General features: G+C 55.5%; 66 protein-coding genes, 3 tRNA genes, 3 rRNA genes and 1 other RNA gene. 24 read left to right on the forward strand and 49 right to left on the reverse strand.

Features of this window, described 5'->3' with window-relative positions; genetic code table 11:
- Positions 1 to 38: 38 nt before the first annotated feature.
- Positions 39 to 974, reverse strand: coding sequence for a cytochrome c oxidase assembly protein (locus tag W822_RS43610; RefSeq protein WP_031243613.1), 936 nt, complete (start codon positions 972 to 974; stop codon positions 39 to 41).
- Positions 975 to 1,050: 76 nt separating this feature from the next.
- On the reverse strand, positions 1,051 to 1,485 hold the full coding sequence (locus tag W822_RS43615) for a TM2 domain-containing protein (RefSeq protein ID WP_024007122.1): 435 nt from the start codon (positions 1,483 to 1,485) through the stop codon (positions 1,051 to 1,053).
- A 121-nt stretch (positions 1,486 to 1,606) separates the two neighbouring features.
- Here W822_RS43615 and W822_RS43620 point away from each other — a divergent pair, with 121 nt between their 5' ends.
- The 10 genes from W822_RS43620 (at position 1,607) to ruvB (ending at position 11,193) form a co-directional block, all read left to right on the forward strand.
- On the forward strand, positions 1,607 to 2,764 hold the full coding sequence (locus W822_RS43620) for an FAD-dependent monooxygenase (RefSeq protein ID WP_024007123.1): 1,158 nt from the start codon (positions 1,607 to 1,609) through the stop codon (positions 2,762 to 2,764).
- A 53-nt stretch (positions 2,765 to 2,817) separates the two neighbouring features.
- Entirely contained in the window at positions 2,818 to 3,831 is a 1,014-nt protein-coding gene (gene dusB, locus W822_RS43625; protein WP_024007124.1) for a tRNA dihydrouridine synthase DusB, read from the forward strand.
- A gap of 34 nt (positions 3,832 to 3,865) precedes the next feature.
- Positions 3,866 to 4,102: a helix-turn-helix domain-containing protein gene (locus W822_RS43630; RefSeq protein WP_024007125.1), complete on the forward strand. Its 237-nt coding sequence runs from the start codon at positions 3,866 to 3,868 to the stop codon at positions 4,100 to 4,102.
- 9 nt (positions 4,103 to 4,111) lie between these two features.
- A complete protein-coding gene (gene purH, locus W822_RS43635; protein ID WP_024007126.1) occupies positions 4,112 to 5,701 on the forward strand; it encodes a bifunctional phosphoribosylaminoimidazolecarboxamide formyltransferase/IMP cyclohydrolase in 1,590 nt (529 codons plus the stop codon).
- A 56-nt stretch (positions 5,702 to 5,757) separates the two neighbouring features.
- Positions 5,758 to 6,306: a crossover junction endodeoxyribonuclease RuvC gene (gene ruvC / locus W822_RS43640; protein WP_024007127.1), complete on the forward strand. Its 549-nt coding sequence runs from the start codon at positions 5,758 to 5,760 to the stop codon at positions 6,304 to 6,306.
- 132 nt (positions 6,307 to 6,438) lie between these two features.
- Positions 6,439 to 7,005, forward strand: coding sequence for a Holliday junction branch migration protein RuvA (ruvA, locus tag W822_RS43645; RefSeq protein ID WP_024007128.1), 567 nt, complete (start codon positions 6,439 to 6,441; stop codon positions 7,003 to 7,005).
- A gap of 254 nt (positions 7,006 to 7,259) precedes the next feature.
- Entirely contained in the window at positions 7,260 to 8,171 is a 912-nt protein-coding gene (locus W822_RS43650) for a TRAP transporter substrate-binding protein (protein ID WP_437177162.1), read from the forward strand.
- Between the two features lie 34 nt (positions 8,172 to 8,205).
- Positions 8,206 to 8,706, forward strand: coding sequence for a TRAP transporter small permease (locus W822_RS43655; RefSeq protein WP_024007130.1), 501 nt, complete (start codon positions 8,206 to 8,208; stop codon positions 8,704 to 8,706).
- Positions 8,707 to 8,781: 75 nt separating this feature from the next.
- Positions 8,782 to 10,056, forward strand: coding sequence for a TRAP transporter large permease (locus tag W822_RS43660; RefSeq protein WP_024007131.1), 1,275 nt, complete (start codon positions 8,782 to 8,784; stop codon positions 10,054 to 10,056).
- Between the two features lie 84 nt (positions 10,057 to 10,140).
- Positions 10,141 to 11,193 (forward strand): Holliday junction branch migration DNA helicase RuvB, encoded by a 1,053-nt coding sequence (gene ruvB, locus W822_RS43665; RefSeq protein WP_024007132.1) that lies wholly within the window; start codon positions 10,141 to 10,143, stop codon positions 11,191 to 11,193.
- Positions 11,194 to 11,381: 188 nt separating this feature from the next.
- Here the strand turns inward: ruvB and W822_RS43670 are convergent, their stop codons facing one another.
- Positions 11,382 to 12,332 (reverse strand): helix-turn-helix transcriptional regulator, encoded by a 951-nt coding sequence (locus W822_RS43670; RefSeq protein ID WP_155848213.1) that lies wholly within the window; start codon positions 12,330 to 12,332, stop codon positions 11,382 to 11,384.
- A gap of 159 nt (positions 12,333 to 12,491) precedes the next feature.
- On the opposite strand from W822_RS43670, the gene W822_RS43675 reads away from it, so the two are divergent.
- A complete protein-coding gene (locus W822_RS43675; RefSeq protein WP_024007134.1) occupies positions 12,492 to 14,660 on the forward strand; it encodes a TonB-dependent siderophore receptor in 2,169 nt (722 codons plus the stop codon).
- On the forward strand, positions 14,654 to 15,436 hold the full coding sequence (locus tag W822_RS43680; RefSeq protein ID WP_024007135.1) for a (2Fe-2S)-binding protein: 783 nt from the start codon (positions 14,654 to 14,656) through the stop codon (positions 15,434 to 15,436). The genes W822_RS43675 and W822_RS43680 overlap by 7 nt, the downstream gene beginning before the upstream one ends.
- 133 nt (positions 15,437 to 15,569) lie before the next feature.
- Here the strand turns inward: W822_RS43680 and recQ are convergent, their stop codons facing one another.
- Positions 15,570 to 17,402: a DNA helicase RecQ gene (gene recQ, locus W822_RS43685; protein ID WP_024007136.1), complete on the reverse strand. Its 1,833-nt coding sequence runs from the start codon at positions 17,400 to 17,402 to the stop codon at positions 15,570 to 15,572.
- Between the two features lie 142 nt (positions 17,403 to 17,544).
- Between recQ and W822_RS43690 the strand changes: the two genes are divergently transcribed.
- The 4 genes from W822_RS43690 (at position 17,545) to W822_RS43705 (ending at position 20,196) form a co-directional block, all read left to right on the forward strand.
- The gene (locus tag W822_RS43690; RefSeq protein ID WP_024007137.1) at positions 17,545 to 17,982 is read left to right on the forward strand and encodes a hypothetical protein; all 438 of its coding nucleotides are present in this window, start codon (positions 17,545 to 17,547) and stop codon (positions 17,980 to 17,982) included.
- Positions 17,983 to 18,077: 95 nt separating this feature from the next.
- The gene (locus tag W822_RS43695) at positions 18,078 to 19,151 is read left to right on the forward strand and encodes an FAD-dependent oxidoreductase (protein ID WP_024007138.1); all 1,074 of its coding nucleotides are present in this window, start codon (positions 18,078 to 18,080) and stop codon (positions 19,149 to 19,151) included.
- The gene (thiS, locus tag W822_RS43700) at positions 19,148 to 19,375 is read left to right on the forward strand and encodes a sulfur carrier protein ThiS (RefSeq protein ID WP_024007139.1); all 228 of its coding nucleotides are present in this window, start codon (positions 19,148 to 19,150) and stop codon (positions 19,373 to 19,375) included. Before W822_RS43695 ends, thiS begins: the two co-directional genes overlap by 4 nt.
- 20 nt (positions 19,376 to 19,395) lie before the next feature.
- The gene (locus W822_RS43705; RefSeq protein WP_024007140.1) at positions 19,396 to 20,196 is read left to right on the forward strand and encodes a thiazole synthase; all 801 of its coding nucleotides are present in this window, start codon (positions 19,396 to 19,398) and stop codon (positions 20,194 to 20,196) included.
- Between the two features lie 101 nt (positions 20,197 to 20,297).
- Here the strand turns inward: W822_RS43705 and W822_RS43710 are convergent, their stop codons facing one another.
- The 14 genes from W822_RS43710 to W822_RS0124110 form a co-directional block, all read right to left on the reverse strand.
- A complete protein-coding gene (locus W822_RS43710) occupies positions 20,298 to 20,633 on the reverse strand; it encodes an AzlD domain-containing protein (RefSeq protein ID WP_024007141.1) in 336 nt (111 codons plus the stop codon).
- Positions 20,620 to 21,378 carry an AzlC family ABC transporter permease gene (locus W822_RS43715; protein WP_024007142.1) on the reverse strand — a complete coding sequence of 253 codons (759 nt, stop codon included), beginning with the start codon at positions 21,376 to 21,378 and terminating at the stop codon, positions 20,620 to 20,622. Before W822_RS43715 ends, W822_RS43710 begins: the two co-directional genes overlap by 14 nt.
- A 192-nt stretch (positions 21,379 to 21,570) precedes the next feature.
- Positions 21,571 to 22,386, reverse strand: a complete 816-nt coding sequence (locus W822_RS43720) for a heme ABC transporter ATP-binding protein (RefSeq protein WP_253272345.1) — start codon at positions 22,384 to 22,386, stop codon at positions 21,571 to 21,573.
- Complete coding sequence (locus W822_RS43725; RefSeq protein WP_024007144.1) at positions 22,383 to 23,393, reverse strand: FecCD family ABC transporter permease; 1,011 nt, start codon at positions 23,391 to 23,393, stop codon at positions 22,383 to 22,385. The genes W822_RS43720 and W822_RS43725 overlap by 4 nt, the downstream gene beginning before the upstream one ends.
- Positions 23,383 to 24,225 carry a heme/hemin ABC transporter substrate-binding protein gene (locus W822_RS43730; RefSeq protein WP_024007145.1) on the reverse strand — a complete coding sequence of 281 codons (843 nt, stop codon included), beginning with the start codon at positions 24,223 to 24,225 and terminating at the stop codon, positions 23,383 to 23,385. The genes W822_RS43725 and W822_RS43730 overlap by 11 nt, the downstream gene beginning before the upstream one ends.
- Positions 24,226 to 24,259: 34 nt before the next feature.
- Positions 24,260 to 25,297 (reverse strand): hemin-degrading factor, encoded by a 1,038-nt coding sequence (locus W822_RS43735; protein ID WP_024007146.1) that lies wholly within the window; start codon positions 25,295 to 25,297, stop codon positions 24,260 to 24,262.
- A gap of 78 nt (positions 25,298 to 25,375) precedes the next feature.
- The gene (locus W822_RS43740) at positions 25,376 to 27,706 is read right to left on the reverse strand and encodes a TonB-dependent hemoglobin/transferrin/lactoferrin family receptor (RefSeq protein ID WP_051401849.1); all 2,331 of its coding nucleotides are present in this window, start codon (positions 27,704 to 27,706) and stop codon (positions 25,376 to 25,378) included.
- A 383-nt stretch (positions 27,707 to 28,089) separates the two neighbouring features.
- On the reverse strand, positions 28,090 to 29,646 hold the full coding sequence (locus W822_RS43745) for a patatin-like phospholipase family protein (protein ID WP_051401850.1): 1,557 nt from the start codon (positions 29,644 to 29,646) through the stop codon (positions 28,090 to 28,092).
- Between the two features lie 56 nt (positions 29,647 to 29,702).
- Positions 29,703 to 30,236 carry a superoxide dismutase family protein gene (gene sodC / locus W822_RS43750; RefSeq protein ID WP_024007149.1) on the reverse strand — a complete coding sequence of 178 codons (534 nt, stop codon included), beginning with the start codon at positions 30,234 to 30,236 and terminating at the stop codon, positions 29,703 to 29,705.
- A gap of 103 nt (positions 30,237 to 30,339) precedes the next feature.
- A complete protein-coding gene (locus tag W822_RS43755) occupies positions 30,340 to 31,542 on the reverse strand; it encodes an MFS transporter (protein WP_024007150.1) in 1,203 nt (400 codons plus the stop codon).
- 124 nt (positions 31,543 to 31,666) lie between these two features.
- A complete protein-coding gene (locus W822_RS43760) occupies positions 31,667 to 32,002 on the reverse strand; it encodes a DMT family transporter (RefSeq protein ID WP_024007151.1) in 336 nt (111 codons plus the stop codon).
- Between the two features lie 221 nt (positions 32,003 to 32,223).
- Positions 32,224 to 32,299: transfer RNA gene (locus W822_RS43765), tRNA-Lys, on the reverse strand.
- Between the two features lie 146 nt (positions 32,300 to 32,445).
- A complete protein-coding gene (locus W822_RS0124105; protein WP_031243626.1) occupies positions 32,446 to 34,644 on the reverse strand; it encodes a glycoside hydrolase family 31 protein in 2,199 nt (732 codons plus the stop codon).
- A gap of 163 nt (positions 34,645 to 34,807) precedes the next feature.
- Entirely contained in the window at positions 34,808 to 36,769 is a 1,962-nt protein-coding gene (locus W822_RS0124110) for an FAD-dependent oxidoreductase (RefSeq protein ID WP_024007153.1), read from the reverse strand.
- A gap of 209 nt (positions 36,770 to 36,978) precedes the next feature.
- Between W822_RS0124110 and W822_RS43770 the strand changes: the two genes are divergently transcribed.
- Both W822_RS43770 and mgtE read left to right on the forward strand, forming a co-directional pair.
- Positions 36,979 to 37,830, forward strand: a complete 852-nt coding sequence (locus W822_RS43770; protein WP_031243628.1) for an inositol monophosphatase family protein — start codon at positions 36,979 to 36,981, stop codon at positions 37,828 to 37,830.
- Between the two features lie 18 nt (positions 37,831 to 37,848).
- On the forward strand, positions 37,849 to 39,330 hold the full coding sequence (gene mgtE, locus W822_RS43775; RefSeq protein WP_024007155.1) for a magnesium transporter: 1,482 nt from the start codon (positions 37,849 to 37,851) through the stop codon (positions 39,328 to 39,330).
- Between the two features lie 173 nt (positions 39,331 to 39,503).
- Here the strand turns inward: mgtE and secA are convergent, their stop codons facing one another.
- Both secA and W822_RS43785 read right to left on the reverse strand, forming a co-directional pair.
- A complete protein-coding gene (secA, locus tag W822_RS43780; protein ID WP_024007156.1) occupies positions 39,504 to 42,254 on the reverse strand; it encodes a preprotein translocase subunit SecA in 2,751 nt (916 codons plus the stop codon).
- An 87-nt stretch (positions 42,255 to 42,341) separates the two neighbouring features.
- Positions 42,342 to 43,382 carry a M23 family metallopeptidase gene (locus W822_RS43785; RefSeq protein WP_024007157.1) on the reverse strand — a complete coding sequence of 347 codons (1,041 nt, stop codon included), beginning with the start codon at positions 43,380 to 43,382 and terminating at the stop codon, positions 42,342 to 42,344.
- Between the two features lie 122 nt (positions 43,383 to 43,504).
- On the opposite strand from W822_RS43785, the gene W822_RS43790 reads away from it, so the two are divergent.
- A complete protein-coding gene (locus W822_RS43790) occupies positions 43,505 to 43,945 on the forward strand; it encodes a DciA family protein (protein WP_172642828.1) in 441 nt (146 codons plus the stop codon).
- Here the strand turns inward: W822_RS43790 and lpxC are convergent.
- From lpxC to W822_RS43865, 16 genes are all read right to left on the reverse strand, one after another.
- Positions 43,924 to 44,847 carry a UDP-3-O-acyl-N-acetylglucosamine deacetylase gene (gene lpxC, locus W822_RS43795; RefSeq protein ID WP_024007159.1) on the reverse strand — a complete coding sequence of 308 codons (924 nt, stop codon included), beginning with the start codon at positions 44,845 to 44,847 and terminating at the stop codon, positions 43,924 to 43,926. The two genes, W822_RS43790 and lpxC, sit on opposite strands and share 22 nt — an antisense overlap.
- A gap of 491 nt (positions 44,848 to 45,338) precedes the next feature.
- The gene (ftsZ, locus tag W822_RS43800) at positions 45,339 to 46,562 is read right to left on the reverse strand and encodes a cell division protein FtsZ (RefSeq protein ID WP_024007160.1); all 1,224 of its coding nucleotides are present in this window, start codon (positions 46,560 to 46,562) and stop codon (positions 45,339 to 45,341) included.
- Positions 46,563 to 46,781: 219 nt separating this feature from the next.
- On the reverse strand, positions 46,782 to 48,011 hold the full coding sequence (gene ftsA / locus W822_RS43805; RefSeq protein ID WP_024007161.1) for a cell division protein FtsA: 1,230 nt from the start codon (positions 48,009 to 48,011) through the stop codon (positions 46,782 to 46,784).
- Positions 48,008 to 48,817, reverse strand: coding sequence for a cell division protein FtsQ/DivIB (locus W822_RS43810; protein ID WP_024007162.1), 810 nt, complete (start codon positions 48,815 to 48,817; stop codon positions 48,008 to 48,010). The genes ftsA and W822_RS43810 overlap by 4 nt, the downstream gene beginning before the upstream one ends.
- Entirely contained in the window at positions 48,818 to 49,780 is a 963-nt protein-coding gene (locus W822_RS43815; RefSeq protein WP_024007163.1) for a D-alanine--D-alanine ligase, read from the reverse strand. It abuts the gene before it with no gap.
- Positions 49,770 to 51,185: a UDP-N-acetylmuramate--L-alanine ligase gene (gene murC / locus W822_RS43820; protein WP_024007164.1), complete on the reverse strand. Its 1,416-nt coding sequence runs from the start codon at positions 51,183 to 51,185 to the stop codon at positions 49,770 to 49,772. The genes W822_RS43815 and murC overlap by 11 nt, the downstream gene beginning before the upstream one ends.
- Positions 51,182 to 52,270, reverse strand: a complete 1,089-nt coding sequence (murG, locus tag W822_RS43825) for an undecaprenyldiphospho-muramoylpentapeptide beta-N-acetylglucosaminyltransferase (protein ID WP_031243631.1) — start codon at positions 52,268 to 52,270, stop codon at positions 51,182 to 51,184. Before murG ends, murC begins: the two co-directional genes overlap by 4 nt.
- Positions 52,267 to 53,487 (reverse strand): putative lipid II flippase FtsW, encoded by a 1,221-nt coding sequence (gene ftsW, locus W822_RS43830; protein ID WP_024007166.1) that lies wholly within the window; start codon positions 53,485 to 53,487, stop codon positions 52,267 to 52,269. The genes murG and ftsW overlap by 4 nt, the downstream gene beginning before the upstream one ends.
- Positions 53,484 to 55,016 (reverse strand): UDP-N-acetylmuramoyl-L-alanine--D-glutamate ligase, encoded by a 1,533-nt coding sequence (murD, locus tag W822_RS43835; RefSeq protein WP_024007167.1) that lies wholly within the window; start codon positions 55,014 to 55,016, stop codon positions 53,484 to 53,486. Before murD ends, ftsW begins: the two co-directional genes overlap by 4 nt.
- Complete coding sequence (gene mraY, locus W822_RS43840; RefSeq protein ID WP_024007168.1) at positions 55,013 to 56,182, reverse strand: phospho-N-acetylmuramoyl-pentapeptide-transferase; 1,170 nt, start codon at positions 56,180 to 56,182, stop codon at positions 55,013 to 55,015. The genes murD and mraY overlap by 4 nt, the downstream gene beginning before the upstream one ends.
- Positions 56,172 to 58,967 carry a bifunctional UDP-N-acetylmuramoyl-L-alanyl-D-glutamate--2,6-diaminopimelate ligase MurE/UDP-N-acetylmuramoyl-tripeptide--D-alanyl-D-alanine ligase MurF gene (gene murF, locus W822_RS43845; protein WP_024007169.1) on the reverse strand — a complete coding sequence of 932 codons (2,796 nt, stop codon included), beginning with the start codon at positions 58,965 to 58,967 and terminating at the stop codon, positions 56,172 to 56,174. The genes mraY and murF overlap by 11 nt, the downstream gene beginning before the upstream one ends.
- Complete coding sequence (locus tag W822_RS43850; RefSeq protein ID WP_024007170.1) at positions 58,964 to 60,787, reverse strand: peptidoglycan D,D-transpeptidase FtsI family protein; 1,824 nt, start codon at positions 60,785 to 60,787, stop codon at positions 58,964 to 58,966. The genes murF and W822_RS43850 overlap by 4 nt, the downstream gene beginning before the upstream one ends.
- The gene (gene ftsL / locus W822_RS0124120; protein WP_024007171.1) at positions 60,784 to 61,128 is read right to left on the reverse strand and encodes a cell division protein FtsL; all 345 of its coding nucleotides are present in this window, start codon (positions 61,126 to 61,128) and stop codon (positions 60,784 to 60,786) included. Before ftsL ends, W822_RS43850 begins: the two co-directional genes overlap by 4 nt.
- Complete coding sequence (gene rsmH / locus W822_RS43855; protein ID WP_051401852.1) at positions 61,110 to 62,189, reverse strand: 16S rRNA (cytosine(1402)-N(4))-methyltransferase RsmH; 1,080 nt, start codon at positions 62,187 to 62,189, stop codon at positions 61,110 to 61,112. The genes ftsL and rsmH overlap by 19 nt, the downstream gene beginning before the upstream one ends.
- Positions 62,189 to 62,617 carry a division/cell wall cluster transcriptional repressor MraZ gene (gene mraZ, locus W822_RS43860; protein ID WP_024007173.1) on the reverse strand — a complete coding sequence of 143 codons (429 nt, stop codon included), beginning with the start codon at positions 62,615 to 62,617 and terminating at the stop codon, positions 62,189 to 62,191. The genes rsmH and mraZ overlap by 1 nt, the downstream gene beginning before the upstream one ends.
- Before the next feature lie 248 nt (positions 62,618 to 62,865).
- Positions 62,866 to 64,248, reverse strand: a complete 1,383-nt coding sequence (locus W822_RS43865) for an aminotransferase-like domain-containing protein (RefSeq protein ID WP_024007174.1) — start codon at positions 64,246 to 64,248, stop codon at positions 62,866 to 62,868.
- 158 nt (positions 64,249 to 64,406) lie between these two features.
- Here W822_RS43865 and W822_RS43870 point away from each other — a divergent pair, with 158 nt between their 5' ends.
- From W822_RS43870 to W822_RS43880, 3 genes are read left to right on the forward strand one after another with little or no spacing between them, the layout of a single operon-like run.
- On the forward strand, positions 64,407 to 65,129 hold the full coding sequence (locus W822_RS43870) for a serine O-acetyltransferase (RefSeq protein ID WP_024007175.1): 723 nt from the start codon (positions 64,407 to 64,409) through the stop codon (positions 65,127 to 65,129).
- Between the two features lie 53 nt (positions 65,130 to 65,182).
- Entirely contained in the window at positions 65,183 to 66,391 is a 1,209-nt protein-coding gene (locus W822_RS43875; RefSeq protein WP_024007176.1) for an MFS transporter, read from the forward strand.
- 12 nt (positions 66,392 to 66,403) lie between these two features.
- Positions 66,404 to 67,360 (forward strand): pyridoxal-phosphate dependent enzyme, encoded by a 957-nt coding sequence (locus tag W822_RS43880; protein WP_024007177.1) that lies wholly within the window; start codon positions 66,404 to 66,406, stop codon positions 67,358 to 67,360.
- A gap of 22 nt (positions 67,361 to 67,382) precedes the next feature.
- Here W822_RS43880 and rnpB read toward each other — a convergent pair.
- Positions 67,383 to 67,764: RNase P RNA component class A (rnpB, locus tag W822_RS46010), an RNA gene on the reverse strand.
- Positions 67,765 to 67,886: 122 nt separating this feature from the next.
- On the opposite strand from rnpB, the gene W822_RS43885 reads away from it, so the two are divergent.
- Positions 67,887 to 69,707: an ATP-binding cassette domain-containing protein gene (locus tag W822_RS43885; protein WP_024007178.1), complete on the forward strand. Its 1,821-nt coding sequence runs from the start codon at positions 67,887 to 67,889 to the stop codon at positions 69,705 to 69,707.
- On the opposite strand, the gene W822_RS43890 is transcribed toward W822_RS43885, so the two are convergent.
- The gene (locus W822_RS43890; protein ID WP_031243643.1) at positions 69,708 to 70,388 is read right to left on the reverse strand and encodes an O-methyltransferase; all 681 of its coding nucleotides are present in this window, start codon (positions 70,386 to 70,388) and stop codon (positions 69,708 to 69,710) included. It abuts the gene before it with no gap.
- A 92-nt stretch (positions 70,389 to 70,480) separates the two neighbouring features.
- Complete coding sequence (gene pyrC, locus W822_RS43895) at positions 70,481 to 71,542, reverse strand: dihydroorotase (RefSeq protein WP_024007180.1); 1,062 nt, start codon at positions 71,540 to 71,542, stop codon at positions 70,481 to 70,483.
- A 343-nt stretch (positions 71,543 to 71,885) separates the two neighbouring features.
- Between pyrC and W822_RS43900 the strand changes: the two genes are divergently transcribed.
- The gene (locus W822_RS43900) at positions 71,886 to 72,161 is read left to right on the forward strand and encodes an SWIB/MDM2 domain-containing protein (RefSeq protein ID WP_014751679.1); all 276 of its coding nucleotides are present in this window, start codon (positions 71,886 to 71,888) and stop codon (positions 72,159 to 72,161) included.
- Between the two features lie 154 nt (positions 72,162 to 72,315).
- On the opposite strand, the gene W822_RS43905 is transcribed toward W822_RS43900, so the two are convergent.
- The 10 genes from W822_RS43905 to W822_RS43945 form a co-directional block, all read right to left on the reverse strand.
- Positions 72,316 to 72,630: a hypothetical protein gene (locus W822_RS43905; RefSeq protein ID WP_024007181.1), complete on the reverse strand. Its 315-nt coding sequence runs from the start codon at positions 72,628 to 72,630 to the stop codon at positions 72,316 to 72,318.
- A gap of 339 nt (positions 72,631 to 72,969) precedes the next feature.
- On the reverse strand, positions 72,970 to 73,269 hold the full coding sequence (locus W822_RS46830) for a PAAR domain-containing protein (protein WP_024007182.1): 300 nt from the start codon (positions 73,267 to 73,269) through the stop codon (positions 72,970 to 72,972).
- 38 nt (positions 73,270 to 73,307) lie between these two features.
- Positions 73,308 to 73,808, reverse strand: a complete 501-nt coding sequence (locus tag W822_RS43915; RefSeq protein ID WP_031243645.1) for a hypothetical protein — start codon at positions 73,806 to 73,808, stop codon at positions 73,308 to 73,310.
- A 4-nt stretch (positions 73,809 to 73,812) separates the two neighbouring features.
- Positions 73,813 to 74,529, reverse strand: coding sequence for a hypothetical protein (locus W822_RS43920; protein WP_024007184.1), 717 nt, complete (start codon positions 74,527 to 74,529; stop codon positions 73,813 to 73,815).
- Positions 74,530 to 76,638: a type VI secretion system Vgr family protein gene (locus W822_RS0124135; protein WP_051401854.1), complete on the reverse strand. Its 2,109-nt coding sequence runs from the start codon at positions 76,636 to 76,638 to the stop codon at positions 74,530 to 74,532.
- Positions 76,639 to 76,909: 271 nt separating this feature from the next.
- Positions 76,910 to 77,022: ribosomal RNA gene (gene rrf / locus W822_RS43925) — 5S ribosomal RNA — on the reverse strand.
- Between the two features lie 247 nt (positions 77,023 to 77,269).
- Positions 77,270 to 80,143, reverse strand: a 23S ribosomal RNA gene (locus W822_RS43930).
- Between the two features lie 486 nt (positions 80,144 to 80,629).
- A tRNA-Ala gene (locus W822_RS43935) sits at positions 80,630 to 80,705 on the reverse strand.
- Positions 80,706 to 80,717: 12 nt separating this feature from the next.
- Positions 80,718 to 80,794: transfer RNA gene (locus W822_RS43940), tRNA-Ile, on the reverse strand.
- Between the two features lie 192 nt (positions 80,795 to 80,986).
- Positions 80,987 to 82,529 (reverse strand): 16S ribosomal RNA (locus tag W822_RS43945).
- The 16S, 23S and 5S rRNA genes sit together here with 2 tRNA genes alongside, the layout of an rRNA operon.
- Positions 82,530 to 83,079 lie beyond the last annotated feature (550 nt).

Consider the following 83,079-nt stretch of genomic DNA (forward strand, 5'->3'; position numbering starts at 1 on the left):
GTCATGAATCGGCTTTTTTGCGAAGCGTTCGGGGCGGATTAAACCGCCTTGAGCTGCTGCTGGGCAAGCCGCATTTCGCGCATCTGCCTGCCGGTTTTCTGCCGTCCCTTGGCCGACAGGCGCATCATGGTCCCCAATGCAAAAAGCAAGCCGAAAGTTTCCACCATGGCCGCCGGAATCCACATGGTCAGACCGCCGATACTCTGGTCGGTCACCGCAGACATGGGTAATGCGCGCCCGCATAAATCAAACAGCGGATAAATATCGGTCGTCGTAAAGGTAATAACCGCGCCCACAATCATTTGCGGCAACATGGTAATAATGGGTGAGATAATCCGTGCCCCGGGCGACAAGACCGCCGGGGAGCCAGATGCGATCGTCCACTGGAAAAAGCGCCCGATCCAGGTTTTCGCCGTGAGTGTGGGCGCAACATAGGGACGTCGGTCCAGAATCAGGTTCCAGTACATAAAGCCGCTGATGACCACAGACCAGTTCATCAATCGGTACAGGCGCCAGTCCAGCATGGAATAAAACTGGATGGTCGGCAGCAGCCAGAACAGCACCAGGAACACGAACAGGAAAGGCACCAGGATTTTATTGGTCAACAGCCCGGTAATGAAGCGCCCCGAAAAACTGCGACGATAATCACGCAGCCAGACGCGGGCGCGCAGGGGGAGCCCGGCACGCATGACCTGTCCGGGGTAGGCGCCCATGATCAGCAAGGGGCCCAGGTGATGCAACACCAAGTGCTGAATCCGATGGACAAAAAACATGCGCTCGGCATAATAATCAACATGTGTATGCAGGGACAGATAGACCAGCACGAAGCCGGACCAGAATAATATCTGTCTGGCAAGCGTCACGTGATGCTTGCGAGTACCTCGCAAGAACAGCCATGCAGCAAGGATAAACAGGGCAATCAGCGTAGGAGAAAACTCCCAGGGCCGAAGCCAGTGCATCAAGTCCAGATCCATTGGTATAAAACCTCTTGTGTATATCTGCGCCGTATTGACCAACGGCGGCCTTGTAAGCCCGTTTGTGCGCGAGCCGCTAGCACGTCATATGCAGGCAGGTCACGTGCGCCACCACCATGGATAGCGTAAACATGCTTACCATGCCGGCGATCAGCAGATTGAGCAAAGCCATCAGCCCGGGCGGCACGCCGGAGGGTTTGCGCCGCACCTGATTGGTATTGTAGAGCGCATCGAATTTTTCATCCGGCTTCAGGCAGTAAACCGCCGATTCGATAAACCCCGCCCACAGGGGTACAAACAGGATAAAAAACGGTATGGAATCCCACCAGACAGGCTGGGTAAACGACCACGCCAGCAGCGCAGCGCTCACAATCGTGATGACAGGAGCAACAGGCCGTTTCAAATACCAGTTCTGCAAACCGAAAATACCGAAAAAACAGGCCAGAAAGCCGGCCACGGTTTTGGATCGAAAATGGGTTGCAGGCCGAGCCCGCCACAACTGATTCAACATGTATGATTCAATATTTGCACGATGTCTGGCGCGCTGCCGACTTGGGAGGCTATATTGTACGACACGCAGGCTCGCAGGTGCGCCTGCCGGATTTTTTCGGACAAAAGGGTAAAATAGCGCTATGGAAAACCTTGATTTTGATATCGCTATTATCGGCGCAGGCCCGGTCGGCCTGGCGCTTGCCCGTGCCCTGGATACCCTGCCCGGTACAACAGCCAGGATCGCCCTGTTCCAGGCGGACAGCCCGGCCATGCACAATCCGGCACGCGATACCCGAGTGCTGGCGCTCAATCACGGCAGTCGGCAATTTCTGGAAACCCTGCAGGGCTGGCCCGATGAGCACGCCGCCATCGACACTGTCCATGTTTCGCAAAAAGGCCGGCTGGGCCGCACGCTCATTCGCCATACCGATTTTGATGTCCCGGCCCTGGGCTATGTGGTTCCTTATCGCGCTATTCACGCCCGTCTGCAACAAAGCGTCCATGAAGGCCGTACGGTAAGACTGTCGGGCGCGCCGGCCAACGTGGCCAACGACAGTGCGGGCACTGCAGCCACCATCACCCAGGGTCAACAGACCTATCGCGCGCGTATCGTCGTGCAATGTGACGGCGCCAAACCCGACACAAAATTGCGCGACTATCGACAGCACGCAATCATTACTTCTGCCCGCGCCGCGCTGCCGCGCGGCGGCTGGGCGTGGGAGCGGTTTACCCGCGAGGGCCCGCTGGCCGTCCTGCCGCACCCGGTGTTTGCCGATGCCCAGTCTATCGTCTGGTGCACAACCCCGGCGCGCGCGCGCCAGTTGCTTGAAGCGGATGATGCCGCTTTTTCCCACCAGCTGACCGAGCATTTCGGCCAGCGTCTGGGCCCTTTCACTGTGCTGGAACCGCGCCATCTTTTTCCGCTGGCGCTCAATGTCACAAAAAACACCGTGGACGGTCGCATCGTGACCATTGGCAACGCGGCGCAAACGCTGCACCCGGTGGCCGGCCAGGGGCTGAACCTGGGCCTGCGTGACGTGGCCGGACTGGTTCACGCGCTGCAGCGCTGGTGTGTTGATCCCCAAGGTGATCTCCAGACACCCTTGGCTGACTTCGCAACGCTGCGGCGCACTGATCGGGGCATTACCCGCCAGCTGACCGATTTGATGCCACGCATTTTCACCACGGGCAACCCACTGATCGAACATGCCTGCGGCCTGTCCCTGCTGGCACTCGACCTGGCCGAACCCCTGCGCCGACCACTGGCCCGTCATCTGCTGCAGGGCTATCGAAACTGAACATGGCCGGTGCTTTTATCACCCGGCCGCCCAACCTTGGTTAAAATGTGCTCATGCAAATCGGCGCCTGGACTCTTCCCAATCCTGTTTTCGTTGCCCCCATGGCGGGGGTCACGGACAGACCGTTTCGCCAGTTGTGCAAGCAATTGGGCGCAGGCTATGCCGTCTCTGAAATGGCCGCCAGCAATCCCGCCCTGTGGGATAGCGTCAAGACCTCCAGAAGGCTGAACCACGACGGCGAGATTGATCCGATCGCCGTGCAGATCGCGGGCGCCGACCCGGTCATGCTGGCCGAGGCCGCTGTTTTCAATATTCGCAAGGGTGCGCGCATTATTGATATTAATATGGGATGCCCGGTCAAAAAGGTGTGCCATGTGGCGTCCGGATCGGCGCTACTGCGCGACGAAGAGCTGGTGGCGCGCATTTTGCAGACCGTGGTTGACGCCTGCCGGCCGTTTGATGTGCCGGTCACGCTCAAGACACGCACCGGCTGGGATCGACAAAGCCGTAACGCCCTGCGTATTGCCAGGCTGGCAGAAGACGCCGGCATCGCGGCGCTTACCCTGCATGGACGCACCCGCTGCGACCTGTATGCCGGCCAGGCCGAGTACGACACTATCGCCGCGGTCAAGGCTGCAATTTCGATTCCTGTCATTGCCAACGGCGATATTACCGATCCGCTCAAGGCGCAGTATGTCCTGAACTACACCGGCGCCGACGCCATTATGATTGGCCGGGCCGCTCAGGGGAATCCATGGATTTTCCGGGAGATCAATCACTATCTGGAAACCGGCACCTTTCTGGCGCCGCCATCGTGGGCGCATATGCGCGATGTGCTGCTGGCGCATCTGGATCATCACTATCAGTTCTATGGCGAATACACAGGAGTACGTACGGCGCGCAAGCATATTGGCTGGTATATCGGCAACCTGCCGGACGCAGAATTGTTTCGGCAGCAGATGAATTGCCTTGAAACCTGTCAGGCGCAGTACAATGCAGTCAATCAGTGGTTCACCAAGCTGGTCAACGAATCAGCGCCGCGGGTTCCACTTGCTGCAGTCCATTAGCCAAAACAACAAAAATTTCCCCCTCACCGCCATTATGAATAACACACAAGATCTTCAGGAATGTGTCCGCACAAATCTTGAACTTTATTTTAAAGAATTGGGCGACGGCGAAGCCGGCAACCTGTGGAACATGGTCACCAGCTGCGTAGAGAAGCCGCTGCTTGAAGTGGTCATGAGCAAGGCCGGGCACAACCAGTCGCGTGCCGCAGACATGCTGGGCATTACCCGCAACACCCTGCGCAAGAAACTGCTTTCTCATCATTTACTGTAATTATTTCTCATGACTATCAAGACCGCATTACTTTCCGTATCGGATAAAACCGGTATCGTTGAATTGGCCCGCGCGCTCCAAAGCCGCGGCGTCAAAATCCTGTCTACCGGTGGCACGGCAGCACTGCTGAAAAAAGAAGGACTGGAGGTCACCGAAGTGGCCGAGCATACGCAGTCGCCGGAGATTCTGGATGGCCGCGTCAAGACCCTGCACCCGCGCATCCACGGCGGGCTGCTGGCGCGTCGCGACAGTCAGGCGCATCTGGACACATTGAAATCCAACAATATTGATCCGATTGATCTGCTGGTGGTCAACCTGTATCCGTTCCGTGAAACGATTGCCAAGCCCGGTTGCTCGTTTGCCGATGCGGTTGAAAACATTGATATCGGCGGCCCGGCCATGCTGCGCGCCGCTGCAAAAAATCACGGTACACGGGAAGGCGGCGTCACAGTCGTCATTGATCCGACCGACTACGAAGCCGTTCTGCGTGAGCTGGATGAAAACGGTGCGACCTCTTATGGTCTGCGCCTGTCTCTAGCCAAAAAAGTATATGCCCACACAGCCGCCTATGATGGCGCGATTGCCAACTACCTGAGCGCCATCACCGATGACGAGCCCGCACAGGAAAATGAACCTGCCCGCCAGAGCTGGCCGCAAACCCTGACGATTCAACTGAAACAGCATCAGGCATTGCGCTATGGCGAGAACCCACATCAGTCTGCCGCGTTCTATCTGGACACCAGCGTGCCTGCAGGCGTGCTGGGCAACTACGAACAGTTGCAGGGCAAGGAACTTTCTTATAACAACATTGCCGACGCAGATGCCGCATGGGAATGTGTTCGCACCTTCGAGGCCCCTGCCTGCGTCATCGTCAAGCATGCCAATCCTTGTGGAGTGGCGGTTGCCCAAGACGCTGCCGAGGCTTACCGCAAGGCGTTCAAAACCGATCCGACTTCTGCATTTGGCGGCATTATTGCCTTCAATCGCATCGTCGACGAAGCCACGGCGCAGGCCGTGAGCGAGCAGTTTGTCGAAGTCCTGCTGGCGCCTGAATATACAGACGATGCACTGGTGCTGCTGGCCAACAAGAAGAACGTACGTGTTCTGACAGTAGCCCTGGGCGCCGGCCAGAACCCATTTGACGTCAAGCGCGTAGGCGGCGGCTGGTTGGTGCAGAATCCCGATCACAAACCGCTGGCTGCGGCCGACTGCAAAGTGGTTACACGCAAGCAGCCCACGGCACAGCAAATGGATGATCTGCTGTTTGCGTGGAACGTGGCACAGTTTGTCAAATCCAACGCCATTGTGTTTTGCCGCGACGGCATGACTTACGGCGTGGGCGCAGGCCAGATGAGCCGCATCGACTCGGCACGCATCGCATCAATCAAGGCGGGCAATGCCGGATTGTCGCTGAAGAACACGGCGGCTGCGTCTGACGCATTCTTCCCATTTCGCGATGGACTGGATGTCATTGTCGAAGCGGGCGCCGACTGCATCATTCAGCCCGGCGGCAGCATGCGCGATGACGAAGTGATTGCGGCGGCAGACGAGCATGGCATCGCCATGGTGCTGACCGGCACCAGGCACTTCCGCCATTAATTGCAAATGTCATACGCCCCGGCCCAGGCCGGGGTTTTTCCAGGGAGTCACAGATGTTGAGGATACTTGGCATTGACCCGGGCTTGCGCCGTACCGGCTTTGGCGTGATTGACGCTGCCGGCATGCGCATCTCATATGTTGCCAGCGGTACCATCGTGGTTCCTTCGGACCTGCCTTTGCAAGAGCGATTGAAAGTCATTCTGGACAGTATCCGCGAAGTCGTCGACACCTATTCACCCACCGAGTCGGCGCTGGAAAAGGTCTTTGTCAATACCAACCCATCATCTACGCTATTGCTGGGACAGGCGCGTGGCGCGGCCATGTGCGCACTGGCCGACCGGCACCTGGATGTAACGGAATACACGGCGTTGCAAATCAAGAAAGCCGTGGTCGGCAATGGTCACGCCCAGAAGGAACAGGTTCAGCACATGGTGCAGCGTCTGCTCACGCTCAACAGTCTGCCTGCGCCAGATTCAGCCGATGCGCTGGCCTGCGCGATCTGTCACGCCCATGCCGCACCGCTGGCGGGCCGACTCGCCGGCCAGGGTGTATCGATGGCTCGACGGGGACGCACGCGACTGCGTGCCGGACGACTGATCGACTAATCGACTGAATAATCAACGCACCCTGTAAATTGATTGACCCTGTTTTGATACACCCTTTTCCCAGGGTTGTGTACCATAGCTTTTTTTCTATTATTGACGCGCCCTGCCCTGACAGGGCCTGTGGAGTATCTGATGATCGGACGACTGACCGGCCTGCTGATTGAAAAACAACCGCCGGGCCTGTGCCTGGATGTCAACGGCGTGGGCTACGATATTGATGTGCCCATGAGCACCTATTATGATCTGCCCGAAGCGGGCGCCAAAGTCACGCTATACACGCATCTGGCCATTCGGGAAGATGCGCATGTGCTCTACGGCTTTCTGCGCCAGGACGAGCGCGCAACGTTTCGCGCCCTCATCAAGGTCACGGGTATCGGAGCACGTACGGCCCTGGCCGTACTCTCGGGCATGAGCAGCGCCGATCTGTCGGCCGCTGTCGCGCAACAGGATACCGCCCTGCTCACCCGGGTGCCGGGTATCGGTAAAAAAACGGCAGAACGACTGCTACTGGAACTGCGCGGCAAGCTGGATGCCATTGCCCCGGCCACACCCGCCGTCACCGGCCAGAATGACGTGCTGAACGCTTTGCTGGCACTGGGCTATTCTGACCGCGAGGCGCGTGCCGTAGTCAAAACACTGCCGGCCGACCTGGGCGTGTCCGAAGGTATTCGGGCGGCGCTCAAGGCGCTCTCCAGTTAAGGCGCGGCACGTACCCGGCGGCTTGACCGTCCACGAACCTTGCCGGATAGCGCCGGGACCCGCTCAGCGCCTAGGGTTTGCACTAATTACAAACGAAATGCCGCGTACGCCGTCAATATTGCCTTAAAGTAATCCGATTATTTTTATTTCAACGTTTACAACCCATTACTTGGGGAGACAATATCATGCGCGTTCAATGGATCAAAAAAGTATTGGCAGCCAGCCTGCTGTCAGCGGTGGCCATAAGCCCTGCCATGGCAGAGCAGACGCTGAAAATGGCCTATGCGCTATCCAAAACCTCTCATTACGGTGTCGCTGCAGATGCCTTTGAAAAAGCCATTGGACAAAGCACCAACGGACAAATAAAAATCCAGCAGTTCCCCAACAGCGCACTGGGAGGTGAACGCGAAGTCATCGAAGGCCTGCAATTGGGCACCATCGACCTAGCAGTGGTCTCTACCGGTGCCACCCTTAATTTCGTTCCAGAAACCGGCGTCATTGACATTCCTTTCCTGTTTCGCGATCTGGATCACGCGCGCAAGGTACTGGATGGCCCGATCGGCCAGAAACTGCTGGCCGACTTTCCCGAAAAGGGCCTGATTGCCCTGGCCTGGGGCGAACAGGGTTTCCGGCACCTGACCAATAATGTGCGCGCGGTCAAAACGCCGGCCGATCTGAAAGGCCTGAAAATTCGCACCACCGAAAACCCGATCCACATCACCGCCTTCCGTAAAATCGGCATGCTGCCCACGCCCATGGCCTGGCCCGAAGTGGCCACTGCCCTGCAACAAGGCACCATCGATGGCCAAGAAAACCCCATTTCTGTCATTGTCTCTGCCAAGTTGTCGCAGATGCAAAAGTATCTTTCTTTGACAGCACATGTGTACGGACCGGCCCTGATTCTGATGTCCCCATCCGTCTATGAAGGCCTTTCCGACGAAGACAAGACCAAGTTCAAAGAGGCAGGCGTGGCGTCGGCCAAAGCCATGCGCGCCTATGTGGATGACGTGGAAAAAAGCGGTGTCGAGACGCTGAAAAAAGAAGGCATGCAGGTAGAAGAAAATGTCGATCATGACGCCTTCGTCAAGGCCGTCGAACCCGTCTACCCAGAGTTCTACAAAAAGTTCGGCAAAGAACTGGTCGAGTCGATTCGCAATACGAAGTAGACCCGACTGCATTGCATCTATCATGGAGCCCTGAATGAATGCATTGACACGCATGCTGGACAGCACCCTGTTCCGGCTGATCTCCATCGTTGCCCAGCTGTTTCTTGTGTCGGCGGTATGCTCTTCGTTTTATCAGGTCATTGCCCGCTTCGTACTGCAGGAGCCATCTGACTGGAGTGAAGGCTGGACCCGAACGGCAATGATCTGGCTGGTCTTGCTGGGCGTGGTGCTGGCCTGCCGTCAGGGTGCCATGCTCAAGGTTGAAATGCTGCATTCGCTGCTCAGGGATCCCTGGCAGCGACGGCTGGAGCACTTTGTCATGCTGGTCATGGCGGTGTTTTTTGGCCTGATGACCTGGATCGGCGTGCTCATGACCTATCGCGTAAGATTTCAGACGATCCCCAGCCTGGGTATTTCCATTTCCTGGATTTATGCTGCCATCCCTGTCGGCATGGCGCTGGCGTTGCTGGCAGTGATTATTCAGTGGGCCAACGCCAGGAAAGAATCTCAGGAAGAGGACCTGACCCTGCTGTAACGTCAACGCCTGCCCCATGTCCCTAGCCATGCCCGCCCACACTCACCGCCTTTTCTGCCGCCCTGGGATCAGCCTATGTCGCAAATAATGATTTTATCCATGCTGGTCTGTTTTGCACTGACCATTCCGGTTGCCGTCTCGATAGGGCTGGCGAGCCTGTTTGGCGTATACGTGGCCGGCATCAATTGGCTGGTGATCGCGCAGCAGATTTTTGCGTCCCTGGATAAATATCCGCTGGTCGCCATCCCGTTCTTTATTCTGGCCGGCAATCTGATGGAAGCGGGCGGCATTTCAGAACGGATGGTCAATTTCGCCAAAAGCCTGGTGGGCTCGGTCCAGGGCGGTTTGGCCATGGCTTGTATTATCACCTGCATGATTTTTGCCGCGGTGGCCGGTTCCAGTGTGGCCACCACTTTTGCCGTCGGCGCCATCCTGATCCCGGCAATGGTGCGTCATGGTTATCCTAAACCCTTTTCTGCGTCGCTGCAGGCCACCGCCGCCGAACTGGGCGTGATTATCCCGCCTTCTATTCCCATGATTCTGTTTGCCGTCTCCACCGATACATCGGTGGGGGAGCTATTCATCGGCGGCATTCTGCCTGGCGCGCTGATCGGTGTTGCGCTCATGCTCTATGTCTGGATTTATGCCAAACGTCATGGATACGGCAAACAGGATGGCGATGGTCGCTTGCCCATCCTGCAGGCCTTTCGTCAGTCGTTTCTGGCGCTGCTGATGCCGGTCATTATTCTGGGTGGCATTTACGGGGGCATTTTCACTCCAACCGAGGCGTCCGTGGTTGCTGTAGTGTATGCGCTGATCGTGGGTATTCTGATCTACCGTCGCATCTCATTCAGGATTCTCACTGAAACGCTGCACAGAACTGTGGTGTCCACCGCCATTATCATGTTTGTGATCGCCAACGCGGGGCTGTTCGGTTTTCTGCTCAATCGCGCAGGTGTGCCAAACATGCTTGGAGAGTGGCTCGGTCACGTATTCACGGACAAGACCACTTTCCTGCTGGGCGTCAACGCCGCCCTGTTCTTTATCGGCATGTTCATCGAAACCTCGGCCTCCATTGTCGTGCTCGCGCCCCTGCTCTTGCCGGTCGCCCAGCAGTTTGGCATCGATCCCACGCATTTTGGCATCATTATGGTGGTGAATCTGGCGCTGGGTATGGTCACTCCGCCATTCGGCGTCAATCTGTTTGCTGCCTGTGCCGTCGCCAAACTGCCGATAGAAAGGCTGTTCAAGTCGCTGATCCCGTTCGTGGGCGTGATTCTGATCTGCCTGATGCTGATAACCTATGTCCCCTGGATTTCACTGGTACTGCGTGACCTCGTCTACCGCTAACTTGGCGAGGCCGTGACTGCCCGGCCCGGGGTTCAGGTAAAATAGGCACAGACCCTCAGCCCTGAAGAAGATACGACCTGCCCCATGGCCATTCACAACGATGCGCTCACCAGCGCGGCTCCACGCATTGTTTCTCCGGAAACCATGACTCCGAACGAAGAATCCATCGAACGTGCCTTGCGCCCCAAGGCGCTGGACGAATACGTGGGTCAGGTCCGGGTACGCGAACAACTGGAAATTTTCATCTCGGCGGCGCGCAAACGCCAGGAGGCCCTGGATCACGTGTTGCTGTTCGGTCCGCCTGGCTTGGGCAAGACCACGCTCGCACACATCATCGCGCGCGAAATGGGATCCCAATTGCGGCAAACCTCGGGCCCGGTGCTGGAGCGGCCCGGCGACCTGGCCGCCATGCTGACCAATCTTGAAAAAAACGATGTTCTGTTCATCGACGAAATTCACCGCCTCTCGCCCGTCGTTGAGGAAATTCTGTATCCCGCACTGGAAGACTTTCAGATCGATATCATGATCGGCGAAGGTCCGGCGGCACGCAGCGTCAAGATTGATCTGCAACCCTTCACCCTGGTCGGCGCCACCACTCGCGCGGGCATGCTGACCAATCCGCTGCGGGATCGCTTTGGCATCGTCTCCCGTCTGGAGTTTTATAACACCGAGGAGCTGGCCCGCATCGTATCGCGTAGCGCCCATTTGCTGAACGCAGGCATGACGCCGGAAGGCGCGCATGAAATCGCGCGGCGCGCCCGCGGCACGCCCCGTATCGTGAACCGCCTGCTACGTCGTGTGCGGGATTACGCCGATGTTCGCTCCAACGGCATTATCGACGATACCGCCGCCAGCGCCGCGCTGGCCATGCTTGACGTGGACCCCATGGGGCTGGACCTGATGGACCGCAAAATCCTTGAAACCATTGTGCATAAATTTGATGGCGGACCGGTGGGCATTGACAACCTGTCTGCCGCCGTCGGTGAAGAGCGCGATACGATCGAAGATGTGATCGAACCCTATCTGATACAGCAGGGATATATTCAGCGCACATCCAAGGGACGCATTGCCACGCTGACGACCTGGCAGCATCTGGGCCTGACGCCGCCGGAAGGCTCAAACAAAACACTATTCTGAGTGGCCGGGGTAATATGCGCGCTGCAGCCTCGCTCAGGCTATCGCTTTACCACCTATGGCGTCACCAACTATATTCTCACCCAGCCTCACCGACGATAGGTTTACCAGCCATACCCGCGCATCAAAACTATGGCCACGCGCCAGTTGCCACAGCTACACCCAGCCACCTGTTACGCCACGCCAGGCGCTTAGTGGCGATGCTGCCGGGGGCTGACGCCAAACCGCTTTTTGAACGCTGTCGAAAAATTGCTGCCATGCCTGTAGCCGGCAAGCAGCGCCACCTTTTCCACCGATTCGCCCTGCTCAAGATAGCGTTGCGCCAGTTGCAGCCGGTATTCCTTCACACAGGCCATGATCGACAGTCTGAATTTCATTTGAAATTTCTTCCTGAGTGCGCTCTCGCCCATGCCTGTCAACTGCGACATGGATTGAATGGTGTGCGGTTGCCAGGGATGGCGATGAATATGCTCGCGCAAGGCACTCAGCCGCTCGTGATCCAGGCGGCTCAGGCTGTCCCCAGTCTGCCATTCAACGCAGTCTCCGGGTGCTGCTCTTACCCGCGCCAGCAATTGCAAACCCAACGCTTCGTAAATCAATGAGCCCACGCTGTCGTCCTGCGCCAATTGCAATTGCGATCGCACACTTTCCAGAAATGCGTCGTCCTGCTGTCCCACTGCAAACGTCGCCGGCGCCACCTCCAGAATCGGCAACAGTCTCTCGGTGTAATCATTCTGTTCAATCTCGGTCTGGTCAATCACCACATCCAGCGCGGCCAGCCGCGTACCCGGCAGATAGTGAGTCTGCATGCGCTCGTTCCGGTAGCTGGTGTTGATACCGCAAGCGGGGCCTACTGTTTGCAAGGGTGAGCGTTCGCGCCCAATCCGCAGTTGTCCGTTGAGCAACATGGCGAACGAATACGCCTGCTGCACACGGGACTGGGCGTGATAAGGCACCAGAAAATGCATGTCGGAATGCAGTACGGTCACACCCTTGCATAAGGATTGTTCATAGACCTGGCCATACGCCAGGGTTTCCTGATGACGAGTGGGATCCTGCACGATGGCATCTGGCAAGCAATGGGTGAACCCATATTGCTCGCCATACTGCACAAAATCCTCGTAGGTAAAGGCTCTGGTCATCGACTCAGCACCGGAATAGTTGACGGTTTTGCAACAAAAAACCTGTGTTTTATGACATATTTCATATGAAATTTGATATTTTTTCAAAACTTATCGCATTATAAATAATAATCATTCTTATTTGTGTTGCATATTGATTTTTAAGGATAATTTTTGATCATGAACCCGTCCATGGTTCGCCTTTCTGCGGCTCCCCGCATCCTGTATGTCGCCGTCCTGGCGCTTTTTTCAATGTCCGGCGCCCAGGCGCAAACCCCCAGCCAAAATGAACAGGCAAAAACAGCGCCCGTCGCTCAGCTGGGTATCATCCGCGCCACCAGCGACGCCACATCGACAGAACCCACGATTGGTTTCCAGTCGACCGTCAGTCGTGCTGCAAGCCGCGCCGATATGGACTGGATCGAGACACCCCATTCTGTTTCATCGCTGACGCGCGATCGCATTGACGCCATCGGTGCCACCACGGGAACCGACGCGCTGCGTTATACGCCTGGCGCCTTTACCGGCCTGGTAGGCGGCGCCAGTCGCTATGATTACATCAGCCTGCGCGGCTTTAACGAAAACAGCACTGACAACCTGAACCTGGACGGACAAAAAGTCCTGAGCGACTCCGGCACCTACAGCTCGGTACAGATCGACCCCTTTACCCTGGAACGCATTGACGTTTATCGCGGCCCGACCAGCGTGCTATACGGCCGCAACTCCCCCGGCGGACTGGTCTCCTACAGCTCCAAGCGTCCGCTGGATGAGCCTTACCATGAAATCACAGCCGGCATCGGCAATCACGGCCAGACTCATCTGGGCTTTGACATGACCGGTCCGATCGACAAGGAAGGCAATGCCGCCTATCGTCTGGTCGGGATCACGCGCAACGACAAAACCCAGTACGACAACAATCGCGTCGAACGTTATCTGCTGGCGCCTTCTCTCAAATTCAAGCTGGGAGAAAACAGCCGCCTGCTGCTGCAGGGCTATTTCCAGAAAGACCCCAGTACCGGCTTTCATAGCGGTTTTCCAGCCGATGCCACCATCAATACCGATCATAACGGACGCCGTATTTCCCCCGAATTTTCGGACGATGACGAAGGCGGTAAATTCAGCCGGACCTTGTCCATGATGGGCTATCAGTTCGAGCACGATTTCACGCCGAACCTGACTCTGAAAAACTCCTTCCGGCTGACCAGTCTGAAATCGGACATGGCGCAGTTCTACGGCTATGGCTGGTACGATGAGAATTCGCTGAATCGCTACTATTCCGGCGGTTACGAAGAGCTCGAAGCCTACCAGTTCGATACCAGCCTGACCGGCGTCTTCCAGACCGGCGGGGCATCACATGAAGTGATTGGCGGCTTCGATTACCAGCATCGCAATGTCACCGGCCGCTGGGATTCGGGCGTGGCCAATCCCCTCAACGCATTCGACCCGGTGTACGGTAATCCGGGCTTGGCCATCACCTACAGCGAACCGTTTGACCGCACCCTGGAACAATTCGGACTGTATCTGCAGGACACCGTGCGCTATGGCCGCCTGACCGGTCTGTTCAGTATCCGTCACGATGTGGTGGATATTGATAACCGCAATCCGCTGCTCAATACCAAATCCGGCTACAAGGGTAACAAAACCACCTTCCGCGCGGGCCTGAGCTATGCGTTCGACAACGGCATATCGCCCTACTTCAGTTATAGTCAGTCCTTCAATCCTAACGGCTACACCGATGTGAACAACCAGGTGCTGCCGCCGACTGAAGCCGAACAATACGAAGTTGGCGTCAAGTACCAGCCGACAGAAAATGTCATGCTGTCTGCGGCCTACTATGATCTGAAACAGGAAAATGTGGCCGCGCGCCATTCCTCTGCAACCAGCTACTACGACCCGCTGGGCGTGGTGCGTTCTCGCGGAATCGAACTTGAAGCCAACGCGAACGTCACCGACAACTTCACTGTGACCGCCAGCTATACCATGAACAACATGAAGCTGGAAAAAGGCGACAACGCCGGCAAGCGCCCCTTCCAGGCACCGAAACAGATGGCCAGCCTGTGGGGACGTTACGGTTTCAATAACGGACTGGCACTATCTGCGGGTGTACGCTATGTCGGCAAAAGCTGGGCCGATAACGAAAACACCGTTGAGGTGCCGGCCTATACCCTTCTGGACCTGGGCGCCGAATATGATCTGGGCCGCGTCAACTCAAATCTGAAGGGCGCAACGGTCCGACTGAACGTGAACAATGTGACCGACAAAACCTATGTGGCCTCGTGCGCGACCACCAATTACTGCTACTATGGCGAAAAGCGCAATATCAAGGCCACCTTCAGCTATAAATGGTAATCGAGCAAGACACCTCCCTCTATCAGCAATTGCAACAGGCGCTCGGGCGTCTGTTGCCCGTTTCAGCCGCACCCCTGGTCGGCCCAGCCGATCTGACTTTCGGTCAGATTCGGCAGCAGGCCGTGCAGGCACTGTATGACGATGTGGCTCGACTGCATCCGGAAGCAGGACGTCATTACTGGACCGCCCATACCTGGCGCACCTGCATGTGGGTGCCCGTCTACACAACCGTTCTGGCGTACGAGCATCACCATTGCCTGGTCGACGCGCGGCAGTTGCAGGTTCATTTTGCCGAGGGTCTGGCAAAACAGGTTCATCTGCCCGAAAGCGCCTTCACGCTGACTGATCCGAATGAGCCCACCGCCGCAGCCGCGCTGAGCGAAAGCCTGGAGAATGTCCGCCGGGCGCTGGATACGATCACGCCGATCGCCGCCAAACTGGCCGGCCGCCACACGGCCGATAGCGTGCTCGCCGCTATCCTGCTTTACTACCATGATCTGCCGCAGTTTGACACACACCACATCCGCGCACGCGGCGAGACGTGGCTGAACGCCATGGGATTGCATGCAGAAAGCGGCTATCTGGATATCGATATGAGCGGCTTTGGCCTGCCCGATCGCTTATCGCTGAATCGCCGGGTCTGCTGCCAGTATTTTCGCTGCCCCAACGTGGTGTTATGCAGCAACTGCCCCAAAATTCCAATGGAACAGCGCCTGCCGCTGTTGGCGCGTGAATGGGCTGAACATGATCGCGTGCATGCTGAGACAGAAACCTGAATCCTGACAATGCCGCCCTGCCGTAACTGAACACAATTGAAATTACGCTCGGCTCACCGAACTGCCCCAAAAAGTTGGACCTCAATCCAGCCTTTGGGGATTTTTTAATTAACAGGCGCGCTGCCGCTTTGGGTTACGATTCCAGTTCGTCCAGAAACGCAAGAATGGCTTCACCATAGGTGTCCAGCTTGTGCTGCCCGACCCCGTTGACTTGTGCCAGATCACCGAGCGTGGCCGGTTCCATCTCGGCGATTTCAGCCAGGGTGGCGTCGTTGAAAATGACATAGGCCGGAACGCCATGTTCCTTGGCGATGTTGCGGCGCCACTGCCGCAGACTTTCGAACCGCTTTTCTGCGGCCTGCGACAGGTGACGGATTTCGCGCTTGCCACGCGGCATGATATTGCGTGACCGCGCAGAAGTGCGTTCCGATTCCTTGCGCATCATCAATGTCTGCTCGCCCTTGAGCACGGACCGGCTTTTTTCCGTGAGTGTCAGCGTGCCGTAACCATCGCCATCGACCGTGACCACATTGCCCGCCATCAATTGACGCAGCACACTGCGCCAGCCCTGCTCGGAAATATCCTGGCCGATGCCGAACACCGACAAGGTGTCATGCGAATGCAGCGTCACTTTTTCGGTGCGCTTGCCGCGCAGAATATCAATCAAATGCCCGGCCCCATACCGCTGGTCGCGTTCGCGATGCAGCCGATAAATGGCGGACAGGATTTTTTGCGCTGCCACAGTGCCGTCCCAGGTTTGGGGCGGCGTCAGGCACACATCACAATTGCCGCAAGGCTTTGATGGCTGGCCGAAATAGGCCAGCAAACGGGTACGTCGGCACTGCACGGTTTCACACAAGGCCAGCATGGCATCCAGTTGTGTACTGGAACGGCGCTTGAAAAATTCGTCTCCTGTGGAATCATCAATCATTTTGCGCTGCTGCACCACATCCTGCAGGCCATAGGCCATCCACGCCGTGGCAGGAAGCCCGTCACGACCGGCGCGGCCGGTTTCCTGGTAATAGCCTTCCACCGACTTGGGCAAATCGATATGAGCAACAAACCGCACGTCGGGTTTATTGATACCCATGCCAAATGCAATAGTGGCAACCATGACCACGCCGTCTTCACGCAGAAAGCGCGCCTGACGCTGTGCACGCAATTCGGCTGGCAGACCCGCATGATAGGCCATGGCATCAATGCCTTCCCGGCACAGAAATTCGGCCGTGTCCTCGGTCTTGTTGCGCGACAGGCAATACACAATGCCCGAGTCGCCCGCATGCTCTTCCCGCAGAAAAGCCAGCAGCTGGCGCCGCACATCGCTTTTTTCGACAATCACATAGCGGATGTTCGGACGATCAAAACCCGCCACAAAATGACGCGCCTGGGTCAGGCCCAGGCGTTGTGCAATTTCATCGCGGGTTTGCGGCGTGGCGGTCGCCGTGAGCGCGATACGCGGCACATCCGGCCATTGCTCCTGCAGACGCGACAGGCCCAGGTATTCGGGCCGGAAATCGTGGCCCCATTGCGACACACAGTGGGCTTCATCAATGGCAAACAGGGCGATATGTCCGCGTTCCAGCAGCCGCAGGCAGCGATCAGTCAACAGTCTTTCAGGAGCGACGTAAAGAAAATCCAGTTCGCCGCGTACAAAGGCATTTTCCACTTCGCGGATGTCGTCCCATTCCTGGCTGGAATTGAGAAACGCCGCACGCACACCCAGTTCGCGCAGCGCGTCAACCTGGTCCTGCATGAGCGCGATCAACGGCGACACCACGATTGCCGTACCCGGCCGGATAAGGGCCGGCACCTGATAGCACAGCGATTTGCCCGCCCCGGTCGGCATCAGCACCAGCGCGTCGTGGCCCGCGACCAGATGTTCGACAATGGCCTGCTGTTCCCCACGAAAGGAATCGTAACCAAAAACACGTTTCAGGACAGACAGCGGCGAGGAGGAATCAGACACAGGGAAATCAGACACTAAAAATAAGGCCGGCAAAACAAACCGGTAATGAATTGACAAGATTTAAGCCGGGACGAATATGGCAGGGCCGTCCGGCAAACGATGAATACCATTATAATCGCTATACCGTTACGGAGAGATTGATATGAAAATCACACATATGCTGACTGGCGCTACAGGCTGTCTTCTCGCCTTTGCTGCCCAGTCTGCGCTGGCAAAAATTCCGGTCTATGTCTTTGGCAATACCCCAAACGACCCGATCGGCACCTATATCACGGCACAAGTCAGGAATCAGATTGCCAACTCGCCCACGCTCACCCTGGTAAACGACATGAACCAGGCTGTCGCCAGGGTCAATCTGCAAGGCGCTGACCCCACCCGCGAGGGCCGGTTTACCGCCCTGGCCGAAAATATTGACATCGTCAATGCGGCGTCTCCTGTCAACCCATGGTTGAATATCCAGCAGCACATCCGGATCTGCCTGTCCGAGTCCAGTGGCAATTGCGCAAACACGATTGTAAATGACCTGACGACCGTGGCCCAGCAATATGGCCCTGCCCTGCAGCAAAAACTGGGCAGATAGGCACGCCGCCAGATAACATTGCCGCCTGCGGCGGCGATATACTGTCGTAACGATTCACACAATACCGGGCCCCTCGGCCCGCAACGCATCAGATTATGAAAATTGGCATCGCCGGCGCCGGGCTGTTGGGGCGCATTCTTGCAGTGGTCCTGTCCCGCCAGGGACACCAGATTTCCGTTTTTGATCCCGCTGCATCCATCCAGGCACGAGGTGCCGCAGGCTGGACGGCGGCCGGCATGCTCAGCCCGATTGCTGAACTCGAAAGCGGCGACGCCGAGGTCTTCAATATGGGGGTGCGCTCAATCCAGCTCTGGTCGGAACTGGTTCCGCAACTAAGTCAGCCTGTGCAATTTTACGTCCGGGGCAGTCTGCTGGTGGCCCATCGTGGCGACGAAGGGGCAGCAGCAAGAATGATATCCCTGCTGCAGACCAAAGCACCACAACATGCGCGCCCACAGACGCTCACACGCGACCAGTTGCAGACCCTGGAACCCTCGATCCAGGGTCCGACTCATGCCTGGATGCTGGAAAACGAAGGGCAGATTCATACCGTGCAGGCCATGCAGGCGCTGGCCGAGTCGGCAGAGAACACCACCTGGCATTGGGGCAGCCCCGTCATTTCGCTCAAACCCGGCCAATTGCAAACGGCGCAGGGCGTGCATAGCTTCGACTGGGTCTTTGATGTGCGCGGCACCGGGGCCCGGGAGCGCCCTCATGCCAATAGTCATCAACTTAATTGCCGCAATGTGCGCGGTGTACGTGGTGAGATTTTCTGGCTGCAGAGCAGCGATCTGACGTTAAGCCGCCCGGTGCGCCTGCTGCATCCGCGCTACCGCGTCTATATCGTCCCGCGCGCCCCCGATACTGTTGTGGTCGGTGCCAGTGAAATCGAAAGCGAAGATCGCTCTCCTGTCTCATTGCGCAGCACGGTCGAATTGCTGACCGCCGCGCACAGCGTGCTGCCGGAACTGGCCGAAGCGCGCTTGATCCATACCGAGACCAATCTGCGCCCCGCCCTGCTGGACAATTTGCCGCGCATCGAGAGCGAAGACGGACTGACACGTATCAACGGATTGTTCCGCCATGGCTGGCTGATTGCGCCCGCCGTGGTTGAAAAGGCCCTACAATCAATATTTGAACCTGATTTCAATCTGATCCAAACGGCATGAGCGCAATTCATATTTCTGTCAACGGTACCGAACACACTGTCGCCAGCGACTGCACGCTGGCCCAGCTGGTTACCCGGCTGCAAAGCGAAGCGGGCCAGCCCGATGACCCGACAACCCTGGCCACAGCGCTTAATGAAGTATTTATTCCGCGGGCCAAACGGGACACTACGATTCTTTCCGAAGGCGATCAGGTATTCACATTCAGCCCCATCACGGGCGGATAAACTCGCCCTGTTTCATGACCATGACCTCATTTTCTATTGCCGATACGCTTCTGGAAAGCCGCTTCTTTCTGGGTACAGCCGGTTATCCTTCTCCGAAAGTATTGCAGGACGCCATCGCCGCGTCAGGCGCCGCCGTGATTACGGTGGGCCTGAAACGCCAGCTGACGCCCTCGGCTTCCGGTGGCGCAGGCACCGCGCTGGATAACTCTTTTTTCCAGATGCTCAAGGATTCGGGGCTGCACCTGCTGCCCAATACCGCGGGCTGCAAGACCGGCCGAGAAGCCATCACGCTGGCGCAGATGGCACGCGAAGTTTTTGGCACGCACTGGATCAAACTGGAAGTGATCGGCGACGACTATACGCTGCAACCCGACCCCATTGAACTGATCCGCGCTGCCGAAGAATTGGTCAGGGAGGGTTTTGAGGTCTTTCCGTATTGCACGGATGATCTGGTCACCTGCCGGCGCCTGCTTGACGTCGGCTGCCGTCTGCTGATGCCCTGGGGGGCGCCTATCGGCTCCGGGCAGGGGTTAACCAATCCGCACGCGCTGCGCACCCTGCGCGCACGTCTGCCAGACGTGCCGCTGATTGTCGATGCCGGGATCGGTTCGCCTATGGACGCGGTACAGGCCATGCAAATGGGCTACGATGCGGTATTGTTGAATTCGGCCGTCTCTCTGGCTCACGATCCGGTCAAAATGGCGCACGCTTTCAAACTGGCTATCGAGGCCGGGCGCATAGGCTTTGAAGCCGGTATCATGGCCAGACAGGATATGGCGGTGCCGTCCACGCAAGTCACCGGCCGGCCATTTTTGCTCTAAGACTTTCTCGGGCCCTTCGTACCACGCGTATTAAATCCCTTGGCTCATCTATGGGGACCGATAGCGCCGATCAAACCACGCTGATCTGCACGCGCGCCATATCAGGCGGGTAACAGCATGGCCGCCAGCGCATAGCCGGCCATCCCGGACAGCACCGCAAAGCCGGCGTTGCGCGTCAGCTTTACGCACACGCCGGCAGCCGCCAGCCCACAAAAGTAAGTCAGTACCGGCGTCAGACCGCGGGCCTCGTGCAAATCAGAATACACCACCACAACCGTCATACAGACCAGAAGCGCGGGTCCCAGAATCACAAACCGGCCCGAGGTCAAACGACCGAAGGCATTCGATTTACGCATCAGCAGAAACGGCAAGGCGCGGGTGAGCCAGGTGACAACGGCCATGACGAGAATGGCCAGCCAGAATTCAGTGTGTGCCATGACTGCCCTCTTTTGCTGAAGAATGATGTGTAGAAGACGACGTCTGACCCAACGCGGGTGCGGCTTCGCGCTTCGGTACGAAACACAGCCAGGCCGTTACCGCGCCGGCCAGAATGGCTGGCGTCGCCCCCGCAACGATCAGGCACAGTAACGTCACAATCGAAGCCATCAACAACGCGAACAGCATGGACCGCTTCACACTCAAAAGGGCCAGCGAAAAAAACAGCGCCACCAGGGCAAAACGCAAGGTCTGGTCGACCTGCGGAAATTGCGCAGTCAGCCCCGCGCCGGCCACCAGGCCAATGATCGTTCCGCCAATCCAGGACAGCCACGCGGTCATGCCCAGGCCCATATACCAGGCGTAGCGGCCTTGTTCGGGCTGATTGCCCATGGCATGAAACGCGGTGGCAAACACTTCGTCGGTCAGGAAAAAAGCGGCCTGCAGGCGCTTTTGCAATGTCTGGGGCAGCCACTTGACGATCAGCGGCCCATACAGAAGATGGCGTGCATTGAGCAGGCACACCATGGCAACGATGCCGGGCAACGGGGTGCCCAGCTTGATCGCGGCCAGAATAAAAAACTGCGAAGCGCCCGCGTAGACAAACACGGATACCAGCAAGGTCTCCCAGAACGACAGGCCGACCCCTTCTGCTGCAATCCCATAGGCCATGGCAACCGGCACATAGCCCATCAGCACCGGTACACCGGCACGCACGCCGCGCCAACCATCACGTATTACTCCCATCCTGACGACCTCTTTTATGACAGGATGCTATTACATCATACCCACTTGGCCAAATCCACAAAACCAGCCCGGCTTGCTGATACCGCAAGATGCATTACCAGAGAGACTCCAGATGCCACTAGACAGTACCAGGTAACTTCTGGACAGTACCAGGTGACTTCTGGACAGTGCGAGGCGAGCGCGAACAGCCTGCTATTCCCAGACAACCAGCAACTTGCCGGACTTGATCGGATGCGGCATGGTCTGGCTATGAATCCCGTAAGTCAGATACAGGTTCTCGCGCGTCAGCACCCGTTCCGGCGTATCGCAAACGACCAGCTCCCCGTCGGCCAGCAATGCAATACGGTCGCAATATTGCGCCGCCAGATTGATATCATGCACGATCACCAGAACCCCCACTTCGTCCTGGTGCGCCAGACCGGAAACGATCCGGAAAAATTCATGCTGGTGTTTCGGATCCAGCGCCGAGGTTGGCTCGTCCATCAGCAGATAGCGGGTTTCGGCATCGTGGCGGCGGGCCAGCAGTTGCACCAGCACGCGGGCAAACTGAACCCGCTGCTTTTCGCCACCCGAGAGCGTGACCCACGAACGATCGAGCAATGCCATCACGCCTGCTGTTTGCGCGGCATGCTGCAACAGGGCCGAGGCCTCGTCCGGATCCATTTCCGGAAAAGGATACAGCCCCATCTGAATGATTTCTTCGATCCCCAGATCAAACGTCAGGCCGCTGCCCTGGGGCAGCACGGCCCGCTGGCGTGCCTGCTCACGCACCGATTGCGATGCCGCCTCGCGTCCGTTGATGAAAATCGTGCCGGTATCCCGTGTATGCGCGTCCTGGCCTTCCTGCGCGAGAATGGACAATAAGGTGGACTTGCCCGCACCGTTGGCGCCGAGCAGCGCCAGCACTTCGCCGCGCCGGATATCAATGGAAACATTGCGCAAGACCTGGCGCTGACCGCGTGTCGCGCACAGGCCTTCGCCGCGCATGCATTGTGTTCGGGCGTTCATCGGACCGTCCTTTTAACCAGCAGCCACAAAAAAAACGGCCCGCCGATCAGACTGGTCACCAGCCCGATAGGCAGTTCGGCGGGAATGACCACGATCCGCGCCAGCCAGTCTGCCAGCACCAGCGCCAGGGCCCCGCCAGCAAGCGAAGCCGGCAGCAGATGACGATGATTTGCACCCATGATCATGCGCAGACAATGGGCCACGACCAGTCCGACAAAACCGATGCCACCGGTGACCGCCACCAGCGGCCCGACCAGCAATGCAATACCTACAATCAGGCGCCGGCGCAATTGCTTCATGGAAAAGCCAAGGTGGGTGACTTCACGTTCACCCAGCAGAAGCGCGTTGAGCGCTCTCCATTCCCGGCACAACAACACGCAAATCACAATCACCCAGGGGCCCAGCAGACCGATGGTACGCCAGTTGGCGGACGCCAGGCTGCCCATACCCCAGAACGTCAGATCACGCAATTGCGTATCGGTCGCGATATAGGTCAGCAGCCCGATCAGGCTGCCGGAAATGGCATTGATAGCAATGCCAGCCAGCAACAGCCCGGCCACGCCTGCATAACGCCGCCCCACCAGATAGGCCAGCCAGGTGCTCAGCAAACTCCCCGCAAAGGCAGCAAATGAAATGACCCAGAAACCGGCGGCGGTCAGCACAATCGCCGAAACCGCACCCAGCGCCGCTCCCGCCGACACGCCGATCAGGCCGGGTTCGGCCAGCGGATTGCGAAACAGGGCCTGCATGACCACGCCGGACAGCGCCAGGGCCGCACCCGTTATGATGCCGAAGACCACGCGCGGCAGACGAATGTCCATAAACACCTGACGCAACAATTGCGTCTCGTCTCCGGAACCGCCGCTGAGCACGGGCCACCACTGATGCAGCGGAATCACCACCGCACCACTGACGCTGCCTAAAATCACCGCTGCCACCAGAAGCAGCAGCAAAACAACAAAGGACTTTGCAACCCGACGGCCGCTCGCCCCGGCGCTACTTTGCATGACCGGCGGCCGCTTTCAGTTGCGAGATCGCGACACTGACGCGCGGCCCCATGCCCAGCGCCAGCAAATCATCCATCACCACAATGCGATTGTTTTTGACCGCGGGCGTAAAGGCAATGGCCGGATCGGCCTTGAATTTATCCATACCGCCAGCCGCTTCCAGTGAGCCCTTGGTGACGATAATCATTTCCGGTTTCAGGGCCAGCAGGCTTTCGGCCGACACCGGCTTGTAACCTCGCTGCGATTTAAGCACATTCTTAAGGCCGGCCAGTTCCATAATCGCGCTGGCCGTGGTGTCGCCACCCGCCATGAGTTTTGCGCCGGTGCGATTCAGGATCAGGACGGCACGATGGCTTTCGCTGGGCACCGCCTGCGCCTGTTGCAGCGTGGATTTGATATGCGTCGTGAGCGACTCCCCTTTTTCCGGCACGTTCAGTGCATCGGCGATCTGCGCTATGCGTTCGTAGAGGGAGTCGATCGACGGCTTATCCGAAACCGTCACCACATTCACCCCAACCGAACGCACTTTATCCAGCGCAGCCACAGGCCCGGCATTTTCCGATGCGATCACCAGATCGGGCTTGAGCGAAAGCACGCCTTCTGCCGGCACCGCGCGATAGTAACCCACGCGCGGCAACTTGGTCGCCGCTTCAGGGTACAGGCTGGACTGGTCATCGGCGACCAGTTTGTCCTGCATGCCCAAATCATAAATGATTTCCGTCACCGTCCCGCCAAGCGACACAATCCGCCGGGCATCAGCCGCAAGGGCCCCACCGCACACGGTGCTGGCCATCAACAGGGACAGCACACCAGCTACTACATTTTTTTTCATCGACGTCTTCCGTTGCGTGGGTCCTGACATACGATCACGCAGCCAGAGGCTGCTTGCAGAGCGATTCCAGCAGTGTACGCCACTCGCGGATTTCAGGCACGCCCGGTTTGCGCGCACCGAAGAATTGTACGATCTGTTCGCCGTCTTCCGAGAATCCTTCCAGCGAGGTGACCCAGCCATCTTCTGTCGGTTTGTTCACGATCCAGCTGGTATGGATCGCCGTCGTATTCAGATGCAGATTGAATTTCGGATCCAGAATATTGAACCAGGGACCGGTGCGCAGGAGTTTTTTGACCGGACCGGAATGGATCTGGATGATGCCCTTGTTGCCCACAAAGCACATAATCGGCAGTTCGCTTTCCGCCGCACGCTGCAGCATCACTTCGATTGCATCATTGTCAACCCGCTGCGCCAGATCTTCCCCCGCGCTTTCCAGCACTTTTACCCGGGGCAGATTCCATTTTTTCAGCAAACCGGCAAAGTCATGCGTATCGGTCATGGCAAGCCAATCGTCACGCAGGGAATCCGGTGCATCGGATGCATATTGTCTGGGTTCGGCAGGCGTGCGATCAACCGGCTCGGCTTGCGGATTCACGGCGCGAAACTCTGCGACCAGCGCGTCATACGCAGCCATGTCCGACGCGTCGGTACAATAGACCTTATGCAGCGCCATCCCGGCACCGTCAAAGAACTGAATACTTTTACGGCCGTTTTGAGAAACCGCCCAGGTGTATTTCCAGCTTGAGAAAAATATCCGCAAGTCAATATCGGCACCCAGCACCAGACCAACCGGTCCATTGCCCACTTTCACAGATTCGTAGCGGCCATGGCGCTCATGCACACACCATTCGTTACGTGTCAACAGCATGACTTCGCCCAGTGTCTGCAGTTTTTTGAAGATGGTCTGCGGCGTACCTTCCAGCAGAATCGCTTCAATATCGCCACATTGCGCGGCGACCAGTTCCATCTCGCTCACACCCAGTTTTTCTGCTGCGTTGCGCACACGCATTTTGGGTTCTTCCTGCAGCAAGGCGTCGTAGCGGGCCTTCAAATCATTACTTTGTTGTGTCATGAATATCTCTCTTATGGTCTTTAAACGGTTTCAACCGGACCGTGCAGCACGGTCCGGTTGATCTTCAAACTGCAGCAATCAGTATTGGTAACTGACCGACAGACGGACGTACCGGCCTGCTTCGGTGTAGTAGTCGACGGGGCGGGGCGTGGCCGCTGCGCCGGCAGTCGGCACGTTCAATGCATTCCAGTATTTTTTGTCAAACAGGTTGAACACGCTGAGCTGGAACTTGACTCCTTTCAAAGCAGCAGGCGACCACCAGCCATGAACGTCCAGTGTACCGTAGCCAGGCGCCTTGAAATCAGCGACTTTCACATCACCGCCAACCTCTGGATACTGCACTTTATCGCGTTTGTTGGCCAGTGTCCATACGGTTTCCGCCCCCCACTGGGCGGTCCGGTAGCCCAGCGCCAGCGTACCTTTGAGCGGGGCGACCGAGTTCAGATGCTGACCGGTTTCCAAGTCCTTTCCGACTGTCCAGGCAGCGGTCGCACGAGTGTAAAGATTGTCATTGATGTGCCAGTAGCCCATGGCCTCGGCACCGTAAATGCGGACGCGAGCCCGGTTGGCATACGTCGTAACGCCACTGGGATACAAGCCCTGTTGCATCATGGCGTAGAACGGTGAATCGGGACCCACCGGAACATCTTCATCAATAAAGTTCTTGTAGCGGGTTTCAAATATATTCAGAGAACCACCCACGGTCTGCCCCTTGGCCTGAAATCCCAGTTCCCAGCCACGGCTGCGTTCGGGTTCGAGATCGGGATCGCCCTTGCGCATATAATTGGCAGGCGATCCATATTGCAGAAACAGTTCAGGCGCAGTCGGCGCGCGATAGCCATAACCGTAACGGGCCGTCACGCTGTAGATGTCCGAGGCATTCCAGACAAATTCGAGCGAGGGCGACACCTGGTTGCCACTGCGATTGCGCAATTCGCTTTCGTAGCCATTTTGGTTAGACGTGAATCCACCGCCTGTTTTGGGTTTGCGCGACCAGCTGTCGTAACGCAAGGCGGGCGTCAGCTCGAACTGCCCGTCGCTCAAGATGAATGCATGACTGGCAGACAGCGACAGGTCACGGCTTTTGACTTCTGGCGTATCTCCCTGGTTCGAATGCAGGAAGTCGCAAGTGCGCGGACCCATGATTGCGGGCAGGCGCGGCGGCACGACCGGGCAATTATCGACGCCTGCGGAATATTGCTCGTAAGTATCGTCGGCAAAGGTGCCAGCCAGCATCCAGTGGCCGCGCAATGCAGCGTCTCCCCAATAGCCGCCCGCACTCAGATTGGCTCCCCAGCCTTTTTGTTCAATACTGTTATTGCGCTCGTAGCGACCGCTGGGATAGCCATACATGAATGGGTCGCCAGGTATAGCGAAGGCACGACCATCTGTTTTACGAAACGCATGCTGATTGTTCTCAACCTTGGTTCTGCTCCAGTACAGTTGAATTCCGGCCTGATCCAGCGCCGAATAGTTTTGTGTTGATTTGTAGTTATATTCAGCCCACAGGCGATCACGCTCCAGACGCTCATTCGCATCATTGTCACCAATCGCATAGGCTGAGGTGTTCTGGTCATGCATCTGGTCAATATCGCGATCCAGGCGGAACGTGCTTGCGCCCAACCCCAGGGTATGGCCCGGCGCCAGTTCATGTTCAAGCTTTAAACCCACGTTCTTGCTGGTGTAATCGGCCGGATTCATTTTGGTACGCGTCGCACCATAGCCGCCGATATCTCCACTGTTTTTCGCTTCATGTCCCGTGCGGATGCCATACTGCAGCAACATCTTGGTGGATGCCCCCAGACGGGCTGCCAACGCCATGTCACCACCAATGCTGTCATCCGCTCCGTCATGGGTTCCCTTAAAGAAAAAGCCGATGTCTTTGCCATCGCTCAACAGATCATCCGGACGCAGACCGCGCAACATCACGGTACCCGTCAGCGATGATGCATTCCCTGCACCGGCCCCACGCACGACATCCACCGCCGACAGCGTATTGAAATTGACTGACTCCAGTCCACCCTTGACGCCACGGCTGCCATCATTGAGCCACGGCAGCGGAATGCCATCTTCCAGGATGCGTACCCGATTGCCATCCAGCCCCCGCATATTGACACTGCGATTGGCCCGGTTGAAGTCCAGACCGGGGATCAGCCGTCCCAGATCAGACCAGTTCTGCACCTGTTTGTCGCGGATTTCGGCCGCCGACGTGGTGGTTGCCCAACTGGCAGATGCCAGTTCATTCTGAGCCTGCACCGTTGCCAACCGTGGCACTGCGTAGTTCGCATCTCCTTGCGCCCCCGCTGCGCTGCCCGTGCCCGAAACGGCCTGCCCGAAAGCAACGCCGGTACTGCAAATCAGTGACGCAAGCAAAGTGAGGCGAAATGACGAAGAGGAGATTTTTTTCATATGCGAGAAGGAGAATAGATGTAAATGCGGAACCGAATAACACAGATCTCTTGTGCTGCACTGGCGGGCCGGATCGCCTGCTACTGGCAATGCGCAAAAGATACACATTGAAATAATTGAAACGAAAGAGTACTACTAATAAGAATAATTATCAATACCATTTCTATTTAATTGGAAATATCGTCTCGTTTCGGTCACACTTGTCTTCGTTATGGCTGAATCTGTCTGCTCTTCGCAAAATGACAGGACACACGATACCCCGGCATTACGGCCGGTGGTATTCTCCGGTCATGATTGGCGAACCCACGGGCGAGCCGCCAGCCAGGTTGAGTCCCTTTGTCATGAATATGGAAGATGAAATTCGACAGGCGCTTCCGCGCTGGCTAACCGCCCGAATACAAGCCCTCGGGTGCGCTGCGTGGTGTTGCCTGCCGTCCGGCATCAGGGGCCGCGTCGGTTTTCGCTTGCGGAGTCGCGATCGTGGGCGCCCCAGACCGCAAGCCTGAGACGGCCGGATCCTGCGGCACAGAGGCACCCAGGCTGCGCAACAGCGCCTGATACTCGCGATTCTGGCGCAGCGTCTGCCGACCCGCTTCGATCAACGCATCGACATCATGACGATTGACCGTAAACAGCGTGGGAATGCGCAGCAAGTGGTGCCGGGACACCGATAAATCACCGGGTGCGTCCCGCAGGCTGACCGGCACCACATGCAATTTCGCATCGGGTGCCAGCACCGCCTGCAACTGGGGGTTCAGGGATTTTTTCAGTGTGTCCCATTGCCTGCCTGTATCTTCTACCATTTGCATGGTTTCTTTTGTAACCCGGCCGGACGTGCTGAACATGATCGTATCGAACACTTCCGACAAGGTTGGAACGTTCTCGCTTTTGTCGATGTTCACGCTGGGATCACGTTCGGCATTGACCACCATAAACACTACTTTTTTAACAGTCCCCCTGCTGATGCGACCACGCCGCAACTGACCGACGCCCAGCGTGACCCGATCCAGCAGGCTGCGCACGCCCAAGTTATCCGACAGGCCACCATCGACCAGATGAATATAGGGCCGGTTTTTGCTGTCAAGATAGCCCAGGACATCCGAACGATAGGCGCGCAGCCGGTAATTGCCCTGCAGACGGGACACCTCTTCGCGTTTTTTGGCTGAATACTCGCACTGCCCGGCGTAATTTTTCAGGGTGAGCGGCGACAATACAATCGGGACGGCAGCCGACGAGGCAACCGCAAACGAGAGCGGCACCTTGCGGATATCAGCGCACAGAGTCGCAAACTGGTCGGGTGAAAACTCAAAACTCGTGCCCTGCGACAGATCCGTCGCCAGCACAATCAGATCCGCGTGCGGATTGCGATATAAGTCCTCATAAGTCTTGCCATCATAAAGAATATCCAGTTTTTGCGCCAGAACATGACCGCGCCCAAGCTTGGGCGACACTGCGGCCGCATAATTCTGAGGATTGAAAATGGCCGAGACCAGGCTTTGCTGGAAGTTTTTGTAAAGATAATCGTTTTTGAAGGCCGAAAAGGTTTTATTGCCGTTCAATGCATAATACGTTGCCACAATACTGCCGCCCGACACCCCGCGCAGCACGTCCACCTGGCTCAGCAAGGTCTGGTCGTGACCATTCCAGCGGATGTGCGTATCGGCCAGTTCCTTGAGTACGCCATAGCCAAATGCGGCGGCCCGTGCCCCGCCCCCGGAAAAACTCAACACGAACACAAAGGACGGGTCGGTTCTTTCATTCAGCCGGGCGCTGTCCACGCCCGTATCTTTTGTTCCCGCCGGCAACGCAGGATTGCGCCACGGTGTGAGCGAGGTGCACCCGGCAAGCGCCGCCAGCAGCAGAACAAGAAAGCGTTTTCGCATGTGCATGAGAGACAGCCCGGCCGGAAAATGGAATTCAGGCAGATCATACCGCGTCATCACATCTCACGCCAGCTTGCCGCTTGGCGGCTATCAGGCGGCTTCGCCTGGACGATTTATTTAATTACACCGCAAACCATGCGGCCGCCGCCCCCGCCCAGTGCCTTGGGATGGTCCGAATAATTATCACCGCCTTCATGGATCATGAGCGCATGCTGCTGCACATCGGACAAGGCTTTGAGTCTGGGCGCGAGCACCGGATAGGTAGCAGAGCCGTCTTCGGCCACAACCAGTCCCGGTAGATCACCCAGATGTCCGTTGTCACTGTATGGGCCTTCATGCTTGCCGGTTTTTTTGGGATCCAGATGACCACCTGCGGCCTGGGCCGGGACTTTTTTGCCATCCTTTTCGGCAGCATCACAACTGGCATTTTCATGAACATGAAAACCGTGCACGCCGGGCTTGAGGCCTTTCAGATCAGGCGTAAAAAGCAGACCATAAGGCGTTTCGCTAATCGTGACTTCCCCCACCGCCTTGCCTGCACCCGATTCGGTCGCTTCATTAAGGGTTACTTTCAGATCGGCAGCGTGGGCAAAAGCAGAGGCGCTCATGCCCAGCAGGCCTGCCAGAAACAATGTATTCATTTTCATCGCAAACTCCTGTGTGAATAACAATCGTCATCATGAAAAGTTAACACTCAACACGCCATCATGAAATGACTGTTTCATTTGCTTAAATCTGGATGCAACCGGGTCATGAATGATGCTCCTGGATTTTATCGGCTCGCGTATGCGGCAAAAAACGCCAGAAAATAACAGCAGAAACAAGACCGAATCCGCCCGTCAGCGTGATACCCGCCCCCAGCGAGACCAGTGCGGTCATGCCCGAAAGCACAAAAGGCCCCGCGCTGGTGCCAACGTCGCTGATCAGGCGCCACAATCCCAGAAACTCGGTGCGACCATGAACCGGCGAGGCGTCTGCGCCCAATGTCATATTGATGCCCGAACCAAAGCCATTTCCCAGGCCCATCAGCATCGCCACGACAACAAACGGTATGGCGGTGGTGGTCAGGGGCATCAATGCGAATGCCGCACCCATAATCAGCGTACATGGCAGGGCCACCCAGAGCCGTCCCCATTCATCCATGATTTTGCCCGCCGGATAAAACATGATCATATCTGCGGCCGAGGAGATACCAAATATGACCGATGTGGCAGCCGGGCTCAGGCCGATATAATCGGCCCACAATGGAATGACAATCTGCCTGGCAGCGCGCATGGCACTAATCAGCATGACCGCCAGTCCCAGGGATAAGAAGACCGCTGCATGCTCGCTGGCTATCTGTCGCATGCGTGGCCGCATAACAGGCACATCCTGTACTTTGGGTTCGACTTCCAGATCGGGCATCAGCCAGGTCAGCACCGTCGCAGCGACCAGGGCCGCCACGCCCACCCAATACGCACCGGACAGTCCCATGAAATGCATGACGCCCGCCCCGGCAAACGGCCCGGCAAACATGCCGATACGATTGACGCCGCCCAGAATGGACAAGGCGCGGGCCCGCATATAAAACGGCACCGCCTCGATCATATAGGTTTGCCGGGCAAGAAAAAAGACGGAAGTCGACACCCCGATCAATAAGGCGGCCAGCGCCAGCAACCCGGTATGTGTCGCAAAAATACACAAAAACAAGGCAATGATCGTAATGAACGACGCCCCCAGCAGCGCCCGCCGTTCGCCGATGCGCGCCGTAATCAATGCAGCGGGGATATTGGCTGCCAGAGAACCCAGCCCGATCAGAGCAATGATCAGGCCCGCCAGCGCGGGCGTTGCACCCATATCACGCGCTGTCAACGCAATGACAGGCAATATCGCCCCGTTGGCAAAACCGAAAAGCAGCGAAGGGCCGTAAGCAGGAATGGCAATGCTTTTTAAACTGAAACTGCTGTCTGCCATGTAACGCCCTTGCTCATATTTGATGATGTAGCAACATTTTACTCCCACGGCCCACGACAGTGGCGGGGAAAGACGGCCCGGTCAGCTCAGGCAAACCGGCCTGAGCTGACCTCTGGTGCCAGGATCAGTGCGTGACCGACTTTGAAAAAAGCTGAATAATCACAATGCCGCCCGCAATAAACAACATGCCGATAATCGCGGGCAGATCAAGCCGTTGCTTGTAAAACAGAAACGACATGATCGACACCAGAAAAATGCCCATCCCACCCCAGATTGCATATGCAATACCGATGTTCATCGTTTTAACAACTTGCGACAGGCCATAGAATGAGATGGAGTAGCCGATGACCACGATCGCGCTGGGCACGAAGCGCGTAAAACCGTCGGATGCCTTCATCATCGTTGTGGCAAGCGTCTCTGCACAAATGGAGATGGCTAGAATCAGATAGATATTGAGCATATGACCTTCAGACACAAAAAGTATTTATACAGATTATATATTCTTAAAATGGCAGAACATTTAATTGCGTGTAAAGGTGACCAAGCGCGCATTTGGTTTACAACAGGCTGATCGAAATATCACAGCGAACTATCACGGGACCGTCAACATTTGCGCCGGACAATAAAAAAGCCGCTACTCTATAAGCTAGCGGCTAAGATATTCTTTCTACAAGAGTTTCCTGGTGGGCTGGGCGAGACTCGAACTCGCGACCAATGGATTAAAAGTCCACTGCTCTACCGACTGAGCTACCAGCCCAGGAAAGAAAAAGATTATGACGGAATCGGTGGGCCCTGTCAATACTTTTTGCATAATTGCGACAAAGAAATGTCAAATTTTTCCATGTCGCATTCTTGATAGCCCCTGACACAGCAGAACAACGATCTGTGTCAGGCACCGGTACTTTAACGCTCGCGCGAAATACGAACTTCGGCGCCGCGCCGTTTGACTTCAAGCCCGTCGGACTGCAGGATCTTCAACCCCTCCAGACCCTTGATGTAGCTGGAACCCTGCATCTGCATGACGCGAATTTTATTGCGCATGACCACCGGGTTATGCATGGGCATGCCGAACATCCACACTTCATCCAGAATGCGTGCGGAGTTGAACTCACCCATATGGCGAATGGCAGGACCCAGACACAGCATATGGCCTTCCCGTCCGAATACAGGCACGGAGTCAAGCGCACAATCAATCGTCAGCACCTGACCGCCTTCGTAACGCTGGTTCAAGTTCAGATCCCACCAGGCATCACCCTCTGGCAAATACACGTTCACCGATGCGCCCGGCTGCAAAACCGGCGCTACCAGCAACGCAGGACCCAGCATAAATTGCTGGTCCCACTCACGGGCCCTGGCGTCATCCGGATAGGCCAGTGCCATCATGCGTTGCGCCGGCAGACCGGTACGGACCGCGTCTTCGATAACGCCGTTGATATAGGGGATCAGACGATAGCGCAGTTGCAGCAAGGTCGTAATTTTTTCCTGCACATCTTCCGGGTAGGCGCCGGGCAGAAGCGCCGGCGCTGCCTGGAAGGTAAAGCCGGCAGAAAAGACACACAGACCCAGCATGCGCAAATAGAGCTCGGCATCCAGTGGCTTGTTGTCGGTCAGCTGTAACGGGTTCCCCAGATCATGCGTGACCGCGACTACACCACTGGCCTGCATGGACAAGGCGTGACGCAACCATTGCGTAAGGCCATCCCAGTCATTGCCGGCTGGCGGCGTTTTTTGCCAGGCAACACGTTGCACTGCCATGATCAAATCGGTTGAAGGTACCACGCCTTCGGTCGGCGTTTTGTTCATGGAGACGGCATCGAACAGCGCATGACGCAGCAGCAATGGATACAGTTCCCTGAGGAGTGCCCCGGTTTCACCGTTGCGCGCATTGACGCCGTCGGGAATATCCAGCGCAAAGGCGCTATGAAACGCTCCCACGCCTTCGTCCACCATCTGATGATGACGTTCGACCCAGAATGCATACGCATCCTTGTAGGTCAGGTCAAGCAGGCCAAAACGCACATTGCCATTTTCGGGCACACCGTCAAAAACAAACGCTGCGCCCTCATCGTCGGTCAACAGCCAGCCGCGATCTTCGAGGTCATCGAACAGGACAGAATCGCGTGGTACGCCCGGGAAGGACGGAACGCTGATTTCAAATGATTTTTCACGCAGGCTCCCGAGCGTGCGACGCGCATCATCCATGCGATCGGCATCCCATTCAAGAACCAGCTTGTCTGCCTGAAAATGCACCATGGAAGGCTGGGCGAATGCCAGCACATCGAACGGCACTTGCGCCTCGCGCAAGGCTTCGGCCTGGGCTATAAATTCAGGTGTTGACTGACCTGGCTGCTGCGCCAGCCACGCACCCATCGCCCATAGGGGTGGCTGCCCGGCGCGACCAGTCAGCGAGGAATACTGATTGAATATTTCCGGCACCTCTCCGGCGAACAGGAACAGGTCGAAGACGGGACCATCAACAAAAATCTGATACGTGTCGGGGTTTTCGTCAGTACCCGGATCGTGCATGACCCGCTCAAGCGAATTGACGTAAATGCCCCAGCCTTTGGGATTCCAGGCAAACGGCAAATAGCGAAAGTCATTCAGGTCAGAGACCAGTTCCACACCCCGGCGATTGAAGTCGCCCGCGGTCTCGCCCAATCCGAAAACAGGCTCGTTCTCGGGCAGGTCGAACATGACGGACCAATGCGCAGGCTGCTCGCCCTCGGCCTCCATGACCAGCGGCGTTTCAAAATCGTCATCGGTACGCAGGATACACGTATCACCGCGGTACAACGCCATGCTAAGGGGGCTTTTGCTGATCACCAGGGAGACGTCGCCCTGCGTAAAGCGCCAGCCGGATTCGTCAAGCAGCGATTCGGTGAGCATTTCACCAATCCGCTCTTCGCGTGCGATAGTCAGCGCCTGACGCTGTTTTTGCCGCGCGGTCTGCTTTTCTTCGGACAGCCTGTCGGGCAACCCTGCCAGAATCCTGAAAACGCCCGGCCCATTGGCCTCGATGCGCAACAATAAATCGGAGTCCGTGGAAAACTCGGCATGCGTTGCATGAGCGGACTTGAATACAAGACGATCAAATTGAATCACGTGAGTTCTTTTCAGTGAGGGGAAAACACCGGTACAGGAGCAACGGGGAAGAGATTCCCTAAAAACGTTTATTTTGACTCATTTAGCAGACAAAATAAAATCAATTCCGCCTTTTGCCTAAAAAAGCAGACCAAACCCCGGCCTGCGACAGGGTTATTTATTCCTAGCGTGGCGCCACTGCCTGCAGCAAATCGCGTTCCAGCGGAACAGGTTCGCCTTCAAGCATAGCCGCAATCACATCGCCGGCAAGTGCAGACCAGGTCAGGCCATGCGACGCATAGCCACAAGCCAGCCACAAGCCGGGGGCATGGCGCACTGCACCGAAAGCGGGCAGCCGCCCCCGGATGACCGCCCGCGTACCGGACCATCCCGTAAAGACCGGAGGTGCATCCCGATCTGGCACCGCAGACGAACCCCCGGTTTGCATGGATTGCCTGCCCTTGTCACCCGGGGACACCCGCCGGGCGCCGTCAGGCCCGGTACCGGCCTCCGCAAGCGCCGCCGAGACGGACTGCAGCACATCCCGATCCAGCGCCGGGGCGAGCTTGTCCACGATCTGTTTTTGCCCCTGACGACTGATTCCCCCGGCAGACAGTTCGCGCTCATAGGTACTTCCCACGACACACACCCCCGCCACAGGGGGCAGAAAATAGCCTTCGGCCCCCACAACCGCCCCAGGCACTTGCGTCAGCATAGTGCGTGGTACATGCATCACCTGTCCGCCCAGGGTATCCATGGACATGACGATGGGCATGCTCTGCTCGACCCGTCCTGACTTGAGCGTGCGCTGCTCCAGTCCGCTTCGAGCCAGCAACGCAGGCGTTTGCGCGGCTGCGGCCAGAATGACGGTGTCGCATTCGGCCACCGTTACAGCCGCGCCCTCCCGTGATGCATGGAGCCGCCACCCTTGTGGCCCTTTGTCGAGTCTGTCGACCTGCAAGTCATGGCAGTGAATCGCAGGATGGGCCAGCAACGCCCGGATCAGATTCGGCGGCGAGACGGTCATGCCTTTGGCGAAAAACGCCCCCTGGCGAGCAACCGCAACGCCTGTGAGGTCCTGCGACTGTCCGGGGGCAAGCAAGGTGACCCACCCTTGCGGATAGCCCCGGGCCTGCACCGCCTGCAGCAGATCGCGCGCATGACCCTTGCTGCGCGCCAGCTCCAGCGTGCCGCTGCGATAAGGAATCACATCGGCACCAAAACCCGCCCAGCGCTGGTGGGCCCGGTAGACCCCCGCCCGGCTCAGACGTGCCTTGAAATTATCATCAACAGAAATAAGCGGCGTCAAAGCGGCGGCCACATGCCCTGCCTGCGGCCCGGGCTGCCCCGTCGCCAGCGCCGGATCCGTCACGTGCACCTGCCAGCCGCGCAGCGCGAGCGCGTGCGCCACCCCAGCCCCGGCCAGACCGCCGCCAACCACCCAGGCCACGCGAGCGCGCTTCGCCGACGGTTTGGCAGGTCGATGCAAATGAGCCGCCATCCATTGCCAGGTCCCGTTCACCTGCTGAATATCGAGCTGTCTGGCTCCCTTGTTCCGGATTGCCTGCGCCAGCTCTCCAACAACATCCTGCGGCGCCAGCACGAACGCATTGGGCGCGGCCAGGCGCACCATCGCGTCCGCGTAGTGCATGACATGCGCCAGCGGACTGGCAGATTCAACAATAAACAGATCGACTGTTGCCACCAGTTGCGGGAGGGTAAGCGACAGCGGGCCGACCAAACGCGTGACGGTCAGGCGCGATGAAGCGTCATCAGCGCGATGTACACCCGGCAGCAAAGACACACCATCGGCATCGCGTGGCGCAAGCAACGACGCCAGCCGGTCCCGATCATTGGCAACCGCAAGGCGCGAGCGGCGCGCCTGTGCTGGTCGCGTACCGCCGGGCACCGGATCGGCGCTTGCAGTATCTGCTACATGTCCGCGATAGTCTTCAAAAAACACCAGGTGCAGCCGTGCCCGGGTGGGTGCATGCTGTTGCCAGTGAGCCAGGAGCGCCACTGCGTCATCAAGGCAATGGGTCGTCAGCACCACCGCAGTAAAAGTCGTCTCCTGTCGCAGACTGTCGTCCAGACGCGCCAATGCCTGTCCAAGCGCAGCATTGAAGACTGTCCTCGCACGACTCATTCCCGTTTCCCTCTCCAGCAATCAGACCGCTGCATGCCTTTATCAGCCGGCGCAGCGCCTGCGTCACGACTTCGTCGCGCCATATACACAAAGAATCCCCGGAATGTCGGCAATGCGAACCCGGGCAAAGGTATTCATTTTATAATCTTTTGATTCGCGGGATTTGTCCCGGCCGCTGTTTCGATTCAATCACAGACGGAGTATCACGCATGTCTTCTTCCCTCATCGACTTCGGTATTGCGCTTGATGCCGGCATCAAGGCAGCCCATGCGGGAGCCTCGGTGCTGCAGGCCTATTCGCATCGCCGCGCAGATTTGATCATCGATCACAAGGCAAAAAATGACCTTGTATCGCAAGCCGACAAGGAAGCAGAGCAAGTCATTCTGGATACGTTCGAACAACTGACTCCCCAATTTGGCATCGTAGCCGAAGAAACGGGCGGCAGGCCCGAAGGCATTGCGACCTGGTATATCGATCCGCTGGATGGCACCACCAACTATCTGCATGGCATTCCGCATTACGCCGTATCGCTGGGGCTGATCGCCCATGCGGGTACATTGCTGCCTCACGCGACAGAACCGCTCACGCAGGATACACCGGTCGTAGCCATCGTGTATGACCCCAACCGTGAAGAACTGTTTACCGCGGTTGCCGGTGCCGGTTCCTGGCTCAATGGCCAGCGTATCGCCTGCTCCAAGACGGCGACCCTGGCCGATTCCCTGCTGGCCACCGGTTTTCCCTTCCGCGATTTTTCGTTCGAAGATCAGTATTCGCCTATATTCGATGCCGCCATCCATGGCACGCGCGGGCTGCGTCGCAACGGTGCCGCCGCGCTGGATCTGGCCTGGGTGGCCTGCGGCCGGTTCGATGGCTATTTCGAAATGGGCCTGGCTCCGTGGGATGTCGCCGCCGGAGTGTTGCTGGTACGTGAAGCCCAGGGACGGGCAGACGATATGTATGGCAGGGACCCCTGGCCTATCAACGGCTATGTGGCCGCCGCAGGCAATGCCCTGTTTCCGGCCCTGTCCGACATGATTACACCCCACCTCAAATCCCGATAGCTGAACCGGTAGTACGTTATGGCGCAAGAAAATCAGCAAACGCCCCAGGCCGTTCTCGTCAATGTACCGCGCAGACTCGACACCGAGGATGCGCAGCTTGCGCTTGAGCGCATCCAGGAACTGCTCAAAAAGCACGCAATCGTCGAACAACTGGTACACCGCCAGGAAGAAGGCGATGAACAGGCGTCCCTGGTCGAAGGCCTGATCCGCCGCCAGCACGAAGCGGAACTGAGCAGCACGCTCAACGCCCTGCACCCGGCCGACATTGCCTTTATCCTGGAATCGCTGCCGACAGAAGAGCGGCAACTGATCTGGGGCCTGGTCAATTCCAAGTATGACGGCGATATTCTGCTGGAAGTGGACGACTGGGTTCGGGAATCCCTGATTGCCTCAATGGATCGGGCCGATCTGCTGGCGGCCACCGAAGACCTGGATGCCGACGAACTGGCTGACCTGGCTGCCGATCTGCCACCTGACATCGTGGCCGAGGTGCAAAAGGGCCTGACCGATGCAGAACGCGCCCAATTGCTGGAAGCCATGGGCTACCCCGAAGGCACAGTCGGCGCGATCATGGACTTCGAGATGGTCCGGGTGCGCGAAGACGTGACGCTGGAAGTGGTCTTGCGTTATCTGCGGCGCCTGAGCGAGTTGCCCGATCATACTGACCAGATTTTCGTGGTGGACCGCAGCGACCAGATCCTGGGCGTACTGGCGGTCTCGCGCCTGCTGGTCAGTGACCCTGAGACCATCGTAAAACAGGTAATGAACACGGACTACCTGTCGCTGGGGCCCGACGACGAGGATCGCGAAGCCGCCAGTGCGTTCGAGCGTTACGACCTCGTATCGGCACCGGTGGTGGATCAGCAGAACCGGCTGATCGGCCGGCTGACCATTGCCGAAGTGGTGGACGTGATTCGCGAAGACTCGCAGGAACAGGATCTGTCCCGTGCCGGTCTGCAGGAAGAAGACATCTTCGCCCCGGTGTCCAGCGCCATTCGCAACCGGGCACCCTGGCTGTTTCTGAATCTGTGTACGGCCTCGGTGGCCTCTTATGTCGCGTCCCAGTTTGAAGATACGGTCAGCAAGATTGTGATTCTGGCCTTTTTGATGTCAATTGTGGCAGGCATCGGCGGCAATTCAGGCAATCAGACCATGACCCTGGTGATCCGCGCGCTGGCTATGGGCCGGATTACGTCCAATAACGTCAAATCGCTGCTCAGGCGTGAATTTGTGGTGACATTCCTGGTCGGTATTTCCGGCAGTCTGGTCGCGGCCGCCTTCGCCTGGCTTGTGTCACACAGTTTGTCCATCGCGGCGGTAATGATGGCTGCGCTGGTTTGCAATATGCTGATCGGCGCCATGCTGGGGGTCTTGATTCCGCTGACGCGCGACCGTTTCGGCAAGGACCCGGCCATGGGTTCGTCGGTGCTGCTCACCTTTGCGACCGACTCGCTTGGCTTTTTCGTGTTTCTGGGGCTGGCCAATCTGTTTCTTATCTAGGCACAGCAAGATACTCAGGGAGCACGAAGCCTACCTGTTGCGCACGGGCAGCCAAGGCCCTTGCAGATTCGTGTTTCGGTCACCTGGTGTACAAAAAAATCCCTTACCATCCGATCTGGTAAGGGACTTTTTTTGACCGCCGCTTTCAGCGAACCCTGCTTAAGGCAGCATGCTCAGCTCAGCTTGCCGTGGCAATGCTTATACTTCTTGCCGCTGCCACAAGGGCATGGATCATTGCGGCCGACCCGGCCCACCATATTCTTGACCGTAATACCGCCAGCAGACACATCGCCCTGTTCGTTGATCTCGGCATTGGCCAATGCTTCATCGTAATCCGAATGATGAAACTGCATATTGGACACATGGGACTGCGCCGCATCGGCTTCAGCTTCTTCAACCTGTTCAGGCGACTGGATCTGCACGGTCATCAGCACCCGGGCTGTTTCATTGCGCACGCGCTCCAGCATGCCTGAGAACAGCTCAAACGCCTCACGCTTGTATTCCTGTTTCGGGTCTTTCTGGGCGTAACCACGCAGATGAATGCCCTGACGCAGATGATCCAGCGACGACAGATGTTCGCGCCATAGCGTGTCAATTGTCTGCAGCAAGATCGCGCGTTCAAAGGAGACCCATTGTTCTTTGCCAACCAGGGCCACTTTGGTCTCGTAATTCTCGCGCGCCTGCGCCAACACCGCTTCCACGATGTCCTCTTCACCCAGGTTGTCGTTTTTCTCGAGCATCTCGGTCAGCGGCATGCTGACCTGCCACTCGGCTTCCAGGGCTTTTTCAAGGGCAGGCACATCCCACTGCTCTTCCATGCTTTCCGCGGGCACATACGTGCGCACAAAATCGGTCAGCGCGGCGTCACGCAGGTTTGCCACGAGCGGGCCGGAGTCGGCCTCTTCGAGCACTTCATTACGCTGTCCATACAGCACCTTGCGCTGATCGTTGGAAACGTCGTCGTATTCCAGCAATTGCTTGCGGATATCAAAGTTACGGCCTTCCACCTTGCGCTGCGCGGATTCGATTGAGCGGGACACCATTTTGGCCTCTATCGGCTCACCATCGGTGCCCAGGCGATCCATAATGGCACGCACGCGCTCACCGGCAAAAATGCGCATGAGGGAGTCGTCCAGCGACAGATAGAAACGTGACGAACCAGGATCGCCCTGACGCCCGGCACGGCCGCGCAGCTGATTGTCGATCCGGCGCGATTCGTGTCTTTCGGTACCGATAATGCGCAACCCACCCGCCTGTCTGACCTGTTCATTCAGCGGCAGCCATTTCTCGCGGATAGCAGCAATGCGCTCTTCCTTCTGGGCCACCGTGAGGGTATCGTCGGCACGCACAAGCGAGATCTGCTTTTCAATACTGCCGCCCAGCACAATGTCGGTACCTCGGCCCGCCATGTTCGTGGCAATCGTGATCTTGCCTGGCTTGCCTGCTTCGGCTACGATTTCAGCCTCGCGCGCATGCTGCTTGGCATTGAGCACATCGTGCGGCAGCTTTTCTTTTTTCAGCAGCTCGGACAACACCTCGGAGTTTTCGATACTGGTCGTACCCACCAGCACAGGCTGATTGCGTTCGTAACAAGCGCGAACATCCTTGATGATCGCCGCAAATTTTTCCTGATCGTTCTTGAAAATCTGGTCATTCTGATCGTTACGGATCATGGGCAGGTTGGTCGGAATAATGACCGTTTCCAGACCGTAGATTTCCTGGAATTCGTAAGCTTCGGTATCCGCCGTTCCGGTCATGCCCGCCAGCTTTTTATACATGCGGAAGTAATTCTGGAAGGTAATGGACGCCAGCGTCTGGTTCTCATTCTGAATCGCCACGCCTTCCTTGGCTTCCACGGCCTGATGCAGACCATCGGACCAGCGGCGACCAGACATGAAGCGGCCGGTAAATTCATCCACGATCACGATTTCACCGTCATTGACGACATAGTGCTGGTCACGGAAGAACAGGTTATGCGCGCGCAACGCAACCATCAGATGATGCATGAGCGTGATATGGCGCGGTTCATACAGGGATTCGCCCTGGGGCAGCATACCCAGGCGGGTCAGGATTTCCTCTGCATGCTCGTGGCCCGCCTCGGACAGGTAGATCTGCTGAGATTTTTCATCGACCCAGAAATCGCCTTCAGGCTCGGGTTCCTGCGGCTTAGGCTCGCTCGCCATGCGCGTAAGCATGGCCGGCACCTGATTCATTTTGACATACAACTCGGTATTGTCATCGGCCTGACCGGAGATAATCAGCGGCGTGCGGGCTTCGTCGATCAGAATGGAGTCGACTTCATCGACAATCGCATAGCTCAGTTCACGCTGGCGGCGATCCTCGACGCGGTATTCCATATTGTCGCGCAGATAATCGAAGCCGAATTCATTGTTGGTACCGTAAGTGATATCGGCGCGGTAGGCCGCGACTTTTTCTGTGTTGTCCTGATCCGGCACAACCACGCCGACCGTCAGGCCAAGAAAGCCGTACAGGCGCCCCATTTGCTGCGCATCACGCCGGGCCAGATAATCGTTGACTGTGACCACGTGCACGCCCTTGCCGGTCAGTGCGTTGAGATAGACCGGCAAAGTACTCATGAGTGTTTTACCCTCACCGGTACGCATTTCTGCGATTTTGCCGTAATGCAGGGTAATACCGCCAATGAGCTGTACATCGAAGTGACGCATGCCCAGCACCCGGCGCGACGCCTCGCGCACGACCGCAAAAGCCTCGGGCAACAGGGCGTCCAGATTGGCATCCTGCTGGTAACGCTCCCTGAATTCCTGTGTTTTCGCGGCCAGCTCTTCATCCGACAGGGCTTCCATTGTCTTTTCCAGACTGTTGACCCTGGAGACCTGCTTGCGAAACTGCTTCAAAAGGCGATCGTTACGGCTACCAACAATTTTTTTGAGTAAGGAAATCATTCTGCTTTCAGATTAATCAGGAAAAATGGGGATGACGGGTGTTTTTCCTGACAGGTTAGTGAGTCATCACAAGAAAATCATAATAGTTTAACGCATACGGGGCCGGGTGGTGATTCCCGGAGGCAATCTGACATGCTCTTTTGTATCTGTGACAATTTTTGTACTCAGCGCGGCGGCAGCGACCTGCTCTGCTTTCTGCTGCAGACCATCCGGTGCCGCACTGGCGACCGCGGTCGACGAGGACATCTGGCTCAGGAAGGCAATGGGATCGGTAGGCTTGCCATCGACGCGAACCTCGAAATGCACGTGTGCGCCGGTTGAACGGCCCGTACTGCCGACTTTGGCAATCACCTGGCGTTTGGCAACCAGATCGCCCGCCTTGACCAGCAGTTTGGAGTTATGCGCATAACGGGTGACAACGCCGTTGCCATGGTCAATATCCACCACATTGCCATAACCGCTCATTGTGCCGGCCGCCAGGACAATCCCGGCCGAAGCGGCATATACCGAAGAACCGGCAGGTGCGGCAAAATCCACGCCGCTGTGAAGCATATAACGCCCGGTAACTGGGTTCTTGCGCCATCCATAGGTGGAAGACACGCGTGCGTTGTTCATGGAAACCGGGATGGCCGTGGGAGTGCGCTGCTGCACGGCGCCCTGCAATTGCAGCGCCATGTCGACCGTTTTGAGCATATCGTCGCCACGCGAGAGTTCGACTTTGAGCTTATCGAGTTCGCGTCCCAACTCTTCTGCAGATACGACACTATCGTTTTCGGGTTCAAGCTCTTCCATGGGCTCGTCGCTGGCCACGGCATTCTGGCTGAGCAACTGGCTCAGCTCCGAGGGCTCGGCATCGTTGCCCGTCGTCACCGCCAGACGCTCGCCCAGGCGGGTGATGGTGTCGGCTTTGGCCCGCAACTGCCCGACCTGCGAGGCCAGTACATTCAGGTTGTGGCGGATCAGGGCCGCGTCGCGCAACGCCTCTGGCGTTGATTCAACCGAGGCGATCTGCTCGGGCGCCGGCAGCGAGGGTAATCCAAAATGGCGTTCCAGCAGCGCGCCGCCGGCAACCGCCAGTCCGAGGCTGAGCATGAACACGCCAAATGTCCATACTTTCTTTGTCTTCACAGGAGTGGTATCCTGCAAAGCATGTGGCTCATCTTTCAATTTCGTACCTGTAAAAAATAATGGCGCTGTTTTACAAAAAAAACGGGGCTTCGCGCCGCGATCGAGGCGAAGGTAAAACGGCCTTGAATTGGTTGGGGCATGACGCACGCCGCGCCCGACTACTGGAGAAGGCAGAACAGTTCAGCCTGATACAGGGGCTGATTGCTAATGCTCTGCAACTTCCGGTGGGTCATGCATGCCGCGTCGTGGGACTGGAACAGGGCACGCTGATTATTGCCGTGCCCAGCGCCGCCCACGCAGCGAAAATCCGACAATTGACCACAACTATACATCAGCTGCTGGTTGCCCGTGGGCAACAGGTGGATGAAATCCGCATAAAAATACAGGCAGGTCTCAGATCGGCCAGCTTCACCGAGGCCTCACCCATGCCCGGCCAGGTGCAGGATCTGGGCGAAAAAGCCTGTGACGCCCTGCTTGAACTGCAAAAAAACACAAGCAATGACGAACTGGCCAGAACCCTGGCCAGAATCCTGCGCAAAAATCAGGCCAGGCGCCAATCCTGACTGACCGCATCGGCCGCCGCCGCAGCCGAATCGTACGTAATGATTTCGTATGCGTCGGGCTGGGCCAGCAGCGTGCGTGCCAGCTTGTTATTGAGGGCATGACCGGATTTGCAGGCCACATAACGCGCCAGGAGCGGATGCCCGATCAAATACAGATCGCCAATGGCATCCAGGATTTTATGCTTGACGAATTCGTCATCGTAACGCAGCCCATCGGCATTCAGAATACGAAATTCATCCATGACAATGGCGTTATCGAGGCTGCCGCCGCGAGCCAGACCATGCGCCCGCAGGGCTTCGACCTCCTGCGCGAACCCAAAGGTGCGCGCACGGGCAATTTCCTTGGTGTAGGAATCGCGGGCGAAGTCAACTTCGGCAAAGCTGGCGGTCGAATCAATGGCCGGATGATGGAAATTGATGGAAAAAGCCAGAGAAAAACCGGCATAGGGCTCAAGGCGGGCCCATTTGGCGTTCTCGCCTTCTCCATCCTGTACTTCAACTGTTTTCAAAACGCGCAAAAAGCGCTTGGGCGCGTCCTGCTCTTCGATGCCGGCCGAGCGCAACAAATAGACAAAGGTGCCGGCGCTGCCGTCCATGATGGGCACTTCTTCGGCGTTCAGATCGACATGAATATTGTCGATCCCAAGACCGGCCAGGGCCGACATCAGGTGTTCTACGGTAGAAACACGGACATCGCCATTTTGCAATACGGACGCCATCCGCGTATCGCCGACTTTGTCTGCATGGGCAGGCAGATCGACGACTTCGGGTGTATCTACCCGGTGGAAAATAATGCCGGTATTGGCCTGGGCAGGCCGCAATGTAATTTCAACCCTGCGACCAGAATGCACGCCAACACCGGTGGTTTTCACCAAATTCTTAATGGTTCTTTGTCGTAGCATCGCATTTCTCAACTTACAAAAATATTCATGAAAACACCCGGCGAGGGTGAAATGAGTGGCGCCAGTGAAGGTCGATGATGATTGGACGCAATGGCCTGGTTACCACCGGACAGGGCGCCGTTCGGTCAGAACAGCGGCCTCAGGCAATGCATCGGCAGGCGGCGGAGATACGAGCGCTGGAAATCCCGTCTGACAACGGATCAACGCCATGGCTGGTGTTCAGCGGATTTTGGGCCTTATGCCTCCGACGGCAGTCACTCTACGGACACATAACCAAAAGACACGTGTCGTTTCCGAGTATTTTACTCTGATTTGCCGCTAAAAGGCTTGAATCGACGCGGTATATGTTTCAATCAGCGTCGCGCAGCAGGAGCACACCATGCAAAAACGACCCCGAAGGGTCGTTTTTTACGGTTGGAACAAAGCCAAGACGGAGCGAGGGAAACGAACCGGGCAGCAGTCCGCTTCTTCTCTGTCGGGAAACAGGACGATCAGTCTGCCTGTTTACGCAAAAATGCAGGAATATCGAAACGTTCCACGCCAGACGATTCCATGGCGCGAACCTGCTGTTCGAATTGCGCTTTGTTCGGTGCTGCGCCGCCGCCACGACCCGAACGGATCACGGTAGGAGGCACGGGAGCACGGCCGCCGCTTGGCTGATTCAGAAAGCTGCCGCCGTACAGATCGGTATGACCACCGTGTGTGCCGGTCAGCGCTTCAAATTCAGCATCGGGGCCGTTGTTGACGACCAGTTCAGGCTGCTTGCGGCCCAGGCCGGTTGCGACCACGGTCACGCGCAGTTCATCGGCCATTTCATCGTCGTATGCACTACCGACAATAATGGTGGCGTCCTTGGCTGCGTAGCTGCTGATGATTTCGTTGATCAGGCGGGTTTCGCTCATTTTGAGTGAACGGCTGGCCGTAATGTTGACCAGCAGGCCACGCGCACCGTTCAGATCCACGCCTTCGAGCAATGGGCAGGCAATGGCATTTTCTGCGGCAATGCGAGCACGATCGGGGCCGGAAGCCACGGCGGTGCCCATCATGGCCTGGCCATGTTCACCCATAATGGTTTTGACGTCTTCGAAGTCGACGTTGATATTACCCTGGACATTGATGATTTCTGCAATGCCTGCGCAGGCGTTGTAGAGTACGTTATCAGCTTCTTTGAAGCAGTCGTCCTGTGACGCATCGTCGCCCATCAGTTCGTACAGTTTTTCGTTCAGCACGACGATCAGGGAATGAACATGCTTGGACAGATCGGCAATGCCTTCTTCGGCTGCGCGCAAGCGCTTGGTGCCTTCAAATGAAAAGGGCTTGGTGACCACACCCACTGTCAGAATACCCAGTTCCTTGGCCACTTCGGCCACCACCGGGCCCGCGCCCGTACCTGTGCCGCCCCCCATGCCGGCGGTAATAAAGACCATGTTTGCGCCATTGAGCGCAGCACGGATTTCTTCGCGTGCGGTTTCTGCTGCGGCACGACCCTGTTCGGGTTTGGCGCCAGCGCCCAGGCCACTGCGACCCAGACGGATCTGGACAGGCGCTTCAGTTGCAATCAGCGCCTGCATGTCGGTATTGGCGCAGATGAAATCCACGCCCTTGAGTCCGGCCCGCATCATGTGTGAAATGGCATTGCCGCCTGCGCCGCCTACACCGATCACTTTGATGACGGTACCGCTATTGTTACTGTCGTCCAATAATTGAAAGTCCATATTCCCAACTCCTGTATTCCGAAACGTATTAACGAAAAGTTCCCACTGCGTTTTTCGGAAACCGTCTCAAAAACAATGCCAGCGCCTGTCTCGCATCGTACTTGAACCGTCTCCATGGCCACCTGCCCGGCCATTTTGGCAGTTAATCGGCGCGCTGCCACGCGCTATCGCCAGATTGCATGTGTCATTTTGCATGACCCATACAGACTACCCGATATTCTAATTCATAAACCATTCTTTCATGCGGGAAATAATATCTTTTAGCGTTCCATTTTGTTGCTTAATCTTACCGCCCCGCAAACGCTGTACACGCGCCTCGGTAAGCAAGCCCATCACGGTTGAAAAACGAGGGTTTCTGACCATGTCGGCCAGGCTGCCGCGATAATCGGGAACAGCCACGCGTACCGGCTTCAGAAACACGTCTTCGGCCAGTTCCACAATGCCCGGCATCAATGCCGTACCGCCCGTGAGCACAACGCCTGAAGCGATCAGATCTTCATATCCCGATTCGCGCACAATCTGCTGGATCAGCATGAACAGCTCTTCGATACGCGGCTCGATGACCGCACCCAGTGTCTGGCGCTTGACCCGGCGCACATCGCGATCACCCAGGCCCGGCACTTCGATCAGCTCATCGGGATTGGCCAGCACCTGCTTGGCAATCCCGTAACGCAATTTGATTTCTTCAGCATCGGGTGTCGGCGTGCGCAGCATCGTGGCGATGTCGCCCGTGACCTGGTCGCCACCGATAGGCACAACCATGGTGTGACGGATGGCGCCACCGGCGAAAATGGCAATATCGGTCGTACCTGCACCGATATCGAGCAGAACGACACCGAGTTCCTTTTCATCATTGGTCAGGCAGACCATCGAAGAGGCCAGCGGCTGCAGAATCAGGTCCTGAACTTCAAGACCGCAGCGGCGCACGCATTTTACAATGTTCTGCGCCGCACTCACGGCACCCGTGACAATATGCACGCGCACCTCAAGGCGAATGCCGCTCATGCCCACCGGCTGGCGAATGTCTTCCTGCGAATCCACAATAAACTGCTGGGTCAGCACATGCAAAACCTGATGATCGGTCGGAATATTGACTGCCTTGGCTGTTTCAATCACGCGGGCCACGTCGGCCTCGGACACTTCCTTGTCCTTGACCGCCACCATGCCACTGGAATTAAAGCTGCTGATATGGTTGCCGGCAATGCCTGTATAGACTTCGCGGATTTTGCAGTCGGCCATGAGTTCTGCTTCTTCCAGCGCGCGCTGGATCGAATTGACCGTGGATTCAATATTGACCACGACCCCTTTTCGCATGCCCTTGGATTCATGTTGTCCAAGTCCGATTACTTCAAAGCGCCCTTCTTCAGGCAAAGCTTCAGCCACTACTGCAACCACCTTGCTGGTGCCGATGTCTAAAGCAACGATGAGGTCCTTTAGGTCACGAGTCATTTTTTCTCTTTACTATCCGATTGTGTTGTCGCTGCCGGCTCGAAGGTGATGGCAAAACCTTTGGTATAACGCAAGTCAACCTGGGCAATGTGCCGGCCGGCAACTTTTTCCTTTAAAACAGGCCACGCCTGAACAAAACGTTCAATCGTAGAGGCAAATGATACCGCACCCTGCCCCCCGTGCGGATTCAACGCATCGGCCCCGGGGTCCCTGCCCAGTACCAGTTTGGTATTATCGTTCAATTCTACACGCCATGCATAGCGATCACTAAGTGTAATCTCATCTACACCCAAATTTAGGGGGGCCAGCCACCGCACCAGCTCGGCATAACGCTGTACCACAAGGGTTTCCGAACCGGTGGGTCCATTGAACTGTGGTAAATCCGCATCCTCGGGTAGCTCGGCCTGGTTCGCCGTAAACACTTCTCCCCAGGTATTGATCATCTGCCGCTCGTTCCAGTAGGCAAACGGTTCCTGCTCTTCGATTTTGATCAGCAGGCCGTCTGGCCAGACCCGTGTGATGTCGGCATGACGAACCCAGGGCGATTGCTCAAACAGTTTCTTTGACTCGGGCAGATTGATTGTAAAAAAATTACCCTGCAATTTGCCGGCAATGGTCTGCTGGATACTGGCCGGTGACACGTACTCCAGCCGGTTGCCCTTCATGGGTTCAATGACGATACGGGTCAGGTTGAACATGGGTCGATGGATCAGCCAGTATCCACCGGCGCCCAGCAACACCACGACCGCCAGCAGCATCAGCAGGTTGGCGACAAAGTTGGTTATGCGGGCGCTGGGCGTAATCATTTACAGTTGCGTCTCCGTCTTGGGCTGATCATGCCGGATCTTGCAGCTGGCCTGGGCCAGGATCTGCACGCATAAATCGGCGTAGCTCATCCCTTCGGCCTTGGCGCCGATCGGCACCAGTGAATGGGGCGTCATGCCCGGAGAGGTGTTGACCTCCAGCAGAAAATAGCGATGATCGCGATCCAGCATCACGTCTACGCGCCCCCAGCCCTCGCAGCCGACCGCGACAAAGGCCTGTTCGCAGGTCTGCCGGATCTGCGCCGCCAGCGCCTCGGGCAAACTGGCCGGACAATGGTATTGTGTGTCGTTGGACACGTATTTGTGTTCAAAATCGTAATTACCCTCGGGCGCGACGATTTCGATGACAGGAAACGCCCGAGCCTGGTTTCCCTGGCCCAGGATCGCCACGGTCAGTTCGCGACCTTCGATAAATTTTTCGGCAAGCAGTTCACTGTCAAACGCATGAACCTCTTCGAATGCGCTGGACAGGCCGTCAGGGCCGGTTACTTTGCTCAGGCCCAGCGTTGAACCTTCATGCGGGGCTTTCAAAATAAAGGGATAGCCCAGCGTCCGGCTGGCCGCGTCCATGTCTTCGCGCGTTTGCACCTGGCAATAAGGTGCCGTGGGAATGCCCTGTGCGCTCCAGATGCGCTTGGTCATGATTTTGTCCATGGCCAAACTGGACGCCATCACACCGCTGCCGGTATAGGGGATGCGCAGCAGTTCGAGCGCCCCCTGCAGACTGCCGTCTTCGCCATAGCGGCCATGCAGGGCAATAAATACGCGATCAAAGCCCGCAGCAGCCAGTTCGGCCAGCGAACGCTCGCCGGTATCAAACAGGTGGGCATCAATACCCTTGCTGATCAGCGCATCGTACACCCCCTTGCCCGAGACCAGCGACACGGGCCGCTCTGCGGACTGGCCGCCATAGAGCACGCCTACCTTGCCAAAATCAGTGTTCATTGCGCTCTCCCAATTGCCCCGGCACTTTGTTGATAGAGCCGGCGCCCATAACAACGACAACATCCCCGTCGCGAACAAAATCCGTAATCGCCTGTGGCAGATCCGTGACTTCCTCAACGAATACCGGTTCCACCTTGCCAGCCACGCGCAGTGCCCGCGCCAGTGCCCGGCCATCGGCCGCCACAATAGGCTGCTCGCCGGCGGAATAAACTTCAGTGAGCAGCACGGCATCTGCCCGGCTCAACACCTGAACAAAGTCTTCAAAGCAGTCGCGGGTGCGCGTATAGCGGTGCGGCTGAAAAGCCAGTACAAGCCGGCGGTCAGGCCAGGCGCCACGCGCCGCTTCAACCGTGGCGGCCATTTCAATGGGGTGATGAGCATAATCGTCAATCACGGTATAGGTGCCGCCACCGTGTTCCGACGGCACGTTAAAGTCGCCGATGTGGGAAAAACGACGCCCCACTCCATTGAAGCCGGCCAGCGCACTGACGATGTCGGCGTCGGCCAGTTCGAGTTCGGTCGCCACCGCGATCGCCCCCAGAGAGTTCAGCACATTGTGGCGCCCGGGCAAATTCAGGACAATATCCAGGTCAGGCAGTCGCCGCGCGGGCGTGATGCGCCGCTCAACCGTAAAGGCCATGCGGGTTTCCTGAGCCTGCACGTTGACCGCGCGGAACATGGCCTCTTCGCCAAACCCATAGGTCACCAGGGGACGAGAGATAAACGGAATGATATTGCGCACATTGCTGTCGTCTACGCAGACAATCGCACTGCCATAAAAAGGCATGCGCTGTGTAAACTCCACAAAAGCACTTTTGAGGCGGGTCATGTCGTGACCATACGTATCCATATGGTCAGCATCGATATTGGTGATGATAGACATGACCGGCAACAGATTCAGGAACGACGCGTCCGATTCGTCGGCCTCGACCACAATGTATTCACCCTGCCCCAGACGGGCATTGGCACCGGCCGAGTTCAGGCGTCCGCCGATCACAAACGTGGGATCCAGCCCTGCAGCGGCCAGCACACTGGCCACCAGGCTGGTGGTCGTGGTCTTGCCATGGGTACCGGCAATGGCAATGCCGCGTTTCAGACGCATCAGCTCGGCCAGCATAATGGCGCGCGGCACCACGGGAATACGCTTGGCCCGGGCGGTCAGCACCTCGGGATTGCTGTTGGCGACGGCAGTCGAGGTCACAATGGCGTCGGCCTCCCCGACATTGGCTGCATGATGGCCAACGAAAATTTCAGCCCCCAGTTCTGCGAGTCTGCGGGTAACCGCCGACTCCTGCAAATCCGAGCCGCTTACCTTGTATCCAAGATTCACCAGAACCTCGGCGATCCCGCTCATGCCCGAGCCGCCGATACCGACGAAGTGAATATGTCTAATCCGATGTTTCATGTTTTCCCTGCGCTCGCGCGCTCGCAAATATCTGCAATGGCCTGCGCGGCCTGCGTTCTGGCGCAGGCCCGGGCAGCCACTGCGGTCTGCATCAATTCGTCACGAGTACGGCTCTGTATCCAGTCGGCCAGCCAGGTGGCGGTCAAATCGCGCTGCGGCTGTGTCCACGCCGCATTACGGTTGGTCAGCCAGGCAGCGTTGGCCGTCTGATGATCATCAATCGCATGCGGCAGCGGTATAAACAACGCCGCCACGCCCACGGCCGCCACTTCGGCGACCGTCATGGCGCCCGCACGGCAAATAACCAGATCGGCAGACGTCATGGCCGACGCCATATCTTCAATAAAAGGCAGACACTCCGCTGCCACGCCTGCTTTCTCGTAGGCATCCTGAAGGCTGGCGATATGTTGCTCGCCAGCCTGATGCTTAATATGCGGACGCTGCTGCGGGGCGATCAGCGCCATTGCCTCCGGCATTACGGTGTTAAGCGCCTGGGCGCCCAGACTGCCACCTACGACCAAAATACGCAAGACGCCGTCCCGGGCAGCATAGCGCGCAGCCGGATCGCCGGTTGCGACCAGTTCATGACGAACCGGATTTCCCACCATCGAGCCACCCGGCAAGACATCTGGAAAACCCGTCAATACAAAAGTTGCCATTTTAGCAAGCCATTTGTTGGCTGTACCGGCCACTGCATTCTGTTCATGAATAACCAGCGGAATTCTTTGCAGCGCCGCCATCATGCCGCCCGGCACGGCAACATAGCCGCCCATTCCCAGCACCACGGCAGGTCGGCTCTGTTTAAGTGCCCGGCGCGCCTGCAGGCAGGCCCGTGCCATCAGAAACGGCAACTTGAGCAGCGCCAACGCACCTTTTCCCCGCAAACCTGCAAAATGCAAGGGCAACAATTTGATACCCGCTGCAGGCACCAGCCTGCCTTCCATTTTTTCGGGGTTTCCCATCCAGATGACCTGCCAGCCGCGCTCGCGCATTTGTGCCGCAACGGCTAGCCCTGGCATAATATGCCCGCCGGTCCCGCCGGCCATGACCAGCAGTATGCGGTCAGAGGAATTGACGCTCTTCATCGATATTCTCGCAACGGCCTTCGATCAGGTCGCTCGCCGCGCATCATCAGTCGGCTCTCATAGTCGACCCGCATCAGAATCGCGATCGCCACCAGATTCATCACAATAGACGATCCGCCATAACTGACCAGCGGCAATGTCAGCCCCTTGGTCGGCAGCAATCCCAGACATACGCCCAGGTTGACCAGGGCTTGCACACCCATCCAGATCGATACGCCCTGGGCCACCAGACCACTGAACTCACGATCCATGGCAATCGCCTGACGGCCGATTTCAAATCCGCGGTGCACGATCACCAGAAACAGCACCACAACCGCAATGATGCCGACAAAACCCAGCTCTTCTCCCACCACGGCCATAATAAAGTCGGTGTGAGCCTCAGGCAGATAATGCAGCTTTTCAACGCTGGAACCCAGGCCCACGCCGAACCATTCACCACGCCCGATGGCAATCAGGGAATGAGCCAGCTGATAACCGCTTGATTGCACCGTATCCGGATCAAACGGATCCAGATAGGCGAAAATACGCTTGACCCGCCAGGGCGCCATCAGAATCAGCAAGGCGAAACTACCCAGCAAAACGACCACCAGAATCAGAAACAGAACCGCACTGATACCACCCAGAAACAGAATACCGACAGCAATCGAGACGCTGACCATGAACGCCCCCAGATCCGGCTCGAGCAGCAGCAGAATGCCCACCACGCCCAGCGCCACCATCATGGGCACAAAGCCGCGCCAGAAATCATGCATATACTTCTGCTTGCGCACGGTGTAATCCGCGGCAAATAACAGAATAGCCAGCTTCATCAGCTCCGAGGGTTGAAAATTCAGCGGTCCCAACGGTATCCACCGATAGGCGCCATTCACTTCATTGCCGATATGCGGAATCAGCACCAGCACAAGCAGAAACAACGAGACACAAAAGACCGGCAGGGTAAATTTTTCCCATAGCTGCATGGGCACGGAAATCGTGATGGCAAAACCGACCAGGCCAACGGCAATGAAAATCGCATGGCGCACGAAAAAATAATAGCGGGTGGAATTGGAATACTTGGGTCCGTCCACCAGGGCGATCGACGCGGAAAACACCATCAACAGCCCGAACATCAGCAGGGTCATGACAGCAGCGGTCAACAACAAATCATAGTTACGCATTCTCGTGCGGCCTGGTTTGACCGCATTGACGCTTGCTCTCAGATCGCCCAGCAGACTCATGCCACCTCTCCCTTATCCAGCGCGAGCGCCCGCACCGCTTCAGTAAAGACTTCACCGCGGTGCGCGTAACTTCTGAACATGTCGAAACTGGAGCACGCGGGCGACATCAGTACCGCATCGCCCTCCTGCGCCAACGCCAGCGCCTGCGCAACGGCCGCTTCCATGCCGGGTGCGCGATGGCAGGCCACCCCGGTTTCGGCCAGCGCCTGTTCGATTATCTCGGTCGCCTCGCCGATCAGCACGACCGCGCGGACACACCGGCGCACCGGTGCCGCCAGAGGCGAAAAATCCTGTCCCTTGCCTACGCCACCGGCAATCAGAACAATTGTGCGTCCCATACCATCAAGCGCGGCTGCCGTCGCGCCCACATTCGTGCCTTTACTGTCGTTGAAAAAATCGACACCGGCAATACTGCGCTCAAACTGTGTCCGATACTGGCCTGCAGCGAAGTCGCGCAGGGTATTGAGCATCGGCCCCCAGCCTACCCCCAACTCCCGGCACAGCAACATGGCTGCCTGGGCGTTGAGCATATTGTGCCGGCCGCGGATCTGCATGGCATCGCCCGGCATCAGGCGCTTGATCAACCCGCGTTTGCGTTTCGGCTTTTCAGCATTTTTCTTGCGCCGGGCACCCGGCGCCTCGGGCAATTCAAAATCGTCTTTTTCACTGGCGGTAATCCACAGCACGCCGTGCGCGCTTTCCATACCGACGTCACCCACCAGCGCAGGCTCATCTGAACCGAAACTGCGCACATCGATATCCTGAATATCGTCGATCATGCCGACAACGACTGCGTCATCGCGATTGACGATCGCAATGCGGCTGGCCTCAAGCAGACGCGCTTTGGCAGTGATGTATTCCTGCATATCGCGGTGCCAGTCCAGATGGTCCTGGGTCAGATTCAGTACAGTGGCCGCATCTGGCGTCAACGTATGGGTCGTCTGCATCTGGAAGCTGGACAACTCCAGCACCCAGACCTGTGGCAACGCCCCCTCGTCGAGCGCCCGCATGAGCGCAGTCAGCGCCGAAGGACTGATATTGCCTGCGGCAATGGCAGTTTTGCCTGCTGTTTGAAGCATGGCCTGTGCCAGCGAGGTCACCGTGGTTTTTCCATTGGTACCCGTAATCGCCACTACCTGGGGCCGATAGGCCTGCGCTGTCGCCAGTTCTGTCAGGGCGCGCGCAAACAACTCAATTTCACCCACCACGGCAATCTGGCGGTCTTGCGCTGTTTTCAGGAACGCAGCCAGCGCAGGCTCCGAAGGGACAAGGCCAGGGCTCAGGACAATCAGTTCCACACCCTCAAGCGCAGCATCGCTCAGTGCCTGTTCGCCCAGAAACTGGGTAATATCGCCCTGACCCTGCGCCAGCAGCGCAGCCAGACCGGGCGGGTTGGCTCGCGTATCGGCAATGTGCAGGGCCGCGTTCTGTCGCAGGCACCACAATGCAGAGGCCAGGCCGGTTTCACCCAGGCCCAGAATCAATACTCGAGAGGGGAAAACGGCTGCGCCGTCTGTCATGGCATTCATCGCAATTTAAGGGTCGCCAGTCCGAGCAGGACCAGCATCATGGTAATAATCCAGAATCGCACGACAACCTGGGTTTCTTTCCAGCCGCCGACTTCAAAATGGTGGTGCAGCGGCGCCATACGCAATATTCGTCTGCCGGTGCCGGTTTTTTTCTTGGTGTACTTGAACCAGAAAACCTGGATCATGACCGACAACGTTTCGGCAACAAAGACGCCGCCCATAATAAACAGCACAATTTCCTGGCGCACGATCACGGCAATCGTGCCCAGCATGCCGCCTAGGGCCAGTGCGCCTACGTCGCCCATGAATACCTGGGCCGGATAAGCGTTGAACCACAAGAAAGCCAGACCCGCGCCCCCAAGCGCCGCGCACAGCACAAGCACTTCGGACGCCCCCGGAATATAGGGAAACAGCAGATATTTGGAATAATCGACCCGCCCGACCACATAGGCAAAAATGCCCAGTGCGCTTCCAACCATGACGGTAGGCATAATGGCCAGGCCATCCAGCCCGTCGGTCAGATTCACCGCATTACTGGCCCCGACAATCACCATCCAGGTCAGAATCGCAAAGCCAAATACACCCAGCGGGTAGCTGACGCTTTTAAAGAACGGCACGATCAGGTCGGCGCGGGACGGCAGCGGCATCGTAAAACCACTGCTGATCCATGCCCACATCAGCCGGAAAATATCCGCATTGGCGGGTGCAGATACCGCAAATGTCAGGTAGACAGAAGCAATCAGGCCGATAATGGCCTGCCACATGAATTTCTCGCGTGAACTCATCCCTTCAGGGTTACGGTGCACAACCTTGCGATAGTCGTCAACCCAGCCGATTGCTCCGAAACCGAATGTGACGAGCAGCACCACCCAAACGAAACGGTTGGTCAGATCCGCCCACAATAGCGTAGAAACGCCAATGGCGATCAGGATCAGTGCCCCGCCCATCGTCGGTGTGCCGTTTTTGACCAGATGGGTTTCGGGACCGTAACTGCGCACCGCCTGCCCGATTTTCAGTTCGGTCAGTTTGCGAATGACTTTGGGGCCGGCCAGCAAGCCGATAAACAATGCCGTCGCGCAGGCGAGCATCGCCCGCAAGGTAATATACTCAAAGACACTGAGTACGGAAAAGGTGGGTGAGAGCCAGCGGGTCAGTTCATACAGCATGACCAGCCTCTTTTTGTTCCGACCAGGACAGCAAGTCCTGTACTACCCGTTCCATCCGCATCGATCTTGAGCCCTTTACCAATATGCTAGCGGGCTGTCTTGCAACGACCCTGTTTGCGATTTCATGTATATCTGTCATATGTTCAGCCGCCGCCCCGCAGGCGCGCGCAGTCAACGCACTGGCATTGCCGTACGTAAACACATACGTAATACCCTTGCTGCGGGCGTATTGCCCGACTTCTTCATGCATTTGCGGCCCGTTTTCGCCGACTTCGGCCATATCGCCCAGCACCAGAACGGTGGGGGCAGGCAGCGCAGCCAGTACATCGATGGCCGCAATCACGGAGTCCGGATTCGCATTATACGAGTCATCGACCAGTGTGAGGCCGCCAGACAGGGTATGGCTGCGCATTCGTCCCTTGACCGGGGCGAACGCCTGCAAACCGGCGCGAATGTCGGCCAGTGAAATACCCGCCGCGTGCGCGCAGGCTGCGGCAGCCAGACTGTTTCTGACATTATGCTGACCTGCGATGGCAAGTCGGATGTCAATCTCGCCCACCGGCGATTTCATTACAAACGAAATTCCCTGGGAATCCTGTACCACAGACTCTGCATAAAAATCGGCGCTATCGTTCTGCCCGAATGTCAGGACACGCCGTCCACCCGCCAGGTCGCGCCACAAATCGGCATAAGGCTCGTCTGCCGGAAACACGGCCGTACCTGCGGTCGACAAAGACCGAAACACCTGACCGTTTTCAATGGCAACGGCCTCGACGGTGTGCATGAATTCCTGGTGCTCCCGCTGGGCATTGGTGACCACGGCAATATCCGGCTCGACCAGCACAGCCAGTTGCTCAATTTCACCTGGATGATTCATGCCCAATTCAAGCACCGCCAATTGGTGATCGCACGTCAGCCGCAGCAGGCTGCGCGGCACGCCCCACTGATTATTCAGATTGCCTTCCGTGGCAAACCGGTGCGCTGCGCCCACCGCCGCCGCCAGAATAGACGAAATCATTTCCTTGGTCGTCGTTTTCCCATTGCTGCCGGCAACGGCGATCAGCGGAAACGAAAACTGTCGGCGCCAGGCGTGGCCCATACTCATCAGAGCCTGCGTTGTGTCGGCAACCAGAATCTGCGGCAGACTGACAGCCGGATCACGGCTGCTTACCAGCGCTGCAGCGGCGCCGGCCTGTTGTGCGTCGGCGATAAAGTCGTGCGCATCATGCTGTTCGCCACGAATGGCAATGAACAGGCCGTTTTCAGGAATCTGTCTGGAGTCGGTTGAAATGGCAGGCTGGCCACGCAGGAGCAAGCCCAGTCGAGACCATTCGATATCATCGAACGGTTGTCGCACATGATTGATTTCCTGATACGTCTCGTGTCCTTTACCGGCAATCAACACCACGTCGGCAGGCGAGGCTTTCAGGATCACTTCAATGATCGCGCAGCCTCGGTCGGGCTCGGCACGTGCATCATCGGGCATACCCTTCAGGATATCGTTCAAAATATCACCCGGCACCTCGGTGCGCGGATTATCGCTCGTGACCAGCACCTGGTCGGCCAGACGGGCCGCGAGCTGCCCCATAAGCGGGCGTTTGGTCTTATCCCGATCGCCGCCGCAGCCAAATACGCAGGCCAGGTGTCCACCGCGTGCCGTCGCGACAGGCCGTAACGCTTGCAGCGCACGCTCCAGCGAATCAGGCGTATGTGAGTAATCGACCACCACCAGCGGCAGCTTGCTGCCGGGATCGGCGCCGATCGCAGTCACCGTTTGCAGTCGCCCGGGTACGGGTTTTAATAAAGAAATCAGTCCGGCGCTCTGCTGCAGATGAATGCCCAGCGCATCCAGCACCGCCACAACCAGCAAAATATTGGAGATGGAGTGCTCGCCCAGCAAACGGGTCGTCAATTGTGCATCACCGCCGGGAGTGCGCAAGGTAAACACCAGGCCATAATCGTGAAACTCATGCTCCACGGCGGTATAGGCCGCCAGGGGCGACGCTCTGAGCGAATACCCCGCCCGGGCCTGGGCGCTGGAATGCTCAAAAATGCGCTGTCCCGCCTCGTCATCCAGATTGACGATCGCATGACTGAGCCCCGGCCAGGCAAACAGGGCAGCCTTGGCCGCCTCGTACCGCGCCATGGTCTGATGATAATCCAGGTGATCCAGTGTCAAATTGGTAAACGCGGCGACCTTCACCCGCAAGCCGTTCATACGGCCCTGCTCAATACCGATGGATGAGGCCTCCATCGCCACGTACTGTACACCGGCATCGCGCATTTGCGCGATCTGTCTGTGCAAAGTGAGTACATCCGGCGTGGTCAGATAACCGCCCAAGTTGGTGCCATCCGGCAGAACCGTTCCCAGCGTGCCGATCGTTGCGCAGGCCTTGCCCACCGCGTTCAGTGCTTCCGCTATCCAGGTTACACACGATGTTTTGCCATTGGTGCCGGTGACGGCAATGACCGACACCGCCTCGGAAGGATGCCCATACCAGGCATCGGCGATCTGGCCAAGCTGCATGCGCAAATTGACCACGGGCAGTACCGGTACATCATAGCCGCTATCATCAAATGCCTGGCTTTCGGCATCGCTCGCGACCTCGGCAAGAACCGCTGCCGCGCCGTTTTTGACGGCATCGGCAATATAGGCCAGGCCATTGACAACGCTGCCTGTACAAGCAACAAAGACATCCCCTTTCTGGATGTCTCTGGAGTCTAGCTTCAAATCGGCTTTATCCGTGACATGGCCAAGCAGCCACTCTGATATGGTTCCAGTCATCCCTGACTCCTCTTGGGTACGGTATTTCGCGCCTCAAGAGGAGCCGGTTCGATCGGCGCGTCCGGCGGGACGGCCAGATACTTCAGCGTATCTTCAATGATGGAAGCCGCAACCGGCCCGGAAATCACACTGCCGTAGTAGCCGCCCTTGCGGGGCTGATCCAGTGTGACCGCAACGATAATACGAGGTTTGGAAATGGGTGCCATGGCCACGAACGAGCCGCGATAATCCTTGCGGCTGTAATGTCCGTTGATGATTTTACGGGCCGTACCACTTTTGCCGCCGATACGGTAGCCCATGACCTTGCCCTGTATTTTGGTCCCCTCCGAGCCGGCAGCATCTTCAAGCATTTCGCGAACGGCACGGGCGGTTTCAGGTTTATAAATCTGGATGCTGGTCGGATTGGCGCGATTCTTGACCAGGGACAGCGAAATCATATCTCCATTTCGGGCCAGGGACGTGTAAGCATGGGCCATTTGCAGCAGTGAGACAGACAGACCATAACCATAAGCCATCGTCGCACGTTCAATCGGACGCCAGCGTTCCCACGGACGTACCCGACCGGATGCCGCTCCGGGAAAGCCCATATTCGGGGCCTGTCCGAAGCCCAGGGCATTGAACACAGTCCACATCTGCTCGGAGCGCAGACGCTCTGAAATCATGGTCATGCCAATATTGCTTGAGCGGCGGATAATACCTGCGACATCCAGCACGCCATTGCGCGTACTGACATCCGTAATGGTCGCCCCCTGATAGCGGTAAGTACCATGTCCGGTATTGAATTTGGTTTTAGTAGTGACCGCGCCAGCATCCAGCGCCAGTGCAGCCACCAGCGGCTTGATAATAGAACCCGGTTCGAACGTATCGGTAATGGCGCGGTTGCGCAAGGCAGCGCCGCGACGCTCCTGCGGATTATTCGGATCATAAGTCGGCAGACTGACCATGGACAGGATTTCGCCATTTTGCGCATCCACGACAACAGCCGCGCCCGACGAAGCTTCGTGGTCGGTGATCGCCTTTTGCAAGGCTTTGGACACAAGAAACTGCACGCGGCTGTCGATGGTCAGTTCCAGATTCTGTCCATCACGCGCGGGTTCCACTTCCTGCGTATCACCAATGATGCGGCCAAGACGATCGCGCAGCACTTTGCGCAGGCCGGGCTGACCGGACAACTGCTTGTTGAACTCCATCTCCACGCCCTCAATACCGCGATCCTCGATATTGGTAAAGCCCACGATGTGCGCCATCAGTGAGCCCTGTGGATAGGAACGACGGGTTTCGGACAGCAGTCCGATGCCCGGGATTTTCATTTTCTGGATCTCGGTGGCCGCCTCCATCGCAAGCTGACGGCGCAAATACACGAAGGTTTTGTCCGAACTGCTCAGGCGCGTATTCAAATCCTTCAGCGGCATATCGATCAGTTGCGCCAACCGGGCCAGTTGCTCCGGTGTCGCGCTGCGCGTTTCCTCGGGCGAAGCCCAGACGGCCCTTGCAGGGATGCTGGTTGCCAGGAACTCGCCATTGCGATCCAGCACACGGCCACGATTGGCCGGCAGCACCAGCGTACGTTCGTAACGCTTGCCGCCTTCGGCCTGCAGAAAGTCGTTATTCATGGTCTGCAGATACAGCGATTTGGCAATGACCGTAGTAAATCCCAGACTGATCACGACAAACAGCAGACGTGCCCGCCATTTGGGAATCTGCACATGCAGCACGGGACTGCTGCTATAGTAATGATGACGGGGTGCGCGCTTACCCGGCTGGTAGCCGCCCCTGGTCGAATTTTTTTTTGACTTGAGAAAACCCAGATTCAGTTTCATTGCGCTCCCCTTGGCGCCGGACTGGCAACAGATTGATCAGGAACAGCCGCAGAGCGGGCTGCACGGGCGTTCATTTCTGACTCTTTGATAAAAACGGTCTGATTAATCTGTGGGGTCTGCATACTGAGCTTGTCGGACATCACCCGGTCAATATTTGCACTGGTTGTCAGTTGCGCACGCTCAAGCAGCAAATGACGCCAGTCCACTTCCAGTTCGCGCTCCGCCGCCTGGGCACGACCAATGTCGATATAAAGCAGGCGCTGCTGGTAGCGACTGGACACCAGTGAAATCGCGCTATACATGAAAAAGCCGATCAGAAATATCAGTGCGAGGCGGGCCATGATCCTCTCCGTTTCTGTGCATCCATCCCCGGCAGTGCCGAGCGGATGGCGTTTTCATGTGTGGGACTCCAGGCGGCATGGGTACGCTCTGCAACCCGCAGAACGGCAGAACGTGATCGCGGATTGTCGCGAACCTCATCATCCTGCGCCAGCACTCTGCCCAGGGGCTTGAGTATGGGTTCGGGCATTTCACTCTCGCGCAAGGGCATGCGCGCAAGCTCTGCCGGCAGCGTAGACGCCGCAGCGAAGCATTGCTTGACCATGCGGTCTTCGAGAGAATGAAAACTGATCACCGCCATTCTTCCTTGTGGAGCCAGTACCTTCAGAATTGACGCGAGGGTGTCCGCCAGTTCCTTGAGTTCTTCATTGATGTGAATCCGTATAGCCTGAAAGGTACGTGTGGCCGGATGTTGGCCTTTTTCCCGCGTACGGACGACGTTTGCGACGAGCTCGGCAAGTTCGAGCGTTGTGCACAAAGGGCTGGATTGGCGGCGAGCATCAATCGCCTTTGCAATCTGGAAAGCAAACCGTTCTTCGCCATAATATTTAATGACCTCCTTCATGTTGTCCACACTGGCCTGGGCCAGCCACTGCGCGGCCGTCTGACCGCGACTTGTATCCATCCTCATATCCAGTGGTCCATCGCGCATAAACGAGAAACCCCTGGCTGCATCGTCAATCTGTGGCGACGACACACCTAAATCCATCATGACGCCATCAACCTGCATCACTCCCCGCTCGGCCAGTGCCGGCACCATGGTGGCAAAACCATCATGAATCACCGTCACCCTGTCGTCTTCACGGCTCAGTTGCGTTGCCGCTTCGATCGCCCGCGGGTCCTTATCAAATACAAACAGCCGGGCACTTTTGCTCAGGGCGGACAGCAGCAGGCGACTGTGCCCACCCCGACCAAAAGTTCCATCTACGAACACCCCGTCGCGCAAAACCGGCGGCGCCCACTGCCTGACTGCGGCAGATTTGGCGTGAAAGTCGGCAAGCACCAGCGCATTGACGGTTTCCTCATATAAAACCGGTTTATGTTCGTATCCCACTTCTGCCATCACAGTGAAAAATGCTCAAGACTGTCCGGCAGGCCCTTGGCCAGATCCTGCGCCTGTTGCTGTGCAAAGATCGTGGCATCCCATAAATCAAAGTGCTTACCCATGCCGACCAGAACCACCTCTTTGGCAATGTTGGTCGCCAGGCGCAGTTCCGGTGCAATCAGAATGCGACCCGAACCGTCAATATCCACGTCCTGGGCATTACCCAGCAACATGCGTTGTACGTGGCGAGCGGACATGGGAAACGCCATAATCGCTTCGCGTTTCTCTTCCCAGACCGGCCGCGGGTAGATAAGCAGGCCGCCATCAAAATTGCGGGTAATGGTCAGGGCGCCGCCTGCGGCTTCGGCCAGGGCGTCACGATACCGGGTAGGAATTGTCATCCTTCCCTTGGCATCCAGCGTGAGCGCACTGTTTCCCTGAAATATCACTTTTATCCCACAATTTTGCACAAAATCCTACTTTTTCCCACTTTAAGTGAATGTGCGCAAATGGTCAAGTGCTATTTCGTGACTTTTATCAATCACAACAAAGACTTAGCCAACTTCGCGCATCGCGCGAAATTTTTTCGTATAAAAATCAGGGGGTTAAAATTAATTACAGAAATACGTCAGGAACAGCCGCTAATTTCGGAATAATTATTAGCATTTATAGATAGTTGTAACTATTATGCAGATTAACGTTCGCCCAGATGCGTCGGAGACACTCCTTTAACCCCTCTCGTGTCGAAAAAAGGGCTGACCTCCCTTGTGAAGTGCGCAACATTTAGCCGTGCAAAACATTCGAAACGGTGAGCAACCGAAAAGGCAGATCCGGGCATCAGCAGAATCCCCTCTTTTTCCAGATATTGAAGATATGGAGATAAATCGGGGAAGTCGGGGTGACTTATCCACAGAAACATTCCGCCATCAGGTTCAATTTCAAACTCCCAGCCGTATTTTTTCAGTGACTTCTGCGTGAGTTTCTGGCGTACCATTAACTGACGTTGAATTGTTTGTATGTGCCTGGAATATGCACCATCTACCAATATAGCGTTAACAAATCGCTCGCAGAAGCCCGGAACCGCAACGGATGTGAGCAGCTTCAAGCGAAGTAGCTGCTCTATTAATCGAGCCGAGCATGCCATATAACCAATACGCAACGATGCAGAAAGCGACTTGGAGAAACTGTTAATGTAAATGACATGCTCCATGTCATCCAATTGTGCAAAAGTCTGTCGAGGTCCAGCGAAAAAATCGCCATAGACATCGTCCTCCACGATAATGAAATCATGCTCGACGGCGCGTTTTAAAACCTTGAAAGCGACCTGGGGTGTGAGGCAGGCACCGGTAGGATTGTGGTAATTGGTATTGCAGTAAAATGCCTTGATCTTGTGAGACTGTAAAAGCCTGTCCAGCACAGCAACATCTGGGCCATCGGATACGCGAGGCACTCCAATCGGCACGCCCCCATACAAATGAATGAGCTTAATCAGATTCGCGTTACACGGCTCATCCACAAGCACACGATCTCCTGGCTTAATCAACAAGTGCGACGCAAGGTCTAATGCCTGTGTAGCGCCCAACGTCGTCAGTATCTGATTAGGAGATATGTCAATCTGGGTGGATTTATATAAATGGACGGATAATTGATTCCTGAGCGGAAGATAGCCCTGAATATCGCCGTACTCAAACAGTGCACTTTGGCCAGATCTTGCTACTTTACGAATCGCTCGGGCAAACACATCAGTGTCTCGCCACGGAATCGGCAACCAGCCACAACCGAGCTTAAATTGCTCTGGCGGAGCTTGCAACAGCTTGAGCAGAGGCTCATCGTTACCGGCCATCGAAGTACTCAACGAAAGTGGCTTGTCCCGGAAACCGATCCAATTGGACACAAAATAACCTCGGCCCTGTTGGGCTTCAATTAACCCTTCGCTTACCAGCCGCGCATAAGCACAAACAACGGCATGATGACTCACTCCCCTATCAAGCGCCATTTTTCGGACAGATGGCAAGCGCTGTCCTTTTGTCCATTCTCCACTGAGCACACGCTGTTTGAGCAGTTCAGACAAGTCCACTCGAAAAACCTTCTACTGTTTGACCAAATTACCTAACAGTTCGCAGAATACCATACCCACTGTGCGAGACAACGACTAAGCAATCCGACAAAATGCGATTAAAAACAAAGTATCCCGTTATAAGCAAAAATCGGATTTGGAAGGAGATGGGTTGTACTGTGTCAAATACCAAAATAAAGGCTTGCGATTTGCATGGCTATGTTGAGATTTCCATTTTGGAAGCTTTACAAAAATGCGCCAGTCGTAAAGATTATTCAAAACTCATAAGTAAGAACGCCATTGAAAGCATCGTTCCGAAAGTCACTGACGATCTTCTGTCGTTCACAGAAAAGGATCCTGCAGCACAGTCTGATCCGATCCTCATTCTCGATACATATACGTCATTTTCTGCCGTGCTCCATTACCGTATTTCGCATTGGGTACATCAGGCCAAAGAAACCAATCACCGCATATATTTGGATGATGCATTACCTGCGATGATTTTCAAAAGAGGTAAAAAGATGTCAGGGGCAGAAATTCACTTCCGGAGCAAAATCGGAGAGCGCTTCATTCTCGACCACGGATTCGGAACAGTAATAGGCGAAACCTCTATTGTCGGCGACGACTGTTATTTCTTGGGCGGCGTCACTCTGGGGGCAAGAGGCATTAGTACCAACCCCAGTTGTGCCAGACATCCGATTATTGGGAACCGGGTACAAATTGGCGCATTTACAGCAGTGCTCGGACGGATTCGGATTGGTGATGATGTTTTTATAGGGCCCAACTGCATTGTCACAGAAGATATTCTGGATGGAGCCAAAGTAACAGCCAAACCTTTCATCCAGATTGCTTTACCTCAAACAATGGGGGAAAACAAATCAGGCAAAACAAGGAACGCTTGATTTGTACTTTTGAAAAACCACGAGACAGAAATCATTAATAGTGAAACATTGACATGAATTCCCGCTTACCTTTCAAGACCTACCTCTATTTTTTGGCACAATCTGTCAATCTGACAACCGCCGTCATGTCAGTGAGCATGGCAGCATTAGTCGGAGCCTCGTTAGCGCCCGAACCATCATTATCGACTGTACCGTACGGGTTTCAATTTCTGTTGGTGATGTTAATCACCTACCCCGCGTCCAAACTGATGTCGAAAATCGGTCGTAAAAAATCCTTTCTTCTTGCGACAGTGCCGTTGGCAGCATCGGGAATCGTCGGATTTTTAGCCGTTCAAGAGCGCGCCTTCTCCCTTCTTGTAATTTCGCACTCGTTGCTGGGGACTTACATTGCATTCGCAAATTTCAATCGCTTTGCTGCAACCGACAATATTTCAGTTGATTTGAAACCCAGAGCGATTTCCTTAGTGGTAGCGGGCGGCGTGATTGCTGCGGTCATTGGTCCCATGCTGACGACTTATTTTAAGGATTTTGGTTCATTACAGGCATTCTCTGCATGCTACGCAGTTTTTACGGGTCTAGCCGTTGTTTCGCTGATACTTAATTTATTGGTGAAAGAACCGATAGATAGCTTAACCCATTTACACGAACCCAATCATTCTCAGTTTCGTTCATCGGTCGTTCGAGCCACTCTTGAGAATAAAACAGTATTACTGGCAATAGCCGTTGCGGCCATCGGGTACGGCATTATGAATCTGCTCATGATTCAGTCATCGATGCATATGTCAACAAATATGTGTCTGCATTTTTCGGATGTCAGCCATGCCATTCAATGGCATGTATTGGCAATGTTTGCGCCATCCTTCTTCACAGGCATATTGATTCAGACCCTTGGGTTAAGAGTGGTAATTTTTGCCGGCATTTTCCTATTAATATTTACCAGTCTCATCAACATCCTCGCAGGTTCAGATTATGACGCGCTGATGGCCTCTCTGATCGCGTTGGGTTTAGGTTGGAATTTCACCTATGTCGGAGGAAGCGCGTTACTCACTCGAGAACTTGAAAACTTACCAGGTTCGGTAAGAGTGCAAGGTATCAATGATCTGGGCATTTCAATCATGGCCACTCTCGGTGCGTTTGCGCCTGCGTTTTTACTGAGCTGGTTAGGCTGGAACGGCACAAACATTCTAGCCATCGGGATTTGTCTAACTTTGCTGGTCTTCTCAGGGCTCATACTCAAACGCAACCCGACTGCTCAGCGATAAGGGAAGACAAACATGACTCGGCTTATTCGATGTGTCGATCAAATTTTTGTCAAGGCTGAGCTGGACAATCCAGGGTGTAGCCATAAATTTCGAGCGGCTCAATATATTATTGAACACGCGATAAAGGCCGGCAAGATTATCGCGGGAAAGACAACAATCATCGAAAAAACAGGCGGAAATTTCGGGTTTGGTCTTTTGGCAGCTTCCAGCACGTACGGTGTGGATGTTGACCTTGCGGTTGGTCTTTCATTCAGTAAGCGTAAAAGCGATCTACTGGAATTTTTGGGCGCTCGCTTAATTGGCAAAGAAATGCTTGCTTCAGGGATGACTCCCAAAGACGTTGTTCAGCACCACCTTGATCATCAGCAATTACTTGGAAAAGATTATTTTTACACCGATCAATTCCAGAATCAGATGGGTGTCGAAGCTCATCGTCGATTAACCGGAGCAGAATTGGCGTCCCAACTGCACCAGGAGGGTATCAATGACGCGGTAATATTTGTCGGCTGTGCCGGTACCGGCGCGAGTTTTACCGGTATTTCTCTCGCATTACGTGAAGCAGGTTTTGATGTTACGGCCATGCTCGTCGAACCTGCCGGTTGCGATATGCGTACGGGACAGTTCTCAGAACACAGGATAGAAGGAGCTTCCGTCGGGGTTCCGGCACCATTTCTTGACTGGAATTTAGTAAAGGACGTCTATGTTATTTACCCGAACGAAGTCCTGACAACACAACGCTGGTTCTATTTTCAAACAGGGTTATTGGTTGGCAACAGCAGCGCAGCAACGATCGCCATCGCGCGGAAAATCAAATCTGATAACCGATACAAGAACACGCCTGTCGTAACCATCGCTTACGACTCAGGCCTTTGGTATGACGATTTTATGGCTGTAACTCTTGCATCGAGTCAGAAAACGGATCACTGCGATTCACAGTTTGTTGCCAAACTACACCAAAACGTGGGTTAAAGATCCACGATTTTTAAAAAGAAGACAGGAAAGGTCTGTAAGCCGGATTCTGTAAACCGGTTTCCCGGTCGGCAATCATTCCTCTGGCAACCTTATTACTAAGGCACTCAAGCCATCTACCCGCATGCTTGGACGAGCCGCCCTTCGTGACGAATCACACGCATGCCTATTTGATGTTGCTCCGGATAGAGGTTACCGCGTTTCACCCTGACGCGCTGTTTCCCTTTCGGGAGACGCCATACGGAAGTGGCCGTATCAGTGCGGTTAAGCCCGCGCGCCAGTCTCGTCTCTGTGGCCCTGTTCCTCGACGACGTAAGTCGCCGGACGGCTGTTAGCCGCTATCCTGCCCTGCGGAGTCCGGACATTCCTCGATACCGATGTACCGCGATTGCCCAACCTTCCCTGCGGCCAGTATTGTAACCGTGATAATGCCTTGCCCGCCAGCAATATCACCAAGTTGGCCAAGGAATAATGCGACAATGGGCATATTGTTCAATTTCCCATTTCTTCAGGTTCGCAGTCCCCTATGGCAGCAAATACCCTCATCACGCTTCTGAATGCCCAACTGGCATTCGGTCACCATGCCCTGCTCGATAACGCATCGCTTACCATTGCCGAAGGCGATCGCATCGGTTTGATCGGTCGCAATGGCGCCGGCAAATCGTCGTTGCTGCGTATTCTGGATGGTCGCTCCGAGCCCGACGACGGGGAAGTCTCGCGATTGGGGTCACTGCGTTCCATGACCGTCGAACAGGAACCCGAGCTGCCCGAAGACAGTACGATTTACGACACCATCGTCGGTGATTTCCTGAGCACGGAAGACTGGCAGCGGCCGGCACGCGCCAACATGATCATTGAAGAACTGGGGCTGTCGCCCGATAGTCAGATTGCCGGCTTGTCTGGCGGTACGCGCAAGCGTATTGCACTGGCGCGGGCATTTGTCGAACAGCCCGATTTGCTGCTGCTGGACGAACCCACCAACCACCTGGATTTTCAGGGCATTGCCTGGCTGGAAAAACGCATTCTGCAAAACCGCGGCGCATGCGTGGTCATTACCCATGACCGCCGCTTTCTGGATGCAGTCACGACACGCATCGTCGAACTGGATCGCGGCAAACTGCACAGCTACCCTGGCACTTTCAGCCAGTGGCAAGTGCATAAGGCCGAATGGCTGGCCGCCGAAAAACTGCAAAACGAACGTTTCGACAAAGTGCTGGCGCAGGAAGAGGTATGGATACGCAAGGGTGTAGAAGCTCGCCGCACCCGCAATGAAGGCCGGGTCAAACGACTGGAGCAATTGCGGCGTGAGCGCAGTGAGCGACGAGACCGCGTTGGCAACGTCAGCTTTGCGCTAACCACTGGCGAGCGTTCGGGCAAGCTGGTAGCGGAACTGGAAAACGTCGGCAAAAAATTCGGTGACAAGACCGTCATTCGCGACTATTCCACTACCATCATGCGCGGCGACCGGATCGGCATTATCGGCCCCAATGGCGCCGGCAAAACCACCTTGCTTAAAATCATCCTGGGCAAACTGGCGCCCGATAGCGGAACAGTCCGGCTGGGAACAAATTTGTCAGTCGCGTATTTTGACCAAATGCGTGAGCAACTGGATGACAACGCCGCCCTGACCGAAGTCATCAACCCGGGCAGCGAGTGGGTCGAAATCGGCAATCAGCGCAAACATGTTATGAGTTATCTGGGTGATTTCCTGTTCTCCCCTGCCCGCGCCCAATCCCCGGTTTCCAGTCTGTCAGGTGGTGAGCGCGCCCGCCTGCTGCTGGCGCGCCTGTTTGCCCGTCCGGCCAACGTGCTGGTCATGGACGAACCCACCAACGACCTGGATATCGAAACGCTGGAGCTGCTTGAAGAATTGCTGCAGGAGTTTTCCGGTACCGTGCTGCTGGTCAGCCATGACCGAACCTTTCTGAATAATGTCATCACCCAGACCATCGCCTGCGAAGGCGACGGACAATGGCGCGATTATGTGGGCGGCTACGACGACTGGCTGGCCCAGCGGCCCGCATCCATTCAGATCAGGCAGGATGATGCCGGCACATCCGCACCAACGAAAAGTCCAGGCACTGCCCCGCCAGCGGCGGCACGCAAGGAAAACAAACCTGGCCGCCTGACCAATTGGGAACAGCAGGAACTCAAGCGCATTCCTGAAGAGATTGTGGAACTGGAAACCGAACAAAGCGAGCTGACCCAGCATCTGTCGGACCCCGACCTGTATACTGGCGGCCCCGAAAAAGCCGCCGGCATCAACGAGCGTTTACTGGAAATTGAAGAAACTCTGCTGGCCAAACTGGAACGCTGGGAATGGCTGGAAGGCAAAAAAGGCGACTAATCAGCTATTGACGATGGCCACCGACAGGCCATCCCAGCCTTTGCTGCCCACCGTCTGAAATGCCGTGGCCGATAGTTTTTCATTGCCTGCCATATCATCAAAGAACCGGCGCAGTCCCTGGATATTGCCGCCATCCGAGTGTGCGTCCAGTATCTGTCCCTGGCGCACCACATTGTCTGCGACAATGACGGTACCCGGTGCGGACAACTTCAAGGCGAGCGCCAGATACTGAGGATTGTTCTCTTTATCGGCATCCAGAAAAATAAAATCAAACGGGGCCGCACCTTCATCAATCAGCGCCTGCATCGACTCGGCAGCACGCCCCACGCGAATCTCCACTCGGTCCGCGACCCCGGCAATACGCAGGCTTTCGCGGGCCACTTTCAGGTAGTTCTCGTCAAAATCCAGCGTGACCAGCCGGCCATCCTGCCCCATGCCCAGCGCCATCCAGACCGTACTGTAGGCACCCAGGGTACCCAGCTCCAGAATACGACGGGCCCCTTTCATGCGCACCAGCAAATTAAGCAGCTTGCCCTGATTGGGCGCCACCTGAATGGCCGGCATGGCGTGCGCCTCGCAGTGCGCAAGCACTTTGGCAGGGATCGTATCGTCCGCCAGCAGCACCTGACTGAAATAATCATCAACCGCAACATAACGTTCGGGCGTAATTTGAATTTTCATAACACATTGACTCGTTAATTTAAATAAACCGTCAGGACTGTCTGCGCGAAACCATTGGGATGGTGCGTTTTAAATTTGGCAGCTGTGCGCACTCAACCGGCAAAGGACCAGTCCAGCGTTTCGCCCGCAGCCAGCGGCACCAATTCGGTCGCGCCATAGGGCAATGCAAAGGGAATCTCGAACGCCTTGCGCTCCAGCGTAACCGTCTCCGTATTAACCGGTAATCCATAAAACGCCGGACCATTGAGACTGGCAAACGCTTCCAGGCGATCCAGGCGCCCGGCCTGCTCAAATGCGGTCGCGTATAACTCAAGCGCATGCAGCGCGGTATAGCATCCAGCACAGCCGCAGCTATGTTCTTTGAGTCCTTTGGCGTGCGGCGCACTGTCCGTTCCCAGAAAGAACCGGTCGCTCTCGCTTGTCGCAGCAGCCAGCAGCGCCTGACGATGCGTTTCCCGTTTCAGCACCGGCAGGCAATAATAATGCGGACGGATCCCGCCCGTGAAAATGGCATTGCGGTTATACAGCAGATGGTGCGCAGTGATCGTGGCCGCGATCGGCCCCTCAGCCTGCATGACATAATCAACACCGTCTTTTGTCGTGATATGTTCAAACACCACCTTGAGCGCAGGATAGCGCTGACGCAATGGAATCATCACAGTATCAATGAACATGGCTTCGCGATCGAACAGGTCGACCGCAGGATCAGTCACCTCGCCATGCACCAGCAAAGGCAAGCCGTGTTTTTCCATGGCGGCGAGCGCCTGATCGCACTGGTCCAGCAGATTGGTCACGCCGGCATCGGAGTTGGTTGTGGCACCGGCCGGATACAGCTTAACCGCATGGACGAAATCGGACGCGGCCGCCAGTGCAATTTCCTGCGACGTCGTATTTGCCGTCAGATAAAGCGTCATCAACGGCGTAAACGACGCGGCATCCGATCCTGCACGTTCCAGTGCCGACAATATACGCTCACGATAGGCTTCCGCCTCTTGAACTGTGGCCACTGGCGGGCGCAAATTGGGCATAACAATCGCCCGCCGAAACTGGCGCGCCGAATGCGCAACCACGGCCTGCAGTGCCTCCTCGTCGCGCAAATGCAAGTGCCAGTCATCTGGCTGGATCAGGGTAATGGCAGAATCAGTAATCAGCATAATAGTAGAAGTCCTTTTTGGTGCCCATACTATACAGAAAACAGCGCGAAAAATTCATGTCTGAACGGACTGCGGCACAAGTCTGACGCATTCCTGAAGGATAGCGACTCTCATGGAGCAGTGGAGGACGCTAATAATTCTTAACAAATATGTATTTTAGAAAAAGTGGTCCAACACACAGCATTTGGCTTATTATTATTATCAACTTCGCCGATTTTGCCTCCAAAAAACAATAACTGTAAACTTTGATATTTTGGGCGAAAAAAAAACTATGCAAGAGGCAAATTACACGTTATCCTCTCCCTGTACGAATATACACACGCCTTTATGGAGATTTAAAAACATGGCAACAACTTCAGAAAAACCAGCCCGTAAGCCAAACGCAGCTTTCATGAAACCGCTGACTCCCAGCGCTGAGCTGGCTCAAGTAATCGGCAGTGATCCATTACCTCGTACAGAAGTGACCAAGAAGATCTGGGAATACATCAAAAAACACGATCTGCAGGATCCCAAGAATCGCCGCAACATCAATGCCGACGCCAAACTGCGCCCCATTTTCGGTAAAGATCAGGTCAGCATGTTCGAGATGACAAAGCTGGTCAGTACCCACTTGAAATAAGCGGTTGTGCATAACGCGCTGTTAAAAAACGGACCCCTGCAGGTTCGTTTTTTTTCAGCCTTCCCACCATTATGGGCGGATGAACTGCCTGATGCAAAAAAACCGAAGGATGCACGTTATTGAGAACATGCAATACATGCTCAAGAATGTCGCATTATGCGCGGACGTACAGCCACCCTTCCTGCTGCAATTGAGCCAGTTCAAGAATCGCACCATGAGGCAGCACCTGCAAAGGGTCCCTTGTCTGACGATTGGCCCGCTGCAGGGTATTGGGGCACAACCAAGTCGCGGCATCCAGCGTCTCATGCGGACTATCCAGCGCAGCGACCACTGCCTGAGCATTGACCACGATTTTGATCTGCGCTTTGGGCGCCTCACGCAGCAAATTGGCGGCGTTGTTGCGCGCTCGCAGCAGGGCGTCTGGCGTGGGCGCATGAAGGACGACTCTCATAACCGCATTTTCAGACATTTCAACTCCTGTTTAAAGTGAGTCATTATCGCACTGTTTCTTAAGGCGCTTCAGAGATAATCAGTTGCGGATCTGTCCGTTTATTGAGATCATTATCTTGACAGTCAAGGGTTATTCTGTAGCGGTGGTCAACAGGACATTGTCCAATCTTCAATCTGCAAAAGTCAGCAATTTTACTGAATGCATGGAAACTTGTACGAGCCGTTCCCGTACAATTGGGAAATCGCCCCTGATGATATGGCTTGCGATACGGATCGTGCCCGTTCATTTTGGCATTCAATCCATTGTGACCTATGCCAGTGCTGCCACTGAACCCCCAGGTCGGCCCGTTATAACTTATCAATCGCCAATAAATACGGTTGCAGATCCTTCCGTTATCGTTCCGCCGCACGAGATCGGATCGCCTGCGCGCCCTGCTGGTTTACCGTTGATAAACACTGTGGTCGAACCGCTGGCAAGATGGCGAGAGTGCTCCGGCTCGTCGCAGCTTGAACATGCATGGGAACCGAAAGCGTCCCCCTCGCGCACAGCTGGCAATCCCTCAATGATTACGTCTGTCGAAGCTTCAATAGCTGGGGTAGGCGGGAAATGGCAGTCGTGGCCCGAAGCATGATCTCCCAGACGGCTTGCGGATGACATAAGTGCTCCTTTTTTGAGAAATTGGTATCGTTAAAAAATCATTCATCTGCAATAAACTTTACATTCGAAAACAGAAATGACGTGGCTGCATTGTTCATATCGATACCCATAAATGCCGCAGTCGATATTGGATGCCACTGCTGCGCAGGACTGTCTGAAAATGAAACCAGAACAGCTTCGTTCAGGACCGGGGAGCTGAACTGCACGCACCGAATCGAGTCAACGTAATACACATCAATTGTGGGGTCAGCTATAACAGCCAATGGCCCATCTTCGGAAAGCTCATCAAAACCGGCATTGACCGCTGTTTTAACAGCTTGCTGACGAAAGGCAATGCTCGATATCACGCCATTAGCATTACAGATCACATCCAGCGTCTCACCCTGTTTGTCATGGATGTAAATTCGATAATCATCTCTGGGATGATCAGGTGGCGACGCATCGGCGGGTGATCTGAGGATACTAAAATAAAAATTGTAATACGCATCATAGGTGCTGGCAGCCATTGCGAGTGGGCGATCTACAAGAGAAATACGCATATGATTATTTGTACAAAAAATGCATGATGGTTAGATCCTTGTCCCGAATGACCACCTCCAGCACTCTGTTACGGACTTGTCCGTTTGCTGAGGTAACTGTCTTGATCGGGATTTCATATCTGAACAAGCCAGCAATCCCTTTGGGGTCCGGCGTTTTTTTTCCATATCGAAAGGCAAGATAGAGTATCTGTGTAGGGACATAACGCCCCGTTTCACCCATATGCCGAAGCGTCGTTGCAGTAAATTTAAAAATCTCCCGTGTTGTCAGGACCCGAAAAGACACTTTGAGCGCGGTGATGGCAGACTGGGTGATGAGACCAGACCCGGCACCAATCGCAAAGCTTCTTGCCAGCCTGGTCCCCCCTCCGACGACCAGTGATTTGCCGCCACTGAAAATAGCACGTATGCCCGTGCCCCCGACAAAGAACAGGATCGCGTTCTCTAACGGATAAACCGGCTGTATCGGAGGGTCGTAAATATGACTTTCCGATATGATTTTGCCTTCAATATCATAAGTGACATGAGGCGCAAATCTTTGATTTTCCTTAGGGACCGACGGATCCGTCCAGTGAAATCCTATAACGGCATTTTCTTCTTCGTCAAAGATCGGAACGGAATCTGCCTTGACACCAGGAGGTAAATAGTAAAGAATTTCTTCGCTATCGGCATTGTAACCGTTGACATTTGCCTCAAAGCCGATCTCTTCGCCGGTATAGTCCATTTAATTTAAGTCTATCCTTTTACCGTTGATAATGATGTGTGTTCCACTGATCCTGATCGTGCCATCCGCAGTCAGTTGAATCGAAGCCTGCCCGCTGGTAATAGTAACCGTATCCTGAGCATCCTGGACCAGAGCTGATCTGGCGGACAACATCATCGACCTTGACGAGACAGCTTTATCGCCCGTGACCACTTCAGTGGCATTGCCACCCGCCCGGTTCCAGGTATCGCCCCGGACATTCAAGGTATAAGAGCCATTGCCTTTGCTTTCATTGGACATGAGCGCAAAATCGTGGGCATGATCAGAAAAAGCCGAGAAAACATTCTTGGGCTCCTTTCCTGTATCTCTGGGCCCACTTGACATACCGATCACGACTTTGAAATCACCATTTATCGTGGTTGTCGAGTTTCCACCGATATCTGTCCTCATATTTTTGTCAACAATTTCCTTGGAACTTCTTCTGGTTTTCGTCACCCGGTCGCGGCCAACAAATTCGACATAATCACGGCCGGTTATGCTGGAAGCATCATTTTCGATTTCGGTATTCATGTCCTTCTGAGCTCGAATAAAGACTTCTTCCTGTCCAATCTTGTCTTCAAAGCGAATAATATTTGCTGTGTGATAGTCACCACCTGGCGTAGAGCGCGAATACAGACCCATCTGTGTCGCATTCTCGGGCAGTTTCCACGGCGGCATCATGGCCGCGTTATATACCCGGCCGGTGATAATCGGATAGTCCGGATCGCCGTTCAGAAAATCTACGATCACTTCGTCACCGATGCGCGGTACCTGAATGGCACCGAAATTACCGCTGGCCCAGCTGCTGGCGACTCGAATCCAGCAGGAACTGTTTTCATCGCGCTTATCATATCGGTCCCAATGAAAATGCACTTTAACTTGCCCGTACTCATTGGTCCAAATCTCTTTACCTGCTGGCCCTACCACAACAGCAGTCTGAGGCCCCTGCGTTCGTGGCTTACGTGTTGTGCGAGGCGGCCGCAACGGTAATTTGGCACACTGCACGGTAAGCTCGAACAGACATCGACGCCCCTGTTCTGCGCCACTGCCCGCCAGGCCTTGCACATTGACTGAATGGTAATTGTTTTCTTTCAGGTCATAACGTGTACCAAGCACCACATATTCACGGTTCTCCTCTACGCGAGGACAATACATCAGGTTGAACAGCGAGCCCGTGGTGACACCGCGAGCCGTACTGCGCAGCGTCCTGGTATCGCGTACATGATGCTGCTCCTGCATTCGTTGGCGAGCATATCGCTCGCCAAGAGGGTCATCGGCATAGTTTCCGGGCCACTCATATACTTCGCTCTCATTATGCCTGTGCTCCAGCTTGATATGCTGCCCGGTTTTGAGGTCAACATTAGGTGCCTTGAAATTATAGTCGCTAGTTGTGTACTGACCGGATCGCAGATCCTGGTAGACGGCCACATGCGTCATATAATCCTGCTGGGGCAGGGACAGTTTGTCTTCTGTAAAATACGGCACATACTTATAACCGTCTACCGTCTTGTGATTCTGGACTTCATCACTCATGACTAGAATGTGCTTGTCTTCCTCATGCTGAAAATAATAATGGATGCCCTCGGCTTCCAGCAAGCGGCTGATAAACTGGAAGTCGGTCTCGTCATATTGCACGCAGTAGGTGCGCGGGGCGTACTTTTCTCCCAAAGCAAACTCAAACGGATAACCATAGGGTGCCAGCACCTGCCTGATCGTTTCCGGTACCGATTGATCCTGATAGATACGAAATTCTTTTTTTTGTGTAGTCAACCAGAACCAGGGAACGACACGCGCTTCGTAGACGAAGTAGCGATCCACCTCTCCTTCCTGACCAACTAGCGCAAAGCCGGCGACCAGGCCATTCAAGTGGCGAGGTGTTGTTGCAGTCTGGATTGTGATTGTCAGGGACTTTCCAAGCATCGATCTGACATCGACCTGCATGGAACGATTCAGAAGACTCACTCGATAATCCGACAGAGTGGAAATACCATCTGAACCCTGCATGGAATTGAACAGCAGTTCAGCGTCGTCAGCCGCAATGGATACCCTGATCAGGCGATCAGGATCCAATATTTTTATGTTTGCAGACATCTATATCTGGCAGGTCTGCGCTGCACCCACCCCTTATATAAATTATTTTTTATAAATCGAATATAACGAATAATGTCTATTATAAGTAATTTGTCAGGTTGAGATACCTAGTTTTACATCCTATTTCAACCTGATTCACTCGCAGTACATTAAAGAGTTGATTTTTACTGCGGATGAACAGAGTTGGGCACTTCTTACTTATTTCGAAGGTTCCAGACGCACAAACGCCCCGGACTCAAGAGAGAAACGGGGCGAATGATTGGAATAAAAAGCCTGACGATGACCTACTTTCACAGATGTCCATCCACTATCATCGGCGCAAAGGCGTTTCACTGTCCTGTTCGGGAAGGGAAGGAGTGGGTCCACCTTGCTATGGTCGTCAAGCGTAAGCTGGTATGGCTTAGCGCTAGCTGGTTGCTATGCGTTAGCAATTTGGAAGAAGCACAGTCTGGCGTATTCGTTTTTGGGGATGAATTCAATCTTGCGTTGGTGATTGATGTTGCTGCAGATGATGACAGAGATCATCATCGAATTTACTTCATTTACTTCAGTTTTTTGAACGACACTTAAACACTAAACATCAGCAGCTGTTTGGGTAGACCTCAGATCTACGCCTAACCTGCAGAGTTATAGGATCAAGCCGCACGGGCAATTAGTATCAGTTAGCTAAACGCATTACTACGCTTACACACCTGACCTATCAACGTCCTGGTCTCGAACGACCCTTCAGGGGGGTCTAGCCCCCGGGATACCTTATCTTCAGACGAGTTTCCCGCTTAGATGCCTTCAGCGGTTATCTCTTCCATACATAGCTACTCGGCAATGCCATTGGCATGACAACCGATACACCAGAGGTATGTCCACTCCGGTCCTCTCGTACTAGGAGCAGGCTCCGTCAAGTATCCAACGCCCACGGCAGATAGGGACCAAACTGTCTCACGACGTTTTAAACCCAGCTCACGTACCTCTTTAAATGGCGAACAGCCATACCCTTGGGACCGGCTACAGCCCCAGGATGAGATGAGCCGACATCGAGGTGCCAAACACCGCCGTCGATATGAACTCTTGGGCGGTATCAGCCTGTTATCCCCAGAGTACCTTTTATCCGTTGAGCGATGGCCCTTCCATTCAGAACCACCGGATCACTATGTCCTGCTTTCGCACCTGTTCGACTTGTCAGTCTCACAGTCAAGCACGCTTATGCCATTGCACTATCAGCACGATTTCCGACCGTACCTAGCGTACCTTCGAACTCCTCCGTTACACTTTGGGAGGAGACCGCCCCAGTCAAACTGCCCACCATACACTGTCCCCAACCCGGATAACGGGCCTAGGTTAGAACCGCAAACAAACCAGGGTGGTATTTCAAGGATGGCTCCCTACGATCTGGCGACCGTAATTCAACGCCTCCCACCTATCCTACACAGGCCGGTTCACAATTCAATGTAAAGCTACAGTAAAGGTTCATGGGGTCTTTCCGTCTAGCCGCGGGGAGATTGCATCATCACAAACACTTCAACTTCGCTGAGTCTCAGGAGGAGACAGTGTGGCCATCGTTACGCCATTCGTGCAGGTCGGAACTTACCCGACAAGGAATTTCGCTACCTTAGGACCGTTATAGTTACGGCCGCCGTTTACTGGGGCTTCGATCAAGAGCTTGCACCCCATCACTTAACCTTCCAGCACCGGGCAGGCGTCACACCCTATACGTCCACTTTCGTGTTAGCAGAGTGCTGTGTTTTTAATAAACAGTCGCAGCCACCGATTCTCTGCGGCCCATTCGCGCTTTAACACGCTACTAGGGCATACCTTCTCCCGAAGTTACGGTATTAATTTGCCGAGTTCCTTCTCCTGAGTTCTCTCAAGCGCCTTGGAATATTCATCCCGTCCACCTGTGTCGGTTTGCGGTACGGTCATTGTTAAACTGAAGCTTAGAGGCTTTTCCTGGGACCACTTCCTATGACTTCACGAATAAATTCGCTTCGCACCAATACCTTGAATTACGCGGCCGGATTTACCTAACCACCTTCTCAGTACCAGTCACGGGTACAACCAATCACCCGCTCACATTTCGCAATCCGTCCCCCCATCGCATTTAACAACGGTGTTGGAATATTAACCAACTTCCCATCAGCTACGCATCTCTGCCTCGCCTTAGGGGCCGACTCACCCTGCGCCGATGAACGTTGCGCAGGAAACCTTGGACTTACGGCGAGGGAGCTTTTCACTCCCTTTATCGCTACTCATGTCAGCATTCGCACTTCTGATACCTCCAGCAACCGTCTCCAGTCACCTTCACAGGCTTACAGAACGCTCTCCTACCGCGTACGGATAAATCCGTACACCCGCAGCTTCGGTATATTGCTTAGCCCCGTTACATCTTCCGCGCAGGACGACTCGATCAGTGAGCTATTACGCTTTCTTTAAAGGATGGCTGCTTCTAAGCCAACCTCCTGACTGTCTATGCCTTCCCACTTCGTTTCCCACTTAGCAATATTTAGGGACCTTAGCTGGCGGTCTGGGTTGTTTCCCTCTTGAGTCTGGACGTTAGCACCCAGTGCTCTGTCTCCCGCGCTGTACTTGCCGGTATTCGGAGTTTGCCATAGTTTGGTAAGTCGCCATGACCCCCTAGCTATAACAGTGCTCTACCCCCGGCAGTAATACGCGAGGCACTACCTAAATAGTTTTCGGAGAGAACCAGCTATTTCCAGATTTGTTTAGCCTTTCACCCCTATCCACAGCTCATCCCCTAATTTTTCAACATTAGTGGGTTCGGTCCTCCAGCACGTGTTACCGTGCCTTCAACCTGGCCATGGATAGATCATCTGGTTTCGGGTCTACACCCAGCGACTGAATCGCCCTATTCGGACTCGCTTTCGCTACGCCTTCCCTATTCGGTTAAGCTTGCCACTGAATGTAAGTCGCTGACCCATTATACAAAAGGTACGCAGTCACCCCACAAGGAGGCTCCTACTGTTTGTATGCACACGGTTTCAGGATCTATTTCACTCCCCTTCCGGGGTTCTTTTCGCCTTTCCCTCACGGTACTGGTTCACTATCGGTCGATCACGAGTATTTAGCCTTGGAGGATGGTCCCCCCATATTCAGACAGGATTTCACGTGTCCCGCCCTACTTATTCGACGCTTAGTACCACCACAAAGGTTTCGTCTACAGGGCTATCACCTGCTACGGCCGGGCTTTCCATCCCGTTCAACTACCAATGTGACTATCTCGTCCAGGCTGTTCCGATTTCGCTCGCCACTACTTTCGGAATCTCGGTTGATTTCTTTTCCTCGAGTTACTTAGATGTTTCAGTTCACTCGGTTCGCTTCACTGTACCTATGTATTCAGTACAGGATACTGTCAAAGACAGTGGGTTTCCCCATTCGGATATCGACGGATCAATGCTTATTTGCTAGCTCCCCGTCGCTTTTCGCAAGCTATAACGTCCTTCATCGCCTGTGATCGCCAAGGCATCCACCATGTGCACTTAGTCACTTGATCCTATAACACTGTAGGCTATAGGAATTTACTGCTGCGCCCTCACAGTGCCTTTTGACTTCACTGTAAGAACATGCTGAGTTTTTGCGTTTGTGTGCCGTTCATCAATGTCATTCCTCACTCTCAAATACTCCCCCACATCCACCATCCGAATACATCCAGACAGTCAACATGAAGACGCACCCGATCATGAAGCTTGAGTTAATAGAACTTCATAAAATAATGCAATCACAACCCAATTTTTCATCAAATACTTACCCGACCCTGGTGGATCGCATAAGCACCCTTTGAATACTTTAGTTGTGCTTCTTCCAAATTGTTAAAGAACATATACAGCCAATAAAGCTTAACTTCTCCATCCAATCTCGGGTAAACCCGAATTCAGAAGGATCAGTATTTTAGCACTCTCTTTCTAAAAAGAGAAGCACTTAAATTCTGTTTGTTCGCTAATAAGAACGCGTTTTCATACAACTTAAAAACAATCGATGATGGTGGAGGATGACGGGATCGAACCGACGACCCCCTGCTTGCAAAGCAGGTGCTCTCCCAGCTGAGCTAATCCCCCAACAAACCTGTTTGGTGGGTCAAGTTGGAATCGAACCAACGACCCCCGCCTTATCAAGACGGTGCTCTAACCGACTGAGCTACTGACCCAACTTCACGCCCAGTCAGCATCCACGCATGGATCTTCATCCACTTGCCAAGCCAACTTGCCGTAAAACCTGATTGTTCATCCATACACAAAGCATTCAGACATACTAAACACTTCGCGCACAGACCGCTGTACTCTCGTTCTTATTAACAACCGATAAGCGTGGACGCTTTCGCTTCGTGCGCTTCGCTCTTAAAGGAGGTGATCCAGCCGCACCTTCCGATACGGCTACCTTGTTACGACTTCACCCCAGTCATGAATCCTACCGTGGTAATCGCCCCCCTTGCGGTTAGGCTAACTACTTCTGGTAAAACCCACTCCCATGGTGTGACGGGCGGTGTGTACAAGACCCGGGAACGTATTCACCGCGACATGCTGATCCGCGATTACTAGCGATTCCGACTTCATGCAGGCGAGTTGCAGCCTGCAATCCGGACTACGATCGGGTTTATGAGATTAGCTCCACCTTGCGGCTTGGCAACCCTCTGTCCCGACCATTGTATGACGTGTGAAGCCCTACCCATAAGGGCCATGAGGACTTGACGTCATCCCCACCTTCCTCCGGTTTGTCACCGGCAGTCTCATTAGAGTGCTCAACTAAATGTAGCAACTAATGACAAGGGTTGCGCTCGTTGCGGGACTTAACCCAACATCTCACGACACGAGCTGACGACAGCCATGCAGCACCTGTGTTCCGGTTCTCTTGCGAGCACTCCTAAATCTCTTCAGGATTCCAGACATGTCAAGGGTAGGTAAGGTTTTTCGCGTTGCATCGAATTAATCCACATCATCCACCGCTTGTGCGGGTCCCCGTCAATTCCTTTGAGTTTTAATCTTGCGACCGTACTCCCCAGGCGGTCAACTTCACGCGTTAGCTGCGCTACTAAGCCCCGAAGGGCCCAACAGCTAGTTGACATCGTTTAGGGCGTGGACTACCAGGGTATCTAATCCTGTTTGCTCCCCACGCTTTCGTGCATGAGCGTCAGTATTATCCCAGGGGGCTGCCTTCGCCATCGGTGTTCCTCCACATATCTACGCATTTCACTGCTACACGTGGAATTCCACCCCCCTCTGACATACTCTAGTTCGGGAGTTAAAAATGCAGTTCCAAGGTTGAGCCCTGGGATTTCACATCTTTCTTTCCGAACCGCCTGCGCACGCTTTACGCCCAGTAATTCCGATTAACGCTTGCACCCTACGTATTACCGCGGCTGCTGGCACGTAGTTAGCCGGTGCTTATTCTTCAGGTACCGTCATCAGTTCCAGGTATTATCCGAAACCTTTTCTTCCCTGACAAAAGTGCTTTACAACCCGAAGGCCTTCATCGCACACGCGGGATGGCTGGATCAGGGTTTCCCCCATTGTCCAAAATTCCCCACTGCTGCCTCCCGTAGGAGTCTGGGCCGTGTCTCAGTCCCAGTGTGGCTGGTCGTCCTCTCAAACCAGCTACGGATCGTCGCCTTGGTAGGCCTTTACCCCACCAACTAGCTAATCCGATATCGGCCGCTCCAATAGTGAGAGGTCCTAAGATCCCCCCCTTTCCCCCGTAGGGCGTATGCGGTATTAGCCACGCTTTCGCGTAGTTATCCCCCGCTACTGGGCACGTTCCGATACATTACTCACCCGTTCGCCACTCGCCGGCAAAAGTAGCAAGCTACTTTCCCGCTGCCGTTCGACTTGCATGTGTAAGGCATCCCGCTAGCGTTCAATCTGAGCCAGGATCAAACTCTTCAGTTTAATCTCTGTTTAATTGCCATTTAACTGTTTAAAGGTAAATGGTCGCTGCTTCACTCAAAAGAAATAACGTTTATGTTTAAATAAACCTTACTTCTGTTCTTCAAGTGAGCGCTTAAAATATATATTGTTAGCATCACAATCTATCCGGGTACCCCCAAATAGACCATGTTGCGCACTCATTCCAAGCGCCCACACTTATCGGCTGTTAGTTGTTAAAGAGCATCTTTCTTCTGACTCCCACTGGAGGCAGCGGTGACATTGCGCTGTCACATTCGGCGTTCATACTAAATAAAAGCATGACTCGCATAACTACTTAAATTCTGTACTGCTTTACTTCAGAACTTCAAAATCTCTTCACTTCTTTACTCTTGCTTCGTCACACCGTTGTGTGTCATCAGCAGAGAAACGAGATTATGAAGCATCTAGTTTTGTTTGTCAAGGCTTTTTTGCAACAGACCGAAAGTTTTTTTTCTTCAACCCCCGATCTCGTTTCCAAAACACCGCCTGAAAACTCAACCGCGTAATCCGCTATTATGAATCAGTTTGAAAC

Origin of the sequence: Advenella kashmirensis W13003 (assembly GCF_000506985.1) — a bacterium.
Lineage (GTDB): Bacteria > Pseudomonadota > Gammaproteobacteria > Burkholderiales > Burkholderiaceae_B > Advenella > Advenella kashmirensis_A.

Excerpts from the sequence above, each read along its gene's own strand:
- W822_RS43660 (WP_024007131.1), top strand. The coding sequence starts at position 8,782 with ATGTCGCAAATAATGATTTTATCCATGCTGGTCTGTTTTGCACTGACC.
- murG (WP_031243631.1), bottom strand. The coding sequence starts at position 52,270 with ATGAAGAGCGTCAATTCCTCTGACCGCATACTGCTGGTCATGGCCGGC.
- ruvB (WP_024007132.1), top strand. The coding sequence starts at position 10,141 with ATGGCCATTCACAACGATGCGCTCACCAGCGCGGCTCCACGCATTGTT.
- W822_RS43630 (WP_024007125.1), top strand. The coding sequence starts at position 3,866 with ATGAATAACACACAAGATCTTCAGGAATGTGTCCGCACAAATCTTGAA.
- W822_RS43675 (WP_024007134.1), top strand. The coding sequence starts at position 12,492 with ATGAACCCGTCCATGGTTCGCCTTTCTGCGGCTCCCCGCATCCTGTAT.
- W822_RS43715 (WP_024007142.1), bottom strand. The coding sequence starts at position 21,378 with ATGGGAGTAATACGTGATGGTTGGCGCGGCGTGCGTGCCGGTGTACCG.
- W822_RS43705 (WP_024007140.1), top strand. The coding sequence starts at position 19,396 with ATGACCTCATTTTCTATTGCCGATACGCTTCTGGAAAGCCGCTTCTTT.
- mraY (WP_024007168.1), bottom strand. The coding sequence starts at position 56,182 with ATGCTGTATGAACTGACCCGCTGGCTCTCACCCACCTTTTCCGTACTC.
- W822_RS43735 (WP_024007146.1), bottom strand. The coding sequence starts at position 25,297 with ATGACACAACAAAGTAATGATTTGAAGGCCCGCTACGACGCCTTGCTG.
- W822_RS43670 (WP_155848213.1), bottom strand. The coding sequence starts at position 12,332 with ATGACCAGAGCCTTTACCTACGAGGATTTTGTGCAGTATGGCGAGCAA.
- W822_RS43695 (WP_024007138.1), top strand. The coding sequence starts at position 18,078 with ATGAAAATTGGCATCGCCGGCGCCGGGCTGTTGGGGCGCATTCTTGCA.
- murD (WP_024007167.1), bottom strand. The coding sequence starts at position 55,016 with ATGAATGCCATGACAGACGGCGCAGCCGTTTTCCCCTCTCGAGTATTG.
- W822_RS43850 (WP_024007170.1), bottom strand. The coding sequence starts at position 60,787 with ATGAAACTGAATCTGGGTTTTCTCAAGTCAAAAAAAAATTCGACCAGG.
- W822_RS46830 (WP_024007182.1), bottom strand. The coding sequence starts at position 73,269 with ATGTCATCCGCAAGCCGTCTGGGAGATCATGCTTCGGGCCACGACTGC.
- W822_RS43915 (WP_031243645.1), bottom strand. The coding sequence starts at position 73,808 with ATGCGTATTTCTCTTGTAGATCGCCCACTCGCAATGGCTGCCAGCACC.
- mgtE (WP_024007155.1), top strand. The coding sequence starts at position 37,849 with ATGGCGCAAGAAAATCAGCAAACGCCCCAGGCCGTTCTCGTCAATGTA.
- dusB (WP_024007124.1), top strand. The coding sequence starts at position 2,818 with ATGCAAATCGGCGCCTGGACTCTTCCCAATCCTGTTTTCGTTGCCCCC.
- W822_RS43710 (WP_024007141.1), bottom strand. The coding sequence starts at position 20,633 with ATGGCACACACTGAATTCTGGCTGGCCATTCTCGTCATGGCCGTTGTC.
- W822_RS43680 (WP_024007135.1), top strand. The coding sequence starts at position 14,654 with ATGGTAATCGAGCAAGACACCTCCCTCTATCAGCAATTGCAACAGGCG.
- sodC (WP_024007149.1), bottom strand. The coding sequence starts at position 30,236 with ATGAAAATGAATACATTGTTTCTGGCAGGCCTGCTGGGCATGAGCGCC.
- W822_RS43745 (WP_051401850.1), bottom strand. The coding sequence starts at position 29,646 with ATGACGCGGTATGATCTGCCTGAATTCCATTTTCCGGCCGGGCTGTCT.
- W822_RS43770 (WP_031243628.1), top strand. The coding sequence starts at position 36,979 with ATGTCTTCTTCCCTCATCGACTTCGGTATTGCGCTTGATGCCGGCATC.
- ftsZ (WP_024007160.1), bottom strand. The coding sequence starts at position 46,562 with ATGGACTTTCAATTATTGGACGACAGTAACAATAGCGGTACCGTCATC.
- W822_RS43730 (WP_024007145.1), bottom strand. The coding sequence starts at position 24,225 with ATGAAAAAAAATGTAGTAGCTGGTGTGCTGTCCCTGTTGATGGCCAGC.
- W822_RS43620 (WP_024007123.1), top strand. The coding sequence starts at position 1,607 with ATGGAAAACCTTGATTTTGATATCGCTATTATCGGCGCAGGCCCGGTC.
- W822_RS43905 (WP_024007181.1), bottom strand. The coding sequence starts at position 72,630 with ATGTCTGAAAATGCGGTTATGAGAGTCGTCCTTCATGCGCCCACGCCA.
- secA (WP_024007156.1), bottom strand. The coding sequence starts at position 42,254 with ATGATTTCCTTACTCAAAAAAATTGTTGGTAGCCGTAACGATCGCCTT.
- W822_RS43890 (WP_031243643.1), bottom strand. The coding sequence starts at position 70,388 with ATGAAAATTCAAATTACGCCCGAACGTTATGTTGCGGTTGATGATTAT.
- ftsW (WP_024007166.1), bottom strand. The coding sequence starts at position 53,487 with ATGAGTCTGCTGGGCGATCTGAGAGCAAGCGTCAATGCGGTCAAACCA.
- W822_RS43880 (WP_024007177.1), top strand. The coding sequence starts at position 66,404 with ATGACTCGGCTTATTCGATGTGTCGATCAAATTTTTGTCAAGGCTGAG.
- W822_RS43650 (WP_437177162.1), top strand. The coding sequence starts at position 7,260 with ATGGCAGAGCAGACGCTGAAAATGGCCTATGCGCTATCCAAAACCTCT.
- ftsL (WP_024007171.1), bottom strand. The coding sequence starts at position 61,128 with ATGGCCCGCCTCGCACTGATATTTCTGATCGGCTTTTTCATGTATAGC.
- rsmH (WP_051401852.1), bottom strand. The coding sequence starts at position 62,189 with ATGGCAGAAGTGGGATACGAACATAAACCGGTTTTATATGAGGAAACC.
- W822_RS43720 (WP_253272345.1), bottom strand. The coding sequence starts at position 22,386 with ATGAACGCCCGAACACAATGCATGCGCGGCGAAGGCCTGTGCGCGACA.
- W822_RS43900 (WP_014751679.1), top strand. The coding sequence starts at position 71,886 with ATGGCAACAACTTCAGAAAAACCAGCCCGTAAGCCAAACGCAGCTTTC.
- W822_RS43690 (WP_024007137.1), top strand. The coding sequence starts at position 17,545 with ATGAAAATCACACATATGCTGACTGGCGCTACAGGCTGTCTTCTCGCC.
- W822_RS43920 (WP_024007184.1), bottom strand. The coding sequence starts at position 74,529 with ATGGACTATACCGGCGAAGAGATCGGCTTTGAGGCAAATGTCAACGGT.
- W822_RS43740 (WP_051401849.1), bottom strand. The coding sequence starts at position 27,706 with ATGAAAAAAATCTCCTCTTCGTCATTTCGCCTCACTTTGCTTGCGTCA.
- ruvA (WP_024007128.1), top strand. The coding sequence starts at position 6,439 with ATGATCGGACGACTGACCGGCCTGCTGATTGAAAAACAACCGCCGGGC.
- W822_RS43885 (WP_024007178.1), top strand. The coding sequence starts at position 67,887 with ATGGCAGCAAATACCCTCATCACGCTTCTGAATGCCCAACTGGCATTC.
- W822_RS43755 (WP_024007150.1), bottom strand. The coding sequence starts at position 31,542 with ATGGCAGACAGCAGTTTCAGTTTAAAAAGCATTGCCATTCCTGCTTAC.
- W822_RS43760 (WP_024007151.1), bottom strand. The coding sequence starts at position 32,002 with ATGCTCAATATCTATCTGATTCTAGCCATCTCCATTTGTGCAGAGACG.
- lpxC (WP_024007159.1), bottom strand. The coding sequence starts at position 44,847 with ATGCTACGACAAAGAACCATTAAGAATTTGGTGAAAACCACCGGTGTT.
- W822_RS43810 (WP_024007162.1), bottom strand. The coding sequence starts at position 48,817 with ATGATTACGCCCAGCGCCCGCATAACCAACTTTGTCGCCAACCTGCTG.
- W822_RS0124135 (WP_051401854.1), bottom strand. The coding sequence starts at position 76,638 with ATGTCTGCAAACATAAAAATATTGGATCCTGATCGCCTGATCAGGGTA.
- W822_RS43875 (WP_024007176.1), top strand. The coding sequence starts at position 65,183 with ATGAATTCCCGCTTACCTTTCAAGACCTACCTCTATTTTTTGGCACAA.
- W822_RS43615 (WP_024007122.1), bottom strand. The coding sequence starts at position 1,485 with ATGTTGAATCAGTTGTGGCGGGCTCGGCCTGCAACCCATTTTCGATCC.
- W822_RS43655 (WP_024007130.1), top strand. The coding sequence starts at position 8,206 with ATGAATGCATTGACACGCATGCTGGACAGCACCCTGTTCCGGCTGATC.
- ftsA (WP_024007161.1), bottom strand. The coding sequence starts at position 48,011 with ATGACTCGTGACCTAAAGGACCTCATCGTTGCTTTAGACATCGGCACC.
- W822_RS43725 (WP_024007144.1), bottom strand. The coding sequence starts at position 23,393 with ATGCAAAGTAGCGCCGGGGCGAGCGGCCGTCGGGTTGCAAAGTCCTTT.
- W822_RS43815 (WP_024007163.1), bottom strand. The coding sequence starts at position 49,780 with ATGAACACTGATTTTGGCAAGGTAGGCGTGCTCTATGGCGGCCAGTCC.
- W822_RS0124110 (WP_024007153.1), bottom strand. The coding sequence starts at position 36,769 with ATGAGTCGTGCGAGGACAGTCTTCAATGCTGCGCTTGGACAGGCATTG.
- pyrC (WP_024007180.1), bottom strand. The coding sequence starts at position 71,542 with ATGCTGATTACTGATTCTGCCATTACCCTGATCCAGCCAGATGACTGG.
- murC (WP_024007164.1), bottom strand. The coding sequence starts at position 51,185 with ATGAAACATCGGATTAGACATATTCACTTCGTCGGTATCGGCGGCTCG.
- murF (WP_024007169.1), bottom strand. The coding sequence starts at position 58,967 with ATGACTGGAACCATATCAGAGTGGCTGCTTGGCCATGTCACGGATAAA.
- W822_RS43610 (WP_031243613.1), bottom strand. The coding sequence starts at position 974 with ATGGATCTGGACTTGATGCACTGGCTTCGGCCCTGGGAGTTTTCTCCT.
- purH (WP_024007126.1), top strand. The coding sequence starts at position 4,112 with ATGACTATCAAGACCGCATTACTTTCCGTATCGGATAAAACCGGTATC.
- thiS (WP_024007139.1), top strand. The coding sequence starts at position 19,148 with ATGAGCGCAATTCATATTTCTGTCAACGGTACCGAACACACTGTCGCC.